This is a genomic window from Prosthecobacter sp., from assembly GCF_034366625.1.
Taxonomy (GTDB): Bacteria; Verrucomicrobiota; Verrucomicrobiia; order Verrucomicrobiales; family Verrucomicrobiaceae; genus Prosthecobacter.
Genome location: NZ_JAXMIH010000022.1, coordinates 1 through 85,293, shown reverse-complemented (window position 1 = coordinate 85,293; position 85,293 = coordinate 1). Strand labels below are relative to the sequence as shown.

The following is an 85,293-nucleotide window of genomic DNA, read 5'->3' as shown; positions in this document are numbered from 1 at the left end:
CAAGGCTGTTGTGGCAATTTTACGCCAGCACCGCTTTCACCGGATGATGCTCCTCCACGCCGGTGAGGCGCTGATCCAGTCCCTGGAACTTGAAGCTGAACTTGCGGTGGTCGATGCCCATGAGGTGGAGGATAGTGGCGTGGAGATCGTTGATGTGGACGGGGTCTTTGACGATGTTGTATCTGAAGTCGTCGGTCTCGCCGTGCTCCACGCCGCCTTTCACACCGCCACCGGCCATCCACATGGTGAAATTGCGTGGGTGGTGATCGCGACCGTAGTTGTCCTTGGTCAGCGTGCCTTGCGAATAGACCGTGCGGCCGAATTCACCGCCCCAGACGACGAGGGTGTCCTGCAGCAGGCCGCGTTGCTTCAAATCCATGACCAACGCGGCGCAGGCACGCTCGGTGTCGGCGACCTGGGCGGCGAGATTTTTCGGCAATCCGCTGTGCTGGTCCCAGCCACGATGCAGGATCTGCACGACGCGGGTGCCGCGCTCGATGAGCCGGCGGGCCATGATGGCGCTGTGAGTGAAGCTGCCACTGCGGTGAACGTCCTCGCCATACATTTCGAGCGTGGCCTTGCTCTCTTTGCTGAGATCGGTGAGCTCGGGCACGCTGGTCTGCATGCGGAAGGCCATTTCATATTGGGCGATGCGCGTTTGAATTTCAGGATCGCCCACGCGGGAGTGATTGATCTGATTCAGCTTGTTGAGCGCGTCGAGCATCGTGCGGCGGTCGGTGGGATCGACGCCAGGAGGGTTCTTCACATACAAAACGGGATCGCCCTGACCACGGAGGGCCACGCCGCTGTATTTCGTGGGCAGGAAGCCGCTGCTCCACATGCGCGTGAAAAGCGCCTGCGCATTGCCTGTGGAAGGGAAGCTGGGAGTGAAAACCACGAAGGAGGGCAGATCGTTGCTCTCGCTGCCGAGGCCGTAGGAAAGCCAGGAACCAATGCTGGGCTTGCCGGGCACCTCACTGCCGGTCATGACGAAGGTGCAGGCCGGATCGTGATTGATGGCGCTAGTGTTGACACTTTTGATGACGGCGATCTCATCCACAATTTTCGCGGTGTGCGGCAGCAGCTCGCTCACAAAGCGTCCACACTGGCCGTGCTGCGCGAATTTGAACATGGAAGGTGCCACAGGGAAGCGCGCCTGACCGCTGGTCATGCCGGTGATGCGCTGGCCGTTGCGCACGCTGTCGGGCAGGTCTTTGTCATAGTGCTGCTGCAACTGCGGCTTGTAGTCCCACAGGTCGAGCTGCGAGGGAGCGCCGTTCATATGCAAGTAGATGATGTGCTTGGCCTTCGGGGCAAAATGCGGCAGCCCAAGGACCGGCGTATGAACGGCGGTGGATGCGGCCCCGGCAAAACGTGTGCCCATCATGCTGGCAAGCGCGATGCTGCCCGCGCGCAGGCCGGTCTGGCCGAAGAACTGGCGGCGGGTCTGGCTACGGTGAAATTCGAGGAAGGGGTCCATGTGACTGACAATACGAAGGTCGGGGGGAAGAGTTTGCGGAAAGCATGGCGTCTGCGGCCACGTTCAGAGCCGCCTATGATGACCCGCTTGCTGCTTTCACTCGCCTTGATCTGCCCGCTGCTGCTTCAAGCCGCTCCCGCAAAGCCCAATGTCGTCTTCCTGCTCGTCGATGACCTGCGCTACAATGCCCTCGGCTGCATGGGCGACAAGATCGTGCAAACACCGAACATTGATCGGCTGGCAAAAGAAGGCGTGCTGTTCAAGAACATGTTCGTCACCACCTCGATCTGCGCCGTGAGCCGGGCGACGTGTCTGACCGGCCAATGGATGCGGCGGCATGGCATCGAAGATTTCGCCGCAGGCATCAGCGACGCGGCATGGAAGGACACGTATCCGGCTCAATTTCGCGCGGCAGGTTTTCACACCGGCTTTATCGGCAAGTATGGTGTGGGCAGTCCGCAGGTGACGACGGAGCGTGGAGCGAGCTTTGACTTCTGGCGCGGCGAACCGGGCCAGGCCGGCAAATTTTTCATCGAGCCGAACGATCCCACCCGCACGCACAAGACCGCGAAGATGGGCAATGACGCGCTGAGTTTCCTGACAAGTGCACCGAAAGACAAACCGTTCTCGCTGAGCATCAGCTTCAACGCCGTGCATGCCCGCGATCACGAAAAGAGAGAGTATGAGCCTGATCCACGCGATGAGGGGCTTTATGACGGCATCGAGATCCCGTTGCCGAAGCTGGCGACGGACGCAGCCTTCAAGCGCCTGCCCGAATTCGTACAGAAGAGCGAAGGCCGCCGCCGTTGGGAGTGGCGCTTCGATGAAGCGCAGAAGGCGCAGGACATCCTGCACGACTACTACCGCCTCATCACCGGTGTGGATCGCGAAATCGGCCGCATCTTGGCGACATTGGAGCAGCAAGGTCAGTTGACGAACACGATCATCATCTTCACCGCCGACAACGGCTATGCGCTCGCTGATCGTGGCATGGCGGATAAATGGTATGCCTATGAAGAGGACATGCGCGTGCCGCTCATCATCCGCGATCCACGGCTGCCGAAGGAACGCCGGGGCATCAGCGTGACCGAGATGGCCCTGAACGTCGATCTCGCGCCCACGATGCTCGATCTGGCCGGAATTTCGGTTCCCGCAGCGATGCAAGGCCGCAGTTTGAAGCCATTGCTCGAAGGCAACGTGCCAAAAGACTGGCGCACCGAGTTCTTCTACGAACATCACACCAAGAAGGACCGCATCCCACCCAGCGAAGCTGTGCGCACGCTGCGCTGGAAGTACATTCGCTGGATCGAGCCCAATCCGCTCGTCGAGGAACTCTACGACCTCGAAGCCGATCCGCTGGAGGAGAAGAACCTTATCACTGACGCGAAGCATGCCGCCATTCTAAAGGAACTGCGCGAGAAGTGGGCGAAGTATCGCGAGAGTTTGAAATAGGCCGCGTTTCCAACCAAACCATCCCATATGATCCGCCGACTATTCCTCTCGTTACTGGCTCTGCCGTTGTTTGTCTCTGCCGCTGATACACCGCCGAATATTGTGATGATCATTTCGGATGACCATCTGTGGAGCGATTACGGGTTCATGGGGCACACGGCCATCCAGACGCCGAATCTCGACAAGTTGGCGGGCGAGAGCCTGACCTTCCGCCGAGGTTACGTGACTAGCAGTCTGTGCTGTCCGAGTCTGGCGACGATGATCACGGGGCTGTATCCGCATCAGCACAAGGTGACGAGCAATGACCCGCCCATTCCGGCCGGAGTGGCAAAAAAAGGCTTTCAAAGCAGCCCGGAGTTTGAAGCAGGCCGTGAGGTGATGAGCAAGCATCTCGAAGAAGCGGGCACGCTGCCAACGATGCTGAAGCAGAAGGGCTACCTGAGCCTGCAAACGGGCAAGTGGTGGCAGAAGCATTACTCACGCGGCGGCTTCACGCACGGGATGACCAAAGGCGGCCGCCATGGCGATTCCGGGCTCGACATCGGCCGCAAGACGATGCAGCCGATCTATGACTTCATTGGCGAGGCGAAGCAGCAGCAGAAGCCATTCTTCATCTGGTATGCGCCGATGATGCCGCACGATCCGCACACGCCGCCGCAGCGTCTGCTCGATAAATACAAGGATAAAGCCCCCAGCGAGCATGTGGCGAAGTATTGGGCCATGGTGGACTGGTTTGATGAGACCTGCGGCGCGCTGGTGAAGCACATCGACGACAACGGCATGAAGGAGAACACGATCTTCGTCTATGTCAGCGACAATGGCTGGATCACGAACCCGAAGACCGGGCGCTACGCCGATAAGTCGAAGCAAAGCCAGTACGACGGCGGCTTGCGTTCGCCGATCATGATTCGCTGGCCCGGCAAGGTGCAGCCGAAGATGTCAGGCGAACTCGCCCAGTCGATCGATCTCGCGCCGACTCTGCTCAAAGCCGCCGGATTGGAGCCGACGAAGGCCATGCCGGGCATCAACTTGCTCGATGACGCCGCTGTGAGTGCCCGCAAGACGATCTATGGCGAATGCTTCACCCACAACTTCGTCGATTTGAACGTCCCCGCCACCAGCCTCAAATGGCGCTGGATCGTCGATGGCCATGACAAGCTCATCGTGCCGAACAAGGCCAACCAGCCGGACGATGTCGTCGAACTCTACGACCTGAAAGCCGATCCGACCGAGGAGAAGAATCTGGCGGCGGAGGGTGCGGACAAGGTGAAGAAATTGTCCGCGAAGTTGGATGCTTGGTGGAAGCCGTGAAAATACGACGGACAACAACTGTATCCGTCGCACTTCAATCCAAGAAACGAAACTCAGGTGTGGACCATAGCGTCTGAATGAATCGCGCCCACAAGTCGCGGGTTTCTTCGGCGGTGGCGTTGCCGGAACTGGAGGATTCGAAGAAGTCGCGGACTTGGGTCTGCTCTTTGTCGGTTGGAGCGCGATTGAGGGAGCTTTGGAAGGCGTTGTGGATGCGCTGCTCGGTCTTGTCGGATGATTTGAGGACGACATCGGCAGCGGCGCGGGCTTGTTCGATGACTTTGGGGGAGTTCATCAGAAACAGGGCCTGGGTGGCGACGGTGCTGGTGGTGCGCTGGGCGATGGGCTGGTTGATGTCGGCGAAGTCGAAGACTTCAAAGAGCGGGTGGCGCACGTTGCGGAAGGCGGCGGTGTAGAGGCTGCGGCGGGTGTCGAGGAACTGATAACCGTACTCGATGTTTTGAATCTTCTGGTCGTTGGCGTCGATGGCTTTGACATCGCTGACACCGGGGCCGCCAAACGAACGATCCAAGGTGCCTGCGGCGACGAGCATGGCATCCCGCAGACACTCGGCATCGAGGCGTTTGCGGTTCATGTGTGCGAGCCAACGATTGTCCGGGTCTTGGCTGATGCTTGGAGCGTTGGAAGCCATGCGGTAGGTCCGGCTCATGACCATTTCTTTGACGAGGCGCTTCAAGTTCCAGCCGTCTTCGATGAATTGGATGGCGAGATGATCGAGCAGCTCGGGGTGGCTTGGCAACTCGCCAGTAGAGCCAAAGTTGTCGGTGGTGCGGACGATGCCGGCACCGAAGAGCCAGTGCCAGACGCGGTTGACCATGACGCGGGCGGTGAGCGGGTGGTCGCGTGAGGTGATCCATTGGGCGAGTTGGAGGCGGCCGCTGGCATCAGCAGGAACGGCGGGTGTGGTGGGGCGCATGGCGGCCTGGATGAAGCTGCGCGGCACGGTGGCACCGAGATTGCGCGTGCTGCCGCGAATGTGAATCTTCGCGTCTTCAGGCGCGGTATCGTCGGCGACGGACATGGCCTCGGGGCGTTCGGGCATGTCTTTTTGCAGAGCTTTGAGCTGTTTTTCGAGAGCGGCGAGCTGCGTTTGGAGCTTTTTGAGGCCGGAGAGCTGCGCTCTGAGCTTCTCATTCTGCGTTTTGACCTTCTTTGGATCCGCTGGTGCAATTTTGACGCCGCTCCCGTCAAGCATGACCTCTGAAGGAATGAACTGCACCGCATCGACCGTGACGTAACCCTGCGAAGCGGCATTTGAGATCAAGACAAAGCCCTGGCCGTTGGCTTCGAAGCGATAGGTGCCCAACGATGCAAACTGCAGGCCCTTGAGGCTGCCGGTGGCCATCTTGATACCCTTCAACTCCTCGCCATCCGCATGCAGGATGGTGACGGTGGCGCTTTCGGCACGGTCAGGACCGCCATTGAAGGCCACGCGCACTTCGTAGAGGCCGGTCTTCGGCAACTTCGGCGTGAAGGAGATGGTCTTCTCGCCTTTGCCGTCATTGTTGTCACTGACGTAGCCGCTGCCGATGTAGGGCGCGTAACTGGTGGAGTTCTTCCACATGCCAACCTTCTGCGCGGCGCTGTCATCGACAACGATGCCGGGGAGATCGCTGACGACGATGGTTTTTCGTTTTCTCAAATCGGCGCTGCCCGCATCGCGCAGATCATCTTTGAGGGCGGCGATTTGATCTTTGAGCGCGGTAGCTTGCTTCTCGTGCTGCTGCATCGCGATTTCAGCCTCGCCATCAAGCGGGAGCGGCGTGTCGATCCAGTGCGCGACGTTGTCGGTGTAGTTTTGGAGCGTCTTGGTGCTGCGCAGGATGCCGGCGAGCGCGTAGTAGTCCTGGGCGGAGATGGGATCGAATTTGTGATCGTGGCAGCGGGCGCAGCCGATGGTGAGGCCGAGGAAGGCACGGCCCAGGGTGTCGAGCTGCTCATCGACGATGTCCATGCGGAGCATGCCTTTGTCCTGCTCTTCGTAATTGGTGGGGCCGAGAGCGAGGAAGCCCGTGGCCGTGACTTGGCGACGGCGTGCGGCGGCATCGGCGGCTGGAAGAAGATCGCCTGCCAAATGCTCGGTGATCATGCGGTCGATGGGCATGTTGTCGCGGATGGACTGGATGACGTAATCACGAAAGCGCCAGGCGTCTTTGAAGGGCAGCGAGCGACCGCCGCCGGAAGATTCGGCAAAGCGCGTGATGTCGAGCCAGTGGGAGGCGAAGCGTTCGGCGAAGGCGTCGGTGGCGATCAGTGAGTCCACGAGTTTTTCATAAGACTGATCCGACGGATTTGGTGGGAGGCCGGTGAGGTCAAAGGTGAGGCGGCGGATGAGTGTGCGCGGGTCGGCGTCGGGGGCCGGAGAGAGCTTATTGGCTTCGAGTTTGGCGAGGATGAAGCGGTCAATGTCGTTGGCGGGCCAGGTTTTGTTTTGCACCAACGGCGGCGGGTGGGCGATGGGCGGCTGGAAGGACCAGAAGCTGGCGTCAGCTCGAGGCTGGCGATGCGAAGCATTTTTTTCGGCGGTGCCGTCGCGTGGATCGGGCGCGCCGGATTCGATCCAGAGCTTGAGGTCGGCGATTTCGCTGTCCTTAAGCTTCCGCTTCGGCGGCATCTTCAAATCACGATCGGTATAGCTGACGGCATGCCAGAGCTTGCTGTCGGTGAGCTTGCCAGGGACGAGGGCGGGGCCGGAATCGCCGCCGGTCTGCCAGCCGGTGCGGGAATCGAGGCGCAGGCCGCCTTTTTGCTTGTCGGGGCCGTGGCAGTCGATGCAGTTGGCGACGAGGAGCGGGCGGATGCGCTGCTCAAAATGCGTCATGTCCGCAGCGCTGGCGGCGGCGGTCATGAATGTGAATACGAGGGCGCGTTGGATCATCAGGGGGTGCGAACGCAAACGAGCGGGGGTTTGAGGCTCTTTCAGGCGGTGAAGCGCAGGACATGATGCTGCGCGTGGCGGCTGATGAGCCGGGTTTGGGAGAGCGTGGCCTGTTTGGCCATGCGAGTGAGCTCGGCCAGTGTCTCGGGGAAGTCGTAGGCAGCGACGTGGGCGCAGGCTTCGTCGATATGTTCGGGCAGGACTTCGGTCCATTGCGTGCGCATGAAGTTCAGGTAGCCTTCGAGGTATTGCTCGCGCGACTGGCCTTCTTCACGCAGGACATCGACCATGATGAACTGACCGCCGGGGGCGAGACGACGTGCGCAGGCGTGGAAAAGCTGCTGCTTGGCCGCTGAGTCGAGATGATGCACGGCGAAGCCGGTGAAGATGATGTCGAAGGTCGATTCGCTGCCCGTGACGGCCTGCAGCAGGTCTTGTTGCTGCAGCGTGATGCCGGCAAGGCCGCGCAAATGTCCGAGTGCTTCTTCGAGAGCGGTGGCGGAGAGATCGACACCGATGTAAGCGGCAGGCGGTGCGGCGTGCAGGCACGGGGCAAGGAAGCGAGCATTGCCGCACCCAAGGTCGAGTACGGTGTAGCTGCCTGATTGGCGGCGCTGGCGCAGCAGATCAGCGATGTGCGCGTAGATCTCGCGATGGAACATGTAGTTCCGCTCGGTGATGGTGTCGTAGAGCGTCCACGCTTTGCGAAACAGCGCGGTATTGTCGTCCTGCGTGAGTGATTGGGCGGGAAGGCTCATGAGGTATGTGAAGGAGTGCCCGCGCGGCCAAGAAGAACGGTGACGGCGCTAAACGCGAGCATGACGGCGATGCCGTTGAGCGCCATGCTCATGTCGTAGCGGGTTTTCAGCCAGGCGACCATTTCAGGGCTGAGGTAGCCGGCGAGATTGCCGACGGAATTGATCCACGCGATGCCGGCAGCGGCGGCGGTGCCGGAGAGGATGGCGGTGGGCAAGGCCCAGAAGCAGGCGGCGGCGGACATGACACCGGTGATGGCGATGGCGAGCGCCACCATCACGAAGCCTGGTGGCAATCCAGGCAGGCCGCTGATCACAAAGGCTGCAGCCGCGATAAGAGCAGACAGGCCGACGTGCCAGCGGCGTTCGCCTGTGCGGTCGGAATGACGGCTGACGAGCACCATGCCGACGGCGGCGCAACCCCACGGAATGGCGGAGTAGAGGCCGATGTGCCATTTGTTTTTGGTGAAGGTGTTTTCGACGATCTGCGGCAGCCAGAACGAGGCACCGTAGATCCCGACAACGATACCGAAGTAGATGAGGCAGCAGAGCCAGACCTGCGGCGACTTGAAGGCGTCGGCGGCGCTGTGGTTGCGATGGCCTTGGGCGCTCTTGGTCTGCTCGTCGGCGTCGATGCGGCTTTGCAGCAGATGTTTTTCCTCGTCGGTGAGCCATTTTGCCTGCGCGGGGCGGTCGGTCAGCAAGAACGGCACAGTGATGCCGACGAGCACGCTGGGAATGCCCTCGATGATGAAGAGCCACTGCCAGGCTTTGAGTCCGTGCCAGCCCTCGGCCACTTGCAGCAACCAGCCGGAGAGCGGCGAGCCAAACACACCTGCCAGCGTGATCGCCGTCATGAACAGCGCCACCATGCGCGCCCGATGTTCACGCGGGAACCAGTACGTCAGATATAAAATGATGCCGGGAAAGAAACCGGCCTCGGCGATGCCGAGCAGGAAGCGCAGCGTGTAGAACGAGGTGGCGCTCGAACTCACGGCCATCAGTGCCGAGACGATGCCCCAACCGACCATGATGCGGGCGATCCACAACCGAGCACCGACGCGATGCAGGATGATGTTTCCCGGCACCTCGAACAGGAAGTAACCGACAAAGAAGATGCCGGAGCCGGTGGCGAATACGGCATCCGAAAACCACGGTTCCACCTTCATGCCGAGCTTCGCAAAGCCCACGTTCACGCGGTCGAGGTAGGCGAGGATGTAGCAGACAAACAGAAAAGGGATCAACCGCCACGCCACTTTGCGATAGGTGGCGGCGGTAAAGGCGTCGGCGGCGTGTTGTTGCGGCATGCGGGCCGCATGAGAGCATCAGCCCGCGCAAATGCCAATCAGTACCAGCGACGATGCCGCTCGCGCGGAGTGACGATCACGCCGCCCGGGCTGAGCGGACTGCGGTTGTTGCGCTCCATGGGAGTGATGGCACGGCCGCCGGGGCTGTAGGGATTGCGGGCGGGCCGTGGCGTGACGTAACAGGAGGCCAGGGTGGTGAGAAGGAGGGCTGAAAGTAGGAGTCTGAATTTCATGCAGACTCATTGAACACCAAGGCCAGGACGTGTGGCAAGCCACAAATAGGCCCCCTGGACTTTGTGAGACTCATGGAAAGGGATGGATTTTCACTTTCGTTTTCTGCCGCCCCTTCCAGATTGCCCGCCTTCAAACCCCGACCCTCATGACCCCCGCCGAAGCCAAAACTCAGCTCGACAACCAAGTCCGCGACATCATCAACTGGCACTTCTCTCCAGAGACTGGCACTCCCTTCTGGCTCGACTGGGCAAAGAAGAACTTCGACCCGCGTGGCGTGGTGAACAGCCATGAAGACATCATCGCCAAATTCCCGCACTTCCAGGATGAATGGCTGCGTGACCTTCAGCCCGAGGTTTGGGTGCCTGCGGCCTTCAAAGGCAAACCATACAACATTTTCGAGACCGGCGGCACCACCGGCATGCCGAAGCAGCGCATCGGCTGGAACGACTTCCGCGTCGATTACGAAGAATTCAGCCACAAGCTCGACGACAAGCACTTTCCGCCCGGCGAAGCCTGGATCATGGTCGGCCCGACCGGCCCGCGTCGTCTGCGTCTCGCGGTGGAGCATCTGGCAAACTATCGCGGCAGTTCCTGCTACTTCATCGACCTCGATCCGCGTTTCGTGAAGAAAGTGATCTCGAACAAGCAGTTTGATGTGGCACGCCAGTACATGGATCACGTCGTCGATCAGGCTGTCACGATCCTGAAGCACCGCAAGATCTCCGCCATCTTCACCACGCCGAAGCTGCTCGAAGCGCTCGCCGAAAAAGTCGATCTCTACGCCATCGGCATTCGCGGCTGCTTCTGCGGTGGCACAACGATGACGCCGCAGTATGTGCGCTTCATCTCGGAAGAAGTGCTGGAGAACCGCATCGGCTTCTACCCGACCTACGGTAACACCTTGATGGGCCTGGCCGCCAGCGTGCAGCTGACGCCGGAGGACAATTTCTCCATCACCTACTACGCGCCGCAGCCACGTGCCGTGCTGCGTGTGGTCGATCCCAAAGCGACCGACAACACCGTCGAGTACGACGCCTGGGGCCGCGTTGAATTGACAACGCTGACCAAGGAGTTCTTCATGCCCCGTTTCCTCGAACGCGACGAAGCCATGCGCCGCAAGCCGCGCGCTCCGTATGCCTGGGACGGAGTCGCCGATGTGCGTCCATTTGGCGCGATGGAGAAGACCATCGTCGAAGGCGTTTATTAGCCCTGCGAGGCAATGATGAATGAGTAAATCCGAATGACTAACCTGTCGGGGTTTGCCATTCGTCATTCCCAGCCTGCAACGCTGCGCGTAGCACTGCGGGCAGGTGATTTCGTCATTGCCGCTGAAAGCGGCCCAAACTCCCGTTTGCATTCCCGCCCATCTCACGCTTTAGGACTCGCAGCTAACCACCTTTGAAGAACCACACGCACGAGACGGCATGAAGATCGCACTGGATGTCATGGGCGGCGATTTCGCCCCTCAAAATCCCATCGGCGGCGTCAAACTCGCCCTCGAAGAGCTGCCTGCGATCACCAAGCTGTTTCTCGTGGGCAAACCGGATGTCATTGAGCAGGAACTCAAACGTCAAGACATCTCCAGCCCGAAGATCGAAATCGTTCCGGCCAGCCAGGTCGTCGAAATGTCCGACAACGGCCTGGCGGCCGTGCGCAAGAAGAAGGACAGCTCCATCAGTATTGCGGTGGATCTCGTGAAGGATGGCAAGGCTGAGGCCGTCGTCAGCGCCGGTCACACCGGTGCTGCCGTGACCGCTTCTTTGATCAAACTGCGTACGCTCACGCACATCGAGCGTCCAGCCATTGCCTCGATCATGCCTTCTTTGACCACGCAATGGATCCTGATCGACGCCGGGGCCAATCCTGACAGTGAGCCACAGCATCTGGTGCAGAACGCCATCATGGGCAGCGCTTTTGCCCGCCATGTGCTCGGTCGCGAGAATCCAACGATTGGCCTGATGTCGAACGGCACCGAGGAGGAGAAGGGCAACGCTCTTTGCAAGGAAACCGGCAAGCTGCTGCGCCACACCCCGGGTTTGAACTTTATCGGCAACGTCGAAGGCCACGATCTGTGGGAGGCGCCGCCGGATGTCGTCGTATGTGACGGCTTCACGGGAAACATCATTTTGAAAAGTGCCGAGGCGCTGGCGCATGTGATCTTCAGCATGGTGAAAAGCGAGATTCACAGCAGCGTGCGCACGAAAATCGGCGGCCTGCTGGCCAAGCCTGCCTTCAAGCGCGTCCATAAGAAAACCAACCCCGACGAGACCGGTGGCATGCCCCTGCTGGGCCTCAACGGCATCACCATCATCTCCCATGGCAGTGCATCTCCGCTTGCCATGAAGAACGCCATCCGGCAGGCTTGCGAATCCATCCAGCATCAGATCAATCCGCACATCGAAGCCGCCGCCACTGCCCATTCCATCGCCCTCCATGCCCGCTCCCAGTAACCAGCCCTTTTGCGCGTCCAGTATCATCGGCACCGGCAGCTACATGCCGGAAAAGGTGCTGACCAACGACGACCTCTCGAAAATCGTCGATACCAATGACGAGTGGATCACCTCGCGCACCGGGATCAAAGAACGCCGCATCGCCGCAGATGATCAGGCCACCAGCGATCTCGCGTCCGAGGCCGCCCGCCGTGCCATGACCGCCGCTGGCGTCACGGCGGAGGAAATCCAGCTCATCATCGTCGCCACGGTGACGCCGGACATGTTCTTCCCGTCCACGGCATGCATCGTGCAGAAGAAGATCGGTGCGTCGAATGCGGTCTGTTTTGATATTTCCGCCGCTTGCTCCGGCTTTTTGTATGCGTTGCAAGTAGCACGTCATTTCATCAACACCGGCAACCGCACCACCGCGCTTGTCATCGGTGCGGAAAAGCTCAGCACCCTCATTAATTGGAAGGACCGCAACACCTGCGTGTTGTTTGGCGATGGCGCTGGCGCCGTTGTCATCCGTCGGGCCGAAGAGGCTGACGCAGAGGCCCCCGGCCGCGTGCTTTCCACCGTCATGGGCAGCGACGGCAATCTGACTGACCTGCTCAAAGTTCCCGGCGGCGGCTCCGCCTGTCCGATCACGCCGGAGAATGCCGGATCACGTCCGAACACGATCCACATGGAAGGACGCGAGACCTTCAAGCACGCCGTCACCCGCATGCTTGAAGCCGCCCAGCAGGCGTTGGAAATGGCCGGGCTGACCGCCGCCGATGTGTCCCTCGTCATCCCGCATCAAGCGAATGCCCGCATCATCACCGCCATCGCCGACAGGCTCAATCTGCCTGCCGAGCGTGTGTTCATGAATCTCGACAAATACGGCAACACCAGCGCGGCCACGATCCCTGTTGCCCTCGACGAAGCGAACAAAGCCGGCCGCCTCAAGCGCGGTGATGTGATCCTGCTCGTCGCCTTCGGCGGCGGTTTCACCTGGGCCAGTTCTGTCGTCCGCTGGTAGTTTCTGGGAACGCGGCGCTCCGTTGCCGCACAGCTTGGGCATGCTTTTGCGCTTTGCATCGCTGTGCAAACCGCCATATTCGCCGCCCTTCGTTCCCATTGACCCATGGCATCGGCATCCAAGCGCATCGTTCTCAAATTCGGCTCCGGCATCCTCACGCGTAAAGACGCGCCCGAGCCGGACCCCGTGCAATTGCGCAAGCTCGTCGAGGCCGTCGCCCTGCTCAAACGCGCCGGGCATGCCGTCATCGTCGTCAGCAGTGGTGCCGTGGCCTCCGGTTTGAAACCGCTCGATTTCAAACAGCGTCCTTCCGACGTGACCACGCTCCAGGCGCTCGCCGCCGTGGGCCAGACACATCTCATGCACGCCTATGAGACGCTGCTGCGTGATCACGGCCTGCATGTGGCCCAGCTTCTCGTCACGCACGAGGACTTCGAGAATGTCGATCGCGCACCACGCGTCAAAGCCGTGCTCGACCGCCTCATGGAGTTCTCCCAAGTCGTCCCTGTCATCAATGAAAACGACTCCGTCGCCATCGAGGAACTGCGTTACGGCGACAACGACAAACTCTCCTCCCGCGTCGCCCGATTCTGGGGCGCGGACGTTTTGATCCTGCTCACCAGCGCCCCCGGGCTGCTGCGTGACATGAAAAAACCCGAGGAAGGACCGATTCCCGTCGTCGAGGATGTTGATGCCGTCATCCACCACGCCGAGGAGGAAAAATCCTCGCTCGGCACCGGCGGCATGATCTCAAAGCTCCGTGCCGTGCAGGACGCCGTGCATGGCGGTGTCGAGTGCATCATCGCCTCCGGCCGCCACGCCGAGCAGATTCCCGGTTTGATCGAGGGCAAGGGGGTTTGCACGCGCTTCCCGGCCTCACGTTCGTAATCCTGCATCCCATGGCCTCTCCTGACATCGCCACACTGCTCATCCACTGCCCGGATCGTCCCGGACTCGTGCATGATGTCACCGGCTTCATTTTCTCGCATCAGGGCAACATCATCGACCTCCAGCAGCACATCGACCCCGAGCAGAACGCCTTCTTCATGCGGCTGGAATGGAGCCTGGAGAAGTTCACACTCGAAAACGAGGAGATCGAGTCCCGCCTGCAACCCCTGGCGCGCCGCCATGACATGCAGATGCGCCTCAGCTTCGCCAGCCAGCGCAAACGCATCGCTTTGTTCGTCACAAAGGAAAACCACTGCATCTACGATCTCCTCGCCCGTCATGAGTCAGGCGATCTGCCCGTGGACATCCCGCTCATCGTCGCCAATCACGAAACCCTGCGGCCTGCCGCAGAGCGTTTCGGCATCCCGTTTCATCATTTCCCAATCACCAAGGACAACAAGAGCGCGCAGGAAGCCGCGCAGATCGAACTGCTGCGCCAGCACCGCATCGACACCGTCGTGCTCGCCCGCTACATGCAGATCATCAGCCCGGCGATGATCGCCGAGTTCCCGCACGCCATCCTCAACATTCACCACAGTTTCCTGCCCGCCTTCGTCGGCGCAAAGCCGTATCATCAGGCCTTTCAGCGTGGCGTGAAGATCATCGGCGCCACCAGCCACTACGTCACCGCCGATCTCGATGAAGGGCCGATCATTCATCAGGACGTGATGCGCGTCAGCCACGAGGACAGCGTGGGCGATCTCGTGCGTCTCGGCCGCGATCTGGAGAAAACCGTCCTCGCCAAAGCCCTCTGGTGGCACGTCCGCGACCGCGTCCTTGTGTTCAAGAACAAGACCGTGGTGTTTGATTGAGTAAGCTCGCTCAATCAAAGCGCCTCAAAGACTGCGGGCGTGCTTGAACGGCAACGCCTTCAAATTGCTGCTGCACGGCCCTGGTGTGTCCACCCACAGCATGCGTGCGGCGATTTTGTCATAAGCGCGGCGATGGGCGACGGCGGCTTTGACGGCAACGACGGAAAGTTTTTCCACCGCGATGTCCTGGCTGTGCCATTGGCCGAGATCGAAGGGCGGCGTCTTCACACTGGTGATGAGAATTGTCAGCCCGGCGTGCTTCACGACGGCGCATCGCCCCATGTCGAAGACATCACCGCACATGCTGGCGAGATGGCTGTTCTTGTCCTCCAGCTCAAAACGACCGTCGTTGAGGGCGATCAGTTCGACCTCAAGTTCAACCGGACCAGCATCGAGGCGGCTGCCTTTGCCACCGAGCTGAATGCGGCGTGCTCCGGCTTCCAAATCGCGCACGGCCTGCGGATCGTTGATGCAGATGGCGGCGTTGGCGATGTCGTGGCGGATCAACGCACGCAGCAGGCCGGTGCCATCGCCTGGAGCACCGCCGCCGATGTTATCGGAGGGCTCGACGAGGACGGTGAGGCCTGCGGGCAGCGGCTTGAGCTTGGTGAGGACTTCGTCGGCGGGCGGATCGGTGATCTGCCCGAGATCCGTGAGTTCATAAGCACGCTGGGCAAGGGCGGCGAGGTGCGGCGTGGCATCCGCCGTGGTGCAGGCCACAAAACTGACGCCGGTGTCAGGCGTGTCGGCAAAGCTGAAACCGGCCACGATGCTCATGGCCCAAAGCGAGTCGTCCTCGCGCTCAAACTGCCGCGCTATCACCTCCAGCGAGCGCATGGGATCACTCGCCGTGCCCGTTCCCGTGGGCGGCCAGAGCAGGCCGGGATGTTTGAGTTGCATGCGCGGCCTTTGACCGGTGGTAAGGCAACGCTGGAGCAAGCGCGCCGCGATCAAACCAGCCTCCCGAGCATCCGTGTGCGGATTTTCGCGATAACCGACAAGACAATCTGCCAGCGCGGCCATCTTGGGTGAAAAGTTGGCGTGCAGATCGAAGACGCCAAAGATCGGCACTTGCGTGAGAGCACGCAGGCGCTGGAGGATTTCGCCTTCGACGTCGAGGATGGTCTGCGAGGCCATCGCGCCATGCAGCACGAGGTAAATGGCGTCGTAATCGGCCTTGGCGGCTGCTGGAGCGATGTCGTTCCAAAACTGCTCGATGACATCGTCGGCGACGGTGGCGGAGGGCTGGGCGCGGTAGTCAGCCGCAGGAATGATCTGCCAGCCAAATTCATCGGCGATTTCGAGCACACCGCCGAGCGGCGAGGCATCGCCTTTGCTGGCGAGCATTTCATCACCACGGCGAATCTGGAAATCCTCAAGGGTGGTGAGGCCGTCGAGGAACGTGTGCGTTTCGTGAAAAAGACCGGCGAGGAGGATGCGGGACATGGCGGCTGGCTGGGCGATGAAAGGTTCGAGGAATGCTGCGTATCAAAGTCGGCCGACGGCCCAAACGTCACGCGGCGGCAAGCTCTGGCAATTTCACGATGGCGGCGTACTCCGCGCCTTTCTCGGCACGAGCGAGACGCATGTCATAATCATGCTGGAGATTGAGCCACAGCTCGGGGCCGGTGCCGAAGGCGTTCCCGAGGCGGATGGCGGTGTCGGGCGTGATGCCACGGCGGCCTTTGACAAGGTCATTGATGCGGCTGACACTGATGCCCGTGGCTTGCGCAAGGCGATACTGGCTGATGCCAGTTGGTTCGAGAAACTCCAGCAGCAGGAGTTCGCCAGGATGGGCGGGGCGCAGCATGGCTGGCTTGGCTTTGGTTTTAGTGGTGCTCATTGTCTGGGTGTTGGTGCAGTGTTTAAATGGCCCCTGACGGGCTAATGGTAGTCGGTGAAATCAACGTTGCGAAGTTCGAGCGGCGGCTCGGTGCAGGTGAAAGTGATGCGCCATTGGTTGTTCACGCGGACGCTCCACAGCTCGGGCTGATTTTTGCGCTGGCCGCCGAGCTTTTTGCAATGCAGCCCCGGAACGGCCTGCAAGATGGCGATGGCGGGAGCGGCGTGCAGCAACTGGAGCTTGCGCAGCGCCTGTTCCTGAACTGCCACCGGCACGCGCTTGACGGGCTTGCCGTTGAAGATGTCAGCGGTGGCTTGGGTGGCGAAGTGAGTGATCACGGGTGAAACATACCATGACCGAAACAGGCGCAAGTTTTTCTTTCTGTTTACGCGTAGTGTTTGACGAGTTTTAACGCACAATGACCCGCGATCCTGGCCGGATGAGTTGCGGAAGTCGGATCGCATCCCAGTTCGCAAAACGAACGCACCCGGCGCTGCGGCTGCGGCCGATGGTGCGCGGCAACGCCGTGCCATGCAGACCGATGCCGGATTTGCTCAAGCCACACCAGAGGATGCCCACCGGGCTGTTGGGGCCGGGTGGGAGCTGATAGGCCTCATCACCGCGCACGCCTTCCTCCAGGAATTGCTTGTCGTAACGGAAGCTGGGCGTGTTCATGATGGTCTTCACCTCCCATTGACCCACGGGAATGAACTGCGGCTTTCCGGGCGTGATCGGAAACGCGGCCAGCATCATCTCCTTCTCGCTGTAAACGGCGGCCATGCGCTCGGTGGTGTCGATCACGATGGTGTGAGTGCTCAGCGTGGCGTCGGCCTTGTAGCTCTGCATCGGCTTCACCTCCTCGATGCGGAAGGAGCGCACGTTCGGCACCACGACGATGTCACCCGGCTTCAGCGCGGTCATGTTCTTCTGCGGATTGATCAGGGCAATGAAGCTCTCGTCCGTATGGAAGCGCTCGGCGATCAGTTCCAGGAGACTGCGATAGGCCATGAAGGGGAACTTCGCCTGATGCTCGGGCTCTTCTGGCAAATGAGGATTCACATACGGCAGCAGGTCCGCTTTGATCTTGTAGGCGGCGTAAGGCACGGGCACCTCGCGCTCGGCGGACTCCTGCACATGACCCCAGTTGTAGAGATCGCGATGACCGTGGGCGTAGTTGTAGTTCACCACGGCCTTGTAAGTGAACTCACCGATCGCCCCGTCGATCTTGCCCGGACCGAACAGGTTGCGGTCGAGAAAAATCTGGATGCGCAGGACCGTGTCGCGATCCTTCGGCACCGAGGGGTCGTCCTTGGCCGGACCGACATCCTGGGCGAAGACGGAGGCAGCCCATGCGCCGATGAAAAGGAGCTTTTTCAACATGGCTGCACGCTAGAGCGGAGTGAGCGATGAGCAAGGCGGCACGAGTTCTTGCCTGAAACGAATCCGGCGCGTAGTTTTGCCGCGCATGCCCGTCACCGTCACTGAAACACGCACCTTGGAGCAGCTCCGCCAGCACTATGAGGTGGAGCGCGAACTCGCCGACCGGCTGCGCCACGCCACCAAAGAACAACGCCGCACGCTCTATTCCGAGGTTTATGACGAGCTGTTCAAACGCGTGCCGCTGCACCCGCAGCACACGAACAAGTCCTCGCCAGATCGTCTTGCGGCGGATGTGGCGGAGAAAATGGAAATCCTCGCGCCCTTCCTCAATGCGAACTCCGTCTTTCTCGAAGTCGGCCCTGGAGACTGCGAATTCGCGAAGACCGTCGCCGAGAAAGTCGCGCGCGTGCTGGCCATCGACGTGTCAGACGAAATCACCCGGAAGCGTGAACTCCCGGCGAATTTGCAGCTTGTGATCTCGGACGGCAGCTCGATTCCCGTGCCTCCGGACAGCGTGAACGTGGCCTACAGCAACCAGTTGATGGAGCATCTGCATCCAGATGATGCGCTGGACCAGTTGCGCGGCCTGCACGCGGCCTTGAAGCCGGGCGGCGTGTACATCTGCATCACACCGAGCCGTCTGACCGGTCCGCATGACATCAGTTGTGTGTTTGATCGCGAGGCGACCGGATTTCACCTCAAGGAATATACCGTGGGCGATCTGGCGGCGCTTTTCCGCCAAGTCGGTTTCAACAAGCTGCGCATCATCTTCGGCGGACGTGGCAAGTTCGTGCTGCTGCCCACCTGGACGGCGTTGATCTGGGAAAAACTGCTCGATTTTCTGCCACACAGCCTGCGCAAGGCCATCGCGCTAAAACCGCCTTTCCGCTGGCTGTTCGGCGTCCGGCTGGCAGGCTTCAAAGACTGAACCAACATCATGAAGGCGCTGTTCATCACCCTCCTCATCTTTGCTTCGGCGTTTCTGATTTACGACCGCTTCATCACTCCGGCCGGAAAGCGCGTGGTGTTTGAGAATCCACCACTGGAACCGCAGAGTGAGCCGCCAGCGAGAACGGTTCACAGCAGTCCGGCACCACGCGTGGTGGACTCCCTGCCCCGACGCCCGGCAGCGACGGCTTTGTGCCGCCGCAGATCGAGCCGCTCGAATCACTCACGAAAAACTGGACGGTGTTTCCTCCCACAGCCTTCCCTCGTCAGGTCAAACTGAGCAAGCCAGTTGAACTGCGCATGGCGGGCGGCAGCACAACCCTGCCCGCAGGATCGACGGCCTTCGCGCTCTCGGCCCAGGCAAACGTGCTCGTCATCGCACCCACGCAGACTTCGCAGGCGCGTGGACAGATCTTTGTGCATGACACCAACATGCCCACGCAGGTGCGTGAATCTTACGAACGCTGGAAGAAGGGCCGCATCGAGATGGCGCAGGCATCTTGGAAGAAGCAGCGGTCCTCCGGCAGTGGGGCAAGCGTCAGCATGCCCCATGCCGTGGACGCCACCGGCAAACCGAAGCGCAATGCCGATGGCAGCTACGATCTGCTGCTGGCGAGCATGCAGTCTGGAGAGGTCACCGAGATCAAACTCAACAAAATCCAGCGCTGGGGCACGCCGCAGGCCACCACCATCGACAACAAGCCCACCTGGGCCGTGAGCGTGTTTTATGAGACCATCGTCTTCTGCGGCCCGATGGACGCCGAAGCGCAGGCCCATGTCCGTGAAGGCAAGGTCGTGCGCTGGATTTATCCGGGATCAGGCGAGCCGGTGCCGTGAGTGGATGTGTGAGACAGGCAGCCTGCCGCTGGGGACCCGCTTTCCGTGGATCACACCTGCCCGCATCGCTACGCACAGCGTTGCCGGCGGGTCATCCCCTTCGCCGTCGCCCCGCAGTTGGATCACGTCATCGCCAATCTGGAGCTGATGCCGCTGCGGATGAACATCGGCAAACGCGCTGCCATGGGGGAGAGGCAGCAGGCACTGGCCCGGCAGTTGAGGAGTGCTGGCTTGTTCTGACGGCCTCCGGCAGGTTTGTCAGCCAATTGCAGCCTGCCCCTGATTTCGACTAATTAAAACTGAGCGGAAGCTCGCACCACTATCCTCTGAGGTCACAAGCCAGTAGCTGTTCTGATCGACAAACCCTTTAGGCCTGAGCTCAGGGAGAAGCTCCCTATAGACCCGGATACCCCAAACTGGAACCAAGTCTTGTTGATCAAGGGCTTGGAAAATTTTGGCGCGATTGATCTCCAGATGTTGATTCGACTTACTCCACTCGTCCGGAAAATTCAGCTGTTGGAAATACGCTATTTCCATGCGATCCCTGCCCACGAACTGCATGGCGTCGTCGGTTCCACGGCAATCTACAATTCCTCCAGCGACGCGAAGAAATTTCGTTGGCGATTGAGCTGAGGTTTCACCATCGGTGCCACGCCAATGGCTTTCAGTGACCAGCGGAATCATTGGAATTGCCACGGGTTCGCCGGAATCAGAAAGAGTGTGCCACATCTCCGGTTCGCCATCAGTCACCCAAGGTGCCCAAACCGCCAACCGAAGTGGCGCATAAACACCTCCTCCGAAATGTCCCTTGATTTCGTGGACTGAGAAAGACGACGTCCACAAGCTTGGATCGAACCCAACGTCGCGTTCGATGAGATGAACCTGCGCTCTTGGGACAGCGACGCAGGAGACCCACGCCGCAATCTGAATTCCAACCGCGTGATCTTTCATGGAAAGAAACCCGGCCAACATGATCGGTTCGTCGGCACCAGCCGCAAACCAGTTCACCGGATCCGGCCAGGCCGCTCGTTCGAGCCATTGGATTCCGCGGTCAGGTTGTCGTGTCTCGGCAAGATCAGGCGTGGGAGCGATACCTGTCGGATTCCAAGGAAGGCGAAACTCCGGAACAACATCCGGACGATCACCCGCCAGTGGGTCCGGCATTCCTGAGCCGAGGTTGGACTGGTTGGTGATCATTTCAAACGCGACGTTCCTATCATCCCTCCCGGGTAATCGGTCACTAAGGAAGGACGACACTACGTTCACGGCGGACCACACGTATTTTTCCCTGAACATCGCCACGGCACTTCTGGAACCATGGCTTGCCTGACTGTGCTGACGCAAGATGGCGATGTCAGCGCCCAAGATTTCTCCCGGAGCTTGCCCGCGTGGATCGCCGTAAAACGTCTCCTTGTTCCAACCCCAATTCTTGACCAAGGCTACAATTAGGCCATTGCCGAGTTGTTTTGGGCTGAGAGATTCGCTTGCCGAAACTTCAAGTGCGTAATCTGCCAAGATGGCTTCGGCTTCAGGGCTGAAACTAGCGGGAGGGGATTCTGATCTGAATCGAAAATCTTCGAGGTTCTCTTCCAGAGGCCTTGGTTCCGAAGACTCCTCCTCATTTTCGGCGAGACTAGTGGATTCCACGCCACTCTCCTCGCAGGTCTCTGCGATCTTCGTCATAGGATGGAAAAAGGAGTTCCAGAAAGTATGTTTTTGGGTCCTTGCCTCTATCTCCTCTTCAATCTCCGCGCGGACCGCAGGTTCGACCTCCAGTGATCCGTCTGCGACCGCATCCAGAATCTGCTTGGACACCTTCGCATAGCGCCGAGACTGACCTTCCTCGGACCGTTGCCACACGTGTTCGAAAAACGGGGTGCTAGCCTCATTGGCGACATACCAATCGAGATCCAACGTAAGAGGTAAGTCTCCCCCACCCCGTCCCTCTCCCGCCGCGAGAGCCACCGCTTCTTTGTCGATTGGCAGCTTCACACCAACCGGAAGATAGGGTGGTGTTGCGTCGTCTCGTACGGATTGAGGGAGTTCGGTTCCGATGGTGAATGCGCGTTCGATGACCAGCCTGGCAGCATGCCTTGCAACTACGCTCGGATGGTCCTTTTCGTCTCGTTTGTCGAAGAAAATCGCATGCACGGCTTTGGCCAAATCGTCAGCGGTGCCATGTTCGACCAGTTCCAAGACAGCACCCGCAGCCGCCACCACGACCGATTCCACGACTTGAACATCGTCAACGGTTGCGAAGTTAAGGAGGAGTTTGGCAAGTTCGGCGGGACAACTCGAACCCCATTTGGCGAGGCGCGCAATGGCCTGGCTCTGCCGCTCATGGATCACGCTCGATGTCACCCATGCGACCAAGATCGACGCAGAAACCGCTGAGTCGTCGTCCCTCAATGTGATCGCATCGTGGATCGGACTTCCGTTGCCCTCCCAAGGTCCGCCGCAATTATCGGGAAGCCAATCGGGCCCTGACCAGACGAGATCCCTTTCTGTCATGCTCATCCGGGTGAACTCCTGATGGAGAAACTCGGCCCCGAACGTGGCACCCGGTATCCGGGATGACGGCAAAATCAATTCGGCAACCAACATACGGCAAGACACCATGTCCCGCCCGAGGAGGTGTGTTACCCATTCAATGTGCGCTAACGCTTTTTCGGGGCGAAGATCGTTGATCCCCCGTGCGTGGCACTCCTCCATCACCCTTTCATCTATATATGGGCGCCAAAGCCCCGATTCCATTAGTGAAAGATCCTCTTTCAAAAGCAATGAGACAACAAGGGCTATGGAATTCTGTCGTCCATAGATCACCTGCGGAAAGAGTTTTTCTTTCGCAAATCTCAGTGTGTATCGATCAAGCTTGGGGAAATGCCTTCGGATCTTCAGAAGTAGCCAGAAATCGGGCCGCCAAGTCTTGATGACTTTGCTGATCCGCGTGGCGACATTCTTAGCAAGAATGTAATCGAGGAGCGCGTTGAAACCCGGCCTAACAATCACCCGGTCGGGCTTCATGGATCCGGTGGGAGCCCTGTAGAGCTCGATAAGACCATGCTGTGTGGCCGATTGCTCGAAGAGTGCCGCTGCGTTCTCGATCGTGATTCCAAGCCGAGCCAAGCAATCGCGGACAGCTTCGGCGAATTGCGCATACGAGCATCGCTCCTCAGTGAGAAAGACAGGAACAAGTGCATCAAGAATCCCGAGGGACAATTCTTTGTTTTTAGGCCAAGACTGATTCCGATGGTTCAATTCGCCGTCGAGCCGTACCAGCTTCAGCTTGAAGAGTTCAGCCAGAGTCGTTACGAAATCCTGCCCCGGTGCGATGGTTCGCCCCTGATACACTTCTGCAAACACTCGGATTGCAAGAGGCGTCCTCAGTGCCCAAGCGACTCCAGCGGGCGAAGGTACCTTGATGTCATATTTCCGTGTATAAGCCTGAAAGATCTCGGGAAGATGATCGGAAAGGTCGGGAGCATGTAAATGAAGCGAACTAAAGCGTTCGTCACTGGTGGAGAGCCAGGAGACGGATTCCGGACGAGTCGTCACGATGGCAGCAATGAGGGGCCGGCATTTGCAGAGATTGGCAAGTTCCTTGAGGCGCTCGTTCCACTTTTCCGGATCGGGACTCTCGTCAGGACCATCCAGAGCCAGGATCGCCCGGCGCGGCGCCGACCGGGGCTCAGGAGATTCGCGCCACGCGAACAAACTCGAAGCGTCGAGAGCGTCGAGAATTTGATCGGCGGTCCAATTTGGCCGGTTGCTTGCCTGTCCGAGTATTTCGTTCCAACTGCTATGCGGATTGAAGGCACGAGCGGGAAGCACGAGGACCGGAACTCCCTCCTCAGAAGCGATGTCGCATAAATTGGTAATTGTCTGGGTTTTCCCCGTTCCAGCGTCGCCCAACACGAGCAGCATGCGGCGAAGGCGCTGTTGGGTCTCCAGCAACTTTCGGACGGCTTCGAGATTGTCTTCAAGTCCTTTGACTGCTTCGAGGACCGATTGTGTGGGGGAAGTCGCAAAAGTCAGCCGGTCTCTCCCTCCCAGTTCCTTCCAAAGCCGGGAGACGGTCTCCCAGATTTGCCATTCGATAGAGCAATCGATGTTAATGGAGGGAAGGCCTTGGGATTCCACCGCAGTCTTCAGGAGTTGAAGATTCGCCAACGAAGAGTCAATGGCTTCGACCAGAGTTGCGCAATCCGACAAGGCTTGTGGACTGTGATCCCCAGGAAGGTTTTTCAAATTGCTGATTCTCTCCCGCTTCTGCTCCAGCGAATTGGCCAAGCGTAGGATCTTTACTTTCAGATCCTGTGCGGCCCGGGGTGAATTCACAAACCAGGAAAGATCCTCATCGAGAATCGTGGACACATGGAGATCTGGGACGTAGCGAAGATCCATCCACGCCGATTTGACCCGGTCAAATTGCTGACGCCAATGATCGCGTGGAATCAATTCACCATCAAACCAATAGGCACCGATCGTTTCTGAATCGGGCTGTTGAAGCCATTCTCGGATTCCGGTTTCGCCTCTGTATTCCAGTGTGACATTGGGGTAAGCGACCTTCGCATCGGCATCGAATGTTTGCCACCTATCCAGTTGGGAAGTGCCCGAGCTACCCCGTCCCCTTGCCGGGAGGAGATTTAGCGGGCAACAAACGACATACCGACTAAGCGTTGGATGGCGAGTGGCCGCCGACCGAAGCGACGTCTCGATCTGATTTTTTTGAGAGTCGTGGAATCCGTCCCACCATGCCTTAGCCTGCAACCCCACGACCGAGTCATCATTCAAAATTGCGAATGCCTCAACGCCGCCATCTCCACCACGCCCATCGACGAAATAGAAAGAGCGGATTGAATCTCCGTATTCCCTACGACACCAGCGCTCAAATACTTGGCAGCAGAGGGCTTCGAATGCAGCATCTCGGGATTCGTGGCGTTGATTAAATGAGTCCCACATATTGTACGGCAAAGTGCTTGAGCCGGGCGCGCATGGTGTCGGGCCGCTGGACTAGTTCCAGGAGGTGCTCCGGCCTGTGGAAGGCGAAGACAGGCCGCGAGCGCAAGTCGGGGCCGCGCTGGTCGCGGAAGTTCGTCTCGATGCCGGTGGACTCAAAGGTGAACGGCAGCGGATCGGCCCAGCGCTGGGGAATCCACTTCCGGGCGTGGGTGTAGCGCGCGCTCTGCTCGGCGGTGCCGGAGAGCGTGGTGCCTGCTTTCTTCGCCTCGACCACGCCGAGCGCTTTGATGTCCTCGAAGAGGATGTAGTCGGCAGGACCGCCGAAGGATTGCATCTCACGCACCGCGACGCCACGAGCGGCTGACAGATTCAGCTCGTCCAAACTCTGCACCACCCAGCCCGCCGCCGCCAGCATGGTGTCGATGTTGCTGCGGGCGAGTTGTTCCGGGAGATCGGGCATGCGGGTATTTTGCTTATCCAAGCGGGGAATGAATCTGAAGGCAAGGATTTGCGCAGAGCGCAGGAAGGAAGACGAGGAGACGAGGAGTGGTGGAGACTGGGAGATTTGGAGACGTGTCATCCCAATTTTCACACCAAGTTCGCGGCACCTGATGGCAAGTGATCCGATCCTGATGTGCTTTTTTGCTTTTTTGACATCAAGTTCGCGGCACCTGATGGCAAGTGGTCCGGGAATGATGTCATTTTTTGCTTTTCTCACATCAGGTTCGCGGCACCTGATGGCAAGTGGCCCGATCTTGATGTGCTTTTTTGCTTTTTTTACATCAAGTTCGCGAAAAAGAGTCGGGATTTGGGGAGGGGTTTGGCAATTGATTCGCTCACGCCTCACGCTCGTCTCACCCTGCGGGCTTCGCTCCGCTCAGTCTATCTCGCCCGTCGCCAACGTGCTCGGTTTTAGGAACTTAGCGCGGCCATCTAAAGGAATACTTAGATGGTTGGAACGTGGGCGAATGGGTGCTGAAAATGAATGCCCTTAGCGCGCTGACGTGGCGTGAAGCTGCATCTGTTTAAGGAAGCCTGAAAAATCCACTTGCAATAACTTCCACGTTTGTTATAATTTCCATTGTCCTGATGAAGGACTGTTTACGTCCAACCAACAGCCAAACCAACCAGACCATGAAAACGACAGTCAGTGCCGCGGCACCCGATGATGGTGCCAACCCCGGCGGAGGCGCAGCCTCTGCCAGCCAGCCAACCGACCAACGCACCGCCCGGAGCCCCGGCGCGATGACCCACCCCACCACCCCCGCGAGCGTGCCGACCGGCCGCTACAACCAGGGCCACCGCTACGGCACCATCCGCTACGCGGTGGGAGATCCCCTGCCACCGGTGAACGAGGGGGCCAAGGTGAAGATGGGGCTCTCTGAGAAGACCACGAACCAACTGATCCCCTACATTCAGAACCACATCGAGATGATGACGGGGAACCTGAACTTCGTGACACCGCAGCCACCGGCGGTGGACTTCCTGGCGCAGTTCAACGCCTACCAAGTGGTGGCGCTGGCGGCGATCAACGCGGAGTCCGCCTGGAAGGACGCCGTGGCCCAGCGGGATCAACTGCGGGCGGACATCACGGCAGCGATGAACGTGCGCGGTGCCTACGTGCAGGAGGCCAGCAATGGCAACCGCCAGGTGATCCTGAGCAGCGGCCTGGGGGTGAAGAACACACCCACGCCGGTAACCAGCATCGCCGCGCCGACGAACCTGCGCGTGGACCTGAACGGCGAGGCCGGGATGATGAAGATCCGCTGGAACAGTGTGACGGCGGCGAAGACCTACGTGCTGCAGTGCAGCCCGGACGTGACGCCGCGTGTGTGGGAGCAGTTGGAAAGCACGACGAAAACGCTGGTGACGAAGACGCTGGAGGTGGGGGTGACTTATGCCTTCCGCGTGGCCGCCAACGGCACCCCCGGCCAGAGCAACTGGAGCGCGGAAACCATCCGCGGTGCCGCCTGAGGCGCTGGAGGCGAACCACCCGCTGTGCCCCGAGGAACGGGCGCAGCGGGGTGGGACAGCATCCAACATCCAGCATCCAGAACCGAGGACGAGTAGGATTCCAGACGAGCACACCTTGACCACACCTTGACCACACCTTGACCACACCTTGACCACACCTTGACCACACCTTGACCACACCTTGACCACACCTTGACCACTCCTTGACCAACAACCAACAATATGAAAACACTTTCCCATTCTTTGCGTGGCCGAGGCCGGAGGGCGCTGACGGCTTTCAACCCGGCGCTGCCGGTGGACGATTCCCTGGTGGTGGCCGGGGAGCTGCGGGACCAGTTCAACGGTCTCAAAGATCTCATCGATGCGATCCAGACGATCCATGCCGCCATCGTCGATGGCACCAACACGCTGCCGACGGGCACTCCGGCCCAGGTGGTGCTCGAGGTGACCGACGGCACGCTGCACTTCATTTTTGGCATCCCCACCGGCCCGCAGGGTGAGGCGGGCAGCAACGGCAGCGATGGCGGCCAAGGCCCGCAGGGAATCCAGGGTGAGCCAGGCCTGCCGGGCGCTCCCGGCGAGGTCTCGCTCCAGCAGCTCACCGACGCCATCGCCACCACCAGCAGCAACCAACCAAGTGGCGACGCTGGGAATGACGGTGAGCGATCCGCCGACGCAGGCGGAGGTGCAGCAGATCGCGAACAAGATCGATGAGCTGATCGTGATGCTGAGAAGGTAGGAAAGTACGACAGACACTCCTGTCTGTCGGGTGTGGCGGAAGCGTGGGGAATCGACAGACAGGAGTGTCTGTCGTACCACGGAGTGATCACCGCGCTGCGGAGGTAGGGAGAGCGTGAGACAGGCAGCCTGCCTGTTCTTTTCGATCCACAGGCTAGTTCATCCTTCGCAGTCTTGCTACGGAGAATGGATGGTTTGCGGTGGCTGAAGGGCGCTGCCTGCCCGCAGTGCTTCGCACAGCGATGCAGGCGGGCGCCGTTGACGGTGGTTTGCCAAACCATCCATTCTCCCGAATAACTTGGCTGGTAAAAGATTGGCGGTAAAAAATGGGAACCGTCGTTTTCCGATCTTTTACCTCCCATTTTTTACCAGAGAAAGTTACTCCCTGGTTCACACGCCCACCCGTCGTTCCAGTGCTCCGTTCCGTTCTCCCGAATAACTTCCCCTGCGTACGGGGAAATAAATGGCAGCAGAATGGGGGCAGTAGAATATTGAGATTCAAAGCCATTCTACTGCCATCATTCTACTGCCATCAAAAAAATGGAGACCGAATCATTCACCGCTTCACGCTACGACAGGCTGGTAGGAAGTTACCCCCTGCTCCACACCCCCGCCCAGTGTTCCGATGCTCCGTAGCTTAATGCGAAGGATGAAAGCAGGCTGCTGCGAAGGATGAATCGCAAACCATCGTCAACCATCGTCAACCATCGTCAACCATCGCAAACCATCGCAAACCATCGCCAACAACTGCCAACGCGTATTCCCTCACGATGCTCATTCCTCCCGCAACGACTGCATCCAGCGATCGAGCTGCTGCATGAGTTCGGGCGGGCCGTTCTCGGGAAAGTTGGTGATGAGCCAGTTCACGTCCTCACGGGCACCGGCTTTTTCGCCGAGGCGCTGGCGCATTTGCGCGCGGGTGAGGCGTTCGGCGGCGGACGTGGGGTCGATGGCGAGGACGAGATTTAAATAGGGCAGCGATTCGCGCAGGGAGCGGCTGTCATCAAACACGCTGCTCATCAGATTGCGCAGCATGCGGAGCAGGATGGTCTGCTTGGTGGTGGGATCGAGACTGCCATCGGGGAACTGGCCGCTTTCGGTGAGATCAAGCGCGGCCTGCGCGACGGTGAGGAGTTTGCCACGCTCGAAGACATCGACGAGCTGGAGCTCGCCCTCAGGTCCGTCGCGATAGCCGACCATGAACTTGCCGGGCAGCGGCACGCCAAACACGCCCTGCACGCCGAGGGCGGAGGCGAGTTCGACATAGAGGACACTCAGCGTGATGGGCAGGCCTTCGCGGTCATCGAGAACCTCATTGAGGTAGCTGTTGGAGCGGCTGCCGTAGTCGTGGCGGCTGCCGTGGAAGCCGTTTTCTTCAAAGAGATAACGGTTGAGGCGCTTCACGGCGGGGATGGTGCCTTTTTGGATCTCAGGGTCGTCCTTCAAATCGGCGACCATGGCTTTGAAGCTGTTGAGGTAGGTGGCGATTTCGATCTCCGGATTGTCGTGACGGGCAAGGAGGAGCGCGCAACGCAGGAGATTGATCTCGGGCTCCGGCCTGGCGAGTTCGGCGAGGATTTCCTTCGTCATGGCACGGCGATGGAGTTCGCGTTCGAGTTCGCGAAGTTTGACGACCTCCTCTTCGAGTTTGCGGCGCTGCTCGATGAGCACACGGCGTGCGGCGGCAGGATTTTCGAGGAGACCATCGAGGGTTTTGTCGGTGGTGGCAGATGCGGCGACGAATTCTTCGACTTTGGAGCGCAGCTTGGAAGCGACTTCGGGCTGAAGCGGCGTTTCAGCAAGATCGGTGCCGATGCTGAAGTTGCGGAACTCGGCCTCGGTGGTTCTGAATTTGCACAGCCCGGCAGAACCGCCGCGCAGGCCGGTGTCGTCGCTCTCGATGACTTGTTTGCCGTTCACGAAGCAGACGATGCGCGCGGGCTCGACGCGGACGCGCAGGTCATTCGCCTCGCCGGGTTTGTAGGCGTCGCTGGGGACATCGGCGAGGATGGTCCAGGAATAGACATCGGGACCGTCGAAGCGCGTGAGGCGCAGTTTGCCGCCGGAAGGATAGAAGCCGTAGTGTTTGTCACCGCCATCGGCACAGAAGGTGAGACCGGCGGCACCGGATTCATCATCCAGACGCACGGTGGTGGCGATCTCGAAGGTGTCTTCCGGCACTTTTTGGGTGGAGAGACACAGGGCGCGACCACCAAAACCTGCACCGGGGAATTCAGCTTTGATGACGCCGGCGTGCTGGGTCCACTGCGCGCCGAGATGGGTTTTCCAGAGCTTGGCATTGATCACACCGATGGTGAGCCAGCGTGACATGGGCACGGGGTTGGGTTTTTCGATGAGCGTCTTGAGCAGGTTCACCGGCATGGCGAAGCCGAGGTTGTCAGTCTTCAAGGATTTGAGCGTGAGGATGCCGAGCACGCGGCCCTGCATGTCGAGCAAGGGGCCGCCGCTGTTGCCTTTTTCGATGGGGACGGCGACTTGCAGCATGTCCTGGCCGTCGATGTCACGCGTGGCGGAGAGCACGCCCTGAACGATGCTGAAGCCGAGGCCTTCGGGGGCGCCCATGGCGATGATGGGATCACCCTGGCGGACTTTGGCTGAATCACCCAACGGGAGCGGCTTGAGGCCCTTGGCGTCGATTTTGAGCAACGCGATGTCGAGGTGCGTGTCACTGGCATGAATGGCGGTGACGTCGTGGGTTTTGCCATCGTGCATCTCGATCTGAAGCCGCCGTGCTTCACCGATGACATGCAGGTTCGTGGCAATGAGGCCATCTGCACTCACGATGAAGCCCGAGCCAATGCCATCCGTGCCCTCACGGCCCAGTTGGGTGATTTTGACCAACGACGGGGCGATGGACTCCGCGAGGTCGGCGGTGGTCTTTGCTGCGGGAGCTTTGGATTGGCTGGCAGACTTTGTCGCAGCGCAGAGGTGGCCCACGGAACACATCGAAAACACGGAAAGAAGAAGGATGGAGTGCTTCATGGGATGAAATGAAGATTGCGCGAGAGACGGGCGTTTGGGAAAGTCCACTTTATGAGCATACGCCACGCCGTCTTCCTGTCATTCTTGTCCTTTTCGTCCCTGACGGCCCTCGGGGAGGATTTCCCGAAGATTTATGACACCGAAAAAGGCGCTCCCATGTCCGCCGAGGAGGCTGCGGCGACGATGGAGCTGCCGAAGGGCTTCAAGTGCGTGGTCTTTGCCGCAGAGCCGGATGTGCGGCAGCCGATCGGCATGGCGTGGGATGCGAAGGGCCGCCTGTGGGTGGCGGAGAACTACACCTTTGCCGAGACGCCCATGCGCTGGGACACGAAGCTGCGGGATCGTGTGATCATCCTTGAGGACAAGGACGGCGATGGCAAACATGATGGCCGGAAGGTCTTCTGGGAGGGCGGCAGCTACCTCACGAGCGTGGAGACCGGCTACGGCGGCGTGTGGGTGCTGCACAACGGCACGCTCAGCTTCATCGCGGATAAAAACGGCGACGACGCGCCCGATGGCGAGCCGGAGGTGCTGCTCGATGGCTTCAACGTGAAGACCATCGGCCATAACATCGTCAACGGCCTGCGCTGGGGGCCGGACGGCTGGCTTTACGGTCGCCACGGCATCACCGACACATCGAGCGTCGGCGCACCCGGCACGCCGCAGGACAAGCGCACGAAGCTGAACTGCGCGATGTGGCGCTTTCATCCGACGCGGAAGGTCTTCGAAGTGGTGGCGCATGGCGGCACGAATTCGTGGGGCCATGATTGGAACTCGGAGGGCGAGCTGTTCATGATCAACACCGTCATCGGCCATCTCTGGCACGTCATCCCTGGCGCGTATTACCGCCGCATGTTCGGCACGCATCTCAATCCGCATGTCTATGAGGTCATCGAGCAGACGGCCGACCACTTCCACTGGGACACCGGCGCGGAAAGCTGGAGCGACATCCGCAAGCTCGGCGTCACCGGCAAGACCCACTCGCTCGGCGGCGGCCACGCCCACGTCGGCATGCTCATTTATCAAGGCGGCACCTGGCCGAAGGAATACCACGGTGCCGTCCTCACCTGCAACCTGCACGGCAACCGCATCAACGTGGACAAGCTGGAGCGCCAGGGCTGCGGCTACGTCGGCAAGCACGCGCCCGACTTCATGCAGTCCAAGGACAAATGGTTCCGCGGCATCGATCTCCTCACCGGCCCCGACGGCAACGTCTTCGTCTCCGACTGGAGCGACAGCGGCGAATGCCACGACAACGACGGCGTCCACCGCAGCAGCGGGCGGATTTATAAGATCGTGTATGGGGAGCCGAAGAAGGCGGAGCCGATCAACGTGGCGGCGATGAAGGATGAGGAGTTGGTAAAGCTGATTAACTCATCCAATAATTGGTGGAGCCGCTTTGCCACTGCCGCGCTTCATGAAAAGTTCATGAAGATTACCAATGAGAAAGATGGTGAAGCCAAAACCTTCTTCGACTTCGCAGGTGCCCTACTGCAATTAAACTCAGAGAAGGCGGAAAAATCGGAAGCCATTTCTACTGCGTTGCTCGGCTTGCGCATGAGCCAAGGAATTCCTGCTTCGAATGATTTGGATTCGTTTTTGCCAATCGAGCAAATTCAAAAAGATGAAGGACTCCGAGCCTTGTGGCTGACCTCGCTCAGCAAGCACACTGACGGTGAGGAAGGCGAAGTTTATGAAGAACTTCGTCACAAGACACTGAATCTCTACCAAGAGGCAGCAAATACTGATAAATCCGGCCTCGTCCGCCTTCACCTCGCCTCCGCGCTCCAGCGTCTCCCGCTCGACGCCCGCTGGCCTATCGCGACGGCGTTGGCGAAGCATGAGGAGGACGCGAATGACCGCCAGCAGCCGCTCATGATCTGGTATGGCATCGAGCCGGCGGTGGCGGCGGAGCCGATGAAGGGCGTGGAGCTCATCCGCGAGGCGAAAATCCCCACCGTGCGCCGCCTCGTCGCCCGCCGCATCGCCGAGATGATCGAGGACAAGCCCGAGGCGGTGGATGCGCTCGTGGCGTTAATGGCGAAGCAATCTGATCTGCGCGACGATGTGCTTGCGGGTATGGCGGCAGGCTTGGATGGGTTTAGCAGCGCGAAGAAGCCGAAGGGCTGGGATGAGTTTCTTCGCACTGTAGTTCCGCCTTCAGGCGGTTCTGAGCCGGCTAAAGCCGGGACTACAATACAAAACCTGTCCGTCGTCTTCGGCAGCGGACGCGCGGCAGATGAACTCATTGCCATCGTCAAAAATGCGGATGGAGATGCCAACGCTCGTCTCAATGCCTTCAAGAGTCTCACGCGCAGCGCGAAGCCAGAGTTGCTCGCGGTCATTCGCGCACAGGTGAATGACAAGGTGCTCGCCACGGCGGCACGCGGTGCTTTGGCAGCTTACGATGACCCGAGCATCCCGAAACAGCTCCTCGGCTCGTGGCCGGTGCGCAGCGAGGAACAGCAGGCCGCCACCGTGGCCACGCTGACCTCGCGTGCGAGCTATGCGAAAGAGCTGCTCGAAGCGGTGAAAGCCAAGAAGGTGCCTGCGGCGGCGATCACGCCCTTCCAAGCACGGCAGATTCGCAATCTGGGTGATGAATCGGTCACCAAGCTGCTGACGGAAGCCTGGGGCGAGATTCGTGAGACGCCGGAGGCGAAGAAAGCCGAGTTTGCGAAATGGGAAGGCGTGTTGAAGCCAGAAGCGCTCACGAAGGCAGACAAATCGAAGGGCCGCATGATCTTCATGGCGGCGTGCAGCGCTTGTCACAAGATGTATGGCCAGGGCGGAGCCATCGCGCCGGAATTGACGGGAAGTGATCGCCGGAACCTGAAGTATCTGCTGGAGAACATCCTGGATCCGAATGCCGTCGTCCCCGCCGATTTCCGCGTGAGCGTCTTCCAGCTCAAGGATGGCCGCACGATCACCGGTGTGATTCCCGAGCAGACGGAACGCACGCTGACGGTGCAGACTCCTGTGGAACGGCTCACGATTGAGCGGACGCAAATCGTGAAACAGGAGCAACTAACGCAGAGCCTGATGCCGGAAGGCCTGTTGGCAGCTCTCGGGGAGGAGAACGTGATGAACCTGATCGCCTACCTCATGGGCGAGGGGCAGGTGGAGATGCCCAAATGACGAATGAATTGCGATAGCGCGAGCATTCGTCATTGATGCGCTTCGCTTCCCTTCGGGCTGCCTTTGGCAGTCTGTCTCGTTTCACTCGGCTCTACATTTCCCACATGGCCTCACTCTTCGACTGGATCGCCGCCGCACGCCCGAAAACGCTCGGGGCGGCCATCGCGCCCGTCGCCGTCGGTTGTGCGCTGGCTGAGAAGATTGGCGGAAAGCTGGATTGGTGGCTGGCGGCTTGCACGCTGGGGAGTTGCGGGGCACTGCAGATCGCGACGAACTTTTTCAATGACGCGCTGGATTCGATCAAAGGAGCCGACACGCAGGCGCGAATCGGCCCGAGACGCATCACGGCGGCGGGACGTGCGGATGCAGGCACGGTGAAAATCGCGGCGTGGCTGATGCTGATGGTGGCGACGCTGCTGGCCGTGCCGCTGTTTGAAGCACGCGGCTGGCCGATTCTGATCATCGGCATTCCATCGTTGTATTTTTGCTTTGGTTACACGGGCGGACCGGTACCGCTGGCGTATCGCGGGCTGGGAGAGCTGTTTGTGATCCTGTTTTTCGGCTTCGTGGCGGTGACGGGCACGGCCTTCGTGCAGACGGGCGAATGGTATGAAGCAGCCGTGGTCGCAGGCTTTCAAATTGGCTGCCTGAGCACCGTCTTGATCGCCATCAACAACCTACGCGATGTGAATGAGGACCGGCAGACGAACAAAAAAACGCTGGCGGTGCGGCTGGGTGTGGGATTTGCGAGGGCGGAGATCGTGCTGCTGATCGTCGCGGCGCATACGGCGGGGATTTTCTGGTTCACACAGGGCTGGGAGCGTGCCTTCACGCTGCCGCTGGCGACACTGCCGATTGGTTTGTATGTGGCCTGGCGTGCGATCGCAGAACCGCCAAACCCGGGCCACAACCGGCTGCTGGCGCTGAGCGGCATGCAATTGCTCGCGTTTGCAGCGCTGCTCTGCTGGGGCATCGTGAAAGCAAAGGATGTGATGCCGTAAGCGGCATCTTTCTCCTAATCTTACTCCTCCACCTACTCCCTGAAGCGCAGGCGGTGGGACATTTGGAAGGGAGTAAGAGGAGGAGTAGGAGGAAGAGGTGGATTGCAGCATGTAGTGAGTCGTTGAACGAGTTGCGAGATGATGGGAGTATCGAAGATGGAATCGCCAATTTACGTTCACGAATACCTGCTGCGCAGCGGCGTGGCACTGAATGCGGCATCGCAGCGGCGGGTGTTTGCGGGGGCATTGATCCGGGTGAATGACGGATTCGGCTGCGTGCATCCGTGGCCGGAGTTTGGTGACGTGCCGGTGGAGGAGCAGCTTCGACTGCTGGCGGAAGGTGTGACAACACCGGTGACAGCGATGGCGCTGCGCTGCGCGGAGATCGACGGAGCGGCGCGACGTGCGCGTGTGAGCTTGTTTGAAGGATTGGAAATTCCGCGCAGCCATTACTCCTGGAGTTTTGCCACGGACACGGAGCCGCAGATGGAGCGCGTGATGGCGGAAGGCTGGCCGGCGATCAAGGCGAAGGGCTTTGCCAATTATGGCGAGACGATTCGCTTCCTGGAAGGCTGTGCGAAGCGGTTAGAGGCGCAGGGTGTTCGACTGCGAGTGGATTTCAACGGCGTGCTGGATCGGCTGACCTTCGAGAAGTTCATCGAGTTCATGCCGCTGCGAGTGTATCGCGCCTTGGATTTCGTGGAGGATCCGTTTCCGTATGATGCGGAGACCTGGGAGGCCGTGCGACAACGCTGGGGTGTGAAACTGGCGCTCGACAAGGGCTGGAAGAACGGAACGCATGGCTTTGATGCGGTGGTGGTGAAGCCGGCGCGGCGTGACTGGCGTGTGGTGGCGCAAGCGCATCCCGAAAGGCCGCTGGTGCTGACTTCGGCCATGGATCATGCGCTGGGGCAGATGTTTGCGGCCTACGAGGCGGCGGTGGCGCTGTCCGAGGGCCAGGCGGTGGATTTTTGCGGGCTCTGCACGGAGCATTTGTTCGAGAAGGACGAGTTCTTTGAGCGGGTGCGTTCAAACGGTGGCTTTTTGGAGGCGGACCGCAGTGGCGGCGGCTTGGGATTTGGCGAAGTCCTGGAGGGCCTGCCATGGAGACGTCTTTGATTCTCAAACCGGAGTTTTGGAGTGATGGAGGCGTGTGGGTCGCTCAACCAGAGGACTGCGAGGAGGGCAGCACGCTGGCAGACTTCGCATCTCACCAGTTGCAGGCAAAAGACTGGTGCTTCTTCCAAACAAGCGGCTCGGAGGGCATACGCAAGTGGGTGGGACTGACGAAGGAGTCAATGCTCATCTCTGCCCGGGCGGTAAGTGCGCATTTTGACATCACGGAGCGTGATCACTGGTTGCTGGCACTGCCCATTCATCATGTGGGCGGCTTTGGCGTGCTGGCACGCTCGTTTGTGAGCGGGAGCCGGGTGACGAAGCTGGAGGGGAAATGGGATGCGGCTGAGTTTGCACGGCGATGCAAGGAGGTGGAAGCGACTTTGGCTTCACTGGTGCCAACGCAGGTGTTTGATCTGGTGGCGGCGAAGTTGAGCGCGCCGGAGTCGATACGCGTGGTGATGGTTGGTGGCGGGGCAATGAGCCGTGACGTGGAACTGGCGGCGTTGAAACTCGGCTGGCCGGTACGCCGGACGTATGGGATGACGGAAACTGCCTCACAGGTGGCGTCGCAGACGACGGAAGACGGCGAAATGGAGGTGCTGCCGATTTGGGAATTGAGCACGGATGATGCAGGCGTGCTTACGGTGCGCGGCGAGGCGCTGGCGAAGGGCTATGCGGTGCTGGAGGCTGAACAATGGTGCTGGGAGCCAATTTCAGCGGAAACCGGCCTGCGCACGCGGGATCGCGTGCATTTGTGGCAGGACGACGCGCGGCAATTTTTGCGCTTTGTGGACCGTGAGACGAACACGGTGAAGATTTTGGGCGAGTTGGTGGCCCTGGGGCCGATTCAGGAGCGGGTCGAGGTGCTGCGGCTCGAAATGGGGCTGCACGCGGACGATGCAGCGGTCTGTGACGTGCCAGATGCGCGCAAGGAGGCACGGCTGGTGCTTGTGGTGAGCGGCATGAGCGGAAGCGACGCCGGACGGCTGCAAAAAGGCCTCAACGAGACGTTGAGGCCGTTTGAGCGTGTGGAGGATGTGCGCCGGGTGGATTTGATTCCCCGCAGTGATCTGGGCAAACCGCTGCTGGAGGAACTGCGGCGTCAGCTTTGAGCTTATTTCGCCTTCGGGGCGGAACCATCCAGCGGTGTGATGACGGGGCGGTCCTTCATCTCGGGAGAAATGAGGTAGCCCTTCGGATTGGCGGGGTCTGGAACGAAGGAGATGAGAAACAGCTCTTCAATCTTGTCGGTGAGCGTCTCCTGCGAGGTGCGCACGGTGGCGTGGACGTAGCCCTTGTCCTTTTCTTCAACGAGACCGAGAACGACGACTTTGAGCGTCTCCTGTTTCCGCTTCGTGGCTTCGGGCGTGAGCTTGAGCTTTTTATGCCAGGCTTCGCGGTCCACCTGGTAAAACTCCTGCGGCGTCATCTTCTCCAGCTCACCCACGCCTTTGACATTGTAGCCGGCGAGCATCGTCTCCTCATCGGTCATGGTGGGGGCCGATTTGATGATCTGCACGGTCTCGCGCTGCCGACGCTCCAGCGAAGTGGGCACGAGCATCTGGGACGCGATCTTCCAGTCCTGCTGCACGACGGCAGTGAGATATTTTTTCACCAAGGCAGCACAGGGGTGGTCGAGCGACAACTGCTCCGCTTGGACGGAAAAAGTGGTGAGGCACAGGAAAGAGACGGCGAAGAAGCAGCGAAGAAAGAAACGCACTTGCATAATAAATTTGGAGTCGGAGGGCGGCAGGGTTTGTAACCGCTGGCAGAATGCGCGTCAAATAAAGAAACCCACCACAGGAATGACACGCATTAGCCAGCCAAGCCCAGGAGAGGCCTCATGTTTTTTCTTTCCTTTGTGAACAAACCGGTCGTATTCTACGACAAAGCAATCCGCTTGATCTTATGAAACACATCCTCATCTCCATTCTCACCGCCGTCACATTGTCCTCCTGTGAAAACATGGGCCCATCCACTCAAAAGGGCGCCGTCATCGGCGGTCTCGGTGGCGCAGCCGTCGGCGGCATCATTGGCAGCCAAAGCGGCCGCGGACTCGAAGGTGCCCTGATCGGCGGTGCCGTCGGTGCGGCCGGTGGCGCGGCCATCGGCAATTCCAAAGATCGCCAGCGTCGTTACTATTGATCCCACCACTCTCATCAACCCATCAATCCATCAGACATTATGAAAAAGACCATCCTCACACTCCTCTCCGCCGTGTCCTTGGTTTCCTGCGCCACTGGACCTAACGCACAGACCGGCTCTGTGATCGGCGCGCTCGGCGGTGCCGCAGTCGGCGGCATCATTGGCAATCAAAGTGGGCGCGGCCTCGAAGGGGCGGCGATCGGTGCCGGCCTCGGTGCTCTCGGCGGCAACGCCATTGGCAACTCCAAGGACCAGCGTAACGCCCAGGGACAGCAGGGATATTATGACCGCAACGGTCGCTGGCATCCCCAGCAGCAGCAGGGCTACTACGACAAGTACGGCAACTACCGCTACTACTAGGCCGCAAACATCCTTCTGAAAGCCTGTTCAACGAAGTCTTCGTTGGACAGGCTTTTTGTTTTGCAGGTAATTTTCCCACATGATCCCCAGCCTGACTGACACGCGACGCTTCTTCCGAGAAAACGACTGGCGCACCATCCTTGCGCGCATGAATGCGCGGGACACGCACCCGTTGATCCAGTTCATGAAGTACGGCATCTGCGGCGTCGGTTCTCTGATCGTAGGACAGAGCATCTGGCTGTCGCTGTCCGTGTGGGTGTGGCCGGCATTGGACCCGGACCTGCCCAAGGAAGTGCGCGCGCTTCACAGCACCTACAACAACCTGATCTCCTTCTTTTTTGGAAACATTTTTGCCTATGTCACGAATTCACTGTGGGTCTTCACACCAGGGCGGCATCACCGGGTGTTGGAGTTTTTCTACTTCACACTCGTCAGCACTCTGGGGTTTGTGATCGGCCTGGCTGTCGGCCCCATGCTCATCCAGATGTATGGCATTCACACTCTGCTGGCACAGCTCCTGATGATCACTTCCTCGGTGATGGTGAACTATGTCTGCCGGAAATTCTTCGTTTTCAAAGGCTGAGGCCGCATGCTGCACGTCGTTCTGTTTCAGCCCGAGATCCCGCACAACACCGGGGCCATCGGCCGCCTGTGCCTTGCCACGGGAGCGCGGTTGCATTTGATCAAACCGCTGGGCTTCAGCCTGGATGACCGGCAGTTGAAGCGGGCGGGGCTCGATTACTGGCAGGAAGTGGACGTTCGTGTGTGGGACACTTGGGACGATCTGCGCTCGGATGCACCTGAGGATGCCGCCTTCTATTTCATCGAATGCCAGGGTGAAAAAAAACACTGGGATGCCGATCTCACCTCACGCGAGGTCTATCTCGTCTTCGGTCCTGAAACGCGCGGCATTCCACCTTCGGTGATCGAAAAAGAGCACTGCCTGCGCATTCCGATGCGGGGAACTCGCAGCCTGAACCTGGCGACAGCGGCCGGAATCGTGATGTATGAGGCGCTGAGACAACGCAGGCAGACGGGCATCACACCTTGACGCCGCGTGGCATCTGCGGAGCATGCGCGCACCCATTTCATGAGCCAGGAAGCCGCCCCACTCGCCGCACACGATGTGCACCGCACCTATCACCTCGCTGGTCATGACCTGCCGGTGCTGCGTGGCGTGAATGTGGAAGTTGCCGCAGGCGAGAAGGTCTTCCTCTGCGGCCAGTCCGGTGCTGGAAAAACAACCCTGCTCTACGTCCTCGGCGGCCTGGAGCAGCCCACCTCCGGCGATGTGCTCGTGCATGGCCGTTCGCTTTATCAAGCCGCCGCCGCCGAACGTGCCCGCACACGCAACAAGGTCATGGGCTTCGTTTTTCAGCATTACTTTCTGCTGCCGGAGCTCACGGCTCTCGAAAATGTCGTTCTGCCCTCCATGATTGGCGGCAAAAAAGCCGAGGCGCGTGCCCGCGAGTTGCTGGACAAGGTAGGCCTCAGCGAACGCCTGCAGCATCTTCCCACCGAGCTTTCCGGCGGCGAGCAGCAGCGTGTGGCCATCGCCCGGGCGCTCATCAACAACCCCGGCATCATCTACGCCGACGAACCCACGGGTAACCTCGACGCCACCACCGGCTCCGGCGTCATCGACATGCTCATGCAGGTCGTCGATGAGGCGAAAAAAACCCTCATTGTCGTCACACACGATCAAACACTGGCGAAACGCGGTGACCGTCGTCTCATTCTCAAAGAAGGCCGGCTGGAGGAAGGATGACGCGCTGGCCATTCCGCCGAAAAGCTGTTAAACTCCCGCCTCGCGCATGTCTTCGGAACCCTCCCACACCTCCGCTGAAACGGACAACAATCCCCCGCCCTCCCAATGGCGGCAGCAGCCCAAACGGGGCTGTTTCAGCTCGTTCGCCCGCTTGCTGCTGCTGCTGATCATCCTCACAGGCCTGCTGCTGCCTTTCACGCCCTTTGCCAGCAAGATCAAAAAGGGCATCCAGGACATCGTCGAATCCGCCCGTAGTACCAAGGAACGCATCATCACCCGCGACGTGACTCGTGATGTGATCAAAGAAGTGCCTGTCGTCAAAGAAGTGACCAAAGAAGTCATCAAGGAGGTCCACCCTCCCCTGCCCGACAAATACATCTCGCGCAAAGACATCGACGTCGCCACGCTCTTCAACGGCATCACCGTCAAAACCAACCTGCTCACCGAGCAGGGCAGCTTTGCCAGCCTCGAGCGCCTCGACCCCGAGTCCTACAAGGCCGAGTTCCAGCTCAGCATCCGCGTGCCGAAGGCGAACCAGACGATGGTCGAACTCAGCCGCATCAACAAGCACCTCCCCGCCATCCTGCCCGGACTCGATGCCATGCTGCCTGCGGCGAAAGTCTCCGGCTTCTACCACAAGCTCTACGAAAACAAAACCAGCCGTGTGCAGAACGACCTCACGCGCCTCAACAAAATCCTCGACCGCCACAACTACTACGACACCGAGACCATCCTCGAATTGACCCACCCCACCACGCAGCGCCGCACTTTGCTCATCCAGTCCGAGATGGACGTCGTCGCCGACGGCTCTGATGGCGACCGCATGCCGACGCTCTCCGAATACATCTACCTCTCCGACTACTACCAGCCCTTCACCAGCTACGCCTGGGCCAAGACCACCAAGAACCCCAATCCTCTCCTCGCCAAGTGGGAGGAACGCTTGAAAAAAGCACAGGATGAATTCGCCCTCAAAGGTCTCTCCTCCGCGCGCAACCGCGAACTCAGCGCCATCATCAGCACACTCAAAGTCGAAATCAGCGAGATGAAGGCCCGCAGCAGTCTCATCGCCGAAAAAGATCCCTTCGTCGTCATTTCCCTGCTCTTCCGCGGCTACGGCGATCAAAACAAATTCACACCGCAGATCGGCGACTACGCCGCCGTCATTCACGAAGGCCGGATTTACCCCGCCATCTGCGGCGACTACGGTCCCAGCTTCAAAATGGGCGAGGCCTCGCTCCTCATGGCCAAAACCGTCAATCCCAAGGCCACGCCATACATCCGGCCAGAGAGTGATCTCAAGGTCACCTACCTGATCTTCCCCGGCACCGCCGAAAAAGAACGCTCCGCCCCCGATCTCGCGAAGTGGCGGGAGAAATGCCAGACCTTGCTCGGCGAAGTCGGCGGCATCGGCTCCGGCTACGTGCTGCACACCTGGGAAGACCCGTTCAAGAAGCCTGAACCGCCTGCGACGGCTCCGGCAGATGGAACTAGCCCGACCAGCACGCCAACAACCGCTCCCGCAGTTACACCCGGCACAACTGTTCCCGCCACACCAATCACACCTTCTGCAACACCGGATCCAACTGTTCCCGCGACATCAAAATCGGGCGAAGCCAAGGCAACTACCAAAGCTGCTCCCACCAAATCAAGTGGCACCAAGTCGAAGGAGACAAAGAAAAAGTAAGCTCAAAGAAGCTTCCGCCTCACTACTTCCAGCCTGCCGCCCACTGCTTGGCAAAATACGTCAGGATCATGTCCGCGCCCGCACGGCGGATTCCGATGAGCGATTCGTTCACGATCTTCGTTTCGTCGATCCAACCACCTGCTGCACCGGCTTTGATCATCAGATACTCGCCGCTCACCTGATAAGCCGCGATCGGCAGCATGGTGGCGGCGCGGAGTTTCGCGATGATGTCGAGATACGGACCCGCCGGCTTCACCATGAGGATGTCCGCGCCTTCCGCCTCGTCGAGAGCGGCCTCGCGCAGTGCTTCACGCACATTGGCGGGGTCCATTTGATATGTTTTCTTGTCCCCAGCCTTCGGTGCGGAATCCAACGCTCCGCGAAACGGCCCGTAGTAGGCGCTGGCATACTTCGCTGTGTAGCTCATGATCGAGACGGCTTGGAAACCGGCGGCATCAAGCGCGGAGCGGATCGCGGCCACGCGCCCATCCATCATGTCACTTGGAGCCACGATGTCTGCCCCTGCCCGCGCATGGCAAAGCGCCTGCTGGCACAGCACGGCCACGGTTTCGTCATTCAGGATGCGTCCGTCATCCGTCACGAGGCCGTCATGACCGTCGCTGTTGTAAGGATCAAGCGCCACATCGGTGATCACCGTCAGGGTGGGATGCGCCGCGTTCAAAGCACGAATTGCACGCGGCACCAGCCCGTCATCCGCATGGCACGCCTCCGCGCCCCGTGTTTTGAGTTCGTCAGGAATGCGCGGGAACAATACCACCGCAGGCACACCGAGCGCATGCGCCTCGCCCGCCTCTTTCACCAATCCCTCAATGCTCCAGCGCGTGCAGCCCGGCATCGAAGCGATGGGCGTGTTCTCCTTCCCCTCCTGAAGGAACAACGGATAGATCAAATGCCCCGGCGTCAGCTCCGTCTCGCGCACAAGATCACGGATGGATGCAGACTGGCGGTTTCGGCGAGGGCGGATGGACAGGTTCATCGGCGGAGAATATAGGCGGAGAGCCTGACGAAGGGCAAACGGCGAATCATGCGGTCGAAACGGGCCTCGTCGTCATCGCTGATCGCCACCCACGCTGGTTTCCATCGTGGTGGCAGAGGGGAGATTTGAACTCCCGACCAAAGGCTTATGAGTCCTCTGCTCTACCCCTGAGCTACTCTGCCGTTGCGATGGCTCCTGAGGTAGGGTTCGAACCTACGACCTAGTGGTTAACAGCCACCCGCTCTACCGCTGAGCTACTCAGGAATCACGTTCCCGTTCCGAAGAAAGGGGCGCAATCTGTAAACCCTCCCTTCCATCACGCAAGCATTTTGTCGGCCTGCGCCGGAAGTCATTCACCCCACTGCGTTTGCCTGCAAAAGCGCCGTCAGCAGTCCCCTGCCCCGGTAGAATTCGACCTCCGCCTCGCTTGTGGCCTGCAAATCGGCGCGGATGGCCGCCGCATCGCGTTCTGACGCGACGTGTTGGCGAATCAGCGCGGTCTTGCGGGCCTGCAAATCGAGGAAGGCGGCGTCCACCACCGGCGTTTGTGGCCACTTGCCTTCGACCTGGCCGGCCTTGAGCACTTGCTTGAACGGCGTGCCGATCTTCTGAGCCTGTGCCTTCGCTTCGTTGATCCCCGCATACCAGTCGGGATGCACGAGGCGGTAATAGTCGCGCATCGCCTGCTTGTTGTAGTGAATCACCAGCTTACGGCCTTCCACATCAAGGAAGGTGGTGCCACGGAAGGAATCGGCGTCGATGGTATCCACAAACAGCAGTTCCTCGCGATCCACGGCAAATTCCCACTTCAGATCCCACAGCAGCAGCCCCGCGCTCTCCAGCAGCTCGCGCACGGCCCAGCCGCCGAGGATGGCCAGTTTGACCGTGTGCAGGAAATCCTCGCTGCTCAGGCCGGACATCATGAGCGCCTCCTGCTTGCTCACGGCACGGTCTTCCGGCTCGTACTTGCTCGTCAGGTCGTAAATCGGCCGCTCCAGCATCTCCCACACGCCCATCGGCTTCGAGAGGCCGAGTTCCTGCTCGTAGCCGCGCTTCGCAGAGTCGCTGAGGCTCTGATACTTTTTCAAAATGGACGAGCCGCTCGTCACGCCGAAGCGCACGATGTATTCCAGCGGCACCACATACGTCGCGCTCTGGTGAAACTGCGCGTAATCAAACACATGCGTGCCCAGCAGATTGCGCTGCGGCGGATGCATCACGGGGAAGCGGCGCACGACGTTGTAACAGCTCGGATTCACCGGCATGCCCTCGCACACGATCTCGCCCGTCTTCCCATCCACCATGCCGAGATGATGTGTGTGCGCGCCGCGCTCCAGCATCGTCTCCATCGGGCCACTGAGCAGTTCCTTGCGCCACGATTCGTCCATGGGGGCCTTTTCAATCGCCGCCTTCACCCGCTGCCACGTCTCCGGCTTGCCGAGACGCGAATACATCGCGTGGCGGAAGATGGCGCGGTTCAGATCATTGCCCTCGATGTTGAAGATCGAGCCCACATCGAACACGGAGCCCGCAGGCGTTGTTTCGCAGACCACGAAGCCCGGATGATCTGGCACGGCGTAAAGATTCTGCACGGAGCCGCGATAGACAGGCTCGCCGAGTTTTGAGAGATCAAGGTGCGTGGGCGCTGGGGCAGGGTGGGACATGGTTGGCCTGAAAAACAACGGATTCCGCCCCCGTGCAACTGCGAACGTGACACAGGCTGCCAGCCTGTTCAGCCCGCTCAGCCCAAACCACAGGCAGGCTGCCTGTGTCACCTTCCTTGACTCCCTCTCGCATGTGCGGAAACTCCGCCCTCCATGTCCGAAGCCGCCGCCTCACCTCCCGCCTCCCTCGATTTCATCCGTGAAATGATCGCTGCCGACCTCGTAGCCGGTCGCAACGGCGGCCAGGTCGTCACCCGTTTCCCGCCAGAGCCGAACGGCTACCTCCACATCGGCCACGCCAAGAGCATCTGCCTCAATTTCGGCCTCGCGCAGGAGCACGCGCCCAATTCGCGCTGCCACCTGCGCTTTGACGACACCAATCCCACCAAGGAAGAAGTCGAGTACGTCGATAGCATCATGGCCGACGTGAAATGGCTCGGCTTCGACTGGGGCACGCACCTTTTCTACGCCAGCGACTACTTCGAGCAGCTCTATCAATTCGCCGAGCAGCTCATCACCAAGGGCCTCGCCTATGTGGACGACCAGACGCAAGAGGAGATGCGTCTCAATCGCGGCACGCTGACCACGCCCGGCACGCGCAGCGTTTACGCCGAGCGCAGCGTCGAGGAGAATCTCGATCTCTTCCGCCGCATGCGGGCAGGAGAGTTCAAAGAAGGTGAAAAGGTGCTGCGCGCGAAGATCGACATGGCATCGGTGAACATGCACATGCGCGATCCGGCCCTCTACCGCATCCTGCACGCGCATCATCACCGCACCGGCGACGCATGGTGCATCTACCCCATGTATGACTACGCGCATCCGCTCAGCGATGCGCTGGAGTCCATCACGCACAGCCTTTGCACGCTCGAGTTCGAGATTCACCGCCCGCTGTACGAGTGGCTCATCAACAACGTCGATGGCCTGCCCGGCCAGCCGTATCAGCGCGAGTTTGCCCGCCTGAACCTCACCTACACCGTGATGAGCAAGCGCAAGCTGCTCCGCCTCGTCAAAGAAGACCTCGTCAACGGTTGGGATGACCCGCGCATGCCCACCATCAGCGGCCTGCGCCGTCGCGGCATCACCGCCGCCGCCATTCGCAGCTTCTGCAAAACCATCGGCCTCACCAAGTTCAACTCCCTCACCGAGATCGCCCTGCTGGAGCATGCCATCCGCGAAGATTTGAACAAAATTTCCCACCGCGCCTACGGCGTGCTGCGCCCCATCAAAGTCGTCCTCACCAATTATCCCGAGGATCAGGTCGAGCATTTTGAAGCCGCCAACCATCCCGAAGACCCCGCCGCCGGCACACGCCAAGTGCCGCTCTGCCGCGAGCTTTACATCGAGTCCGACGACTTCATGGAATTCCCCTCCGAGGGCTTCCATCGCCTTAAGCCCGGCGGTGAGGTGCGCCTCAAGTTCGCCTTCTGCATCATCTGCCAGGAAGTCATCAAGGATGATGCCGGAAACGTCATCGAACTCCGCTGCACCTACGACGACGCCACGCGCCACGGCAAAAAGCCTGAAGGCCGCACCAAGCCCAAAGGCATCATCCACTGGGTCAGCGCCCGTCATGCCATCGACGCCCCCGTGCGCTTGTATGACCGCCTCTTCACCGTCGAAACCCCGGACGCCGATGCCGGCGAAGACGGCGACTTCACCCAGTTCCTCAACGCCGCCTCCCTCGAAGTAATCGAGACCGCCAAACTCGAACCGAGCCTCAAAGACGCCGCCCCCGGCACCCACTGGCAGTTCGAACGCGTCGCTTATTTTTACGCCGACCCGATTGATTCGAAGCCCGGTGCGCCCGTGTTTAACCGCACGGTGACGCTGAAGGATGGTTGGGTGAAAAAGTAATCCTGTTGCGCCGTAACAGGAGCGATTACCATCTCACCGCCATGAAGATTCAGGAAGTGATCGCCACCATCAATCAGATGCAGGCGGATGGCATCATCGAGCGCTATGCCATCGGTGGTGCAGTGGGTGCGACGTTTTATCTGGAGCCTGTGGCGACGCTGGATGTGGACATCTTTGTCAGCTTTCGCCCTCAGCCCGGCTCTTTTCTCATCAGTCCGCAACCCATCTTCGATTATCTCCGTGCGCGCGGCTGCTTCATGGAAGGTGAGTATGTCATGATCGCAGGCTGGCCCGTACAGTTTCTGCCTCCCGGCACTTCCTTGGTCGAAGAAGCCTTGCTGGAGGCTGTCACCAAAGATGTGGAAGGCATTCCGGCCTTGGTTTTCACCGCCGAGCATCTAGCCGCCATCACACTTCAGGTTGGGCGTGCCAAAGACAAAGCCCGCCTGCTTCAGTTTGTCGAGAACGGCTCTCTCGATGCCGCTCGCTTCCAGAGAATACTGGCTCGTCACAAGCTCGTTGACGCATGGCAGAAGTTTGAGCGACTATTCCTCAACGACACCCCATGAGCTTCGATCTCACCAAGATTCTCGACAGCAAGCGCGCCTTCCGGCGTGATCTGGCCGCACGCTCCATCGGTGAAAAGCTCCGCATGCTTGATGCCATGCGTGAACGGGAACTCAGCCTGCGCGGCCCCCGTCTTTCTTCGAGCGCGGTGGTTCAAGAAGAAGCTACGGCTTTCCATGTCACAAGTCGATAAGATCGGATCGCTCTCATGGGATTCTAACTCCGCAGGTTGGCCCGATGGCACGTCAGCCAGTGCATGAAGGCGTGAACTTTGTGAGACAACGCGAGAAGCGTGTGCAGACTGCCCCATATTCCCCCACAAACTTCCCATGAAACTGATTCGCGATCTTCTGGTGCTTGCCTCCGGCATCATCTCGGCCATGTATTTGCTGAACATCGGCTTTGGGGTGGCGGAGTTCATTCCTGACAACATCCCGATCTTTGGCAATCTGGATGAAGCGGCGGCCACGGGTCTGCTGATCAACTGCCTGGCCTACTTCGGCCTCAATGTCGGCCATCTCTTCCGCCGCAAGGGCGAGGACGCCAAGCCGCCGGTGAAGACGCATGACATTGATGTCAGCAAGTGAAGCAAGCATGGGGCGGAGGGCTAAGAGCGAAGGGTAGAATTGAAGGCCAAGGGCCTTCCGGCTTGCAGCCCCAGGGTGCCGAGCCTTAGCAAGTGCGTTTCTTCTGTTCATGAACCTCAACGAGGTTCCGGCACTCGAATGGTCTTGTGACAACGCCGAGCCTGACGGGACCACGTTGTGGTCCGATGATCTGGAAGGGAATTCGTCTCGATGTTCCCAAGGGAGCCTCGCCAAGGCTCGGCACCCTTGGGCTGTATGGCGCAAACCCTTTGGGTTTGAAACCCGGTGGTTCTCCATCTTCGACGAAATTGACTGCTTTGACCGCGCTACTTCATTTCTCCCAACACCACCTCCGGCGGGCCTGGAGCCTGCGCGCGCATGTCTTCGCCGCAGCCATTCACCAAAGTCCACTTCAAGCCGATGCAGTAGCGTGACTCCCACGCACCACGAAGCGCCAGCGTGTCGGCGGCACCGTGGCGCAGGTAGGGGAAGTGGCGTTTGTGGCTGAGGGCAAGGCGGAGGGGCGCGAGATCGTCGGTGAAGCTGACGAGGTGCAGCGGACGCACGGGGCCTTTGGCGGCCTCGGCTTCATAGGTGAGGATGACGGACATCGCAGCGGCAGCGGCACCGATGTCCATGTCCCAGACGATCAGCGGCGGCGCATCCGCCGGCTGGCGCAGGAGCTGGATGAGCTGTGATTCACGCGCTGGATCGATTTGAACCGTCGTGGAGATCGTGCGGCCGGAACTGATGTGGCGGATGGCGGGTGGATCGCCATGCAGCTCGTAGTCGCCCGCGTGCCTCGGCTTGGAGGCGTTGCGTTTCGGATGGCTGACGGGGTGATCGATGTCCTCGATGGACAGAATCTCGCGCTTCTCGCGGTAGAGCGGCAGGAAGCGATCTTCCAGGATGCTCTGGCGGATCTCGCGCATGAGCTGGTGGTAGAAGTGGATGTTGTGCTGGCCGACGAGCTGCCAGCCGAGCGGCTCCTGTGTCTTGGTAAGGTGATGCAGATACGCGCGCGAGTGCCTGGCGCACACGGGACAGGTGCAGGCGGGATCAAGGCGATCCTCGCTGAATTTGTACACGGAGCGCCGCAGCTCGACCATGCCGCGAGAGGTGAAGCAGGAGCCGCGCTTCGCCACCTGTGTGGGGATGATGCAGTCAAACATGTCCACGCCGCGATGCACCGCCTCCAGCACATCCAGCGGCGTGCCCACGCCCATGAGGTAGCGCGGGCGATCCTGCGGCAGCAGAGCGGCAGTCAGCTCGCACACGTCCTCACGCTCGTTCTTTTTCTCCCCCACGGCCAGTCCGCCGATGGCGAAGCCGTCGAATTCGATCTGCATCAGCCCCTCCGCGCTCTCACGTCGCAGATGCGGATACAACGCGCCCTGCACGATACCAAACATCGACTGCTGCGAGTCCTCGCGTGCCGCGAGGCTGCGCACGGCCCAGCGTTGCGTGACTTGCAACGCGGCGCGCGCGGTTTTCTCATCGGCCGTGGACGGAATGCACTGATCGAGCACCATCATGATGTCGCTGCCGATGGCGCGCTGCGTCTGGATGCTCAGCTCGGGACTGAGCAGGATGCGCTTACCATCCACATAGCTTTGAAACACCGCGCCTTCCTCCGTCATCGACCGCGAATGCGGCAGCGAGAAGATTTGATAGCCGCCGGAGTCCGTGAGCACGGAGCCCGGCCAGTCCATGAAGCGATGAATGCCGCCCAGCTTCTGAAACACCTCCGGTCCGGGCCGCAGCAGCAGATGATACGTGTTCGCCAGCAGGATCTGCGAGCCCGAGGCATGCAACGACTCCGGTGTCTGCGCCTTCACCGTCGCCTGCGTGCCCACAGGCATGAACAGCGGCGATTTGATCTCGCCATGCAGCGTACGAAAGGTCGCGGCACGGGCCTTGGAGCCGATGGCCTGGGCTTCGAGCTGAAACTGGAGACGTGAAGAGGACATGCGACATCTCACCAACGCGATCACCCGCTACTTCTCCGCGAGCATGGCACGCAGACCGGAAAAGAAGTTGGTGTTTTCTTCCTGCGTCACGGTTTCGTTCATGTGGCGGGTGTAATCGAGCTCCTCGACGTATTTGCGGTCAAGTTCCTTGAGGAAGGTGCTGGGCATGCTGGTCTGCTTCTGGCCCCACTTCATGCGCGTACGAGTGTGACTGAGCGTGAGCTTCTGCTTGGCCCGGGTGATGCCGACGTAGAACAAACGGCGCTCCTCATCGACGCGCCCCTCATCAAAGCTGCGCTTGTGCGGGAGGATGCCCTGCTCGACGCCGGGGAGGTAAACGACGGGAAATTCGAGACCTTTGGAGGCGTGCATGGTGATCAAGCACACACCTTTTTTCTTTTCGATGTCGTCCTTCTCTTCGCGTTCGTCGTTGAGGCTGATTTCATCGAGGAAGCCGCCGAGGCCTCCAGCGCGATTGCGTTCTTCGTAGCCGGCGAGGCTCTTTAGGAGCTCCTTGAGGCCGTTTTCCCAACCGGCGAAGTCTTCGGGCTCCTTGGCGGCCTTTTTGAGGTGTTCCATGTAGCCGACTTCGAGGATGAGCGCTTCGGCCATCTGCACGAGCTGGGTGCCCTGCGTGTTAGCCGGGCCGGAGAACTTGCTGATGAGACGCGTGAAGGTGCGGATGGCATTGCGTGCCTTCTCGGGGATCTGACGCAGGAAATCTTCATCACAGAGGGCGACCCAGACGCTGTGGTGCTTCTCCATGCTGCGTTCGCGCGCAAGTTCGGCGGTGGCGCTGCCAATACCGCGCGTGGGTGTGTTCAACACACGCAAGAGACTGATGTCATCGTGCGGATTGTGCAGGACGGAGAGATAGCAAAGGATGTCCTTCACCTCGCGACGATCAAAGAAACTGCGCGCACCAACGACGCGGTACGGGATTTTGCGCTGACGGAAGGCCTGCTCCAACACGCGTGACTGGTCGTTGGTGCGGAAGAGCACGGCGAAATCCTCCAGTGATTGCTTGTTCGCAAAGTGGGCCGTTTCGACCTCTTTCGCGATCATGTCGGCCTCCTCCTTTTCATCCTGCGTGGCAATGAGGCGCACGGGTTCAGCGCCCGGATTGCGGCTCCACAGTGATTTGGGACGACGACCCGCGTTGTTTTTGATGAGGCTGTTCGCGGTGTGAAGAATGGCCGTGGTGCTGCGATAATTCTCCTCCAGCTTCACGACATGCGGATTGGGGAAGAAGTTTTCGAACTCGGTGATGTTGGTGATCTCGGCACCACGCCAGCCGTAGATGCTCTGATCGTCATCACCCACGACACAGACGTTGTAAGGCGCGGGAACCAGCGCGCGCAGCAGGCGCATCTGGAGCGAGTTGGTGTCCTGGAACTCGTCCACCATGACGTAGTGATGCCTGCTCTGCACGGTGGCGCGAACATCGGCATGATCTTCAAGCAAACGCACGCCGAGAACGAGCAAATCGTCGAAGTCCATGACGTTCAGGCCGCGCATCTCATCCATGTATTTCTCCATGACGGCGGCATCGAGACTGTGCTGCGGATCGCCGAGGCTTTTGCCGTCGTTCTTCGATTTGCTGATGCGCGAGAGCGCGGCGGAGGGATCAAGCGTCTCGTCTTTGACGAGGAGGCCCTGGAGCACTTTTTTGAGCAGACTTTCCTGCTCGCTCTGGCTGTAGATGACGAAATTGTTCTTGTAGCCGACGTGCGAAGCGAACTCGCGTAGTAGGCGTGCGCAAAAAGCGTGGAAGGTGCCAAGAACGACTTTTTTGCCAAGGCCGTCGCGCACCATGCCTTTGACGCGCTCGCGCATTTCAGTGGCGGCCTTGTTGGTGAAGGTGACGGAAAGGATGTTTTTCGGATCGATCCCTTCATTCACCATGTAACTAATGCGCGCGGTGAGCACGCGCGTCTTGCCGGTTCCTGCGCCAGCGAGAATGAGCAACGGGCCGTGGATGTGAGTGGCTGCCTCGCGCTGCTGGTGATTGAGCGTGCCGGTGAAACTGCTCATGGGACTCCCGCACCTCGCACGGGCAGGCCACGCTCGCGCCACTCGTTCAGCACTTGAGGCAGGAGTTTGTGCTCCTCGATTTTAATGCGCGCATGCAACGTCTCGGCGGTGTCACCAGAGAGCACGGGCACCTTCGCCTGCGCGAGAATGAGCCCTGCATCGATCTCTGAGGTGACGAGATGCACGCTGCAACCTGTCTCGCTGTCGCCGGCGTCAATCGCGAGTTGCGGAGCGCTCGCGCCTTTGTGTTTGGGCAACAAGGAGGGGTGGACGTTCACGATGCGACCTTGGTAAGCACCGATCACCGGCTCCTTGAGAATGCGCATAAAACCAGCGAGCACGACGACATCCACACGAGCACGTTCGAGATGCTCAAAGATTTCCTTTTGTGCCGCATCACTCAGTCTGCGCGGATTGGGGCCGCCATCGACGAACTGGGCTGTCAGTCCGGCTTCGCGAGCAATCTTGAGGAAGTTTGAGTCCGCTTGATCACTGAGCGTGATGGCAATTTCGGCAATGAGCGCGCTGGATTGAATCGCAGCGATGATGGCTCGGAGGTTGGAGCCTTCACCAGAACCAAGGACGGCGATGCGGAGCTTGCTTTCGCATGCACCCGCATTGCCACTGCCGAGCATCTTGTTGATCGTGCTGGTGGTGGAGCGGCCGGGAACCAGAGGCAGGATGCAGATCTGGGTTCCTGCGTTTTCCAGCGCCGCGCGTTCTTCACGATTCAAGGAATCGACCGTGTAATCTCCGCCTTTGGCATACACATGCGGGCGGATGGCGTCGATGAGTAGTGTGGCGCGTTCGTCATCGAAGATCACGACCGCATCCACAGCACGCAACGCGGAGAGCACCTCGGCACGGTCATTTTGATGGTTGAGCGGACGGTCCGGGCCTTTAAGTGTGCGTACGGACTGATCCGAGTTCAAAGCAATGACCATGGCATCGCCCAAAGCACGCGCCTGCTCAAGATAACGCACATGTCCTGCGTGCAGGAGGTCGAAACAACCGTTGGTGAACACCAGTTTCCTGCCCTGCTGATCCAAGGTGTCACGCAGCCGCCGGACGTCGGCAATGGTGGCAGGTGTATAGTCGGCAGGCATGCCTTGCTAATGGCGTGAACCTGAACGGATGCAAGGAACGAGCGATCCGAAATGCAGGACGATGAAACGAACCCAACAAAAAGCGGAAGGCAATGCCTTCCGCCTCGTGCAAAATCGTGGATGATTGTCTTCAGTCTTGTTTTACCACCACCTTGTCGGCGGAGTTTTCCAGCACGGCGGCACCAGGATCGCGTGTGAGCGGCCAGTAGGCGTCCATGTTGAGCTTTACGGGAGGTTTCATCTGGAACTGCTTGCCATCCTTGGCGGCAAAGCCTTGATAGGCGAGAGGCATGAGCGTCACACAAACGCGCTCCTGGTCGAACTTCTGCACATGCAGGGCAGCCGCGAAGGTGCTCTTCTGATCCAGCACCAGCGTGTCTCCCACCTGGTAGGGATCGGCCTCGTCCTTGTTGCCAGGAAGAACGATTTCAATATCGACATCTTCGATTTCCGTGGAGCGTGCACGCACCACCCAGCCTTCGGTGATGACATCACTCGTGGTAAGAGGGCGTGCATTGACCACCTGGAAGGAACCTTTGACATAGAGCGGCTGCTCCTGCTTGTAGTTGCGAATGTAGGAGCGCTTGAGGAGATCATTTTTCACAGCGAGTTGCTCGCCCGAGAAGGCGTAGAACTCAGCGAGCAAGTCACGCGCAGGGAGGAACTTGCCCTGTGGCACGGTGTAGTTGGTAAACTTGCGCAGCGGATCGAGTTTGTCGAAGCGTGCGAGCACACGATAATTGAACGGCTTTTCAGGGTGTGCGAACACCATGATGCTAAAGAACCAGCAGAAAGTGGCGAAGCCCATCAGCAGTGTGATCAGGATCGTCCACCAAAAGATACCACCGGAGTCTTTCTTCTTGGAAAAACTCCCGCCTCCATAGGAGCGGTACTCATTTCCGTCGCTCAAGAATCGTATTTGCATGGCAGAATTGCGAAATTTTTAGTTTTTATAGAATGGAATTGTTCAAATTCTACAAGATTGGCTGAATTTGAAAAGGAAATTTTGTGAATAAGTTGGCAACAAGTTTGCTTCAATTGTCATCAAGTTGTTAGGCGGTCTGAGGCTCAAAAGAAGTGCCACAGCCACAGCTTCGCGCGGCGTTCGGATTGGTGAGCTTGAATCCGGCGTCGGAAAGCGAATCGACGTAATCAATCTGACACCCACGCAGATAGCCCAGGCTTTCATGGTCGATGATGATTGAGACGCCGTTCTCTGTTTGCACGACGTCATCTGGGCGGGACTCGTCCAGCGCCATCACATACTGCATGCCCGCACACCCGCCTTTCTCCACACGCAGACGCAGGCCGGTGGAGGAGACAGCGCTTTTCTCCGCAATGAGAGATTTGAGATGTTCGACGGCGCTGGAGGTAAGGGAAATCATGAAGGAGAAAAAGGGCGCGTTTCAAAGTCTCGGTGCTTGAGGCGGCGGGGATTGCAATTCCTCACCCGGCGTCCAATGTGACGTTTTCTTGAAGCAACAGAGCTACGCTTCTTACCGCGCACTTTATCGAGATTCATGTCCAAAATTCGCATTCTTCCAGATGCTCTCGCCAGCCAGGTGGCGGCGGGGGAGGTCGTGGAGCGCCCGGCTGCCTTGGTGCGGGAACTGGTGGAGAACAGCCTGGATGCCGGCGCCTGCCACATCGAGGTGCATGCACAACGCGGCGGCATCGCGATGATTCGCATTGTGGACGACGGGAGCGGGATGGACCGGGAAGATGCCATGCTTTGTCTTGAAAGGCATGCGACAAGCAAGATCCGCACCAAGGAAGACCTTGGAGCGATCTGCACCTTCGGTTTCCGCGGGGAGGCGCTGCCCAGTATCGCCAGCGTGTCGCGTTTTCGGCTCGCAACACGCGAGAAGGAGGCGCTTGTCGGCACCGAAATCGAGGTGAACGGCGGCAAACTCATGGCCGTGCGTGATCATGGCGGCGCTCCCGGCACCGTCATCGAAGCAAGATCGCTGTTTTTCAACGTGCCGGCCCGCCGCAAGTTCCTGAGGACCGAAAACACCGAGTTCGCGCATGTGGAGCAGCAGTTGCGCCTGCACGCCATCGCCAATCCGCAGGTAGCCTTCACGCTCACGCACAATGGTGAGCTCGTTTTGCACCTGCCGGCGACGCGCGACATGCTGGAGCGCATCCGGGGGCTGGTGGGCGATGAACTGGCCTCACGCCTGCTCAAAATCGAGGAAACCACGCTGCATGGTGTGACCGTGTCCGGCTACATCGGCGGCCCGGGCATGAGCCGCTCGAATCGGCAGATGCAGACGACGTATCTGAACGGGCGTCCGATTGAGAGCCCTAGCATCTCCTATGGCCTGCGCGAGGGCTTTCATACCGCCTTGATGAAAGGCCAGTATCCGGTGACTTTCCTGTTCATCCAGATGGACCCGCACGCTTTCGATGTGAACGTGCATCCGGCGAAAAAGGAAGTCCGCTTTCATGATGGCAACGGGGTTCGTGACGCCATCGCACGATGCGTGAGCCGCACGCTCGAAACCGCGACCAAACTGCCCACAGGCCATGCGCCTGCGCGCCCCACTCCCGTCGCCTCCTCTAAGCCAGGCGGGCAGCCTCCTGCAATCAGTCGTCAAGAGCAGTTCGTCATGCCCGTGGCAACTTCCTCGGCCCCCTTGTGCCAGTTGGAGCCGACTCCGGCACCTTCTCAATCGACACCTCTTTCGATTCGCACCTCAGCAAAGGCAGCAACGCAGCATAAGGATCAAATGGCCGCCCAAAAACCTGCCGCGGCACCGGATCTCGAACCCGAAAGTTCGCCGTCACCACCCGATTTCCGCATCATCGGCGTTTTGCAGAAGCTTTACGTTCTGATGGAAAGCAAAGAAGGCCTTGTGATGATGGATCAGCACGCGGCGCATGAGCGGGTGAACTTTGAGAAGTTCCGCCGCGCCCTCGAAACGGGTGGTGTCCCATGTCAGCGACTGCTGATGCCGGTCACCCTGCAAACCACACCACGTGATGCCGATTTGCTGAAGCAAAATCAGGCCGCCCTCAGCCGTCTGGGCATCGAGATCGAACCCTTTGGCCCGAACATCTTCAAGGCCGAGGCACTGCCCGCTTTTTTAAAGACCGACGATCCTGCCGCGTGGCTCGACCAAGTCATCGAAGAACTCAGCAGCCTCAGCACAAAGTCCTCCTCACTGCGCCTCAGCGAGGACGCCATTGCCACCACCGCCTGCCGTGCCTCCGTCAAAAGCAACGACGTGCTCTCCATTCCCGAACTGCAGGGGCTGCTCAAAGACCTTCTTGCCTGCGAAATGCCCTACTGCTGCCCGCATGGGCGGCCCACGCTGGTGCAAATCTCCACCGCCGAACTGGAGCGCAAATTCGGCCGCCGTGCGCCGGGGTAGCACAAAGGATCAAATCGGGTGATAAGTCGGCGTGGAGGCTGCGTTAAAGGGCGCACCTCCCAAAACCCTCGTCCACCTCATGAACTCCCTCCGTCACGATCTTTCCCGCCGCGCCTTCGTTTCCGGTGTGGCCAAGACCTTCCTTGGTGTCAGTGCCGCCTCCCGTGTGATCGCCGCCCCCGGTCTCGGCACCTCGCCGCTCAAGCAGGCCGCCACCGCGCGCAATGTCATCTACTTGTACATGAACGGGGGCATGAGCCACCTCGACACCTTCGACCCAAAGCCGGAAAAGACCGACATCATGGGGTTGACCAAGGTCATCAACACCAACGTCGATGGCATTCGTGTCTCCAACAACATTCCGCTCATCGCCCGGCAGATGGACAAGCTCGCCGTGATCCGCAGCATGATGACCACGCAAGGGGCGCATGAGCAGGGCAATTATTATCAGCACACCAGCTACACTCAGCGCAGCAGCATTCGCCATCCCACCATGGGTGCGTGGCTGCAAAAGTTTCAGGATCGTGGCAATCCCACGCTTCCAGGCAGTGTCATGATCGGCAACGACAGCCGCCATCCCGGTGCCGGCTTCTTCGAAAGCCGCTTTGCTCCACTCATGATCAATGATCCCGAAAGCGGCATCAACAATGTCAAAACCAACCAATGGTTCACCGAAGAGCGTTTCAACAGCCGCCTCAGCGTCGCCAAGCAGCTCGACCGCCAGTTTGCCGACACCTATAACGTCAAAAATGTCCGTGCCTACGCCGACATGTATGACGACGCTCTCAAAATGATGAAGAGCGAGGAATTGAAAGCCTTTGATCTCACCGCTGAACCCGACGCCCTGCGCGCCAAATACGGCAACGACCGTTTCGGCCAGGGGTGTCTTCTTGCCCGCCGCCTCGTCGAGCACGGCGTGCGTTTTGCCGAGGTTTCCTTCGGCAGTTGGGACACCCACAACGCCAACTTCACCCGCGTGCCCGAACTCTGCGACGAACTCGACTCCGCGCTCAGCACCCTGCTTCAGGATCTGGAATCCCGTGGCATGTTGCAGGATACACTCGTCGTCCTCGCCACCGAATTTGGCCGCACGCCCGAGATCAATCAAAATGATGGCCGCGACCACCACGCGACTGGCTTCACCTGCCTCATGGCTGGTGGCGGCATCCGTGGCGGGCAGGTCTATGGTGCCACCGACGAAAGCGGCGACAAAGCCGTCGAAAACCCCGTGGCCATCCCTGATTTCAACGCCACCATCGCCTACGCCCTTGGCATTCCGCTCGATCAGGTGCTCTACAGCCCCAGCAAGCGCCCCTTCACCGTCGCCGACAAAGGCAAGCCGATCACCGCACTGTTTGGCTGATTGGCTGGTGAGTTTGGATGAAGGCAAATCCGTTTGGAATGGAGGGAGGCATTCCGCCTCACTCCTCCGCTCCTTCCTGCACACGCGAACATGGCTCATGTCCTGCTTCGGGTGTTAAACTACCGTTTGAGCGGCCGCTGCATCCGTGTATGAAGCCCGCTCCCCCGGAGATTTCTGGAAACCTTCTTGAAAAATCCCAATTAATTAGCAAAACTTAAATAATCTATTCTCATGGACGAACTCAACATCGCACGCATCATCGGACGCGAAATCATCGACTCACGCGGAAACCCCACCGTTGAAGTGGATGTGTACATCGAAGGCGGTGCCATGGGGCGTGCGGCAGTTCCTAGCGGTGCCAGCACCGGCGAACACGAGGCTCTTGAATTGCGCGACGGCGACAAGAAGCGTTTCCTTGGCAAGGGCGTGCTCAAGGCCGTGGATGCCGTGAACAACGAACTCGCGGACGCCCTCATCGGCGCTGACGCTGCTGACCAGGTCGGTATCGACAAGGTAATGCTCGAAGTCGATGGCACGAAGACGAAATCCAAGTGCGGCGCGAACGCCATTCTCGGAGTCTCTCTTGCCGTCGCCAAGGCTGCTGCAGCGACGCTCGGCATGCCCTTCTACAAGTACATCGGCGGCCCGAACGCCAAGGTGCTCCCGGTCCCGATGATGAACATCATCAACGGCGGCGCTCACAGCGATGCCCCGATCGACTTCCAGGAGTTCATGATCATGCCGAAAGGCGCTCCGACCTTCTCCGAGGCGCTGCGCTACGGCGCGGAAATCTTCCACTCGCTGAAGAAAATCCTGCACGATCTCGGCCTCAGCACCGCCGTCGGTGACGAAGGCGGCTTTGCCCCGACGCTGAAGAGCGCCGACCACGCCCTCGAAGTCATCGCCCAGGCGGTGGACAAGGCCGGCTACAAGCTCGGTGAAGACATCTTCATCGCTCTCGACGTCGCCTCCTCCGAGTTCTTCGACAAGGCCAAGAACAAATACGTCTTCAAGAAGTCCGACAAGTCCGAGCGCAGCGCCGCCGAACTCGTGGCCTACTACGCCGAGCTGAAGAAGAAGTTCCCGATCATCTCCATCGAAGACGGCTGCGCTGAAGGTGACTGGGCAGGCTGGGACATCATCACCAAGGAAATGGGTGCCACCACCCAGCTCGTCGGCGACGATCTTTTCGTCACCAACGTCGAATTCCTCCAGAAGGGTATCGACCTGGGCGTGGCGAACTCCATCCTCGTGAAGGTGAACCAGATCGGCTCTCTCACCGAGACCCTCGACGCCGTCGATCTCGCTCACCGTCATGGTTACACCGCCGTCATGAGCCATCGCTCCGGTGAAACCGAAGATTACACCATCGCCGACCTCGCCGTCGCCACGAACTGCGGCCAGATCAAGACCGGCTCCATGAGCCGCAGCGACCGCATTGCCAAATACAACCAGCTCCTGCGCATCGAGCAGGAACTTGGTGAAAACGCCATCTTTGGTGGCCGCATGAAAGTCTAAGACCCGATGAACTACCGAGAAGTGCGCGCATCCGAACCCCAGGCTCCCTGGGAGTTCTGGATGCGCGCCTTTCTCAAGCTCGCCCGCTTCGTTCTGCTGCTCCTCATCGTTCCAGTGATCTATGTCCTGTGTGACAATCCCTTGGATGAGCAGCTTGCCATGCGCACAAAACTAGATCAGCTCAAAGAGCAACGCGACACGCTCAAAGCCGACCGCGACAAGCTTCTGCGCCGCATGGAGTGGGTCAAAAACGACAACGCCTATCTCGAAACCGCCGCCCGCGACCGCCTTCACCTCCAGAAAGAGGGCGAATATATACTGCGGTTTGAGGGGCAGTAACGAACAGGTCCATTAACCACGTCCCGTGGTTGCAATCTTCTCTCGCAACGAGCGAACTGTTTTACGAGCGGACCCTGGATCACTTGGCACGATTCAAAAACACACGCTCTTCGTCCAGAAGTGTCACATTAGGGATCCGTTCGGCGATCTGATAGGCCTGAGCGGTTTTGCCAGTCAAAGACAGCAGACCGGCGGTCACGGCACGCTCGCCGGGTGATAGACGCGTGATGTCTGGTAAATTCACCAGAGATGCGCGAATGCCCTCCATGTCGCCAAGCCTATAGGCAGCCAATACACGCACGCAGCAATGCGTCAGGATTGCGCGTCAGAACAACGGTGGTGGGGCATCGTTCATGATGAAACCGCTGCTGCTGATGGCGGCGGTGACGTACTCGCGGCTTTCCTTCACCGAGGTATCCGGCAGGCCGACGATGAACATCTTCGGATTGCCGCCGCCGTCGTGGGACTCGACCTCGATCTCGACGGCGTTGACGCCGATGAGCGTGGCGGAATAGGTACGGGCGATCATGTGGCGGGGACTATTCAGTGACTCATACCAAGCGCAGGGAACTGATTTGAGCTGGCTGATGGTAACTGCTGGTGTCTCCAGGCTTGCTCAAAGCATCCGAAACACCTAGAAATGTGCGCCGTGAAGGGAATTAAGCTCATTTTTGTGCTCACACTCGCCGTTACTCCGATGCTTCACGCACAGGAGGCGCGGGTTGTCGAGATCGAGAACATTGTTCAGGCAGCGGCGGGCGCGGAGGGGGCGTGGCAGCCGGCGGCACGGGAGCAGGCGCTGGCGGTACGGGACCGCATCCGCACACGGCAGCGCAGCCGGGCCACAGTGCGGCTGACGAGCCTGTACACGATGCGCATGGAGCAACTGACGACGATTGAAATTTCGCCCCAGTTGCTCGACGACAGCAAGCCGAAGCTGGATCTCACCAGCGGGGCGCTGTTCATCTTCAGCCGCGAGCAAAGCGGGGAGATCGATATCAAAACCCCCGCAGCGAACGGCGCGCTGCGCGGGACGCAGCTTTTTGTGAGCGTGGGGGCGGGCGGGCGCACGTTTTACCAAGTGCTGGAAGGCAGCGTGCAGGTGAGCAATCCGCAGGGAAGCGTGCTGATCAGCTCAGGTGAGGCGGCTGAGGCGACACCAGGGCAGATGCCGAAGCGCACGGCGGTGATTGAGGCGAAAAACATTCTGCAATGGGCGCTGTATTATCCTGCGGTGGTCGATCCGGCCGAACTGGAGTCAGCTTTGAGCACCAAGCGCGGAGCGGAAGGAGATCTGGACTCGGCGGGCATCGCCGTGCTGCCGCCTGCCGCCGCGACGCCGCTGGCGGCCTATGCGCAGGGGGATCTGCTGCACGCTGTAGGGCTGCTGCCACAGACAGGCACTGGCGGCGTGGCAGGGCGCTGCTTGGACGCGGCCATTCTGCTCGCCGTGGGCCGGGTGGACGAGGCGCAGGGCCTGCTGGGCGGTGTGCCGAAGGAGCATTCCATGCGCCGGGCGCTGGAACGCGTGATCGCGGCAGTGAGATTTGAGGAGGCACCGGAGTGGTCGTTGCACAGCCTGACTTCGGCGTCGGAAGCGCTGGCGGAGAGCTATTACCTGCAATCGCGCTCACGCTTGGAAGAGGCATTGAAAGCGGCGCAGCGGGCCACGGAGCTCTCGCCGGAAAACGGGCATGCGTGGGTGCGGCTGGCGGAGCTGGAGTTTTCCTTCGGCCACACGCGGGCGGCAAAGTCGGCGTTGCAGCGCGGGCTGGAACTGACGCCGTGGAATGCGCAGGCGCACGCGCTGCATGGATTCGTGCTGAGCGCGGAAAACGAGATCGCCCAGGCGCGGCAGGCGTTTGAGCGTGCAGTGCGGCTGGATGGGGCGCTGGGCAGCGGCTGGCTGGGACTCGGCCTCACGAAAATCAAACGGGGTGATGTGGCGGCGGGTCGTGCGGATGTGCAGACGGCGGCCACGGTGGAGCCTCTGAGGTCTATTTATCACAGCTACCTGGGCAAGGTGTTCAGTGTGGAGGGCCGCCGTGAGGACGCGCTCAGGGATCTGGGCCTCGCCCGCCAGCTTGATCCGAATGATCCGACACCGTGGCTCTATTCCGCCATTGAAAGCCAGCAGCACAATGAGACGAACCGCGCCATTGATGAGATGCAGGAGTCCATCCGCCTGAATGACAACCGCCGCGTGTACCGCTCCGAGTTTCTGCTGGATCAGGACCGTGCGGTACGCGGGGCGAATCTCGCACGCATCTACCAGAACAACGGCATGAGCGCCGTGGCGGTGCGGGAGGCGGCACGGGCGGTGCAGAGCGATTACACAAACGCCTCCGCGCACCTGTTCCTGGCGAACGCCTTCAATGCCTTGCGCGATCCCAAGCGCATCTCGCTGCGCTATGAGACGCCGTGGTTTAATGAACTGCTGCTCTCGAATCTGCTTTCGCCGGTGGGCGGCGGGCCGCTCTCGCAATACGTCTCGCAGCAGGAGTACTCAAAGCTGCTGGAGGCAGACGGCATGGGGGCCAGCCTGGCGCACGAGTGGCGCGGCACGGGGGAGGTGCGCTCCACGGCGTCAGTGTTCGGCACCTATGGCGATGTGAGCTTCGGCATCGACTACGCCTACCGCGATGACCACGGAACGCGGAACAACAACGAAGCCTCGCTGCAGGAGATCTATGCCCAGTTCAAGTGGCAGGCCAGTCCTGACGACACCTTCTATTTTCTTGGCAAATGGGCGGCGCAGGAGAGCGGGGACAACTTTGACACCTATAACAACCAGCCGCTGGCCCCGCAGGTGTTCTTCCAGGAGGATCAGCGGCCGGGATTGCTGCTGGCAGGATGGAACCACCGCTGGGCACCGGGATCACACACGCTGTTCCTGGCAGGAAGACTCAGCGCCGAACAGCGGCTTTCAGATCCGAGTGCGAACCAGCTTCTCATCGCGCGGGATGACGCGGCCATGCGTCCGGGTTTGATCAGCACGGTGGGATTTTTCGATGTGTTCACCGATCCGGCGCTGGCGGGCAGCGTGGGCATCGCGCTGGATGGTGTGTCGCTGACGTATTCCCCTGCACTGCTGGGTGCCATCGCGCCGTTCATCGGTTCTGGCAGTGTTCTGGGGGTGGCCACCGCGCCGTTCGAGGTGGAGACGCAACGGCGATTTGAGATTTACACGGCGGAGCTGCAGCACATCCAGCAGATGCGCCAGCACACGCTGCTGGCTGGCGCGCGTTTCCAGGCGGGCGAGTTCGAAACGATGACGCGCATGACCATCAACCGCCCGACCTTCCTCGGCGGTTTTTCCACGCCTGCGGCGGAGCAGAGCACCGAGGTCGATTTCCAGCGCGTGAGCCTTTATGCCTACGACTTCTGGAGCCCGGCACCGTGGCTCACGCTGATCGGCGGCATCGCCTGGGATCACATCGAGCATCCCGACAATTTCCGCAATCCACCGGTGAACGACCGGCAGCGCGAGGATGAGCGCGTTTCCGGCAAGGCGGGGCTGATTCTGACGCCCTCGCGCTGGTTCCAGGTGCGCGGTGCCTACACCCAGGGTCTGGGTGGTGTGACCTTCGATGAAAGCGTGCGTCTGGAGCCGGTGCAGATCGCGGGGTTCAATCAAAGCTACCGCACGATCATTTCCGAATCGATCGCCGGCTCGGTGGAGACACCGCGCTTTCAAAGCTGGGGCCTGAGCTTCGAGGGCAGCCTGCCCACGAAGACCTGGTGGGGGATCACGGGCAATGTGATCGAGCAGGAGGTGGATCGTACTCTGGGAGTCTTCGACGGATACTCCTCCGGCGTGTTTCCGATCACTCCGGCCTACTTTCCCGGCAGCACGCCGCAGCGGCTCTCCTACCGCGAAGAGTCCATCATGGCCACGGTGAACCAGCTCGTCAGCCGCGAGTGGGCGCTGGGCACGAGCTACCGCATCACCCAGTCCGAGTTGCGTACCACGTTTCCCGATATTCCACAGACCCTCATGCCCAACGCCGATGTGGAAGACCGCGCCGTGCTGCATGAGATCGGCCTTTCGCTGAACTGGAACTCGCCGCGCGGCTTCTTCGCCCGCATGGAGGGAAACTGGTATTCGCAATACCTCGGCGATGATCCGCGCGGACTGCCCGCCGGCACGGCACCGCGGCAAGGTGATGAATTCTGGCAGTTCAATGCCTTTGCCGGCTACCGCTTCCATCGCAACATGTGTGAGGTCAGTGCCGGGCTGCTGAACATCGGCGACCAGGACTACCAGCTCAGCCCGCTCAGCCCTTATTTTGACATCGCCCGGGAGCGAACCTTTGTGGTGCGCTGCCGTTTCAGTTTTTAGCGTTCGCATTCGAGCCGTGCGGAGTCTTTGCTTGCCGGTCTTGGCTCTGTCTTGATCAAGAAAACCCAATCCGGCACGCATTTCCCTCATGAGCGATCCCAGCCCGCCCCAGCCTCCGCCGGAAGACGCATTGTCACCGGGCGGCTCGCGGCCAGACAGTGTGGCGGACTCCGCCGCAGCCCGTGCGCTCGCTTTCGCGGCAGAACCCACGCAGGCGACGAGAGGATCGAAGCACTGGCAGCCGCCCACTCCGCAGGCGCTTCAGGCGCTGCTTCCCGGTTATCAAATCAACAAGCTGCTCGGACGCGGTGGCATGGGTGCGGTCTATCGCGGCGTGCAGATCCAGCTTGATCGTGCTGTGGCGGTCAAAATCCTGCCGCCGGGTCTCGCGGACGAAGACCCCAGCTTTGCAGAGCGCTTCAAGAACGAGGCGCGGCTCATGGCCAAGCTGGTTCATCCCCACATCGTGAGCGTGTTCGACTCCGGCCAGACCGCAGGAGGCCAGCTTTTCTTCGTCATGGAGCTGGTCGATGGCACCGACGTGGCACGCATGATCGCCGAGCAGTCCAGGCTGACGCCGGAGCAGGCGCGCACGATTTGCGTGCATGTGTGTGATGCGCTCGGTGCCGCGCATGAGTTGGGCATCGTGCATCGCGATGTGAAGCCGGCCAACGTGCTCATCAACAAGAAGGGCCAGGTCAAAGTGGCCGACTTCGGCCTTGCGCGTCTGCATGACCCGGCACACAGCGGTCTTACGCGCACCGGTTATGCCGTGGGCACCCCCGATTACATCGCGCCAGAGATGTACACGCCGGGCACACAGGTGGACGGGCGCGCAGATCTCTACGCCGTCGGCGTCATGCTCTACCAGATGCTCACTGGCGAGCTGCCGCGCGGTGCTTTCAAGCCCGCTTCCGTCCTCGTGCCCGGTATCGACCGCCGGTTCGATGTCGTCATCGACAAGGCCATGCAGGTGAACCGAGAGGACCGCTACGCCACCACCGTGCAGATGCGGCATGATCTTGAGCGGCTCACCGTGGCGCTCAACTTTCGCGAGAGCACGGCGAGCACCGTGGCGGTGCCCGTGGGCCGGCTGACGGCGGAACGACAGGCGCAGATGCCCGTCACCGAGATTCCTCTCACACCGAAGCCCGCGTCCAAACCACATTCCGCCTCACACGCCAGGCAGAAAACCGGTGCAAACCCGCCCGTTGCCGTAAAAAAAACGGCCGGGGCGCTTCTCTGGCGCACGGAACGGCGCACTCGCATCGTCACCGCCATCCTCAGCGTGCTGCTTTGCGCCGCCACTGGCTATCTGGCCCTGCGCAGGCTTGGCGAGGGCCTGGTGACACTCAGCTACGACCTGCCCTTCCTTGTGCATCGCGCCGGCGGCGCGGAAGATGTGCGAGCCGTTTATCTCGATCAACTGGAAGGCGACCTGCTCGACCGCCGCGTGCAGGCGCCGCTGCTCGACAAACTGCGCGAGGCCGGCGCACGCGCCGTGGTCTATGATGTCATCTTTGACCGTGAATGGCCCGACAAAGCCGTCGATCAGACCTTTGCTGATGCGATTCGGCAATTCCGCGGTGTCGATGCCGCTGACAAGCCCATCCCCGGTGCGCGGCGCGGCGTGGTGCTGCTCGCCTGCGGGCGCGAGCTGCTCGGCCAGACGGGTGCCGTCGGGGAGAAGCTCATCCCGCCGAATGATACACTCCTCGCCGCCGCAGACGACTTCGGTCTCGTCACGCTCATCCATGACGACAGCTTCACCGTGCGCGAACTTGCCACCGGCACGCGCGATGAAGCCTCCATCACCTGGAAGACTGCTGCTCTGCTCGGTGTGAAGCTCGACGAGGCCACGCGCCTCGAACCACGCTGGATCAACTACATCGGCCCGCCACCGCATGCCGACCAGCCGGATGTCGTCGCCGCCATTCCCGCCGTCTCTGCCAAAAACGTGCTCGATGGTGTCGATCCGTCCTTCTTCCGGGACAAGGTGGTCGTCATTGGCGGCAAGGCCGGCATCGTCAGCCCGAAACTCGGTGAGGACTTGTTCTCCACGCCCTTCCACCGCCTCGATCGCCGCGGCAACCTTCCCCTGATGAGCGGTGTCGAGATCCAGGCCAGCATCCTGGCCAATCTGCTGCAGCAAAACTGGCTCACCCGCAGCAGCCACGGCAGCGATCTCATCCTCATCCTCGCAGTCGCCGGGGTGGCCGGTCTCGGTCTCTCTCGCGTGCGTCCGCTCTTCGGACTGATGTTCACCGTGCTTGGAGTCGTCAGTCTGGCCATCGCCGGGGTGCTGGCCGTTCATTACGGACGCGTGTGGTTCCCGTGGAGCGTCGCGGCCTTTGTACAGATGCCGGTGGCACTCGTCGGCGGCACCGCCGCGCACTTCTACATCGAGCGCTTCTTCCGCCTGAAGCTCACCAAGGAGCAGGAAAAGCTGCGTGAGGCCTTCTCCAGATACCTCTCCCCCCGCATGCTCGAACGCCTCACCGACGAAGGCTTCCAGCTCGATCCCGGCGGTGACAAGGCCCAGGCCGCCATGATGTTCACCGACATCGAATCCTTCACCGACATGTGCCAGCGCGTGCGCGATCCCGAGCGCATCGTCGAGAACCTCAACGGCTACTTCGAGCGCACCACCAGTCACATTTTCGATCACGACGGCATCGTCATCAAATTCATCGGCGACGCGATCTTCGCCGCCTGGGGTGTCCCGTTTGCCGATGAACAGGCACCGCTGAAATCCGTCCGCGCCGCCTGGAAACTCTACGAAAACGCCAAGCTCATCGTTGGAGGAGATGAACTCCGCACCCGCGTGGGCCTGCACTTTGGCGAAGTCGTTGCTGGCAACATCGGCAGTTCCAAGCACATCGACTACACCCTCATTGGCGACGCCGTGAACCTCGCCGCTCGTCTCGAAAGCCTCAACAAGGCCCTCGGCACCAACATTCTGCTCAGCGAAGCCGTGCATGCGCACCTCGGTGGCGAGTTTTGCACCCGCCGCGTCGGCCAGTTCCGCGTCAAAGGCCGCCATGATGTCACCACCGTGTACGAACTCCTCGGCCCCGCCTCCCAGACCGAGCTCCCGTCTTGGGCGCACACCTACCACGACGCCCTCGCCGCCTTCGAGTCCGGCGATCCCTTCCACGCCCGCACCCTCTTCACCCAGGCCGACCAAACCCGCCTCCACGGCGACGGCCCCGCCCGATTCTTCCTCGACTTCCTCGCCAAAGGCGAAAAATCCGAGGCCGGCGTGGTGGATTTGAAGGAAAAGTAGGCCGCTATTCCGGGATTTGGAATGCCGCGCTGTAACAGACGGCTGGAACGCGGGTATCCAAGGATACGACACCCGCTGCATGAGCCGATCCCCTCCATTCCCCCAGACCACCGAATTGCCCCCTTGGTGGGCAGGGGAATTAAGGGTAGCCAGAATGCAGTCTTTGACTAGGATGGCGGCATTCCTGGCCCTGCTCCCGGGTTCGGGAAGATTTCTTTTTCATGCTGAAATGAACTCACGTTTGCCGCAGCACCCCACACCGTCCCCACGGCTCTGTGCTTGCAGGAGCATCCGCAGGATCGTCGCCATCGTCTGGCTGTTCGCTTTCATCCCTGATCTCGGCCACGCCGCGGCGGGAGATCTGGACACCACCTTTGGCGGCGGCACAGGCAAGGTGACCACGGATGTTGGCAGCAACGACGCCTATGCCAGAGGCGTGGCATTGCAGAGTGATGGAAAGATCGTCGTGGCTGGACATGCCGACATCGGCACGAGAGACTTTGCGGTGGTGCGCTACAACGCCAGCGGCACGCTGGACATCACGTTCAACGGCAGCGGCAAGGTGTTCACGCCCATCGGCGGCAGCTACGACGAAGCTTATGCTGTAACGGTGCAAAGCGATGGAAAAATCATTGCGGCGGGATGGACCCGGAGCGGCAGCAGCAACGACAACTTTGCCGTGGTGCGCTACAACACTGACGGCACACTGGACACCAGTTTCTCTGGCGACGGCAAGCAGTCCACGGACTTTGGCACCAACCAGGAGTACGCCACCAGCGTGGCATTGCAGAGCGACGGCAAGATCGTCCTGGCGGGAGATTGTTCCAATGACTTCGCTCTGGCCCGCTACAATGCCGACGGCAGTCTGGACACGAGTTTCGGCAGCGGCGGCAAGGTGATCACCGACTTGGGTACAGGGGACACAAGCCAGGATAACATGACCATCCAGAGCGATGGCAAGATCCTGCTGACGGGACGTATCACGAACCCCACGCATGACTTCTTGCTGGTGCGTTACAACAGTGATGGCAGCCTTGACGCGAGTTTCGGCGAGGATGGAAAGGTGATCACTCCCGTCGGCAGCGGCGATGACTTCGGCCGCAGCGTGGTGGTGCAGAGCAATGGCAAAATCCTCGTGGCAGGAGACGCGGAAGGCGGCGCGCTCAGCGATTTTGCCGTGGTGTGTTACAATGGCGATGGAACGCTGGACAGCAGTTTCGGCAGCGGTGGCAAGGTGATCACGCAGATCAGCAGCAGCCACGACCGTGCTTATGACATGGCTTTGCAGAGCGACGGGAAAATCATCCTGGCCGGGTATTCCGGCAGCAATAGTGATTTTGCGCTGGTGCGTTACAACGGCGACGGCACACTGGACACCGGATTTGGCAGCGGCGGCAAGGTGACCATTCCCATCGGCAGCAGCACCGATGAAGCGTACAGCGTGGTCCTGCAGAGCAACGGCAGGATCGTCATGGCCGGCGAGTCCTGGGATGGGAGCGAATACGATTTTGCGGTGGTGCGACTGCTGGGTGATCCTTCCCCCCCAGAGATCAATCTCAGCGGCAACGGCGGCGGCATTGTCGATGGCGACCTCACGCCGTCCACGTCAGATCACACGGATTTTTCCACGGCGGAAATCATCGGCGGCACGGTCACGCGGACCTTTACCATCCAGAACACCGGAGAGACCGCGCTCACGCTCGGCAGTGTGACCGTGAGCGGGACGGATGCGACGGATTTTATCGTCAGCGCACAGCCGGCAACGCCGGTGACACCTTCTGGCTCCACCACCTTCCAGGTCATCTTTAATCCCAACGGGCCGGGTGTCCGTAGCGCGACACTTAGTTTCAGCAGCAACGATGGCGACGAAGGTGCATTCGACTTCGCCATCCAGGGCATCGGCACCGGATTTCCATCCTCGGGGCAACTCATCCGCCCTGGGAACTTATCAACGGGACTGCGTGCGTGGTGGAAAATGGATGAAGCCTCGGGAACTCGTATGGATGCTTCCGGCACGGGCAATCACCTGGCTTCACAAAACAATGTGGGCAGCGCCGTCGAGGATTATTGGGTCACAGGCGAACGCAGTGCGGATTTGGAGTCTTCCTCTTCTCAATACCTTTCCATCACGGATGCCGCTCAAACCGGGCTTGGGATGACTTCCACCTACACTTTCAGTGCCTGGATCAAGATGGAGTCCATCAATGACTTCATGCCAATCGCAGGCAAGACCGTCGGCACAAACGGTTACGCCTTTCTCATCCGCTCCAGCGGTGATTTGGCCGTCAACCACGGCACCGGGGTGGCCACTTTCTCCGCCGGACTGGCGGTGGGCAAGTGGCAGCATGTGGTCGTGGTTTATGATGATCCCAACGACAAACTTTCCTGCTACGTTGATGGCAATCTGAAAGGAGTGGCCGCCGTCACCACCAATCCTCCTGCCAGCACTGATTTCTTTGGCCTGGGCAAGCACAATGCCGACGGCATTTACTTCGACGGCATGATGAAGGACGTGGCTGTGTGGGAAAGGCCGCTCACGTCCGTGGAGGTCAAATCCCTCGCCTCCGGCATTGATGTGAGCACGACGTATCGTCCCGGAAACGTCACCGTGGCCCCGACGGCATGGTGGAAGTTGAATGAACTCTCCAGTGGTAGTTCAGCGGTGACTCGGTCCGACAGCGCTGGGGCACATCCGCTGGCGGACACGAACACCGTAGGGAGCGGTGGCGGCTATCTGGAAGGCGCAGCAGCGGATTTTATCGCTTCGAATTCGGAACTGATGAGTGCTGCGGATTCCGCAGACTGGACCATCGGAAGTGGGGATGCCTCTTTTGCCACTTGGGTGAGGTTTGACGTGGTCACAGCAGGCACGCCCTACCCCATATTTGGTCACAGCCAGGATGGATCGAACTTCTGGGACTTGTTCCTGGAATACGGTGGTGGGCAGCACAGCTTGATGGTGCATCAAGCTGTGGGAGGCTCTTTCAACCTCAGTCTTTCTGTGCCGTGGGCTCCATCTGCGGGGACGTGGTATCATGTGGCCTGGGTCAAACAAGGCAGCCAGCACCGCCTCTATGTGGATGGGCAAATGCTGGGCACTGCACAGAGCAGCGGCACGGCGCTGAATGATTTCACCGGCCCCGTGATGATAGGTCGCAAAGCAGGCCATGGCAGTATGTTCATAGATGGACGGCTGGCGGATGTGGCCTTCTGGAAAGGCTACGCGCTCTCTGCTACCGAGATCAAAGCGCTGGCAACGGCGCTGCCGGTGCAAAAGTCCGGCATCGTCTCCTACTGGCCGCTGGATGAGGCGAGCGGGACGCGGGCGGATGGTGTGGGCAGCAATCACCTCTCATCGGTGAACACTGTCAGCAATGGCACGGGCGTTGTCGGCAACGCTGCGGATTTTGAAGCGGATAGCAGTCAATACCTGAGCATCACCGATGCAGCGCAGAGCGGGCTGGACATCACACAAAACCTTACAGCGATCGCGTGGGTGAAACCGGAGTCCAGTTCGGCGTTAACGTTCGTGGACAAGACTGGGAATGACGAAGGCTACAGCCTGAACACGTCTGCTGGCAGCGCCTATTTCCTCGAGACCAACGGGGCGACCGTAATATCCACCACCTTGGCAAGTGCGGGATCGTGGCAGCACGTTGTTGGTGTTTGGGATGGAGCCAGGAAGTCCATTTGGGTCGATTCCCGGATGGAGAACTCCAGCGTGCAGACCGCCGGACCGAATAATACCACGACGGACTTTTTCCTCGGTCGGCATAATTCCATCGGTTCCCGCTACTGGGACGGCCTATTGGATGAAGTCGTAGTCGCCAAGCGTTCGTTCCGTGATGAAGAGGTGAAGGCAATTTATTTGCGCGGCCTGAATGGATTGAACGCCATGCCGGTACCAGACATCGTGATTGAACAGCCTGTGAGCACGGATTTGGTGGACGGCGTATCGACGGTGGATTTTGGCGGCACCACGGTGGCCTCAGTCCCAGTTACCAAGACCTTCACCATTCGCAACTCCGGCGAACTCGATCTCACCAGCCTCGCCGTGACCAAGAGCGGGGCCAATTCGGGTGATTTCACGGTCAACACCACCGGCATGAGCACCACGCTGACTCCGGGAGAAAGCACGACTTTCTCCGTGAACTTCGTGCCCTTGCAGGCGGGTGGTCGAAGTGTGAACATTCACATTGCTAGCAACGACTTGGACGAAAATCCTTTCGATATTACTCTCACCGGCGCAGGCAATTTGACCGCTGCCTTCACTTCCAAGTCGTATGTACCCGTGATCTCGAATGGCTTCACCGCCACGGGCAGCACGGTCAATCTGACTCTCAACTACGCCCCCACCACCGGGGACGAGCTGCTCGTGGTGAACAACACCAGCTTGGATCCCATCAACGGCACCTTCAGCAACCTCGCCAACGGCCAGACGGTGACGCTGAGCTACGGCGGCGTGAATTACGACTTCGTGGCCTACTACTACGGCGGGGAAGGCTACAACGACCTCGTGCTGCTGTGGAAGAATCGGCGGCTGGTGGCGTGGGGGTACAACAACTCAGGCCAGTTGGGAGACAACAGCATTGCCTCACGCAACAGCCCTGTTCTGGTCAACAACACGGGTGGGACATCCGCGCTGGCGGGGAAAGATATTGTGAGCATTACCACAGGCGGATCACATAGTTTAGCTCTCTGCACGGATGGAACCGTTTTAGCATGGGGCCACAATGGAGCCGGTCAATTGGGGGACAACACGACGGCGCCATCTCAAAGGGTGCCAGTGGTGGTGAACGCAGCTTCGGGCGTCTCAGCACTTTTTGGCAAGCGCGTTGTGGCCTTGGCGGCAGGCACTCAGTTCAGTGCGGCTCTATGTGCGGACGGCACCGTGGCGACTTGGGGAAGGAATGATTTCGGGCAGCTTGGAAATGGAACATCGGGGGGAGGTACTGCAACCAAGGTTCCGGGTGCCGTCAGTACGGCATCCGGTCAGTCGGCGCTCTTTGGCAAAAGAGTCGCCCAAATATCCCTCGGCTTTGAATACTGTTTGGCACTGACAACAGACGGCACCTTGGTATCTTGGGGAAGTAACACATACGGCTCGCTCGGTGATGGTTCACAGACTCACCGTTACCTTCCTGTATTAATTGATACTGGTTCAGGCACCTCCGCGCTCTTTGGAAAGACCGTCAAATCAGTGGCTGCTGGCGAGACACACAGTTTGGCTCTCTGCACAGATGGAGTGCTGACTTCATGGGGAAATTATGGAAGCGGGATGCTAGGAGACAACAGTGACAACATTTTTCGCACATCGCCTGTTTTGGTGAACCGAGATCAGGGTCTTTCAGCACTCTATAACAAGAGTGTCGCCATGATGGCCGGAGGATCATCCCACACGGTGGCGCTTTGCACGGACGGAACCATGACAGCATGGGGCAGCAATTTAGCCACTCTCGTAGGAGCCACCGACAGTCTTGTCCCTGCGTTCGTGAATGCGTCCACCAATGGCTCCGCTCTGATTGGAGTCACCCCCGTCAGCATTTATGCAGGATACCGCTACAGTCTGGCGCTCTGCACGAATGGAACCATTGTGTCCTGGGGTACCAATACAGAGGGGCAATTGGGCACTGGACAACCAGGAAACCCTACCATCTCTGTCCCTGTGCTCGTCAGCACAGCCTCGCTGACCTATGGTGAACGGTTTGTCGCCGCTGCAACCGATGCTCGCAGCGAACACAGCCTCGCCATCATCGCCACGCCGCCGCCGTTTCCTGAGGTCAGTGTGAACGAGACTGCCAGTGGTGAGTTGGAGGATGCTGTCGGCGCAATGGATTTCGGCACGACGCTGATCAATACCGCCGGGGCCACAAAGACATTCACGATTCAGAACATCGGCGGAGCCGATCTGACTGGACTGAATGTCACCAAAAGCGGGGCCAATGCATCGGAGTATGTGTTGGGCAGCCTCGGGGCTACCACCCTGGTTCCAGGTGGCAGCACGACTTTCACCGTCACCTTCATGCCCACGGTTGTCGGCACTCGGATCGCGGCCATCCAGATCGCCAGCAATGATGGCGATGAGAATCCCTTCGACATTGCGCTTACGGGCACGGCTTCCGGAACTTTAACGGCCGCCTTCGCCGCCAGCGGCGACATCCCACTGACCAGCAACGGCTTCACCGCCACCGGCAGCACGGTGAACCTCACGCTGAGCTTCGCCCCGTCACCCTTCTCCACACTGACCGTGGTGAACAATACCAGCGTGAATCCGATCACCGGCACCTTCACGAATCTGGCGCAGGGCCAGACGGTGACGCTGAGTTTCGGCGGCACGGACTACCGCTTCTTTGCCGACTACTTCGGTGGCACTGGCAATGACCTCGTGCTCGTGCTGCACGGGCCGGGGGTGCTGGATTACAGCTTCAATGGCAGTGGAAAGGTGAAAACTGCCATCGGCAGCGGTAATGAGCAGGCCAGGGCCGTCGCGGTGCAGCCGGATGGGAAGGTCGTGGCGGTGGGACACACGCAGGATGACTTCGCGGTCGTGCGCTACAACGTGGACGGCTCGCTGGACTCCAGCTTTGGCACCGGCGGGAAGGTGACGACAGCCATCGGAACAGAGACGGACGAGGCGCATGGCGTGGCGGTGCAGGCAGACGGGAAGATCGTGGTGGTCGGGTTTGCCCAGACCAGCGGTGTGCGGAGTGTGGCGGTGGTGCGCTACAACTCGAACGGCACGCTGGACACGAGCTTTGATGGCGATGGCAAGGCGGTCAGTCTCGTGGCCGTCGCGGGCGGAGAGGGGCGGGATGTGGTGCTGCAAAGCGATGGCAAGATCGTGGTGGGCGCTGATCACTGGAGCGGCACGGACACGGACTTCGCCCTGCTGCGCTTCAACACGAATGGCAGCCTGGACACGAGCTTTGGCGCGGGTGGGATCGTGACGACGGCGCAGGCGGGCAGGCATGACGAGGCCACCTGCGTGGCCTTGGCACCTGATGGGAAGATCGTCCTCGGCGGTTATTACCAACTGAACACGGATTATGTGATCGAGCTGGCCCGCTACCAGACCAATGGCACGCTGGACACCACCTTCAGCGGCGACGGCATCGTGACCACGCAGCTCGGCGCGGCTGAAAGGGCGAATGATGTGATCGTGCAGCCGGATGGGAAGATCGTGCTCGTGGGCCAGGGGCCTGGCGGTGGCGGCAATGACGGCATCGTGCTCCGCTATAATCTCGACGGCACGCTGGACACGAGTTTTGACAGCGACGGAATCGTGGGGCTAACAATGGGCGGCTATGGCGACTACTCCCACGGCGTGGCGCTGCAATGGGATGGCAAGATCCTCGTGGCAGGCATCACAGAGGACGGCGTGGCGGCGAACATGATGCTGGCGCGCTTCCTCGCGAACGGGACGCTGGACACGAGTTTCGGCGGCACCGGCCTAGTCAGCACGTCCCTCGGTGCCACGAGCTCCGATTTCGCACATGCCATGGCTTTGACACCTGACGGCCGCATCGTGCTGGCCGGGCTGACCACGGTCGATGGGACGTGGGATTTCGCTGCCGCGCGGTTTCTGGTGGAGACGGAGCGGCAGGTCACCTTCACCTCCGCAGGCACGGTTCCGTTCACCGCGCCTGCCTTCGCCGCCACAGGACAGACGGTGGACATCACGCTGGGCTTCGTGCCCACGCCGGGACAAGTCCTCACCCTGGTGAACAACACAGGTTCGTTGCCGATCAGCGGCGCGTTCACCAATCTCGCGGACGGAGCTGTCATTTCGCCGGCCTACAACGGCATCTCCTACCCTTTCCGCGCCAGCTACACCGGGGGCACGGGTAATGATCTCACGCTCACGGCGCTGGCCGGAGCGCTGGACGCCACGTTCAGCACGGATGGCATTGTGACGACAGCAGTTGGCGGCGCGGCGGATGTGCCCTACGGGGTGGCGGAACAAAGCGATGGCAAGATCGTGGCCGTGGGGCTGTCCTTCAATGGCAGCAACAACGACTTCGCCGTGTTACGCTACCTCGCCGACGGAAGTTTGGATGGCAGCTTCGGCACCGGTGGCAAGGTGACCACCGCCATCGGCGGCGGGGATGACACCGCAGTTCATGTCTCGTTGCAGAACGATGGCAAGATTGTCGTCTCGGGGTGGTCCCACAATGGCAGTAACAATGACTATGCGCTGGTGCGCTACAACGCCAACGGCACCTTGGACACCAGCTTCAATGGCACAGGGAAAGTCACCACCCCCATCGGCAGCAGCGATGATACGGGCGGGCGTAACGTGATCCAGAGTGATGGCAAAATTGTGGTCTCCGGGTGGTCTGACAGCGGCGGCAACATCAACTTCGCTTTGGTGCGCTATAACTCGAACGGGAGCCTCGACACGAGTTTCAACGGCACGGGGAAAGTCACCACCGACTTCTCCGGCGGCCAGGATGTCTCCAACGGTGTGGTGGTGCAGAATGATGGCAAAATTCTCGCCGCTGGAACCATCCCCGGCAGCCCGTTTGGAATGGCTCGTTACAACGCAGATGGCAGCCTTGATGCCAGCTTTGGCAGCGGGGGAAAGGTGACCACCACGGTCAGCGGTGGCGGCCAGGGGAACAGCGTGGCGCTTCAGAGTGATGGCAAGATCGTATGCGCAGGCTATAACAACCCAGGAAACGCCGCCCTCATTGACTTCGTGGTGCTGCGCTACAACACCGATGGCAGCCTGGACACCAGCTTTGATGGAGATGGCAAAGTGATCACCGATGTCGGCGGCAACACGGATGAGGCGCGCAAGGTGATGATCCAGAACAACGGAAAAATCGTCGTGGCCGGAGGGTCGCTCATTGGAGCCAATTACGCTTTCTCCCTGGTGCGCTACCACACCAGTGGCAGCCTCGACCTGAGCTTTGGTGGCACGGGCATGGTGACAACGGCCATCGGCAGCGGCAGCGATTACGGCACCACGATGGGGCTGCAAAGCGACGGGAAGATTCTGGTCGTCGGCCAGTCTCACAACGGCAGCAACAACGACTTTGCGCTCGCCCGGTATCTGGTGGAAACGAATCACGAAGCCGTGTTCGCTTCTGCTGCCGACGTGCCGCTGAACTCGAACGGCTTCACCGCCACCGGGCAGACGCTGAACCTCATGCTGGATTTCGCGCCGATCATTGGGACGGAACTCATGTTGGTGAACAACACGAGCTCGAATCCGATCAGCGGCACATTCACCAACCTCGCCAATGGCGTGACGGTGCCGCTGACCTACAACAGCGTGACGTACAACTTCATCGCCAACTACACTGGCGGCACGGGCAATGACCTCACGCTGCTGCTGCCGGGGCCGGGGGCACTGGATTACACGTTTAACGGCAGCGGGAAGACGACGACGGGCTTCGGTGCGGGGAATGATGGCGCTCATGCAGTGGTGGTGCAGCCGGATGGAAAGATCGTGGCCGTGGGAGCTTCCGGGAACTACCCAGAGGAAGATTTTGCGCTGGCTCGCTACCATGCGAACGGCGCGCTGGACACCAGCTTCAATGGCACCGGTAAAATCACGCTGGGACTGGCACAGAACGACGTGCTGGAGGGCGTGGCGCTGCAAAGTGACGGGAAGATCGTGGCAGTGGGTTACACGGGAGCGACCACGCCCCATGACTTCGCCGTGCTGCGGTATAACAGCGACGGGACGCCGGATACGAGCTTCAATGGCAACGGCAGAGTGATCACGGCGGTCGGGAGCGGCGATGATCTCGGCTACGGCGTGGTGGTGCAGACCGATGGAAAGATTGTTGTGGCAGGCGCGGCAGACAGTGATTTTGCCGTGGTGCGCTACAACACCAATGGCTCGCTGGACACGAGCTTCAATGGCACCGGCATGGTGACGACCAGCTTCGTTGCAGGGTACGAATCAGGTACCAGCCTGGTGTTGCAAAGCGACGGCAAGATCGTGGCGGCGGGATATGCGCACAACGGAACCAACTACGACTTCGCCGTGGTTCGGTTCCATGCCAACGGGACGCTGGACACGGGCTTCAACGGCACGGGCAAAGTGATAACGTCCATCGGCAGCGGGAACGACCAGCCCTACTTCGTGGCCATTCAGACGAATGGAAAAATTCTGCTGGCAGGCTTCACCACCAACGGGAGCGTCGATGACGCTGCTTTGGTCCGCTACAATACGGATGGCTCGCTCGACACCAGTTTCGGCGGCACCGGAAAGATCGTCACTGCCATCGGCACGGGCGATGACGCTGCACACTCGCTGGCCCTGACCCTGGATGGAAAAATCCTGGCGGGTGGCTATGCCACAACGAACAGCAACGCCGACTTCGCCCTGCTGCGCTACAACACAAATGGCACGCTCGACTCCAGCTTTGGCAACGGCGGCAAGATCATCACCGCCATCGGTTCCGGGAACGACAAAGCGCTCGGCATGGCTGTGCAGGCCGATGGAGGCATCGTTTTGGCCGGATCGAGCTTCAATGGTGTTGATGACGATTTTGCGATGGTGCGCTATCAGACCGAGACCACGCATGACGTGACTTTCGCCGCTGAATCAAGCGTGCCGCTGAATGCGAATGGCTTCACGGCCACGGTGCACACGGTGAACATCTCACTTGGCTTTGCGCCTTCGGTTGGTGCGGAATTGCGATTGGTGAACAACACCGGCTCCAATCCCATCACCGGCACCTTCACGAACATCGCCAATGGTGCGACGGTGCCGCTGGTCTTCAACACCATCACCTACAACTTCATCGCCAACTACAGCGGCGGCACGGGGAATGATCTGACGCTGCTGCTGCCGGGGCCGGGCGCGCTGGATTACACGTTCAATGGCAGCGGGCGGGTGACGACGGTGATCGGCGGCAGCCTTGATTATGGCAACACGGTCACTGTGCAGTCAGATGGAAAAGCCCTCGTTGCTGGCTATGCCTTCAATGGCGCGAACAATGACTTCGCGGTGACGCGCTACAACACCGATGGCAGCCTGGACACCAGCTTCGGCGGCACGGGGAAGGTTGTCACATCCATCGGCGTCGGCAACGATGAGGCGCAAGGCGTCGCTGTGCAGAGCGACAGGAAGATCATCGTAGCGGGCCACGCTTCGAACGGCAGCGACCGTGACTTCGTCGTGGTGCGCTACCATCCCGGAGGCAGTCTGGACACGAGCTTCAATGGCACAGGCAAAGTCGTGCTGCCCATCGGCAGCGGTGAGGATCTGGGCAACTGCGTGGTCCTACAGGCCGATGGCAGGATCATCGTGGCTGGATACGCCTTCGTGGCAGGCAATGCGGACTTTGCGCTGGCCCGTCTCAACACCAACGGAACGCTCGACACCACCTTCAACGGCAACGGCATCGCCACAGCCGCCGTCAGCGCCAGCCATGATGTGATTCGCAGCGTGGTCATGCAGGGGGATGGAAAAATCGTGGTGTCAGGCTATTCCACCACGGGCGGACAAGACTTCGCCGTGGCGCGATTCCTGCCGTCAGGCGCCCTGGACACGACTTTCAACACCACCGGCACGGTCACCACTTCGTTCGGCCCAGGCGATGACGTGGGTCAGAACGTGGCGGTGCTGCCGGACGGTCGCCTCCTCGTGGGAGGTTACGCTTCCATCGGCGGCAACAACGACCTCGCCCTAGCGCGCTACACGGCCACCGGGGCGCTGGACACCACCTTCGGCAGCGGTGGCATGGTCACCACGGCTATCGGTGGCGGCCACGATGTGGGCAGCATGGCGGTGCAGGCGGATGGCAGGATCGTGATGGCAGGCTTTGGTTTCGGCGTCTCCAATTATGATGTCGTGCTCGCACGCTATCTCGCGAACGGCAGCCTGGACACGAGCTTCAGAAGCACCGGCAAAGCCATCTTCCCGGTCGGTGACGGTGAAGACTATTTCAATAGCCTCGCCTTTCAGAGCGATGGCAAAATCCTCGTGGCAGGCAGCCCCCAGATCGGCGGCGTGCATCAGTTTGGCGTGCTCCGGCTGCTGAACGACACCACCCATGCGGTGGCCTTCAACTCCGCCGCCGATGTGCCGCTGAACGCCAATGGCTTCACGGCCAGCGGCCAGACGCTGAACCTCACGCTGGGTTTCATGCCAGATCCAGGCACGAGCCTCAAAGTGATCAATAACACGGCGCTGAGTCCGATCAGCGGCGAGTTCGTGAATCTGGCGCACGGGCAGGCGGTGACGCTGAACTACAGCGGCACGGATTACAGCTTTGTGGCGAACTTCTTTGACGGGGATGGCAATGATCTGGTGCTGGAGTGGGCTTACACGCGGTTGCTGGCCTGGGGGAACAATGGGGATGGCAATCTGGGGATCAACAGCACGACTTCGCAGCTCAATCTGCCGACAGCGGTCACTGCATCGGCTGCGATCTATGGAAAAACGACCACGGGCGTGTCCGCAGGCAATGCGCACAGTCTGGCGGTGGCCTCGGACGGCACGGTGGCTGCATGGGGTTACAACGGGGTGGGCCAGCTTGGCAATGGCGGCACGACGACCTCGCTGACACCGGTGGCAGTGAACATGGCGGGGGTGCTGGCGGGCAAAAAGGTGGTCGCTGTTTCGGCAGGCTGGATGCACAGCATGGCGTTGTGCTCGGACGGGACGGTGGCGGCGTGGGGTCACGGCGGTTATGGGCAACTGGGCAACAACAGCACGCTGAACAGCCCGGTGCCGGTGCTGGTGAATCTCGCCGGCGTGCTGGCGGGCAAACGTGTCGTCGCTGTGGCGGCGGGTTTCAGTCACAGTGCGGCTTTGTGCAGCGACGGCACCGTGGTGTGCTGGGGGGACAATGACTCGAAGCAACTGGGGGATGGTGGCAGCGCGCGCAGTCCGGTGCCGGTGGCGGTGGTGACTTCGGGCGTGCTGTTGGGAAAAACAGTGGTCGCGATTGCCGCAGGGTACAGTCACACCCTGGCACGATGCTCCGATGGCACGGTGGTGGCATGGGGATCAAACGCGAACAAACAACTGGGAAACAACAGCACGGCGAACAGCAATCTTCCGGTGGCGGTGGACACGGCAGGGGTGCTGAACGGAAAGTTCGTGACGCAGATCGCGGCGGGGGGCGATGGCAGCATGGTGATATGCTCGGACGGCACGGTGGCGGCATGGGGCAGCAATGATCGCGGCCAGGTCGGAAACAACACGGTGGGCAGCAGTTATGGCACGCCGCAGGCGGTGGACTTGAGCACAGCGCTGAGCGGAAAGACGATCACGGGCATCGGCGCGGGCTTCCGGCATGGTCTGGCGGTGTGCGCGGATGGCAGCATGTCTGCATGGGGATCCAATGTTTACGGACAGCTCGGCATCAACAGCGTGGTGGACAGTCAGGTGCCAGTGACGGTACTCACCAGCATGCTGGACGGCACGGAGCGCTTCGTGGCGGCCACGGGCGGCTGCTACACGAATCATGTGCTGGCGATTGTCGGCACGACGGCACCGGAGCCGATGATTGTGGTGGAGCAGCCTGCGGGAACGAGCATCGCCGATGGTTCGAGTCAAAACTATGGCACCACCCTGAACGGCACGACAAAGACCCGCACGTTCATCATCAAAAACACCGGCACGGCGACGCTGGGAGGCATCGATATCACCATCACTGGCAGCGCGGCTGCTCAGTATGCATTGACCACCAGTCCTGCAACGAGCGTGGCACCGGGAGACTCGACCTCTTTCACGCTGGCCTTCACGCCGATCTCGACCGGGCCTAAACCGGCCACACTGCGCATCGCCAACAACGTCAGCGGCACGTTGAATCCGTTCGATATCACGCTGTCTGGACTAGGATCCGCCGCGCTGCCGCTCGTTTATACGACGGGCGCCGAGGTGCCTGCCACTGCCAATGGCTTCACGGCGGGTGGAAAATCCGTCACCATCAATGCCGCCACGCTGAACTATGCGCCAGTGACGGGCACGAGGTTGATGGTTGTGAACAACACTGGCACGGGGTTCATCAGCGGTGCGTTCAGTAATCTGGCCCATGGCCAGGTGGTCCCGCTCACATACAACAGCATCACCTACAACTTCATTGCCAGCTACTATGGTGGCACCGGCAACGATCTGGTGCTGCATTGGGCCGGCAATCGGCTGCTGGCCTGGGGCACAAATAGCTCCGGCACCTTCGGTAACAACAGCACAGCCAGCAGCAATGTGCCCATGGCGGTTGACATGTCCGGAGTGCTGTCCGGCAAGACCGTGGTCGCCGTGGCCGCAGCCGAGCATCACAGCCTTGCGCTTTGCACGGATGGCACGCTGGCCGCTTGGGGCGCGAACAATGCGGGTCAGCTAGGAGATGACACGACCACGAATCGACTCGTGCCGGTGCTGGTGAACACGACCACGGGCGTCTCGGCGCTGTTTGGCAAAACCGTCGTCGCCATCGCCGCAGGCTATGATTTCAGCATGGCGCTGTGTTCCGATGGCAGCGTGGCAACGTGGGGCGTCAATAGCGTCGGCCAGCTCGGGGACAACTCGACGACGGACCGTCATGCGCCCGTGCTGGTGAACACGACGGGTGTGCTGGCGGGCAAGAGCGTGACCACGATTTCTGCCGGCCTTGATTTCTGCCTCGCGCAGTGCGCAGATGGCACGGCAGCAGCCTGGGGGGCGAACAGCATCGGCCAGCTCGGCAACGACAGCACGACGGACAGCGCCGTGCCCGTGGCCGTGAGCATGGCGGGCGTTTTGGCAGGCAAATCGGTGACCGCAGTGGCGGCGGGGCATTACCATGGCCTTGCCCTCTGCACCGATGGCACGTTGGCGGCTTGGGGTGACAACACCTTTGGCGAACTGGGCAACAACAGCACAGAAGGCAGCGCGGTCCCTGTCCAGGTCAGCAGCGGCGGACCGCTGACCGGGAAGACGCCGGTCTCCGTCGCCGCAGGGCAGTTTCACAGCCTGGCCCTATGTGCGGATGGCACGCTGGTGACTTGGGGTGACAACACGACCGGTCAGCTTGGCCTCAACGGCATCACCGAGAGCCATGTGCCCGTGGTCGTCACATCTTCCGGCGTGCTTGCTGGCAAAATGGTGTCCTTGATGACCTCCGGCCAGTCACACAGCATGGTTTCGCTTACCGATGGCACTTTGGCAGCATGGGGTGACAATGCACTCGGACAGATCGGTGACGGCACAACCACGGGCCGCTTCCTGCCGGTCGCCATAAATACGACAGCCTTGGCTGCAGGGGAGCGCATCACCAAGGCTGGCGGTGGTGCCACCGCATCACACAGCATGAGCATCGTGGCCATGCCGCTGGCCAGCGGCGGCGCGCCGGTGGTCAGCACGAACGCGGCGGAGAGCATCAACAAGACCAGCGCCACGCTCAAAGGGCTGGTCAATCCGAGCGGCACGGCCACGACGGCCTATTTTGAGTACGGCCTGACGACAAGCTACGGCAGCGTCATTCCTGGAGTGCCTCAATCGGTGGGCAGCGGCAGCGCATCGCAGACTGTCACGCAGCCGCTCACCGGCCTGGAGCCGAACACGCCCTACCATTTCCGCATCGTCGCCAGCAACACGAACGGCACGGTCGTCGGTGATGATTTCAGCTTTGTGACACTTCAGGATCCGCCGGTGGTCATCACCAGCGGGGTCAACCCGAACAACATCACCAACACCACCGCCATCCTGCCCGGCACGGTGAACCCGAACGGCCGGGCGACGACGGTGTACTTCGAGTTTGGCCTCACCGACCAGTATGGGAACACCACCGCGCCGCAAAACCTCGCCGCCGGCTCCAGCAATGTGAACGTGACCGCACCGGTCAGCGGCCTGACGCTCGGCACGACCTACCACTTCCGCATCGTGGCCGAAAACAACGGCGGCACGGCCCACGGTGAAGACGCGATATTCACCACCACCTCGATCTCCGCTCCGACCCTCGGCACTGTATCCGCCAGCGGCTTCACCACGACTGGTGCGACGCTCAATGGCAGCGTCAATCCGAACGGCGCCATCACGAACGCTTTCTTCGAATATGGACTCACCACGACCTACACGAACGTCACCGGCACGACGGGCATCGCGGCCGGAACTTCTGCGGTGAATGTCGCCTTGCCGGTCTCTGCTCTGGCTCCGGGCACGCTGTATCATTACCGGCTCGTCACGGAAAACAGCGCGGGCATCACCCGCAGCGGTGACGCCACCTTCACCACGCTGCCGCTGCCGCCCATCGTCGAAACGCTGGCCGCCACGCCGCTGAGCACCACCAGCACGAGGCTCCACGGCACGGTGCGTGCGCAGAACGGCACTGCTGTCGTCACCTTCGAGTACGGCACGGATGGAGTGAACTTCCCGAACTCGCTTACTGCCACCCCGTCGCCGGTCACGGGGGATGCGGTGACCAATGTCAGCGTCGATCTCACCAACCTGCTCCAGTTCACCACCTACCACTTCCGCGTGCGTGCGGTGAGCAGCGGCGGCAACACGCCCGGCGGCATCCTCACCTTCCAGCCGCAGGTCATCTCCGGCCTGCTCCAGCAGTTCCCGAATGCTCCACCGGCATCGAATGGCACCCTCACGGTCACGCTGGCTCCCACGGGGCTTTTGAGCGGCTGGCGCTTCGTGGGCGAGCATCGCTGGCGTGCCTCCGGCGAAACCGCGACCGGTTTGGTGCATGGGTCGCGTGTGATCGAGTTCCGCCCGGTGCCGGGTTACCTCCAGCCGGGCACGGATTCGGTGAACGTCACCGCCGCCGGTCAGGTGGCGGACTATGAATACTACGCCACGCCCTCCGCAGGCAGCGGCGGCATTCACATGGTGCTGAAGCCGGATACGTTGGCGCAGGCCGTGAACGAAACCGATCGCGGCCAGTGGCGGCTGCTGGGCGAGACGACATGGCGCGACAGTGCGACGACAGCCTCGTCTCTTCCGGCGGGCAGTTACCTCGTGGAGTGCAAGGCTGTCTCCGGCTACTCCACGCCGGTGCTTGTGAACATCGTCGTCAGCAGCGGGCAGACGGTGAACCCGACCATCGTGTATGCGGATGCCTTCAGTCCGACGGGCACGCCGCCATCCGTTCTGACCTTCAGCACCGTCTCCACCGATGCCACGAAGCCTTACGGCTATGTCGGCCAGATCCGCAGCCACTCGGGGCTCGGCACAGGCTTCGCCGTCAAACAGCGCGTCGTCGCCACGGCGGGGCATGTCGTGTTTGATGAAGGCACGCTCGCCTCGGTGCAGGGCTTGCAATGGCTGCCGCAAGCGGACGCGGGCGGCCATGAGCCGCTGCCGGTCACACCGCGCGGCTACTATTTGATCGACGGTTATGCCACCCAGCGTGCCACGGAGACTCCCGGATCATTCTCCCTCGCCTCACGCCAGAAGGACGTGGCCGCGTTGTATTTCGTGAACGACACGGACGCGGCGCGCACCGGCTTCGCTGGCTTCCTGGCGAGCGACTTGACCAACAACGAGTTCCTGATCTCCAACGCACAGAAGATGCTCGTTGGCTATCCGGTAGACGGCATCGCAGCGCCGGACCAAGGGCGCATGCACGCCACACCGGCGGCCAATTTGAGCTTCACCGGGCTGACGGACCGTGTCTTTGCCACCATCGGCGTCCGCAGCACCGGCGGCAACAGCGGCGGGCCGCTCTGCGTGCAGCACACGAATGGAAACTGGTATCCCGCCGCCATCTACCTCGGCGGAGCCACGCAGAGCATCGTGCGCGCCATCGACAGCGCCGTCATCCAGCTTTTCGACACCGCGCAACAAAGCGGCATCGACGATCAAGGCTACACCGGCGGCGGCATCACCCACACCGGATACGCGGCGGGCGGCGGCACAGCCAGCAAAGGAGCCGCCATCATCAACATCACGCCTGCAGGTTCGGGCTGGCGACCCTTGGGATCGACGAAATCCTTTACCTTCAGCGGGAACACCCGTTCTGATCTCACACCAGGCACCATGTTCGTCGAGTTCGTGCCAGTGAGCGGCTACCAGACTCCTGTGAACCAAACCATTGTGGTGGTCGCCAGCAGCACGGAGACCTACGCCATCGAATTCCTGCCCAGCCTCACTCCGCAGGAAAGCTGGAGGCAGGTAAACTTCGGCACCACCGCCAACAGCGGCAGCGCCGCCGACAGCGCCGATCCTGACCTCGACGGGCTGAACAACGCCGCCGAATACACCGCCGGGACCAATCCGAACAGCGCGGCGGACGTGTTCAAGGTGCAGACCGCGCAGAAAAGCGGCAGCACCTTCACCCTGACCACCGCAGGCAAAAACGGCCGCACCTACATCCTGGAGCGTAACGCCACGCTGGGCGGCACCTGGGACACCGTCACAACCCAGGGACCGCTGGGCAGTGATGGCACCGTGACGCTGACCGACCTGGCCACCCTGGCGGGGAAGGCGTTTTACCGCATTCGCGTCACAGGGCCGTGATCATCTGAATCATTTCATTTTGCCAGCCAATGAAAGTCTTCCGTCTTCCTTTCCTCGCCATGTGGATGGCGTTGATGGCGGGCGGCATTCATGCGGCACCAGGGGATTTGGACACGTTGTTTGGCACCGCTGGCAAAGTCACGACATCAATCGGCGGCGGTGATGACCGCGGGCATGCGGTGGTGATGCAGAGCGACGGCAAGCTGGTGGTGGCGGGGTATTATTACAACGGCAGCAACAACGACTTTGCCGTGGTGCGCTATAACGCCGACGGCACGCTGGACACGAGCTTCAATGGCACTGGCAAGGCGACCTGCGACTTCGGC

55 protein-coding genes, 2 tRNA genes and 1 pseudogene are annotated in these 85,293 nt (G+C 60.4%); 34 read left to right on the top strand and 24 right to left on the bottom strand.

What is annotated here, in order from left to right:
- Positions 1-19: 19 nt before the first annotated feature.
- Positions 20-1,480 carry a DUF1501 domain-containing protein gene (locus tag U1A53_RS20615; RefSeq protein ID WP_322283748.1) on the bottom strand — a complete coding sequence of 487 codons (1,461 nt, stop codon included), beginning with the start codon at positions 1,478-1,480 and terminating at the stop codon, positions 20-22.
- Between the two features lie 87 nt (positions 1,481-1,567).
- Here U1A53_RS20615 and U1A53_RS20610 point away from each other — a divergent pair, with 87 nt between their 5' ends.
- Both U1A53_RS20610 and U1A53_RS20605 read left to right on the top strand, forming a co-directional pair.
- On the top strand, positions 1,568-2,932 hold the full coding sequence (locus U1A53_RS20610) for a sulfatase (RefSeq protein ID WP_322283747.1): 1,365 nt from the start codon (positions 1,568-1,570) through the stop codon (positions 2,930-2,932).
- A 27-nt stretch (positions 2,933-2,959) separates the two neighbouring features.
- A complete protein-coding gene (locus U1A53_RS20605; protein ID WP_322283746.1) occupies positions 2,960-4,243 on the top strand; it encodes a sulfatase in 1,284 nt (427 codons plus the stop codon).
- A gap of 34 nt (positions 4,244-4,277) precedes the next feature.
- On the opposite strand, the gene U1A53_RS20600 is transcribed toward U1A53_RS20605, so the two are convergent.
- The 4 genes from U1A53_RS20600 to U1A53_RS20585 form a co-directional block, all read right to left on the bottom strand.
- Positions 4,278-7,112 carry a DUF1553 domain-containing protein gene (locus U1A53_RS20600; RefSeq protein ID WP_322283745.1) on the bottom strand — a complete coding sequence of 945 codons (2,835 nt, stop codon included), beginning with the start codon at positions 7,110-7,112 and terminating at the stop codon, positions 4,278-4,280.
- A gap of 71 nt (positions 7,113-7,183) precedes the next feature.
- Positions 7,184-7,900 carry a class I SAM-dependent methyltransferase gene (locus tag U1A53_RS20595; protein WP_322283744.1) on the bottom strand — a complete coding sequence of 239 codons (717 nt, stop codon included), beginning with the start codon at positions 7,898-7,900 and terminating at the stop codon, positions 7,184-7,186.
- Positions 7,897-9,204, bottom strand: a complete 1,308-nt coding sequence (locus U1A53_RS20590; RefSeq protein WP_322283743.1) for an MFS transporter — start codon at positions 9,202-9,204, stop codon at positions 7,897-7,899. The genes U1A53_RS20595 and U1A53_RS20590 overlap by 4 nt, the downstream gene beginning before the upstream one ends.
- Positions 9,205-9,242: 38 nt before the next feature.
- Complete coding sequence (locus U1A53_RS20585; RefSeq protein ID WP_322283742.1) at positions 9,243-9,437, bottom strand: hypothetical protein; 195 nt, start codon at positions 9,435-9,437, stop codon at positions 9,243-9,245.
- 146 nt (positions 9,438-9,583) lie between these two features.
- Here U1A53_RS20585 and U1A53_RS20580 point away from each other — a divergent pair, with 146 nt between their 5' ends.
- From U1A53_RS20580 to purU, 5 genes are all read left to right on the top strand, one after another.
- A complete protein-coding gene (locus tag U1A53_RS20580; protein ID WP_322283741.1) occupies positions 9,584-10,645 on the top strand; it encodes a hypothetical protein in 1,062 nt (353 codons plus the stop codon).
- Positions 10,646-10,862: 217 nt separating this feature from the next.
- A complete protein-coding gene (gene plsX / locus U1A53_RS20575) occupies positions 10,863-11,888 on the top strand; it encodes a phosphate acyltransferase PlsX (RefSeq protein ID WP_322283740.1) in 1,026 nt (341 codons plus the stop codon).
- Entirely contained in the window at positions 11,872-12,891 is a 1,020-nt protein-coding gene (locus U1A53_RS20570) for a beta-ketoacyl-ACP synthase III (protein WP_322283739.1), read from the top strand. The genes plsX and U1A53_RS20570 overlap by 17 nt, the downstream gene beginning before the upstream one ends.
- Before the next feature lie 105 nt (positions 12,892-12,996).
- Positions 12,997-13,779, top strand: a complete 783-nt coding sequence (gene proB, locus U1A53_RS20565) for a glutamate 5-kinase (RefSeq protein WP_322283738.1) — start codon at positions 12,997-12,999, stop codon at positions 13,777-13,779.
- Positions 13,780-13,790: 11 nt separating this feature from the next.
- On the top strand, positions 13,791-14,651 hold the full coding sequence (gene purU, locus U1A53_RS20560) for a formyltetrahydrofolate deformylase (protein ID WP_322283737.1): 861 nt from the start codon (positions 13,791-13,793) through the stop codon (positions 14,649-14,651).
- A 24-nt stretch (positions 14,652-14,675) separates the two neighbouring features.
- Here purU and U1A53_RS20555 read toward each other — a convergent pair whose 3' ends face one another.
- From U1A53_RS20555 to U1A53_RS20540, 4 genes are all read right to left on the bottom strand, one after another.
- Entirely contained in the window at positions 14,676-16,097 is a 1,422-nt protein-coding gene (locus tag U1A53_RS20555) for a M81 family metallopeptidase (protein ID WP_322283736.1), read from the bottom strand.
- Between the two features lie 67 nt (positions 16,098-16,164).
- Complete coding sequence (locus tag U1A53_RS20550; RefSeq protein WP_322283735.1) at positions 16,165-16,494, bottom strand: HigA family addiction module antitoxin; 330 nt, start codon at positions 16,492-16,494, stop codon at positions 16,165-16,167.
- 41 nt (positions 16,495-16,535) lie between these two features.
- Positions 16,536-16,832, bottom strand: a complete 297-nt coding sequence (locus U1A53_RS20545; protein WP_322283734.1) for a type II toxin-antitoxin system RelE/ParE family toxin — start codon at positions 16,830-16,832, stop codon at positions 16,536-16,538.
- 70 nt (positions 16,833-16,902) lie between these two features.
- Positions 16,903-17,874 (bottom strand): L,D-transpeptidase, encoded by a 972-nt coding sequence (locus tag U1A53_RS20540; protein WP_322283733.1) that lies wholly within the window; start codon positions 17,872-17,874, stop codon positions 16,903-16,905.
- Positions 17,875-17,959: 85 nt separating this feature from the next.
- Between U1A53_RS20540 and U1A53_RS20535 the strand changes: the two genes are divergently transcribed.
- The 3 genes from U1A53_RS20535 (at position 17,960) to U1A53_RS20525 (ending at position 19,899) form a co-directional block, all read left to right on the top strand.
- The gene (locus U1A53_RS20535; RefSeq protein WP_322283732.1) at positions 17,960-18,802 is read left to right on the top strand and encodes a class I SAM-dependent methyltransferase; all 843 of its coding nucleotides are present in this window, start codon (positions 17,960-17,962) and stop codon (positions 18,800-18,802) included.
- A gap of 212 nt (positions 18,803-19,014) precedes the next feature.
- Entirely contained in the window at positions 19,015-19,659 is a 645-nt protein-coding gene (locus tag U1A53_RS20530) for a hypothetical protein (protein WP_322283731.1), read from the top strand.
- 45 nt (positions 19,660-19,704) lie between these two features.
- On the top strand, positions 19,705-19,899 hold the full coding sequence (locus U1A53_RS20525) for a hypothetical protein (RefSeq protein WP_322283730.1): 195 nt from the start codon (positions 19,705-19,707) through the stop codon (positions 19,897-19,899).
- An 18-nt stretch (positions 19,900-19,917) separates the two neighbouring features.
- Here U1A53_RS20525 and U1A53_RS20520 read toward each other — a convergent pair whose 3' ends face one another.
- Positions 19,918-24,621 (bottom strand): ATP-binding protein, encoded by a 4,704-nt coding sequence (locus U1A53_RS20520; RefSeq protein ID WP_322283729.1) that lies wholly within the window; start codon positions 24,619-24,621, stop codon positions 19,918-19,920.
- Positions 24,605-25,081 (bottom strand): hypothetical protein, encoded by a 477-nt coding sequence (locus U1A53_RS20515; RefSeq protein WP_322283728.1) that lies wholly within the window; start codon positions 25,079-25,081, stop codon positions 24,605-24,607. Before U1A53_RS20515 ends, U1A53_RS20520 begins: the two co-directional genes overlap by 17 nt.
- 674 nt (positions 25,082-25,755) lie before the next feature.
- Here U1A53_RS20515 and U1A53_RS20510 point away from each other — a divergent pair.
- Both U1A53_RS20510 and U1A53_RS20505 read left to right on the top strand, forming a co-directional pair.
- Complete coding sequence (locus tag U1A53_RS20510) at positions 25,756-26,595, top strand: hypothetical protein (protein WP_322283727.1); 840 nt, start codon at positions 25,756-25,758, stop codon at positions 26,593-26,595.
- Between the two features lie 222 nt (positions 26,596-26,817).
- Complete coding sequence (locus U1A53_RS20505) at positions 26,818-27,309, top strand: hypothetical protein (RefSeq protein ID WP_322283726.1); 492 nt, start codon at positions 26,818-26,820, stop codon at positions 27,307-27,309.
- Positions 27,310-28,107: 798 nt separating this feature from the next.
- Here the strand turns inward: U1A53_RS20505 and U1A53_RS20500 are convergent.
- Positions 28,108-30,336, bottom strand: a complete 2,229-nt coding sequence (locus U1A53_RS20500; protein WP_322283725.1) for a trypsin-like peptidase domain-containing protein — start codon at positions 30,334-30,336, stop codon at positions 28,108-28,110.
- Between the two features lie 51 nt (positions 30,337-30,387).
- Between U1A53_RS20500 and U1A53_RS20495 the strand changes: the two genes are divergently transcribed.
- The 4 genes from U1A53_RS20495 (at position 30,388) to U1A53_RS20480 (ending at position 36,706) form a co-directional block, all read left to right on the top strand.
- Positions 30,388-33,474, top strand: a complete 3,087-nt coding sequence (locus tag U1A53_RS20495; RefSeq protein WP_322283724.1) for a PVC-type heme-binding CxxCH protein — start codon at positions 30,388-30,390, stop codon at positions 33,472-33,474.
- Between the two features lie 104 nt (positions 33,475-33,578).
- Positions 33,579-34,475 carry a 1,4-dihydroxy-2-naphthoate octaprenyltransferase gene (menA, locus tag U1A53_RS20490; RefSeq protein WP_322283723.1) on the top strand — a complete coding sequence of 299 codons (897 nt, stop codon included), beginning with the start codon at positions 33,579-33,581 and terminating at the stop codon, positions 34,473-34,475.
- 156 nt (positions 34,476-34,631) lie between these two features.
- Positions 34,632-35,594 carry an enolase C-terminal domain-like protein gene (locus U1A53_RS20485; protein ID WP_322283722.1) on the top strand — a complete coding sequence of 321 codons (963 nt, stop codon included), beginning with the start codon at positions 34,632-34,634 and terminating at the stop codon, positions 35,592-35,594.
- Complete coding sequence (locus U1A53_RS20480) at positions 35,579-36,706, top strand: AMP-binding protein (RefSeq protein WP_322283721.1); 1,128 nt, start codon at positions 35,579-35,581, stop codon at positions 36,704-36,706. The genes U1A53_RS20485 and U1A53_RS20480 overlap by 16 nt, the downstream gene beginning before the upstream one ends.
- A 2-nt stretch (positions 36,707-36,708) precedes the next feature.
- Here U1A53_RS20480 and U1A53_RS20475 read toward each other — a convergent pair whose 3' ends face one another.
- A complete protein-coding gene (locus U1A53_RS20475) occupies positions 36,709-37,314 on the bottom strand; it encodes a hypothetical protein (protein WP_322283720.1) in 606 nt (201 codons plus the stop codon).
- 188 nt (positions 37,315-37,502) lie between these two features.
- Between U1A53_RS20475 and U1A53_RS20470 the strand changes: the two genes are divergently transcribed.
- The 6 genes from U1A53_RS20470 to U1A53_RS20445 all read left to right on the top strand — a co-directional run bounded on the left by U1A53_RS20470 (position 37,503) and on the right by U1A53_RS20445 (position 41,551).
- The gene (locus U1A53_RS20470) at positions 37,503-37,739 is read left to right on the top strand and encodes a glycine zipper domain-containing protein (protein ID WP_322283719.1); all 237 of its coding nucleotides are present in this window, start codon (positions 37,503-37,505) and stop codon (positions 37,737-37,739) included.
- Positions 37,740-37,778: 39 nt separating this feature from the next.
- A complete protein-coding gene (locus tag U1A53_RS20465; protein WP_322283718.1) occupies positions 37,779-38,099 on the top strand; it encodes a glycine zipper domain-containing protein in 321 nt (106 codons plus the stop codon).
- A gap of 79 nt (positions 38,100-38,178) precedes the next feature.
- Positions 38,179-38,682 (top strand): GtrA family protein, encoded by a 504-nt coding sequence (locus U1A53_RS20460; protein WP_322283717.1) that lies wholly within the window; start codon positions 38,179-38,181, stop codon positions 38,680-38,682.
- Between the two features lie 6 nt (positions 38,683-38,688).
- On the top strand, positions 38,689-39,150 hold the full coding sequence (locus U1A53_RS20455; protein WP_322283716.1) for a tRNA (cytidine(34)-2'-O)-methyltransferase: 462 nt from the start codon (positions 38,689-38,691) through the stop codon (positions 39,148-39,150).
- A 39-nt stretch (positions 39,151-39,189) separates the two neighbouring features.
- The gene (locus U1A53_RS20450) at positions 39,190-39,867 is read left to right on the top strand and encodes an ABC transporter ATP-binding protein (RefSeq protein ID WP_322283715.1); all 678 of its coding nucleotides are present in this window, start codon (positions 39,190-39,192) and stop codon (positions 39,865-39,867) included.
- Positions 39,868-39,913: 46 nt separating this feature from the next.
- Complete coding sequence (locus U1A53_RS20445) at positions 39,914-41,551, top strand: glycoside hydrolase family 75 protein (protein WP_322283714.1); 1,638 nt, start codon at positions 39,914-39,916, stop codon at positions 41,549-41,551.
- A gap of 22 nt (positions 41,552-41,573) precedes the next feature.
- Here U1A53_RS20445 and hemB read toward each other — a convergent pair whose 3' ends face one another.
- From hemB to U1A53_RS20425, 4 genes are all read right to left on the bottom strand, one after another.
- Positions 41,574-42,548 carry a porphobilinogen synthase gene (hemB, locus tag U1A53_RS20440; RefSeq protein WP_322283713.1) on the bottom strand — a complete coding sequence of 325 codons (975 nt, stop codon included), beginning with the start codon at positions 42,546-42,548 and terminating at the stop codon, positions 41,574-41,576.
- Between the two features lie 107 nt (positions 42,549-42,655).
- Positions 42,656-42,730 (bottom strand) — tRNA-Met (locus U1A53_RS20435).
- Between the two features lie 7 nt (positions 42,731-42,737).
- Positions 42,738-42,812: transfer RNA gene (locus U1A53_RS20430), tRNA-Asn, on the bottom strand.
- 89 nt (positions 42,813-42,901) lie between these two features.
- Positions 42,902-44,212, bottom strand: a complete 1,311-nt coding sequence (locus tag U1A53_RS20425) for a phosphoribosylaminoimidazolesuccinocarboxamide synthase (protein ID WP_322283712.1) — start codon at positions 44,210-44,212, stop codon at positions 42,902-42,904.
- 153 nt (positions 44,213-44,365) lie between these two features.
- Here U1A53_RS20425 and U1A53_RS20420 point away from each other — a divergent pair, with 153 nt between their 5' ends.
- The 4 genes from U1A53_RS20420 (at position 44,366) to U1A53_RS20405 (ending at position 47,220) form a co-directional block, all read left to right on the top strand.
- The gene (locus tag U1A53_RS20420) at positions 44,366-46,066 is read left to right on the top strand and encodes a glutamine--tRNA ligase/YqeY domain fusion protein (RefSeq protein WP_322283711.1); all 1,701 of its coding nucleotides are present in this window, start codon (positions 44,366-44,368) and stop codon (positions 46,064-46,066) included.
- A 41-nt stretch (positions 46,067-46,107) separates the two neighbouring features.
- Complete coding sequence (locus tag U1A53_RS20415; protein WP_322283710.1) at positions 46,108-46,635, top strand: hypothetical protein; 528 nt, start codon at positions 46,108-46,110, stop codon at positions 46,633-46,635.
- Positions 46,632-46,826 carry a hypothetical protein gene (locus tag U1A53_RS20410; RefSeq protein WP_322283709.1) on the top strand — a complete coding sequence of 65 codons (195 nt, stop codon included), beginning with the start codon at positions 46,632-46,634 and terminating at the stop codon, positions 46,824-46,826. The genes U1A53_RS20415 and U1A53_RS20410 overlap by 4 nt, the downstream gene beginning before the upstream one ends.
- Positions 46,827-46,962: 136 nt before the next feature.
- Complete coding sequence (locus tag U1A53_RS20405) at positions 46,963-47,220, top strand: hypothetical protein (RefSeq protein ID WP_322283708.1); 258 nt, start codon at positions 46,963-46,965, stop codon at positions 47,218-47,220.
- A gap of 326 nt (positions 47,221-47,546) precedes the next feature.
- Here the strand turns inward: U1A53_RS20405 and tgt are convergent, their stop codons facing one another.
- The 5 genes from tgt to U1A53_RS20380 all read right to left on the bottom strand — a co-directional run bounded on the left by tgt (position 47,547) and on the right by U1A53_RS20380 (position 53,715).
- Positions 47,547-49,190 carry a tRNA guanosine(34) transglycosylase Tgt gene (gene tgt / locus U1A53_RS20400; protein ID WP_322283707.1) on the bottom strand — a complete coding sequence of 548 codons (1,644 nt, stop codon included), beginning with the start codon at positions 49,188-49,190 and terminating at the stop codon, positions 47,547-47,549.
- 27 nt (positions 49,191-49,217) lie between these two features.
- A complete protein-coding gene (locus U1A53_RS20395) occupies positions 49,218-51,224 on the bottom strand; it encodes a UvrD-helicase domain-containing protein (RefSeq protein WP_322283706.1) in 2,007 nt (668 codons plus the stop codon).
- Positions 51,221-52,330, bottom strand: coding sequence for a phosphoribosylglycinamide formyltransferase (purN, locus tag U1A53_RS20390; RefSeq protein ID WP_322283705.1), 1,110 nt, complete (start codon positions 52,328-52,330; stop codon positions 51,221-51,223). Before purN ends, U1A53_RS20395 begins: the two co-directional genes overlap by 4 nt.
- A gap of 130 nt (positions 52,331-52,460) precedes the next feature.
- A complete protein-coding gene (locus U1A53_RS20385) occupies positions 52,461-53,255 on the bottom strand; it encodes a hypothetical protein (protein ID WP_322283704.1) in 795 nt (264 codons plus the stop codon).
- Between the two features lie 127 nt (positions 53,256-53,382).
- Entirely contained in the window at positions 53,383-53,715 is a 333-nt protein-coding gene (locus tag U1A53_RS20380) for an iron-sulfur cluster assembly accessory protein (RefSeq protein WP_322283703.1), read from the bottom strand.
- A 135-nt stretch (positions 53,716-53,850) separates the two neighbouring features.
- Between U1A53_RS20380 and mutL the strand changes: the two genes are divergently transcribed.
- The 4 genes from mutL to U1A53_RS20360 all read left to right on the top strand — a co-directional run bounded on the left by mutL (position 53,851) and on the right by U1A53_RS20360 (position 58,927).
- A complete protein-coding gene (mutL, locus tag U1A53_RS20375) occupies positions 53,851-55,707 on the top strand; it encodes a DNA mismatch repair endonuclease MutL (protein ID WP_322283702.1) in 1,857 nt (618 codons plus the stop codon).
- A gap of 79 nt (positions 55,708-55,786) precedes the next feature.
- Positions 55,787-57,070 (top strand): DUF1501 domain-containing protein, encoded by a 1,284-nt coding sequence (locus U1A53_RS20370; RefSeq protein WP_322283701.1) that lies wholly within the window; start codon positions 55,787-55,789, stop codon positions 57,068-57,070.
- A gap of 231 nt (positions 57,071-57,301) precedes the next feature.
- Positions 57,302-58,588 (top strand): phosphopyruvate hydratase, encoded by a 1,287-nt coding sequence (gene eno / locus U1A53_RS20365; RefSeq protein WP_322283700.1) that lies wholly within the window; start codon positions 57,302-57,304, stop codon positions 58,586-58,588.
- 6 nt (positions 58,589-58,594) lie between these two features.
- Positions 58,595-58,927, top strand: a complete 333-nt coding sequence (locus U1A53_RS20360) for a septum formation initiator family protein (protein ID WP_322283699.1) — start codon at positions 58,595-58,597, stop codon at positions 58,925-58,927.
- Positions 58,928-59,006: 79 nt separating this feature from the next.
- On the opposite strand, the gene U1A53_RS20355 is transcribed toward U1A53_RS20360, so the two are convergent.
- Complete coding sequence (locus tag U1A53_RS20355; RefSeq protein WP_322283698.1) at positions 59,007-59,195, bottom strand: hypothetical protein; 189 nt, start codon at positions 59,193-59,195, stop codon at positions 59,007-59,009.
- A 57-nt stretch (positions 59,196-59,252) separates the two neighbouring features.
- Positions 59,253-59,456 (bottom strand): magnesium chelatase domain-containing protein, encoded by a 204-nt coding sequence (locus tag U1A53_RS20350; RefSeq protein ID WP_322283697.1) that lies wholly within the window; start codon positions 59,454-59,456, stop codon positions 59,253-59,255.
- A gap of 168 nt (positions 59,457-59,624) precedes the next feature.
- Between U1A53_RS20350 and U1A53_RS20345 the strand changes: the two genes are divergently transcribed.
- The 4 genes and pseudogenes from U1A53_RS20345 to U1A53_RS20330 form a co-directional block, all read left to right on the top strand.
- Positions 59,625-63,269 carry a TonB-dependent receptor gene (locus U1A53_RS20345; RefSeq protein WP_322283696.1) on the top strand — a complete coding sequence of 1,215 codons (3,645 nt, stop codon included), beginning with the start codon at positions 59,625-59,627 and terminating at the stop codon, positions 63,267-63,269.
- A gap of 88 nt (positions 63,270-63,357) precedes the next feature.
- The gene (locus tag U1A53_RS20340) at positions 63,358-66,555 is read left to right on the top strand and encodes an adenylate/guanylate cyclase domain-containing protein (protein WP_322283695.1); all 3,198 of its coding nucleotides are present in this window, start codon (positions 63,358-63,360) and stop codon (positions 66,553-66,555) included.
- A gap of 229 nt (positions 66,556-66,784) precedes the next feature.
- Entirely contained in the window at positions 66,785-84,967 is an 18,183-nt protein-coding gene (locus U1A53_RS20335; RefSeq protein WP_322283694.1) for a LamG-like jellyroll fold domain-containing protein, read from the top strand.
- A gap of 29 nt (positions 84,968-84,996) precedes the next feature.
- Positions 84,997-85,293, top strand: a pseudogene (locus U1A53_RS20330) (delta-60 repeat domain-containing protein); the annotation flags it as partial.

Bases quoted from the DNA above. Each gene is read 5' to 3' on its own strand.
- U1A53_RS20615 (WP_322283748.1), bottom strand. From the start codon at position 1,480: ATGGACCCCTTCCTCGAATTTCACCGTAGCCAGACCCGCCGCCAGTTC.
- U1A53_RS20605 (WP_322283746.1), top strand. From the start codon at position 2,960: ATGATCCGCCGACTATTCCTCTCGTTACTGGCTCTGCCGTTGTTTGTC.
- U1A53_RS20600 (WP_322283745.1), bottom strand. From the start codon at position 7,112: ATGACCGCCGCCGCCAGCGCTGCGGACATGACGCATTTTGAGCAGCGC.
- U1A53_RS20595 (WP_322283744.1), bottom strand. From the start codon at position 7,900: ATGAGCCTTCCCGCCCAATCACTCACGCAGGACGACAATACCGCGCTG.
- U1A53_RS20590 (WP_322283743.1), bottom strand. From the start codon at position 9,204: ATGCCGCAACAACACGCCGCCGACGCCTTTACCGCCGCCACCTATCGC.
- U1A53_RS20585 (WP_322283742.1), bottom strand. From the start codon at position 9,437: ATGAAATTCAGACTCCTACTTTCAGCCCTCCTTCTCACCACCCTGGCC.
- U1A53_RS20580 (WP_322283741.1), top strand. From the start codon at position 9,584: ATGACCCCCGCCGAAGCCAAAACTCAGCTCGACAACCAAGTCCGCGAC.
- plsX (WP_322283740.1), top strand. From the start codon at position 10,863: ATGAAGATCGCACTGGATGTCATGGGCGGCGATTTCGCCCCTCAAAAT.
- U1A53_RS20570 (WP_322283739.1), top strand. From the start codon at position 11,872: ATGCCCGCTCCCAGTAACCAGCCCTTTTGCGCGTCCAGTATCATCGGC.
- proB (WP_322283738.1), top strand. From the start codon at position 12,997: ATGGCATCGGCATCCAAGCGCATCGTTCTCAAATTCGGCTCCGGCATC.
- purU (WP_322283737.1), top strand. From the start codon at position 13,791: ATGGCCTCTCCTGACATCGCCACACTGCTCATCCACTGCCCGGATCGT.
- U1A53_RS20555 (WP_322283736.1), bottom strand. From the start codon at position 16,097: ATGTCCCGCATCCTCCTCGCCGGTCTTTTTCACGAAACGCACACGTTC.
- U1A53_RS20550 (WP_322283735.1), bottom strand. From the start codon at position 16,494: ATGAGCACCACTAAAACCAAAGCCAAGCCAGCCATGCTGCGCCCCGCC.
- U1A53_RS20540 (WP_322283733.1), bottom strand. From the start codon at position 17,874: ATGTTGAAAAAGCTCCTTTTCATCGGCGCATGGGCTGCCTCCGTCTTC.
- U1A53_RS20535 (WP_322283732.1), top strand. From the start codon at position 17,960: ATGCCCGTCACCGTCACTGAAACACGCACCTTGGAGCAGCTCCGCCAG.
- U1A53_RS20520 (WP_322283729.1), bottom strand. From the start codon at position 24,621: ATGTGGGACTCATTTAATCAACGCCACGAATCCCGAGATGCTGCATTC.
- U1A53_RS20515 (WP_322283728.1), bottom strand. From the start codon at position 25,081: ATGCCCGATCTCCCGGAACAACTCGCCCGCAGCAACATCGACACCATG.
- U1A53_RS20510 (WP_322283727.1), top strand. From the start codon at position 25,756: ATGAAAACGACAGTCAGTGCCGCGGCACCCGATGATGGTGCCAACCCC.
- U1A53_RS20505 (WP_322283726.1), top strand. From the start codon at position 26,818: ATGAAAACACTTTCCCATTCTTTGCGTGGCCGAGGCCGGAGGGCGCTG.
- U1A53_RS20500 (WP_322283725.1), bottom strand. From the start codon at position 30,336: ATGAAGCACTCCATCCTTCTTCTTTCCGTGTTTTCGATGTGTTCCGTG.
- U1A53_RS20495 (WP_322283724.1), top strand. From the start codon at position 30,388: ATGAGCATACGCCACGCCGTCTTCCTGTCATTCTTGTCCTTTTCGTCC.
- menA (WP_322283723.1), top strand. From the start codon at position 33,579: ATGGCCTCACTCTTCGACTGGATCGCCGCCGCACGCCCGAAAACGCTC.
- U1A53_RS20485 (WP_322283722.1), top strand. From the start codon at position 34,632: ATGGAATCGCCAATTTACGTTCACGAATACCTGCTGCGCAGCGGCGTG.
- U1A53_RS20480 (WP_322283721.1), top strand. From the start codon at position 35,579: ATGGAGACGTCTTTGATTCTCAAACCGGAGTTTTGGAGTGATGGAGGC.
- U1A53_RS20470 (WP_322283719.1), top strand. From the start codon at position 37,503: ATGAAACACATCCTCATCTCCATTCTCACCGCCGTCACATTGTCCTCC.
- U1A53_RS20465 (WP_322283718.1), top strand. From the start codon at position 37,779: ATGAAAAAGACCATCCTCACACTCCTCTCCGCCGTGTCCTTGGTTTCC.
- U1A53_RS20460 (WP_322283717.1), top strand. From the start codon at position 38,179: ATGATCCCCAGCCTGACTGACACGCGACGCTTCTTCCGAGAAAACGAC.
- U1A53_RS20455 (WP_322283716.1), top strand. From the start codon at position 38,689: ATGCTGCACGTCGTTCTGTTTCAGCCCGAGATCCCGCACAACACCGGG.
- U1A53_RS20450 (WP_322283715.1), top strand. From the start codon at position 39,190: ATGAGCCAGGAAGCCGCCCCACTCGCCGCACACGATGTGCACCGCACC.
- U1A53_RS20445 (WP_322283714.1), top strand. From the start codon at position 39,914: ATGTCTTCGGAACCCTCCCACACCTCCGCTGAAACGGACAACAATCCC.
- hemB (WP_322283713.1), bottom strand. From the start codon at position 42,548: ATGAACCTGTCCATCCGCCCTCGCCGAAACCGCCAGTCTGCATCCATC.
- U1A53_RS20425 (WP_322283712.1), bottom strand. From the start codon at position 44,212: ATGTCCCACCCTGCCCCAGCGCCCACGCACCTTGATCTCTCAAAACTC.
- U1A53_RS20420 (WP_322283711.1), top strand. From the start codon at position 44,366: ATGTCCGAAGCCGCCGCCTCACCTCCCGCCTCCCTCGATTTCATCCGT.
- U1A53_RS20415 (WP_322283710.1), top strand. From the start codon at position 46,108: ATGAAGATTCAGGAAGTGATCGCCACCATCAATCAGATGCAGGCGGAT.
- U1A53_RS20410 (WP_322283709.1), top strand. From the start codon at position 46,632: ATGAGCTTCGATCTCACCAAGATTCTCGACAGCAAGCGCGCCTTCCGG.
- U1A53_RS20405 (WP_322283708.1), top strand. From the start codon at position 46,963: ATGAAACTGATTCGCGATCTTCTGGTGCTTGCCTCCGGCATCATCTCG.
- tgt (WP_322283707.1), bottom strand. From the start codon at position 49,190: ATGTCCTCTTCACGTCTCCAGTTTCAGCTCGAAGCCCAGGCCATCGGC.
- U1A53_RS20395 (WP_322283706.1), bottom strand. From the start codon at position 51,224: ATGAGCAGTTTCACCGGCACGCTCAATCACCAGCAGCGCGAGGCAGCC.
- purN (WP_322283705.1), bottom strand. From the start codon at position 52,330: ATGCCTGCCGACTATACACCTGCCACCATTGCCGACGTCCGGCGGCTG.
- U1A53_RS20385 (WP_322283704.1), bottom strand. From the start codon at position 53,255: ATGCAAATACGATTCTTGAGCGACGGAAATGAGTACCGCTCCTATGGA.
- U1A53_RS20380 (WP_322283703.1), bottom strand. From the start codon at position 53,715: ATGATTTCCCTTACCTCCAGCGCCGTCGAACATCTCAAATCTCTCATT.
- mutL (WP_322283702.1), top strand. From the start codon at position 53,851: ATGTCCAAAATTCGCATTCTTCCAGATGCTCTCGCCAGCCAGGTGGCG.
- U1A53_RS20370 (WP_322283701.1), top strand. From the start codon at position 55,787: ATGAACTCCCTCCGTCACGATCTTTCCCGCCGCGCCTTCGTTTCCGGT.
- eno (WP_322283700.1), top strand. From the start codon at position 57,302: ATGGACGAACTCAACATCGCACGCATCATCGGACGCGAAATCATCGAC.
- U1A53_RS20360 (WP_322283699.1), top strand. From the start codon at position 58,595: ATGAACTACCGAGAAGTGCGCGCATCCGAACCCCAGGCTCCCTGGGAG.
- U1A53_RS20355 (WP_322283698.1), bottom strand. From the start codon at position 59,195: ATGGAGGGCATTCGCGCATCTCTGGTGAATTTACCAGACATCACGCGT.
- U1A53_RS20350 (WP_322283697.1), bottom strand. From the start codon at position 59,456: ATGATCGCCCGTACCTATTCCGCCACGCTCATCGGCGTCAACGCCGTC.
- U1A53_RS20345 (WP_322283696.1), top strand. From the start codon at position 59,625: ATGCTTCACGCACAGGAGGCGCGGGTTGTCGAGATCGAGAACATTGTT.
- U1A53_RS20340 (WP_322283695.1), top strand. From the start codon at position 63,358: ATGAGCGATCCCAGCCCGCCCCAGCCTCCGCCGGAAGACGCATTGTCA.
- U1A53_RS20335 (WP_322283694.1), top strand. From the start codon at position 66,785: ATGAACTCACGTTTGCCGCAGCACCCCACACCGTCCCCACGGCTCTGT.